We start from the raw sequence: 115,343 nt of genomic DNA on the forward strand, positions 1-115,343 counted from the left end.
GCACGTTCCGTTGAAATCTCTTGCTGATCCAAACAATCACAATCAAAAGGAGCTCGACAGTGATCGACACATTCAACCGAACCGGACCACTCATGGAAGCAGCAAGTTATCCCGCCTGGGCTCAGCAGCTCATCAAGGATTGCAGCGAGAGTAAGCGCCGGGTTGTTGAGCACGAACTGTATCAGCGCATGCGAGACAACAAACTCAGCGCAAAAACCATGCGCCAGTACCTTATTGGTGGCTGGCCGGTTGTTGAACAGTTCGCGTTGTACATGGCACAGAACCTGACCAAGACCCGCTTTGCCCGTCATCCCGGCGAAGACATGGCGCGTCGTTGGCTGATGCGCAATATTCGCGTGGAGTTGAACCATGCCGATTATTGGGTGCACTGGAGTCGGGCTCATGGGGTCAGCCTGGAAGACCTGCAAGCGCAACAGGTTGCCCCCGAACTTCACGCCTTGAGTCATTGGTGCTGGCACACCAGTTCGGCCGATTCGTTGATCGTGGCCATCGCTGCGACCAACTACGCCATTGAAGGCGCGACTGGAGAGTGGTCCGCCCTGGTCTGCTCCAGTGGCGTCTACGCCGCGGCATTCCCGGAAGAAGATCGCAAACGAGCCATGAAGTGGTTGAAGATGCACGCCCAGTACGACGATGCCCATCCATGGGAAGCACTGGAAATCATCTGCACCCTGGCGGGTATGAACCCGAGCGAATCCCTGCAAGTGGAACTGCGACAGGCAGTGTGCAAGAGCTACGACTACATGCACCTGTTTCTGGAGCGCTGCATGCAACTGGAGCATTCGGAAAAGGTGCCGGTGACACGTGAGCGCCTGGCGCTGGCGGAAAGCTGATCCATAGGCAACACAAACCAAAAATGTAGGAGCGAGCAAGCCCGCTCCTACACTGGTTATGCGGTGTTGCTTAAAGCTTAGCCCGCCATCGTCAGCCGGTTACGTCCTTCGCGCTTGGCGACATACAGCGCGCTGTCGGCCCGACGCAACAAGCTTTCGGCAGATTCGCCAGGCAGCAGGGTCGAGCATCCGAGGCTGACGGTCAGCTCTATGGCATTGCCATCGGCCTGATAATCCTGTGCCTGAGCCGCCACCCGTAGTCGCTCACCGACCATGGCTGCTGCTTCCCGCGTGGTGTTGGATAGCAGGATCAGGAACTCTTCGCCACCAAACCGGAACACCATGTCGACATTGCGCAACTGGTTTTTGATCGCGGTGGCGACAGCCTTGAGCACATCGTCGCCCGCATTGTGGCCGTAACTGTCGTTGACGTTTTTGAAGTGATCGATGTCCAGCATCAGCAATGACAAAGGCATCAAGTGGCGTCGCGACATCTCGATTTCGCGTTCCAGGGTCTGATCCATGGCAATGCGGTTACCGGTATCGGTCAGCGGGTCGCGCAAGGCGCTTTGGGTAGCGGCTCGGTAAAGAAGGGCATTGCGCATCGGGAAGAGCAGTGCGGACAGCAACGACTCCAGATTGCCTTGATCCAGCTCGCTGAATCGCTGATTGCGCCGGAACACCAGTTCACCGAGCTGTTCACCTTCATGGCTGAGGCTGTAACGGACCGAGTGACGACCACGCTGACCAAACTCCAGGCGCAAGTCACTGGCTTGATGCTGATAGGTCAAGGCATCCAGTGGCACCAGGCGCTGAACTTCGCGGAAGAAAAGTCCGAGAATGCGTTGTGGCTCAAGACTGGTTTGCAGCTGCTGACCCAGTTGCTGGCGCAATTGCGCAAGGCTGACGGGTCGTTCCAGATGGGGAGGCTGCTGACCAAATCCCAGGCGTTGCAATTTGGCATTGTCGAAGTCAATTGCGTTGGACTGGGAAGGTGATTTCATATGGCATAAGCCCCTAAGCAGTAAAGCTGTCTTACAGGCTGGGTGAGAGCGGCTTTGGGCTGCGCGACATACTGGTCCATCAGCCCCGTAGGACATATGCCGCAAGTTTAGTCCGCTTTGCCGAAGATCAGTAACCTATCGACTCAAGCGTCCGCCCGTCTGCTTTCACACTGCTGTCTGAGCAGCTTTAGAGCGAAAGTCGTGCCATTCGGTTCATTCAGATAAAAATTTATATAAATCATCAGGTTGAATTCGATGGTGAGGGCGGGTAATGAAATGTGTGACAGTTATTTGACTGGCAAGGGGCATGGTTGTGGCGCGCTTTGTGTGCCGCGCCGGGAAATCGGCACGGCACAAAAGCGACGCACGGTGTTACTGGGCGTTGAACGCCTGGCCATTGATGCCGGTACTGTCCGGGCCCATCAGGTAGAGATAGACCGGCATGATCTCTTCCGGGGTCGGGTTGTTGAGCGGATTTTCCGCTGGGTAAGCCTGGGCCCGCATGCTGGTGCGCGTGGCGCCCGGGTTAATGCTGTTGGAACGTACCGGAGCCACGGTGTCCACTTCGTCGGCCAGGGTTTGCATCAGACCCTCAGTGGCAAACTTGGACACGCCATACGCGCCCCAATAGGCACGCCCCTTGCGGCCGACGCTGCTGGAGGTAAACACCACCGAGGCGTCCTGCGACAGCTTTAGCAGAGGCAGCAGAGTACTGGTGAGCATGAACATGGCGTTGACGTTGACATGCATCACGCGCATGAAGTTTTCGCCGGACAGCTGTTCGATCGGCGTGCGCGGACCAATAATCGACGCGTTATGCAGCAAGCCGTCGAGATGGCCGAATTCGGTTTCGATCATGGCGGCCAGTTCGTCGTACTGGTGGGGCAGGGCGGTTTCCAGGTTGAACGGAATCACCGCCGGCTGTGGATGCCCGGCCGCTTCGATTTCGTCATAAACCTGAGTCAGGTTGGCTTCGGTCTTGCCCAGCAGCAATACGGTGGCACCATGGGCTGCGTAGGCTTTCGCAGCTGCCGCGCCGATGCCGCGACCAGCACCGGTGACCAGAATGACCCGGTCTTTGAGTAATTCAGGGCGGGCGGAATAATCAAACATAAGAAACCTCTACAAAAAAGAAAGCAGACTCCGTAGGAGCATGGCTTGCCAGCGATGGCGTTTTCAGAATCGCAATCGCCGGCAATCCGTGCTCCTACAATCAGCAACTGCACAAAGCGCTATCGAGCACCTTGCGCAATTCCAGCGGATGATCCACCACCACGTCCGCGCCCCAGTGTCGCGGGTTGTCGTCAGGGTGAATGTAGCCGTAGGTCACCGCAGCCGTCTTGGTGCCGGCATCGCGACCGGATTCGATATCTCGCAGATCATCGCCCACGAACAACACGCTGGCCGGGTCCAGGTCGAGCATCTTGCACGCCAGAATCAGCGGCTCCGGGTCTGGCTTGCTGTTCATCACGTGATCGGGGCAGATCAGCAGAGCGGAACGCTCGGCCAGCCCCAGTTGCTGCATGATCGGCTCGGCGAAGCGCAGCGGCTTGTTGGTGACCACGCCCCAGATCAGGTTGGACTTCTCGATGTCGGCCAGCAGTTCGCCCATGCCCTCGAAGAGCTTGCTGTGAACCGCACAACCGGCGAGATAGCGCTCCAGGAACTCGAGTCGCAGCTCTTCAAAGCCCGGCGATTCCGGGTCCATCGAAAAGGTTGCGGCGACCATCGCCTTGGCGCCGCCGGAAATCTCGTCACGAATGTGCTTGTCATTCATGGGCGGCAAGCCACGATCGGCGCGCATCGACTGGCAGATGGCAATAAAGTCCGGCGCGGTGTCGAGCAGCGTGCCGTCCATGTCAAAAAGGACTGCTCTGATACGCATCGGCTTACTCCTCGCGCAGGGTCTGGATCATGTAGTTGACGTCCACATCGGCCGCCAGTTTGTAGTGCTTGGTCAACGGGTTGTAAGTCAAGCCGATGATGTCCTTGACGGTCAGGCCGGCCATGCGGCTCCAGGCACCGAGCTCGGAAGGGCGGATGAATTTCTTGAAATCGTGCGTGCCGCGCGGCAGCAGCTTCATGATGTATTCGGCGCCGACGATAGCGAACAGATACGCCTTCGGGTTGCGGTTGATGGTGGAGAAGAACACTTGGCCGCCGGGCTTGACCATGCGAAAGCAGGCGCGGATGACCGAAGACGGATCCGGTACGTGCTCCAGCATTTCCAGGCACGTGACGACGTCGAATTGCTCGGGCATTTCCTCGGCGAGGCCTTCGGCGGTGATCTGACGGTATTCGACGTTCACACCGGATTCCAGCTGATGCAACTGCGCAACCGCGAGCGGTGCTTCGCCCATGTCGATGCCCATGACGGTAGCGCCGCGCAGGGCCATGGCCTCGCTCAGAATCCCGCCGCCGCAACCGACGTCCAGCACTTTCTTTCCGGCCAGATTGACGCGTTCGTCAATCCAGTTGACCCGCAGCGGGTTGATGTCGTGAAGCGGCTTGAACTCGCTTTCACGGTCCCACCAGCGATGGGCCAGGGCTTCGAATTTAGCGATCTCGGCGTAGTCGACGTTGCTCATGGTTCAGTCCTCTAAAACTTGAAAAATCCTGTTGCCCCGGTGTTTGGTGCGGGGATCTTACGATTCGGTGCGGCCACTGATGCGCTGGCCCCAAGCCTTGGCGGTGGCGCATAACTGTTCTTCATCCAGGCGGGTCAGGCGGCGGTCGTCGAGCAGTTGCTTGCCGGCCACCCACAGGTGTTTCACGCAGTCCCGGCCGGTGGCGTAGATCAGTTGCGAAACCGGGTCGTAGACGGGTTGCTGCGCCAGGCCGGACAGGTCAAACGCCACCATATCGGCCGCCTTGCCGACTTCCAGCGAACCCGTTTCAGCCTCGATCCCCAAAGCGCGGGCGCCATTGAGCGTGGCCATGCGCAAGGCGCGATGAGCATCCAGCGCGGTGGCCGAGCCGGCGACGGCCTTGGCCAGCAACGCAGCGGTGCGTGTTTCGCCGAGCAGGTCGAGGTCGTTGTTGCTGGCGGCGCCATCGGTGCCGACGGCCACATTGACGCCCGCCTGCCACAACCGCTCGACCGGGCAAAAACCGCAGGCCAGCTTGAGGTTGGATTCCGGGCAATGAATCACATTGGTGTTGGTCTCTACCAGCATCACCAGGTCTTCATCGCTGATTTGGGTCATGTGAACGGCCTGGAACCTGGGCCCGAGCAGGCCCAGGCGGCCGAGGCGAGCCAGCGGGCGTTCACCACGCTGCTCGACCGATTGCTGCACTTCGAAGGCCGTTTCATGGACGTGCATGTGGATCGAAGCGTCCAGCTCTTCGGCGATCACGCGGATTTTCTCCAGGTTTTCGTCGCCCACGGTATAGGGCGCATGGGGTCCGAAGGTGATTTTGATGCGCTCGTGGTGTTTGAGGTCGCCAAACAATTCCACGCCCTGACGAATGGCTTCGTCCGCTGTGCTGGCGCCCGGGATCGGGAAGTCGAGGATCGGAATCGCAATTTGTGCGCGAATGCCGCTGTTATGTACGCGTTCGCTGGCAACCTTTGGGAAGAAATACATGTCAGAGAAGCAGGTGATGCCACCTTTGATCTGTTCGGCGATGGCCAGGTCCGTGCCATCTCGTACAAAGGCTTCATCGACCCACTTGGCCTCTGCCGGCCAGATGTGGTTTTCCAGCCAGGTCATGAGTGGCAGATCATCGGCCAGGCCACGAAACAGCGTCATGGCGGCGTGCCCATGAGCGTTGATCAGCCCGGGGCTGAGCAACATGTCCGGCAACTCACGGACTTCGGTTGCGTTAAGCTTCAGCGCAGCCGAGCGTGGGCCGATAAAGACGATGCGTCCGTCACGGATGCCCAGGCCATGCTCTTTGAGGACAACACCAGCGGGTTCGACGGGTACCAGCCAGGTCGGCAGCAACAACAGGTCGAGCGCAGCGGCAGTGTTCGGCATCGAGGGTGGGGTTCCAGTGCTTTTGTAAAAGATGGCGAAGTATACCCGAGCGTCTTCGCGGGGGGATCGCTATAATCGGCGGCTTTTGTGCTTGAGTGCGGGGTGAGGGATGCGCGATCGACTGTTGGCTGCGGAGAAGGTGAAGGCCATCGATTGGCGTGATGGCGCCCTGTACCTGCTGGATCAGCGTTTTTTGCCCTTCGAAGAAACCTGGATTGCCTACACCAGTGCAGCTGGTGTGGCCGAGGCCATTCGTTCGATGGTGGTGCGCGGTGCGCCAGCGATTGGCATCAGTGCGGCGTATGGAATGGTGCTGTCAGCCCGCGCCCGAATTGCCGAGGGCGGTGACTGGCAGGCAGCGTGGGAAGAGGATTACGCGTTACTGGCCGATTCCCGTCCAACAGCGGTGAATCTGTTCTGGGCCTTGAGTCGCATGCGTGACCGCCTGGATCGTCTCAAGGTTGACGCAGATCCTCTGGCGGCGCTGGAGGCGGAGGCCATCGCCATTCATGAAAGTGATCGCGAAGCCAACCTGACCATGGCCCAACTGGGTGTGGACCTGATCCGCAAGCATCAGGGCAATGCGCAAGCGATCCTGACCCACTGCAATACCGGCGCGCTGGCTACGGGTGGCTTCGGCACGGCGCTGGGCGTGATTCGCGGGGCCTTTATCGAGGGCATGGTTGAGCGCGTTTACGCCAACGAAACCCGGCCGTGGCTGCAAGGTTCGCGTTTGACCGCATGGGAACTGGCCAATGAAGGCATTCCTGTGACACTGAATGCCGACTCCGCCGCCGCGCACATCATGAAAACCAAAGGCGTGACCTGGGTGATCGTCGGTGCGGACCGCATCACCGCTAATGGCGATGTGGCGAACAAGATTGGCACCTATCAACTGGCGGTCAACGCCATGCACCATGGCGTGCGCTTCATGGTGGTCGCACCCAGTTCGACCATCGACCTGAACATGGCCAGTGGCGACGACATTCCTATCGAAGAGCGTGACGGCCGTGAGTTGCTGGAGATCGGCGGCAAGCGGGTCGGGGCGGATGTCGATGCGTTCAACCCGGTGTTCGATGTGACGCCCGCGGACTTGATCGACGTGATCGTCACCGAAAAAGGCATCGTCGAGCGGCCGGATACCGCGAAAATGGCGCAGTTGATGTGCCGTAAGCGCCTGCATTAAAGATGCCTGGCGCCTGAGCGATTGCCTTCGCGAGCAAGCCCGCTCCCACATTGGTTCTGTGATATGCCTGAAATCCTTGGCTCACATCAATCAAATGTGGGAGCGGGCTTGCTCGCGAAGAGGCCCTAACAGCCACCAAACAGCCCTATTTAACTGCAAAATCTGCATTCATCGCAGCTCTAAGCCCCTCTCGTCTCCCTCAAGCCTGTCATCGGTCAACTAACTATGCTCCATGCGCGTCTGGGGGATAGGTGCGTGGCGGCTCTTGTGATAACATCCGGCGTTTTCCGAGGCAGCCCCACGGGGTTGTCTTTACTGCGCAAATCCATGGTTCTTCTTGTTGATTTGTCGTAAGTCGGTGTATGGCACTCAGCCTGCAGCGGCGAGCTTCGTTCGTCCCATATGGATGTGACGAAGTTTCACCAGAAAAAGGAATCGAGCTTCTCATGGGCGAACTGGCCAAAGAAATCCTCCCGGTCAATATCGAAGACGAGCTGAAGCAGTCCTACCTCGACTACGCAATGAGCGTAATTGTCGGGCGGGCCCTGCCGGATGCGCGCGATGGCTTGAAGCCCGTGCACCGGCGTGTGCTGTTCGCGATGAGCGAGCTGGGCAACGACTTCAACAAGCCGTACAAGAAATCTGCCCGTGTTGTCGGTGACGTAATCGGTAAGTATCACCCGCACGGTGATACGGCGGTGTACGACACCATCGTCCGCATGGCGCAGCCGTTCTCGCTGCGTTACCTGCTGGTAGACGGTCAAGGCAACTTCGGTTCGGTGGACGGCGACAACGCCGCGGCCATGCGATACACCGAAGTGCGCATGACCAAGCTGGCGCACGAACTGCTGGCTGACCTGCACAAAGAAACCGTGGATTGGGTGCCGAACTACGACGGCACCGAAATGATCCCGGCGGTCATGCCGACCCGTATTCCCAACCTGTTGGTCAACGGCTCCAGCGGTATCGCCGTGGGCATGGCGACCAACATTCCGCCGCACAACCTCGGTGAAGTCATCGACGGTTGTCTGGCCCTCATCGACAACCCTGAGTTGACCATCGATGAGCTGATGCAATACATCCCTGGTCCGGACTTCCCGACCGCCGCGATCATCAACGGTCGCGCCGGCATCATCGAAGCCTACCGCACCGGTCGTGGCCGCATTTACATGCGCGCCCGCTCGACGATCGAAGACATCGACAAGGTCGGTGGCCGTCAGCAGATCGTCATTACCGAACTCCCTTACCAGCTCAACAAGGCCCGTCTGATCGAGAAGATCGCCGAGCTGGTCAAAGAGAAGAAGCTTGAAGGCATCACCGAGCTGCGCGACGAGTCCGACAAGGACGGTATGCGCGTCGTGATCGAACTGCGCCGCGGCGAAGTGCCTGAGGTGATCCTCAACAACCTCTACGCCCAGACCCAGCTGCAAGCGGTGTTCGGTATCAACATCGTTGCGCTGATCGACGGCCGTCCACGGATCCTGAACCTCAAGGACCTGTTGGAAGCCTTCGTTCGTCACCGTCGCGAAGTCGTTACCCGCCGTACCGTGTTCGAACTGCGCAAAGCTCGCGAACGTGGTCACATTCTGGAAGGTCAAGCGGTTGCCCTGTCGAACATCGACCCGGTCATCGCCCTGATCAAGGCCTCGCCAACGCCGTCGGAAGCCAAGGAAGCGCTGATCAGCACGGCCTGGGAATCCTCTGCCGTGGTGGCCATGGTCGAGCGTGCCGGTGCCGACTCTTGCCGTCCAGAAACTCTGGACCCGCAATACGGCCTGCGCGACGGCAAGTACTTCCTGTCGCCAGAACAGGCGCAAGCCATTCTGGAGCTGCGTCTGCACCGTCTGACCGGTCTGGAACACGAAAAACTGCTGGCCGAGTATCAAGAGATCCTCAACCAGATCGGCGAACTGATCCGCATCCTCAGCAGCGCCACGCGCCTGATGGAAGTGATCCGCGAAGAGCTGGAAGTGATCCGCGCAGAATACGGCGATGTGCGTCGCACCGAGATCCTCGATGCCCGTCTCGACTTGACCCTGGGTGACATGATCCCGGAAGAAGAGCGCGTCGTGACCATTTCCCACGGTGGCTACGCCAAGACCCAGCCATTGGCTGCGTACCAGGCTCAGCGTCGTGGCGGTAAAGGCAAGTCGGCTACCGGCGTGAAGGATGAGGACTACATCGCTCACCTGCTGGTCGCCAACAGCCACACCACGCTGCTGCTGTTCTCCAGCAAAGGCAAAGTGTACTGGCTGAAAACCTACGAAATTCCGGAAGCGTCCCGCGCTGCCCGTGGTCGTCCGCTGGTCAACCTGCTGCCGCTGGACAGTGATGAATACATCACGACCATGCTGCCGGTCGAGGAATACACCGAAGGTCACTTCATCTTCATGGCCACTGCCAAAGGCACCGTGAAGAAGACCCCGCTGGAATCCTTCAGCCGTCAACGCAGCGTCGGTCTGATCGCGCTGGAGCTGGACGAAGGTGACGTACTGATCTCTGCCGCCATTACCGATGGCGAGCGCGAAGTCATGCTGTTCTCCGACGGCGGCAAGGTCACTCGCTTTAAGGAAACCGACGTTCGCGCCATGGGCCGTACCGCTCGCGGTGTTCGCGGCATGCGTCTGCCGGAAGGCCAGAAGCTGATTTCCATGCTGATCCCGGAAGAAGGCAGCCAGATCCTCACCGCTTCGGCGCGTGGTTTCGGCAAGCGCACGGCGATCACCGAGTTCCCTGAGTACAAGCGTGGTGGTCAAGGCGTTATCGCCATGGTCAGCAACGACCGTAACGGCCGTCTGGTCGGCGCGGTCCAGGTGCTTGATGGCGAGGAAATCATGCTGATTTCTGACCAGGGCACGTTGGTTCGTACCCGTGTCGACGAAGTTTCCAGCCTGGGTCGTAACACTCAGGGCGTGACCCTGATCAAGCTGGCCAGCGATGAAACACTGGTCGGTCTGGAGCGGGTTCAGGAGCCGTCGGAAGTCGAAGGTGAAGAAATGGAAGGTGAAGAGGGTGCAGAGTTCGTTGGCGAAGTCGTGATAGACGACGTTGTTGACGATCAGCAACTCGATGCCGCCGCCGACGAAGAGCCACAAGAGTAAGCGAACAAACAGGGGGCGGATGAGAATTCGCCCCCTTGTTGTTTGTCCGCAATGAAATTTCGGCGCCCATGGAGATCGAGTGTGGGAGCGGGCTTGCTCGCGAAGACGGACTGACATTCAGCATCGATGTCGCCTGTTACACCGCTTTCGCGAGCAAGCCCGCTCCCACATTGAATGTGTGTCGACTGATAAGTTTGCATGACCTACCAAATCAGAGCGAGATTGGATGTGAGCAAGAGAGCCTATAACTTCTGTGCCGGTCCTGCGGCACTTCCCGAAGCTGTCCTGCAGCGCGCCCAGGGTGAACTCCTTGATTGGCACGGCAAGGGCCTGTCAGTCATGGAAATGAGCCATCGCAGTGATGAGTTCGTGTCCATTGCGACCAAGGCCGAGCAGGATCTGCGTGATCTGCTGAATATCCCCTCGAACTATAAAGTGCTGTTTCTGCAAGGCGGCGCCAGCCAGCAATTTGCTCAGATTCCTCTGAACCTGTTGCCGGAAAACGGCACTGCCGACTATATCGATACCGGTATCTGGTCGCAGAAAGCCATCGAAGAAGCTTCGCGCTACGGCAACGTAAATGTCGCCGCGACCGCCAAGCCTTACGACTATTTCGCTATTCCCGGTCAGAACGAATGGAGCCTGTCGAAAGACGCGGCCTACGTTCACTACGCGCCGAACGAAACCATCGGTGGTCTGGAATTCCAGTGGATCCCTGAAACCGGTGACGTTCCGCTGGTGGCCGACATGTCTTCGGACATTCTGTCGCGCCCGATCGATGTTTCGCGCTTTGGCATGATCTACGCCGGCGCCCAGAAAAACATCGGCCCGAGCGGCATCGTGGTCAACATCGTTCGCGAAGACCTGCTGGGTCACGCCCGTTCCCTGTGCCCGACCATGCTTAATTACAAGGTCGCGGCCGATAATGGCTCGATGTATAACACCCCGCCGACCTTGGCCTGGTACTTGTCCGGTCTGGTGTTCGAGTGGTTGAAAGAGCAGGGTGGTGTTGCAGCCATCGGCAAACTCAACGACGTGAAGCAGCGCACGCTGTACGACTTCATTGATGCCAGCGGCTTGTACAGCAACCCGATCAACAAATCGGACCGCTCGTGGATGAACGTGCCGTTTCGTCTGGCTGACGACCGCCTGGACAAGCCATTTTTGGCCGGTGCCGACGAGCGTGGCCTGTTGAACCTCAAAGGTCACCGTTCCGTGGGCGGCATGCGCGCCTCCATCTATAACGCCGTCGACATCGTTGCGGTCAACGCTCTGATTTCGTACATGGCAGAGTTCGAGAAGGAACACGGCTAATGTCTGAGCAAGAACTCAAGGCACTGCGCCTGCGCATTGATGCCCTGGACGAGAAAGTCCTGGAGCTGATCAGTGAGCGCGCACGCTGCGCCCAGGAAGTTGCGCGAGTAAAGATGGCCTCGCTGGCCGAAGGCGAAGTGCCGGTGTTCTATCGTCCTGAGCGCGAAGCTCAGGTGCTCAAGCGTGTGATGGAGCGTAATAAAGGGCCGCTGGGTAACGAAGAGATGGCGCGTCTGTTCCGCGAAATCATGTCTTCGTGCCTGGCGCTCGAGCAGCCGCTGAAAGTGGCTTACCTTGGTCCTGAAGGCACGTTCACGCAGGCGGCGGCCATGAAACACTTCGGCCACGCGGTGATCAGCAAACCGATGGCGGCGATCGACGAAGTGTTCCGCGAAGTAGCGGCCGGTGCGGTGAATTTTGGCGTGGTTCCGGTGGAAAACTCCACTGAAGGTGCGGTCAACCACACCCTCGACAGCTTCCTCGAACACGACATGGTCATCTGTGGTGAAGTCGAGTTGCGGATTCACCACCACCTGTTGGTCGGTGAAAACACCAAGACTGACAGCATTAGCCGCATCTATTCCCATGCCCAGTCGCTGGCCCAGTGCCGCAAGTGGCTGGACGCCCATTACCCGAATGTCGAGCGCGTGGCGGTGTCCAGCAATGCCGAAGCGGCCAAGCGGGTTAAAGGTGAGTGGAACTCGGCGGCAATTGCCGGCGACATGGCCGCTGGCCTGTACGGGCTGACCCGACTGGCCGAGAAAATCGAGGATCGTCCGGATAACTCCACGCGATTCCTGATGATCGGCAGCCAGGAAGTGCCGCCGACGGGCGACGACAAGACCTCGATCATCGTCTCCATGAGCAACAAGCCTGGCGCGCTTCACGAATTGCTGGTGCCGTTCCACGACAATGGCATCGACCTGACGCGAATCGAGACGCGTCCGTCGCGCAGCGGTAAATGGACCTACGTGTTCTTCATCGACTTCGTCGGCCACCATCGCGATCCATTGATCAAAGGTGTGCTGGAAAAGATCAGTCAGGAAGCAGTGGCACTCAAAGTGCTGGGTTCCTACCCGAAAGCAGTTCTCTAAGGGGTAGCAAATGAGTGATGACTTCCTCGCTCTGGCACAGCCGGGCGTGCAACAACTTTCGCCTTACGTCCCGGGCAAGCCTGTGGACGAACTGGCGCGCGAGCTGGACCTTGATCCGGCAAGCATCGTCAAACTGGCCAGTAATGAAAACCCGTTGGGCGCGAGTCCCAAAGCGCTGACGGCGATTCAGGATGCGCTGGCCGAGTTGACCCGGTATCCGGACGGCAATGGTTTTGCACTCAAGACCCTGTTGGCCGAGCAGTGCCGCGTCGAACTGAATCAAGTGACGCTGGGCAACGGCTCCAACGACATTCTGGAGCTGGTCGCACGTGCCTATCTGGCGCCGGGCCTCAACGCTGTGTTCAGCGAACACGCATTTGCGGTCTACCCGATTGTGACCCAGGCCGTTGGTGCTCAGGCCAAAGTGATACCCGCCAAAGACTGGGGGCATGACCTGTCGGCCATGCTGGCAGCGATTGATGCCGACACTCGCGTGGTCTTCATTGCCAACCCGAACAACCCTACCGGGACCTGGTTCGATGCCGAGGCGCTGGACGAATTCCTGCAGGATGTTCCGGCGCATGTGCTGGTGGTGCTGGACGAGGCCTACATCGAATACGCCGAGGGCAGCGATTTGCCGGACGGTCTGGACTATCTGGCGGCTTATCCGAACCTGCTGGTTTCACGCACGTTCTCCAAGGCTTACGGCCTGGCGGCGTTGCGAGTCGGTTATGGTTTGTCCACCGCCGTGGTCGCGGACGTGCTGAATCGCGTGCGTCAACCGTTCAACGTTAACAGTCTGGCACTGGCCGCTGCCTGCGCTGCGCTGCAAGACAGCGAATACCTGGCTGAAAGCCGTCGCCTGAACGAGTCCGGCATGCTGCAACTGGAAGCCGGTTTCCGTGAGTTGGGGTTGGGCTGGATTCCGTCCAAAGGCAACTTCATTTGCGTCGACCTCGGGCGCGTTGCTGCGCCGGTGTTTCAGGGCTTGTTGCGCGAAGGCGTGATCGTGCGTCCGGTGGCCAACTACGGCATGCCGAACCACCTGCGCATCACCATTGGTTTGCCGGCTGAAAACAGCCGCTTCCTTGAGGCGCTGACCAAGGTTCTGGCTCGTGGTTGATGTCACTGCACTGCAATCTGCTGCACCTATGATCGGTCGCCTGGTGGTGGTCGGTCTGGGATTGATCGGCGGTTCGTTCGCCAAGGGCTTGCGTGAAAGTGGCGTGTGCCGCGAAGTGGTCGGGGTCGATCTCGATCCGCAGTCGCGCAAGCTGGCGGTCGAGTTGGGCGTGGTGGATCACTGCGAAGAAGACCTGGCGATAGCTTGTCAGGGTGCCGACGTGATCCAGTTGGCCGTGCCGATCCTTGCCATGGAAAAAATGTTGGTGCGCCTGGCTGCAATGGATCTTGGTTCGGCCATTCTGACCGACGTCGGCAGCGCCAAAGGTAATGTCGTCCGTGCGGCGACCGAAGCCTTTGGCGGGATTCCGTCGCGTTTTGTGCCGGGGCATCCGATAGCCGGTTCCGAGCAGAGCGGGGTGGAAGCCTCCAACGCCGAGCTGTTCCGTCGTCATAAAGTGATTCTGACGCCGCTGGATCAAACCGATCCGGCCGCGCTGGCGGTGGTCGACCGTTTGTGGCGCGAATTGGGCGCCGATGTCGAGCACATGCAGGTCGAGCGCCACGATGAAGTGTTGGCGGCGACCAGCCATTTGCCGCACCTGTTGGCGTTCGGTTTGGTCGATTCGTTGGCCAAGCGCAATGAAAACCTAGAGATCTTCCGTTACGCTGCCGGCGGCTTTCGCGATTTCACAAGAATCGCGGGAAGCGACCCGGTCATGTGGCACGACATCTTCCTCGCCAACCGCGAAGCTGTCCTGCGCACACTTGATACATTTCGCAGCGACCTCGACGCCTTGCGCGACGCGGTCGATGCAGGGGATGGGCACCAATTGTTGGGCGTGTTCACTCGCGCCCGGGTTGCCCGCGAGCATTTCAGTAAAATCCTGGCCCGCCGGGCCTATGTGGACGCTATGAACTCCAACGACCTGATTTTCCTGGCACAACCTGGTGGCCGCCTGACTGGGCGGATTCGTGTACCGGGCGATAAATCGATTTCCCACCGTTCGATCATGCTCGGTTCCCTGGCTGAAGGCGTCACCGAAGTCGAAGGCTTCCTTGAGGGTGAAGACGCCCTGGCGACCCTGCAAGCCTTCCGCGACATGGGCGTTGTGATCGAAGGTCCGCACCATGGTCGTGTGACCATTCACGGTGTCGGCCTGCATGGCCTGAAGCCTGCACCAGGCCCGATCTATCTGGGCAACTCCGGCACCTCGATGCGCCTGCTGTCTGGCCTGTTGGCTGTGCAGAACTTCGACAGCACCTTGACCGGTGACGCTTCGCTGTCCAAGCGTCCGATGAATCGCGTGGCCAATCCGCTGCGTGAAATGGGCGCCGTGATCGAGACCGCTGCTGAAGGTCGTCCACCGATGACCATTCGTGGCGGCAACACGCTCAAAGGCCTGACCTACACCATGCCGATGGCCAGTGCTCAGGTGAAATCCTGTCTGTTGCTGGCCGGTTTGTACGCCGAGGGCAAGACCACCGTTACCGAGCCTGCACCGACCCGTGACCATACCGAACGCATGCTGCAAGGCTTTGGCTACCCAGTCACCGTCAATGGCGCGACCGCGTCGGTCGAATCCGGGCACAAACTGACTGCGACCCACATTGAAGTGCCGGGCGATATCTCGTCCTCCGCGTTCTTCCTGGTGGCCGCGTCGATCGCCGAAGGTTCGGAACTGGTGCTGGAACACGTCGGCATCAATCCGACCCGTACCGGCGTGATCGACATCCTGCGTCTGATGGGCGGCGATATCACCCTGGAAAACCAGCGTGAAGTCGGCGGCGAGCCCGTCGCGGACTTGCGCGTACGTGCAGCTAAACTCAAAGGTATCGAGATTCCCGAGGCGCTGGTTCCACTGGCCATCGACGAATTTCCGGTGCTGTTCGTGGCTGCGGCCTGTGCCGAAGGGCGCACGGTGCTACGTGGTGCTGAAGAGCTACGGGTCAAAGAGTCGGACCGGATTCAGGTCATGGCTGATGGCTTGCTGGCGCTGGGCGTCAAATGCGAACCGACCCCGGATGGCATCATTATCGACGGCGGCCAGATCGGCGGCGGCGAAGTGCATGGTCATGGCGATCACCGAATTGCCATGGCATTCAGCGTTGCTTCGCTGCGCGCTACTGCACCGATCCGCATCCATGATTGCGCCAACGTCGCGACGTCGTTCCCGAACTTCCTTGCGCTGTGCGCGCAGGTCGGTATCCGGGTTGCTGAAGAGGCTCAGTCGTGATCAACAAGTCGCCAGTCATTACCATTGATGGTCCGAGCGGTTCCGGTAAAGGTACGATCGCCGGGATACTGGCGAAGCGTCTGGGCTGGAACCTTCTGGATTCCGGAGCGCTGTACCGTTTGCTGGCGTTCGCCGCGCACAATCATGGTGTTGATCTGACCAATGAAGAGTTGCTGAAGGCGCTTGCGGCGCATTTGGACGTGCAATTCATCGGTGCGACGGACGGTCAACTGCAGCGAATCATTCTAGAAGGCGACGAAGTCAGCGATGTGATTCGTACGGAAAGTGTTGGCGCTGGTGCGTCCCAGGTCGCTGCATTGCCCGCGGTACGCGAGGCGTTACTGCAGCGTCAGCGTGCTTTTCAGGAAATGCCGGGACTGGTAGCCGATGGCCGAGATATGGGCACAGTGGTTTTTCCGGACGCACCTTTGAAGATTTTCCTCACTGCCAGTGCCGAGGAGCGTGCGCGCCGTCGATACTTGCAGTTGAAGGGCAAAGTCGATGGTGTTAGTCTGTCGAGTCTGCTAGATGAGATACGTGTCCGCGATGAGCGTGACACCCAGCGAGCGGTAGCCCCGCTCAAACCGGCGGCTGACGCCATACAGCTGGATTCCACGGAATTATCCATCGATCAGGTGCTGGAACGCATCATGAGCGAGATCGCCATTCGCGATATCGCCGGGTGACCAAGAAGGCCGCAGGGGACCAGTCATAGTCCTGCGGTGGCTTCTTTTAAATGAAACTAACCCATACCGTCTGGGGTGTGGAGATGGGCGTAGTCTTCGCCCTCATCAACAGGAATTAAAATGAGCGAAAGCTTTGCGGAACTCTTTGAAGAAAGCCTAAAAACCCTGAACCTTCAGGCAGGCTCCATCATCACCGGTGTTATCGTTGATATCGATTACCAAGCTCGCTGGGTAACCGTTCACGCTGGCCTGAAGTCTGAAGCACTCATCCCGCTTGAGCAGTTCTACAACGACGCTGGCGAACTGAACATCAACGTCGGTGACGAAGTTCACGTTGCTCTGGACTCGGTTGAAGACGGCTTTGGTGAAACCAAGCTGTCCCGTGAAAAAGCCAAGCGCGCTGAATGCTGGATTGTTCTGGAAGCAGCCTTCGCAGCCGAAGAAGTGGTCAAGGGCGTTATCAACGGTAAGGTTAAAGGCGGCTTCACTGTCGACGTTAACGGCATCCGTGCGTTCCTGCCAGGTTCTCTGGTTGACGTCCGTCCTGTGCGCGATACTACGCACCTGGAAGGCAAAGAGCTGGAATTCAAGGTCATCAAACTCGACCAGAAACGCAACAACGTTGTCGTTTCCCGTCGCAGCGTCCTCGAAGCCGAGAACTCCGCCGAGCGTGAAGCTCTGCTGGAATCCCTGCAGGAAGGTCAGCAAGTCAAAGGTATCGTCAAAAACCTCACCGATTACGGCGCATTCGTCGATCTGGGTGGCGTCGATGGCCTGCTGCACATTACTGACATGGCTTGGAAGCGTATCAAGCATCCTTCCGAAATCGTCAACGTTGGCGACGAGATCGATGTCAAGGTTCTGAAGTACGATCGCGAACGCAATCGTGTTTCCCTGGGCCTCAAGCAACTGGGTGAAGATCCATGGGTTGCTATCAAAGCCCGTTACCCAGAAAGCACTCGCGTTACCGCTCGTGTAACCAACCTGACCGACTACGGCTGCTTCGCTGAGCTGGAAGAAGGCGTTGAAGGTCTGGTACACGTTTCCGAAATGGACTGGACCAATAAGAACATCCACCCTTCGAAAGTCGTACAAGTCGGCGACGAAGTGGAAGTTATGGTTCTGGACATCGACGAAGAGCGTCGTCGTATCTCCCTCGGCATCAAGCAGTGCAAATCTAACCCATGGGAAGATTTCTCTGGCCAGTTCAACAAGGGCGATAAAATCTCCGGCACCATCAAGTCGATTACCGATTTCGGTATCTTCATTGGTCTGGACGGCGGCATCGACGGTCTGGTTCACCTGTCCGACATCTCCTGGAACGAAGTGGGCGAAGAAGCCGTTCGCCGCTTCAAGAAGGGCGACGAGCTGGACACCGTTATCCTGTCGGTTGACCCAGAGCGCGAGCGTATCTCCCTGGGTATCAAGCAACTGGAAAGCGATCCGTTCTCCGAGTACGTTCAAGAGAATGACAAAGGCGCAATCGTTAAAGGCATCGTGAAAGAAGTTGACGCTAAAGGCGCCATCATCACTCTGGCCGACGATATCGAAGCGACTCTGAAAGCCTCCGAAATCAGCCGTGATCGCGTTGAAGACGCGCGTAACGTTCTGAAAGAAGGCGAAGAAGTAGAAGCCAAGATCATCAGCGTTGACCGTAAGAGCCGTGTAATCCAGCTGTCGATCAAGTCGAAAGACGTTGAAGACGAGAAAGAAGCAATCCAGAGCTTGAAAGACAAGCCTACGGATAGCGTCGCTGCTGGTCCTACCACTCTGGGCGACCTGTTGCGTGCACAAATGGAAAAACAGAACTAAGTTCTGTCAGACCATAGGAAAAGGGCGACTTCGGTCGCCCTTTTTTGTGCCTGCGATTTGATGGTCATCGCTGGTGCTTGCGGCTGCAATCGTTGTTTGTGAAACCAATATCTGCGATGCGCTGTCTTTTTCTTTAATCAGATCAATCGTTTGTTTGCAGCTAACCTTTGGCCTGAAGTGAGCGACAGTCGGGTAGGGTGTCTGACATAAGGAAGTGAATGAACAAGCTCATTGTCGCAATGGCAGTTCTGATATTGGCGGGTTGTACTACTAATGCCAAGACTCACGTCGTACGTGGGGTCAGTGGTATCGAGATTGATTGTTCGGGGCTGGGCTCCGGGTGGGAAAAATGTCGCAAGCGTGCGGAAAAGGAGTGTAAGGCTGCGGAGTATAAAGTCCTGGCAAGGTCCGATGATGTGAAGGAAGAAGATGTATTCCCTTTTGGTTTCAATCCTGCGGGGTATCTGACACGGACCATGCTGGTGGTCTGTCGTTGAGGTTGATTTGTGTTGTAGCTGTTTGAGATTGGTAGGCTTCCTCGGTAAAGATATGTCAACGCTCAGGCTGTTCAAATTCTTCCGGGCATGCTAAAACCTTTGAAGCGCTTTTCCTAGCTGCTTGAAAAAGAAGGGAAAAATATGACGAAGTCGGAGTTGATAGAACGAATTGTCACCCATCAAGGGCTGCTCTCGTCCAAGGATGTTGAGCTGGCCATCAAGACCATGCTTGAACAAATGTCACAATGCCTGGCCACTGGGGATCGTATTGAGATCCGTGGGTTTGGCAGTTTCTCTTTGCACTATCGGGCGCCGCGGGTTGGGCGTAATCCGAAAACCGGTCAGTCGGTTAGCCTGGATGGAAAGTTTGTTCCGCATTTCAAGCCGGGGAAAGAACTGCGTGATCGTGTGAACGAAGACGAGGAGGAAGGGCTTTGACAGTGGCCGAAATTCTAGGAGGCGCTCATGCATAATCTCAAGCGCGTACTAATGGCATTGTTCGCTTTGTTGATGATTTTGGCGATTCTGGCTTTTATTCTCGAGAATCAGCAATCGGTTTCCTTGTTGTTTCTCGGTTGGGCGGGGCCGCAACTGCCGGTATCGCTGGTGATGATTCTTGCTTTACTGATCGGCATGGTTATAGGTCCGATTTTCGTTTGGCTGCTGGGGCGTGCGTCTAGGGCTTCTCGCAAGCGCCTTGTCTGATCGAGACGGGCCCGAGGAACACGTCATATTTGCGTCGTAGATTGTCTGTAGTTATTAGTAAAACCGGCACTAAGCTGTAAAATAGAGTGTTTTTCCGAGTGGTGGTATATGGCCGCTCCGGTTGAGGTTAGCTCTGTCAGAGGCCTTAGCTAGCACGGATGGCTTTGCATCATGGATTGGGCAGTGGTAGATCGATGGCTGTCAGGAACTCAAGGTATAGTTTTGCATGAAAACGCTCGTAACCTGCGGCGCTGGATTTATCAGTTTGGTATTCATTCGTCATATCATCCCCAGTAAGAGCGACTCGGTAGTTAATGCTGATAAGCTTGCTTTCGCAGGTAGTCTTGAAGCGCCGATCGACGTTAACCAGAAGCCCCGTTATGTTTTGGAGGGGGGGTTATTGTCTTGTGGCTTTTATTCGTCAGTCATTTCCCTTGGCGCTCTCATCCTCGCTGATTGGGTGTTTACGTGTCGATTTGTCGAGAGCTGTTGGAGTTTTACAGAGGTATAGCTCTGCTGTTTATCTAGTGTTTTTTTTATGTTTGCTAGTGGGCTATTTTTTTTCAAATTTTCGAAGGCTTTCGCGGAATGAAGTTGTTATTGATAGCGCGCTTATTTAACAGGTTTGATGGGCGTATATGCGTATTTTACTGATGTCCCAATATTTTTGGCCTGAGTCATTTGTAATAAATGATTTGGCGATCAAGCTTGCTAGCAAGGGGCATGAAGTTACCGTTGCCACAGGGAAACCAAATTATCCCGATGGGGATATTTATGATGGTTACAGTGCCAAGGGAGTGCAGTGCGAGCGCTATTCCTCGTTGATCGATGTGGTTCGTGTGCCAGTTTATCCTCGTGGTAAGGGAGGGGCTAAAAAACTGGTATTGAATTACTTGTCATTTGTTGTGATGGGACTTTGGTATTTCCCTAGGCTCCTTAAAGGGAAAAAATTCGATTTTATTATAGTTTTTGCCCCTTCGCCTATTCTCCAGGTAATACCCGCGATACTTTTGAAGTGGCTCAAGCGCGCGCACTTAGCTGTCTGGGTGCAGGACTTATGGCCGGAAAGTCTTTCTGCGACCGGGTTTGTTAAAAAATCATGGGTGCTCAAGTCAGTGGGGTATATGGTTCGGGGTATTTATAAGTGTTGTGATACTCTGTTGCTGCAGTCTCAGGCTTTTTTTGAGCCGACAAAAAAACATGCTAGTTCTGAAAAGTTGGTTTATTTTCCAAACTCAATAGATAGCACAAAATTTTCAGTTATAGGGGATGTGATTCCCGAAGCTCTGAAAAGTGAGCTCGAAAGCCATTTTAGCGTGGTGTTTGCGGGTAACGTTGGTACGGCTCAGTCAGTGGAAAGTATTGTTGCGGCCGCGTCGTTATTAAAGCAAGAAGCAGAGGTGAGGATATTCATCGTCGGCAGTGGCAGCATGCTCGAATGGGTGGTAAGCCAAAAAAAATCACTTCATCTGGATAATCTGGTGTTGCCTGGTCGCTTTCCAGCGGACGCCATGCCTGAAATATTTGAATGTGCTGCTGCGTTGTTGGTTTCTCTGAATGATGAGGAAATTTTCTCTTATACTATTCCTAGCAAAATTCAGGCTTATCTTGCCGCCGGTCGCCCGATTATTGCGGCCTTAAGGGGTGAGGGGGCTCGGGTGATCAGTGAGTCTGGCGCCGGATTGGTGTGCCCCCCTGCAAGTGGTCAGTTGTTGGCTGCAACCATTTTAGCATTGAAAGAGAGCTCAAGCGTTGAGCGTGATAAAATGGGGGCGGCAGGATTGAAATATTTTAATGAAAATTTTGATATGGATTTTCAAAGCGGTCGATTGATTGATATCTTGACTGCGCGTCTCAACAGAAAATAGGTGTCGGAATGCGTGTATTGGTCTTGGGTGCAACAGGTATGCTGGGTAATGCTGTTTTCAAAGTGCTCAGCAGTTCGTCTGCATTGAGTGTTATTGGAACGGTTCGTAATGCTAAAGCAATTGATAGTTTTGATAGCAAAGTTAAAGGCAGTTTGATATCGGGCGTTGATGTTCTTGATCAAGACTCGTTGGTTGATGTCTTTGAGCGGTCTAAGCCTGATGTTGTAATTAATTGTATTGGGTTGATCAAACAATTAAGCTCTGCTAAAGATCCTTTGTCGGTATTGCCCATTAACGCGATGTTGCCCCATCGGCTGGCTAAGCTGTGTGCTTTGGTCGGGAGTCGCTTAGTACATATTAGTACTGACTGTGTTTTTTCCGGTCGAAAAGGTATGTATAAAGAAAGCGATATTTCTGATGCTGAAGATTTGTATGGGAAATCTAAGTATATCGGAGAGATTGTTGACCAGCCGCATGTCATTACTCTTCGTACTTCTATTATCGGACATGAACTGAATAGTCAATCATCGCTCATTGACTGGTTTCTTTCGCAATCGGGCTCTGTCAAAGGGTTTTCAAAAGCTGTTTTTTCCGGGTTGCCAACGGTTGAGCTGGCTCGCGTCATTCTAGATTTTGTAATCCCGCAGCCCACCCTCCAGGGGTTATACCATGTCTCCGCACAGCCAATCGATAAGCTGACGTTGTTGCGCCATGTCGCCAAGATTTATCAAAAAGAAATCAGCATTGTCCCGGATGAGCAGCTACAAATTGATCGGTCATTAGATTCGTCCCGGTTCCGAACGGCTACAGGGTATGCGCCTCCACAGTGGCCTGATCTAATTGAAGCTATGCGCGCTAACCGTTAAACTTCCATCTTTAAATTTTGGTGATCAATATGTTCGACGATAAGATTTTGATGATAACGGGCGGTACTGGTTCGTTTGGAAATACTGTACTCAAGCGTTTTCTCGATACTAACGTCAAGGAAATTCGTGTTTTTAGTCGTGATGAAAAAAAACAGGAAGACATGCGTATAGCGTTAGGTAATGACAAAGTCAAATTTTATATTGGCGATGTCAGAGACTACGCTAGTGTTTCCCAAGCGATGGTCGGTGTGGACTACATATTTCACGCCGCGGCGCTAAAACAAGTTCCATCTTGTGAGTTTTACCCGATGGAGGCCGTTAAAACCAACGTAATTGGTACTGAAAACGTACTCAATGCGGCTATCGCCAATAATGTTAGTCGAGTCGTTGTTCTTAGTACTGACAAAGCTGTGTACCCCATTAACGCAATGGGTATCTCCAAGGCTATGGCTGAGAAGCTTGTAGTTGCCAAGTCCCGGATCATTCCCGAAACTGGACCTGTCATCTGCTCTACCCGTTACGGAAATGTTATGGCGTCTCGAGGATCGGTAATTCCTCTTTTTGTCAAACAGCTTAAAGATGGTCATGAGCTGACTGTTACAGATCCAAGTATGACGCGTTTTCTGATGTCACTTGATGACTCTGTTGATTTGGTTCTTCACGCATTTGAGCATGCCGAGCAAGGCGACATTTTTGTTCAAAAAGCACCGGCATCCACTGTTGCTGATTTGGCTCAGGCGCTTAAAGAGCTCTTCTTGGGCGATAACGCAATCAAAGTCATCGGTACTCGTCACGGCGAAAAACTGTACGAATCACTAATTTCACGTGAAGAAATGGCCAAAGCCGAGGATATGGGGCGGTACTATCGTATTCCCGCCGATAATAGGGATCTTAATTACAAGAAATATTTTGTCGAAGGCGAACAAAATATTTCCGAATTGGATGACTATACTTCGCATAATACCGAGCGTTTGGATGTTCCTGGCATTAAAGAACTTTTGTTAAAATTGGACTTCATTAAGGAGCAATTAGATGCTTAAGGTTATGACGCTGGTGGGAACACGGCCCGAACTTATTAAGATGAGTCGCGTTATTGCAGAATTGGACAAGCAGACTGATCATGTTCTCGTTCACTCTGGTCAAAATTATGACTATGAGTTGAATCAGGTTTTTTTTGATGATCTTGAAATTCGAAAGCCTGACCATTTTCTTGGTGCTGTGGGTGAGACAGCAGCGCAGACTATTGCTGAAGTTATCTCGAAGTCAGACGCGATATTTGAACTAGAAAAGCCCGACGCACTTTTGTTGTATGGGGATACTAATACCTGCTTAGCTGTAATCGCGGCTAAGCGTCGAAAAATTCCGGTTTTTCATATGGAAGCAGGCAATCGTTGTTTTGATCAGCGAGTGCCCGAAGAGTTGAATCGTAAGGTTCTTGACCATCTGAGTGATATTAATCTGGTTTTGACTGAGCATGCTCGTCGGTATCTCTTAGATGAAGGCATTAGGCCTGAAACGATCATTAAAACCGGTTCGCACATGGAGGAAGTTCTTGATCATTATATGCCGAAAATTTTGGCGTCTAATATCTTGGAGCGTGAGCAGCTGGAGGATGGCAAGTTTTTTGTAGTTAGTGCTCACCGCGAGGAAAATGTCGATACACCTGGAAACCTGATCGATCTCCTAGGGTCGCTTCGTGCATTGGCCGATAATTATGGATTTCCAGTTATTGTCTCTACGCATCCACGCACGCGAAAACGTCTTGAAGCATTGGGCGAGTCCCTTGAGCATCCGTTGATTCGGTTTGTCAAGCCATTTGGTTTGTTAGATTATATCAAGTTGCAGATGGGTTCGTTTTGTGTCCTGTCTGACAGCGGAACCATTACCGAAGAGGCCTCTTTGTTGAACCTCCCGGCGGTGACAATTCGTAATGCTCATGAGCGCCCCGAGGGAATGGATGAGGGAACACTCATCATGTGTGGGCTCAAAGTTGACCGGGTGCTGGATGCAGTGCGGGTTGTGACAAGTCAGCATCACCGTGGGGCTCGTGTCATTCCTGTTGTAAAGGACTATCTTGGCGGCCCAGTCTCAAAACAGATAGCACGAGTTGTTTATAGTTATACGGACTATATTAATCGTACCGTATGGTCTAAGGCATAAAAGGGTGGACGCATGCGCGTATTGGTGACGGGATCGTCTGGATTTGTTGGCAGTAGGCTGCTTAAGGTTTTAGCAAACAAAAAAAACGTTGAGGTTTATGCAGCCGCGCGTCGTGAGTCTATCGATTGTCCTGTAACGGTGCGCATGCTCAAAAATTTTGAACTTTCCTCTTCTGTGGATTGGACGCCAAATTTGATTGGTATGGACGTTATCGTCCATACGGCGGCTCGAGTTCATGTTATGAACGATCAAGCATTAGATCCTCTGGAGGCATTTAGAGCAGTTAATGTTAAAGGGACGCTAAAGCTTGCTGAGCAGGCTGCCTTAGCTGGTGTTCGTCGTTTCGTTTTTATAAGCTCTATAAAGGTCAATGGAGAGAGCACGACAAAGAGTGATGCTTACTCACCTGAGACAGCACCTGCACCTCTAGATCCGTATGGTGTTTCCAAAATGGAAGCGGAATTAGGGCTGAAAGCTATTGCCGAAAGGACAGGGATGGAGGTTGTAATAATCAGACCTGTATTGGTTTATGGGCCTGGTGTTAAGGCGAATTTTTTGAAGATGATGCAATGGCTTGATAAAGGCGTTCCTTTACCATTTGGTGCGATTCGAAATAGTCGAAGCCTTGTTGCGTTAGATAACTTAGTTGACCTTATTGTTTTATGTATGGAGCATCCTTCGGCTGCCAATCAGACCTTCATGGTAAGTGACGGTGAAGACCTGTCGACTTCTGAACTATTGCGGAGAATGGCGCGTGCGTTGGACAAGCCCGCGCGTCTACTTCCTGTGCCAGTATGGATACTTCGCTTGGGCGCTCGCCTTCTTGGGAAGACAGATCTGTCGCAACGGCTATGTGGATCGCTTAGGGTAGATATAAGCAAGACTCGCGAAGTTTTAGGCTGGAAACCATTAGTTTCGGTGGATTCAGCCTTGAAGGAGGCGGCTATGCACTTTCAAGAGAGTCGCAAACAATGATTTACTGGTGGTTAATTCCTGCTGTGGCCATTACTTCGTTATGTCTTACTGCGGGATTACGTCGCTATGCGCTTGCTTTAAGTATTATTGATATCCCCAACGCTCGTAGCTCTCATTCGGTTCCGACGCCGCGGGGGGGAGGGGTTGCAATCGTTGTAGCTTTCCTGTTCTCACTACCATTATTGAGTTGGGCAAATCTAGTTCCCTGGGAAGCCCTGGTGGCTTTAGGCGGTGCTGGAGGATTGGTTGCGGTCATCGGTTTTATGGATGATCACGGGCATATAGCCGCTCGATGGCGCTTACTTGGTCATTTCAGTGCTGGTGCTTGGGCGTTGTTCTGGTTTGGTGGGCTTCCTTCTGTCACTGTTATTGGTTGGACAGTTGATCTCGGCTGGGTCGGACACCTTCTTGGGGTCATTTACTTGGTTTGGATGCTAAATCTTTACAATTTCATGGATGGAATTGACGGTGTTGCTAGTATTGAGGCTTTGTGTGCTTGCCTCGGGGCCTGTTTACTTTACTGGCTTGGCGGGTTTACTGAGCTTTTATGGACTCCTTTGATACTGGCAATGGCCGTTGCCGGGTTTCTCTATTGGAATTTTCCTCCTGCACGTATTTTTATGGGGGACGCGGGAAGCGGGTTTTTGGGTATCACCCTGGGAATGATTTCGTTACAGGCTTCTTGGGTTTCATCGCAGCTACTTTGGGTATGGCTTATCCTCTTGGGCGTGTTTATTGTCGATGCGACATTTACACTGCTACGTCGGCTGGTTCGAGGAGACAAGGTTTACGAAGCTCACCGCAGCCATGCTTATCAGTACGCTACGCGAATTGCTGGAAAGCACTTGCCAGTCACGCTTGCGGTGGGAGGCATCAACCTGTTTTGGTTGTTACCTATCGGAATCTGCGTAACAAAGTTTGGGCTTGATGGAGCGCTCGGGCTGATGATCGCCTACTTTCCTCTAATCGTCTTGGCCATAATGTTTCACGCAGGGGAGTTAGAAAAGACGCCATCCTCAGGTGTTTAGACTTGATGTTGTAAAGTGTTGATTGTATGCGAATGTGGCACTCAAAGTGTCTGACTAATAAAAGTGTGGTGAGAGGTGTTCGTAGGGGTATGGATAAGTTCCGAGCTTTGCTATTAGGTCTTCCGCGCCGAAGTAAACGACTTATTCAGGTGACGGTAGACATCGTCCTTGTCTGGCTAGCCCTCTGGATGGCATTTGTTGTTCGCTTGGGGATTGATGATTTAATCAATCCTTTTACTCAACACCTTTGGCTCTTCCTAAGTGCTCCAGTGGTAGCCATTCCGCTCTTTATCCGCTTTGGCATGTATCGCGCTGTTATGCGCTACTTCGGGAATGACGCTCTTATCGCAATAATTAAGGCAGTCAGCCTGTCATCCTTAATACTCGGCGTTGTCGTCTATTGGTACAGTAATCATCAAAATGTCGTACCTCGGTCAATCATTTTCAACTACTGGTGGTTGAATTTGGTCATGATTGGTGGTTTGCGGCTGGCAATGCGTCAGTTTTTCCTCGGCGATTGGTTTTCTGCGGCTCAACATGTCCCTTTCACCAATCGTGATGACGGTTTGCCTAAAGTAGCTATCTACGGGGCTGGAGCTGCCGGAAATCAGCTCGTCGCAGCGTTGCGAATGGGGCGTATCATGCGACCTGTTGCCTTTATCGATGACGATAGCAGTATTGCCAGTCGTATTATCTCCGGACTGCAGGTCTACAAACCCAAGCATATTCAGCAGATGATTGACGTGACTGGCGCGCAAGAAATTCTACTGGCGATTCCCTCATCGTCTCGTGGTCGTCGTCGTGAGATCCTCGGTTTGCTTGAGAGTTACCCGCTTCATGTCCGTAGTGTGCCTGGGTTCATGGACTTGGCAAGCGGGCGGGTTAAGGTCGATGATATCCAGGAGGTGGATATTGCCGATTTGTTGGGGCGCGATGCAGTGCCTGCTCAAGAGGAGCTGCTTGAGCATTGCATCAAGGAGCAGGTGGTCCTTGTCACTGGTGCAGGCGGCTCCATAGGGTCCGAGCTATGCCGACAAATTTTGGCACTTCGTCCGACTGTTCTTTTGTTGTTCGAACATAGCGAATTTAATCTCTACAGTATTCTTTCTGAGCTTGAACAGCGAATTAATCGTGAATCCTTGTCGGTAAAATTGCTGCCAATTTTAGGGTCGGTTCGAAACCAGCATCAACTTCTGGATGTGATGAAGTCTTGGCACGTAGACACTGTTTATCATGCCGCGGCTTATAAACATGTTCCTATGGTTGAACACAATATTGCTGAGGGTGTGCTAAATAACGTGATTGGCACTCTTAATACAGCTCAAGCTGCTTTGCAGGCAGGAGTCTCGAACTTTGTGCTGATCTCCACCGACAAGGCGGTTCGGCCCACCAACGTAATGGGTAGTACCAAACGGCTCGCTGAACTGACTCTTCAGGCATTAAGTAAAGAGGCCGGGCCGGTGTTGTTTGGCGATAGTACTAGTGTCTCTACGGTTAATAAAACTCGATTTACGATGGTCCGGTTTGGTAATGTTCTGGGGTCCTCAGGTTCGGTTATCCCTTTATTCCATAAGCAAATCAAGTCGGGTGGTCCGCTAACAGTTACGCACCCGAAGATCACTCGTTACTTCATGACTATTCCCGAGGCCGCACAACTGGTCATTCAAGCCGGCTCTATGGGGCAGGGCGGCGACGTATTCGTGTTAGACATGGGCGAGCCAGTAAAAATCGTCGAACTGGCGGAAAAGATGATTCATCTGTCCGGTTTAAGTGTCCGCTCAGACAAAAATGCCCATGGCGATATCGCTATCGAGTTCACCGGCCTACGCCCAGGAGAGAAGCTTTACGAAGAGTTGCTGATTGGGGATAACGTAGCTGCAACTCAGCATCCGATGATCATGACTGCAAACGAGGATCATCTGGCTTGGGATGTGCTCAAGGTCAGGCTTACCGAACTGCTGGCTGCGGTCGAGCGGGATGACTACACCCGTGTCCGTCAATTGCTACGTGAGACTGTCCAGGGTTACACGCCGGATGGCGAAATTGTTGACTGGATCTACCAGCAACGTCGACTTGAGCCCTGATCACGACATATGGGAGTAGGATAGTCAGCATCGGAAGGGCTTCTACGTAGACGCTGAGAAACTGCGTCCTGAATCCCATATTCGCAGTCTGCTACTGGGGAACTGCTCGCCAGACATTACGCGGAAAACGTAAGGCATGTCTGGCAGTAGGTGTGCCATAAATGGGGTACGCCTCGTAACGCTTAGTGAAGTGCCATTAGCTCAACGGAGTGAGATAGTAGGCTAACAGTGCCATTACTCCAAACGACGAACAGAATGCGAAAAAATATCGATATCGAAGCACTAAGAACTTACGCGGTCGGTATGACGGTGATCGCCCATTTAGGTGAGTTGATACCCGCTTGGACGTCATCTTTATCGGTATTTTGGTTGGGTAGTGGTGTGGATCTATTCTTCTGCATCTCTGGATTTTTAATCTGCCAGATTCTTCTTCAACAACGTGATTCAACGTTTGGTACTGTCGCAAAAGTATTTTGGGTCAAGCGAGTATCCAGGCTATGGCCTGCCGCGATGTTCTGGAGCGTGTTCTCGCTCTGGTGTTCCTTTTTTTTCAAAGATGGAGTTTTTGGTTCCTTTAATGACAGCCTGACTAATGCATTTTTTAGTATGTTGCAGTTTGAGAACGGTTATCTTGTAGGTTGTGTGTATTTTCAATGGCTACCTTGCGCGATCAGTCCCAACTATTGGGTCTATTGGTCATTGTCGCTAGAAGAACAGTTTTATTTTGTGTTCCCGTTTTTGTTATTTTTTATTCGAATGCGTTACTTGGTCCCAGCGTTGCTGATAATTGTGCTTTTGCAACTCGGTATCGCTAGACCGTGGGGGACGCCGTTATGGTTTTTTCGTACTGATGCATTAATGCTTGGAGTGCTTCTTGCTGTACTAAAGCAAAACGTTTATTTAAAAAATATCCGTTTGTTCGACAATAATAATGTAATTAGAGTTATCTGCGTCATGTCATTGTTGGCGGCGACAGTGTTGCTCGCTCGACGAGACTGGTTTTCTTTATTTCACAGTTATGTTGTTCTGACGGCATTTGCTTTAGTTTTACTCGCTTCCTTCAACAAAAACTATATCGTGAGTTCGGAGCGAGGGCGCCGGATTGCATGCTTTTTTGGCTCGCGATCCTACTCTATCTATTTGATCCATACTATCGCGTATTATCTGACACGCGAAATATTTATCAGGCTAGGGGGAGGAGGTGAACCTACGCAGGTACACATTGCTTTGATGCTTATAGTCGCCGCAGTTCTATTGGGGTTGATGGTAGAATTTTCGTACCGGTTGGTAGAGCAACCTTGTCGATTGTACGGACGTCATCTAGTCGCCAGTTATAGGAAAGAATAGTCTTGAATAGTGTAAAGAATGACAGTGGGACCAGGGTGAACGGCGTAATGCAGCGTCTTGTGGTGATTGGCGGTACTGGTTTCGTAGGCCATCATCTTCTCAACGCATTGTTGGATACCAGCAACGCATTCGAGATTATTTTTGCGGTGCATCGGAACGAACCGGCTTGGTTGGCTGACTCATCGATACACGTTCAGCGCTTCGATGTAGAGAATTGCGCTTCGCTGGCGGCGATATTGACCCCTGGCTGTACCGTATTGAATTTACTCCGCCCAGACGGATCGGGTTGGTTCTTGCCGGCGATTGAGAACGTGCTGCAGGCTTGCCGCGCCGCTTGCGTTAAGCGCTATATCCATGTTTCAAGTATCGACGTATTTGGAGCAAGTCAGGACAGTATCTGTACATCTGCTTCTCCGATAGTGCCCATGACACCTTATGAACGAGAGCACGCAGCTGCTGAAACGCTCGTACGTGCTGAAGTGGCCGAACATTTTGAAGTGTTGGTTTTGCGGCTGGGAGCGGTGTTTGGGGTGGGAGGGCTGAATATCGTATCGTTCGTAAAAGAGGTTTCAAGTGCTCCTCATTGGAAGCTCGCACTACGTCGATCGTTGTATGGTGCCCGTCGAATGCATCTCGTCAGCGTTGAAAAAGTAGTCGAAGTATTACTTTTTATCACCACCGTAGAAACAATTGTCCAGGGTGAAATCATTGTCGTCACCGAGGATTCTGCGCCCGATAATAATTTTGCTTACCTTCAGGACTGCCTGATGAAAGCATTCGGTCGACCGGTTTTTTCTCGTATACCTTATCTTCCTCCCAGTATCCTTCGTTACGTTTTGAATGTGCGCAAGGTTAGTAATTCAGATCCAATGCGACGTTTTCGTGATACTCGTTTGCCTGAACTGGGTTTTTTTGATCGTGCGCAATTTTCTACTCGCCTTGATAGTTACGTTAAATATTTGAGGGCGAATGCATGAAGATCTTATTGGTTAACATTTCGCTTGATGCTCAGCGAGGAGGAGGTACGGCTGAGCGTACTCGGCATTTGGCCAAGGCTTTGTCCGAGAAGACAGGCTGTCCCTGTGAAGTCATTGCTATGGCCGGCGACTCTTGGCTGTCAGAGTTCGATGCCAATGGTATAGAGACCTACATTACGGGAAGGATTGGCCACCGGTTACCAGTCCCATTGGTCAATCCTTTACGGGCGTGGAAGGCAATTCAGTCCGCTGACGTTATACATATCATGGGTTACTGGAATTTACTCAGCGTGTTCATCGGATTCTTGGCCAGGCTGGCGAAAACGCCTTACGTATTGTGCCCGGCTGGTGAGTTTGCGTCTGTCGGAAAGCCTCGACCGATCATGAGGCTTTTTCATACTCTCCTTGGCAAGTCACTGATCAAAGGAGCTGCAGGCTTTATTGCGATCACTCAACTTGAACGGGCGCTCATTGCGCACATCTCCTGCCTGCCAGAAGACTGTATACCCGTATTTTCAAATGCGGTATCGGAGCCGGTGTTGTTTCCGAATCGTACCCAAGCAAGTCTCCCTCTCGAGCCCTACATCCTATTCATGGGAAGACTGGCGCCTGTAAAAGGACCTGATCTTCTACTTCAAGCCTATCTCGCTACCCCGGCTGCGCAAGCTTATCCATTAGTTCTCGCTGGACCTGATTTTGGCATGCAGAAAGAATTACAGTTATTGTTCACAGATAGCGCGCTCGCGAATAAGATTCATTTCATTGGTTTCCTGAATGAGGCCCAGCGTAATGAAGCTTATCAACACGCGTTGATGTTGGTTATCCCGTCCAGATCAGAAGCAATGTCACTCGTTGCCCTCGAGGCGGGTATTGTTGGCTTGCCGGTGCTACTGACTGATACCTGCGGGTTCGACGAGGTACAAGCGATTGATGGGGGATACGTAGTCGAGCCCACTGTCGTCGGAATCAGTCAGGGGCTCGAGCTCATGCTTTCTGATGTTGGCGATCTGGCTAAAAAGGGCAATCGTCTTAAAACGTACATCATCGATCACTACAGTTGGAAGGTTATTGCCACTGGAATGATCGAGTATTTTGAGGGCCGTATCGGAGTTGATAAAGTGCGAACTACGAAGCCATAGCCTTAGAGGTCCTCATGGTTGTCTTGTCAAGTATCAATTTGAGCACGAGTAGACCAACCAGGAATGCTGAAAGTTCTACAATAAAAAACCAGAAAGCGATCGGGAAATTCATCTGAACGATGAGGTAAGCTATTGCAATGCCTACTGTTGCATTGGTCATGGCATTGTTTAGCAATTTTCTTGTGGCAAGCTCGATACTGTAACCGAGGAAGAAAAGAAGCATAATGCCGGCGAAAAGTACAAGATGGCTACCGCTATAAAAGAGAACCGCGATAGGGCCAGGAATTGTCATAAAAGTAAAATTCTCAAAGTGTGCATACTTCGCATCGGATATACGCTGAAAGATTGCTTGTGTACCTTTTGCCGGATCTTCCTTCAGCCCCTCCGTTAATAGCCGGATGCTTAGACTTTGGTCGCTCGTCACTGCTAGCACGCCTTCGATGCCGATCCAGCGATCAACTATTAACTTGCTTATTTCCTTAGCTATCAGATTGATCTTCTGTTCGGGGGTTAGGGGCGGAGCGACATATGGTATTTTCGCCTGACTAGGTGTCAATGCTTTTTCGAAAGGTTTGAGTGTGTTCTTAGAAGCGGTAACTGCATTATCTGCAAGACCGGCGCTACCTGCGTTATCGGTGTTACCTGCGTTACCTGCGTTACCTGCGTTACCTGCGTTATCTACATTTGCTTGTTGCTTCATTAACGCTGCATCCGTAACGGGTACCGCTTTGGCAAAGGACGCCAATCGGTCAGCTGAAACAGCAAGAAGCGAAAATACGAACAAAAGTGCCGTGGCACAAACTATTTTTATCCAGTCTCGTTTCGACAGGTGCCAGCCTAGGCGTTTGCCTTGAAGCAGGTAAATTACGAATGGAACCGCAACATGAAGAATCATCTGCGCCCGACTACCCATGGAAATAGCGGTCAGTGCACCTTCGATAATAACAATATAAAAAAGTGTGCGAGGGGCAAGTGTGCCGTTTGCAACCATCCAGTAGGCTAACGTTGAAAGAGCAATGGCATTGCCCCAGGCCACCATGAACGCCACCACCACGTAGATGTAACTATTTAACTTTAAAGTCGGCTCGTAACCAATTTTCAAAATTGAAAAATAGTAATTGAATGTCAAAAGCCCTATGGTGAATAGGACCATTAATACCAGTAGTGGAGGTAAAAGCCTGGAGTTTACTATGTTATTTTTGAGTTCGATTCGGTCTTTGGCTTTGAGTGCGACAGAATAGTAGCAAATGAGCAGGGCGCCGAACGCAGTGATCAGTACCGTAACGGCCTTGTCCCAAGCTACCGGGGACTCATCGAAATCACCTATCGGTTCGATAAAGTTGTTGCCCAGGAATAAGTGCAAGACAATTTTTGCCCAGCAGCCGAGTGTCAGAAAAGAAAATAGAAAGAAGCTGAAATAACTTTTTGCACGATTGATAAGCGTGGCATGTACTATCGCAATAGATAGAGCGCTATACGCTATAAATAATATTTTTGTTCCCGGATAATAAAAAGTTGCGCCGATACTGACCATGAGCACCATGGCGAGGATCGATAATGTGATTGGTTGGCGCACCATAAAGCTATCCGGGATTACTTTCATTTTTTCACCGATCTGGATTTATAGATTCCAATGACGTAGCTGATCATCTTGCGAGAAAAAAGCGATGAGGGATGCAGCGCAGCAGCGCGAGCCATTCTTTTAAAAGAGACTGCGTATCGACCAGAAAAACCGTGCATGAATCCAGAGAGCATGAGTGCGTTCGCCGTGGCTCTTTTCTTCCAGCGCAAGTAGGGTTTCGGCAAATCAGCACTGTTAAAGAAGCTCTCAATCACCTGGACCGGCTCGTCTGATCTCTGGGCCGTGGATCTATTATAGGTGGTCGAGCCAGAATGAATACGGAAGTCTGCCAGAGCTTCAGGGACCCTGATGAACGGGCCGCGCTGGCAAAGGCGTAAGAAAAAATCCATATCCGGAATGTTCCTTAACGCGGTGTTCCAATCACCCACTTGTTCCCATGTTGATCGTTTGAACAATGCACCTGGGCCAGGTAAGCACTGAAAATTTGCGACAAGGAGTTCGCTGGAAAAGTCAGGAGCATTAATGGTTCGGACATAGGACGAATGTTCGTCGATTACGCAAAAATCAGGGTACGCCAACACTGTTTCTGGCGACGACTGCATGAGCGAAACGATTTTTTCGATGGCCGTCGGGTGCAATCTATCGTCGGCGCTAAGGTAACCCAATAAATCTCCGGTACTTTGCTTCCATCCGAAGTTCATCGCGGCGCTTTGACCGGCATTTTCTTGTCGAAAATGCAAAAACTCGTCTGGAAGATTTTTCAGCAAGTCGGACGTGTCATCTGTCGATCCATCATCCACAACAATCAGTTCGACATTTTGATAGGTCTGTTTTTTTACGCTGTCAATAGCATCCAATACATACCGGCCGGTATTGTATGTCGGTATGACGATGCTGACCTTTGGCAGGTTCAGGGTTTTATCTTTCATGCGGAATCTCTTTGCGAAAATAGACGCGAGCGAATTGCGTGAGTGATTTGTAGTTGGCAGTTGTTTTCAGACCGAATATCCGACGTACGTAGTAAATCATCAGAGTGGATTGGATGATGCTGCCAACGCTATAGACGATAGCCAGCCCTATAATTCCATAAAAAATGATTGCCACACTTCCGCCGACAATCATCAGGACACCACTTACGACAGAAATTTTCATCGCGATATTTTGTTTTTGCAGCATGACCAATGCCATGCCAGCGGTACCAGCGTACGTCTGAACCACTTGCGCGATACCGAGAATAATGAATATATAGTAAGCCTGTGAGTATTCATCGGGCCACGTTTTCGAAATAATGAACTTGCCTGCAGCGGCGAATAGTATGTAGCCGAAGATCGCCATTCCTGTCGCTGCTCCGGCGCCTATGCCCATTACCTTTTGAAGGTAGCGTCTTTTGTTGCGCACCCATATACGACCGATTGACGGTGCGATGACGGTGTTGATGACGGCCAGCGGTATCAAAACCAATGCAGCAAGTCGTGACGCTAAGCCGTAAATCGCAACATCTGCTGTACTGCCAAAATACGCAATGATCCACAAGTCGGCTTGAGCAACAATGAACAGCACACTTGTTGTGGTAACGTTAGGTAAAGTTTGTCGGAGTATCTCTGTATAGCCGATAGGCTGGATGATTTCTCCAGTATGTGCCCTGTACCAGCGCCACAAGGAGTAGCCACCAAGCAATGCGGTACATAAAACACCGGTTAGTCCTGCCAGAAGCAACATGTCAAGCGGCAACGTCAATTTCGACTGCCAGGCAATTATCACGGTGGCGGCGCTCGCGACACCTGCCCCCACAACCAGGAAACTGGCTTGGACGAAGTGTCCTAATACTCGATGCTGTTCAGATAGCAAGGTTACCAGGGCAGCCAGTACCATACTGATTGAAATCAGAGGTGCGAGTGTTTGTAGTGCTCCGACTAATTCTGAATCTAATAAATTATTTAGCAGGTGAAGGGTTAGCCAGAAACTAAAGGCGAATGCGCAAGCTGCTAAACCACCAATTAACAAGGTCCGAAGTAATGTTTGTTTTATTCGGCCATTATCTTTAACACCCATCGCTCTCGAAATAATGGCGGGGGACGTAATGCTCAAACCCAACTGACCCAATGTTGCAAGCGCCGCTATTATGGATTGGCAAAGAAAAAATAAACCAACCGACTCCTGTTTCATGGTGAGCGGCAATAAAATTCCGGTCAAAGCCCCTGTGCCAAGCAAGAGAAACCGGCCAATAATTGCTGCAGCACTTGCCGCTAATGGAGAGGATAGCGCGCTGATAGATTTCTTTGCAGCCATGTGGTGAGTTCGCAGGGAAGACAGAAGGCGGTCGGCGATTTTCACGGTTTTTCAATGCCCTGTCTACCGGTCACCTTCGCTCAGAGCACAGGGATGTACACCATGGGCTGCACGGCCCCAGTTCGCGGCTACCGTTGGATATTGTTTGCCCCAGGTCCCGTTTCTTAGGTGGCGAGCGCTTGCTCGGCGTGGGTGCCTGATAGATCGGCTTCAGCGCTTTGCTCAGCTCGCGCCGCTTTTCCAAGCGGCGTAATCAACGTTGTTACGGATCAGATGGACGATGCAGGTCTGCAGTGTGTTCATGCCCGAGCACAAAACTTATGACAGCGCCCAATCAGGCTATCGATCGCATGCATCCCTGACTTTATTTATTCATATCCTGTAACGGACACACTTTTGACAGTTCCATCCCATGGCCTAAGTTTGGAAGGCAGCTTCGGAAAAGCTGCTTTCTAAATCGATGTCATGGAGCTTCAATTATGCGTACTGGCTATTTCTACTCTCTGGTTTTTGCCCTGCTCACCAGCGCTTCTGTTGCCACAATTGCCGCACCTGCGGCGAAACCCGAATCAGGCAGCGCACCTCTGGTGCTGGAAGTTTCCCCTAAGGCGCAGTCTGGCAAAGTCGATCTCAATGCAGCCGATGCCCCGACACTGCAGCGCGAGTTGACCGGTATCGGAGAGGCCAAAGCCAAGGCGATTGTTGCCTATCGTGAGAGTAATGGGCCTTTTTCATCCGTAGACGAACTGCTGGAAGTGAAGGGGATAGGTAAAGCGATTCTAGACAAGAATCGCGAGAAGCTTCACGTGAACTAAGCTTGTAGCTCAACGCTAGGGGCCGGTCATTGACCGGCCTTTGCTTTCTGGCGAAAGGGTCAGTGCAGCGCCTTTCATCGGTCAATAAAAAATTATGGCTATCATATAACGCTTAAATTATGCCTATAATTCATTTGTCGTTCGCTGAACTGAACTGGCATTCAGGCGCTCACCTCTCCAAACATCTCCCAGGAGCACAGTCATGACTTCCACCCAGCCCCAAGGTACGGCCCTCGTCACCGGTGCTTCTTCCGGTATCGGTGCGATTTACGCTGAGCGGTTGGCGGCGCGTGGTTTTGATTTGTTGTTGGTTGCTCGTGACGAGCATCGGCTTGAGGCTGCGGCGAGCAAGTTGCGCGCCGAGCACGGTGTTCAGGTGGAAGTATTCAAGGCAGACCTGACACAAAAGGATGATGTACTGAAGATCGAACAGCGTCTTCGCAGCGATTCGAGTATCAGTCTGCTGCTGAACAACGCTGGCGTCGCGGCGGATGGTCTGCTGGCGAATGCCGACATGGAGCAGCTGGAAAAACTGATTCAGCTTAACGTCACCACGGTCACACGCCTGGCATCGGCGGCAGCCGCCAGTTTTGCCAAGGCAGGACGGGGTTCTATCATTAATATAGCGTCAGTGGTGGCGTTGTTCCCCGAGCGCTTCAATGCGACTTACAGCGCTAGTAAAGCGTATGTGTTAAGCCTGACGCAGTCCTTGAATGCCGAACTGGATGGCACCGGGGTCAAGGTTCAAGCCGTGTTGCCAGGCGTGACGCGCACCGAAATCTGGGAGCGCTCCGGTATCGACGCTAGCCAGATTCCGGCGGACATGGTCATGGAAGCAGGTGAAATGGTTGATGCAGCGTTATCCGGTCTGGACCAAGGTGAACTGATCACCATTCCATCGTTGCCAAACGCCTCCGAGTGGGACGACTTTGTAAAAGCCCGCCTGGTAATGGCGCCGAATCTTTCCAAGAGTAGGGCCGCCACACGTTACAAATGAGGCGCCATCCATCGGCTTGAGGTATTTGCGACATGTGTGATCGTCGAGTAGTTGTCACCGGCATGGGCCTGGTGTCTCCGCTGGGTAGCGGTGTTGAAGCTGTCTGGGAGCGTTTGCTGGCCGGGCGTTCCGGGTTGCGTAATTTACCTGAAGAGGTGGTCGCGGATCTGCCGGCCAAGGTTGGCGGCGCTGTACTCTCCGTGGCGGAAGATCCCGAGGCAGGTTTTGACCCGGATCGAGCAACGCCACCCAAAGAGCAGAAGAAGATGGACCGCTTCATTCTGTTTGCCATGGAGGCCGCGCGGCAGGCGTTGAAGCAGGCCGGTTGGCAAGCGCTGGACCCGCAAGCCCAGGAACGCACGGCAACCATTATCGGTTCTGGGGTCGGTGGGTTCGGCGCGATTGCCGATGCGGTACGCAGCACCGACAGCCGTGGACCTCGGCGACTGTCGCCCTTCACCATTCCGTCGTTCCTGGTCAATCTCGCGGCGGGGCATGTGTCGATCCAGCACGGATTCAAGGGCCCGTTGGGCGCTCCGGTTACGGCGTGTGCGGCCGGGGTGCAAGCGATTGGTGATGCGGCGCGGCTGATTCGTTGCGGCGAAGCGGATATTGCCGTGTGTGGCGGCGCGGAAGCAGCGATCGATCGGGTCAGCCTGGCCGGGTTCGCGGCGGCGCGTGCCTTGTCTAGTGGTTACAACGAAACCCCTGAGCGGGCTTCTCGGCCGTTCGACAGTAGGCGCGACGGCTTTGTGATGGGGGAGGGCGCGGGACTTCTGGTGATTGAATCCCTGGAGCATGCCTTGGCGCGCGGGGCTCAGCCTTTAGCCGAGTTGGTCGGCTATGGCACCAGTGCTGACGCCTTTCACCTGACTGCGGGCCCCGAAGATGGCAGCGGTGCGCGCCGGGCGATGTCGCTGGCATTGGCGCAGGCTGGTATTTCAGCGGCTCAGGTGCAACATCTGAATGCGCACGCGACGTCGACGCCAGTTGGCGACCTCGGCGAGTTGGCCGCGATCAAGTCGTTGTTCGGTTCGGACAATAAGGTGGCGGTGACATCGACCAAATCGGCGACAGGGCATTTGCTCGGTGCGGCCGGCGGGATTGAGGCGATCTTCACGCTGTTGGCGATTCGCGATCAGATCGTGCCAGCCACCCTGAATTTCGATAATCCGGACCCCGCGTCGCAAGGCGTGGACATTGTCCATGGTCAGGCGCGGCCAATGGCTATCGAATATGCGCTGTCCAATGGCTTCGGGTTCGGGGGAGTCAATGCCAGCGTATTGTTCAAGCGCTGGCAGGATTAGCCCTGGGGTTGTTTAAGAAACGCGCGTGTTACGTCGAGAATCCGCTGGGCCAGTTCCGGGTTCTCGACGCTGCGCGAGAGCAGCAATGCGCCGACCAGTGCGGACATGATGACGATGCTCTGGTCCGCGGCATCTTCGCCATCAAGAGTGTCTTCTATTTGTTGGAGCCGTGCGTTCAGCACTACGTCCGAGGTCGGACTGGGCTGCCCACGCAAACCCAATTCCGAAGACATGGTTGGCAACGGACAGCCTTCATGAGGTGAGTTCTGGTGCCATTCGGACAAATAAGCGTCGATGAAGGCATCCAGTGGGCGATCCTGGGCGAACAGCTCGGCACATACCGCCTCGACCTGATCGCCGGCCGCTTGCAGTGCCTTTTCAACCAGTTCGTCCTTTGACTTGAAGTGCGAGTAAAAACCGCCGTGGGTCAACCCCAGCGCTTTCATCAGCGGTTGCAGGCCAGTCGCTCCAATACCGTCCCGGCGAAATCGCGCTGAGGCTTCCTTGATAATGCGCTTGTGGGTCTGGGCTTTATGGTCCTGCGAGTAACGCATCTGAAATCTCCGCAACAATGCGCCATCTTAACCAATGAAAATTGGATGGTGATTGTACTTCTACCTCTAAAAAGCATGCAGATGCGTCTAACGGTGCTCTAAAAGAGTCAAAGACTTGTCAGAAATAATGACTACTCCTCTACCAAAGTTTATTGAGCAATCATAAGGCGACGTACATCAGCCACGGAAAGTCCTTGGCCGACATGACGCTGGTGGAGGAAAATCAGGCATTTGCCTAAAACGCCAGATAAACAAAACCCTGTCATTCACTGAGAATGACAAGGTTATCGGGTTAGCGGTCCTGCGCTTCCTTGGCATCCATTTCCGCATTGCGTTCAGCGACGCGTTTACGTTGCTCATCGGTTAGTTCGACCTTGTTGGCGGTGTCGCGCAACATCATCAAACCGCCAACAATCGAGCCGATTGCAACGACCAGAATCAACCAGGCATACCAGGGCATAGGGCTCTCCTTGAGGTCAGGGCGATTGGCGGAGGTCGCCAATCGATCGTGCATACCACTTTGAGCGATGGGTTTTCGCAGTGGTTCCATTCTATGCCTGATATGCCAACCGTACTTGAGCTGTTTATAGCCCGGTCAACATGGCGTCCGCCGGTGCATCGGCGCGCAACTGCGCGGTCAGCAGGAAGTACACGAAACCTACCGCCATAAAGCCGAGGAAGATCAGCCCGATCAAGGTGTTGAACCAGGCCATCGCCACCAGGCAGACCACCGCCAAAAGCAGCGCGATCAACGGCACCAGCGGATAGCATGGCGCACGGAACGTACGCTCCAGGTTCGGTTCGGTTTTCCGCAGTTTGAACAGGCTGAGCATGCTCATGATGTACATCACGATGGCGCCGAAAACCGCCATGGTGATCATTGCCGCTGTCAACGTCATACCGCCGAGGTTGATCAAGCCGTCACTGTAAATCGCCGCGATACCGATCACACCGCCAACGATGATTGCCCGGTGCGGCGTCTGGAAGCGCGACAGTTTGGCCAGGGAGGCCGGCAGATAACCAGCCCGGGCCAGCGCAAAGAACTGCCGCGAGTAGCCGAGAATAATCCCGTGGAAACTCGCCACCAGGCCGAACAGGCCGATCCACACCAGCATGTGCAGCCACCCGGAGCTTTCGCCGACCACGGTTTTCATCGCTTGAGGCAGTGGGTCGTTGATGTTCGACAGGGTGCGCCAGTCGCCTACGCCGCCGGCAAAGAACATCACGCCCATGGCCAGCAATACCAGAGTGAGAATCCCGCTGATGTACGCTTTGGGAATCGTCCGTTTCGGGTCCTTGGCTTCTTCGGCGGCCATGGCGGCCCCTTCGATGGCGAGGAAGAACCAGATGGCGAACGGAATGGCCGCGAACATCCCGGCGACCGCCGGGGCACCGAATACATCGGAACCGGCCCAGCCATTCAATGCGAAGTTGCTGAAGCTGAACGCGGGTGCAACCACGCCCATGAACACCAACAGTTCGGCCACGGCCAGTACGCAAACCACCAATTCGAACGTCGCTGCGAGTTTCACCCCGAGTATGTTCAGGCCCATGAACACGATGTAGGCACCGACCGCCGCGTGTTTTGGATCGAGAGCGGGAAACTGCACGTTCAGGTAAGCACCAATCGCCAGGGCAATCGCTGGCGGTGCGAAGACGAATTCGATGAGTGTCGCCAACCCGGCGATCAGCCCGCCTTTTTCGCCAAAGGCGCGACGACTGTAGGCAAAGGGACCGCCGGCATGGGGAATTGCCGTGGTCAGTTCGGTGAAGCTGAAGATGAAGCAGGTATACATGGTGGCGACCATAAACGAGGTCACCAGAAAGCCCAATGTGCCCGCGACGCCCCAGCCGTAACTCCAGCCGAAATACTCACCGGAAATCACCAGCCCGACGGCAATGCCCCACAGGTGCAACGTGCCGAGTGTGGTTTTGAGTTGTGTGTTCATGCAGTTGCTCCCTGAACGGATTGGAATGCTCGGGAGGAGGGCGTGTGCAGTGGGCGTGCCAGTGTTGTGATAGCAGTCGTAAAGCGTAAAAAGGTGTCGTATCGGGGATGTTCGCAGCGCAATGTGCGGTTTTTGTGCGCCAGTTCAGAGCGTTGTTGCCTCTTATGCCGCCTTCGCGAGCAAGTCCAGCCCCCACAGAACCAAGCTGTAACGAAGGCATAAACTCACTCTTTACGCTTTCTTTATGCCCCGCCCACACCCTCGATCTCGTTCCTTTACAGCCTCTCTGCCGACAATGACTCCACACGCGGCAATACGCCGTAACACGGAGAACTTCCATGAGCGTTCTGGACGGAGTGTCACTGCTAATGGCAGTGGGGCTGTTCATTTATCTGTTGGTTGCGCTGTTGCGCGCGGACCGGAACTAGGAGCGGCTATGCACAGTTATGACTATTGGCTGATCCTCGCGTTTTTCGCGGTGGTATTGGTCCCGGCGCCGTTTCTCGGGCGCTTCTACTACAAGGTAATGGAAGGTCAGCGCACGTGGCTGACGCCGATTCTCGGGCCGGTGGAGCGCGGCTGTTATCGCGTGGCCGGCGTTGATCCGCAGGCCGAACAGAGCTGGCAGAAATACACCCTGGCCTTGCTCGCCTTTAACCTCGCGGGCTTCTTGCTGTTGTTCGCGATCCTGTTGTTCCAGGATCACTTGCCGCTGAACCCGCAAAACCTGCCGGGTCAGGAGTGGACGCTGGCGTTCAATACCGCCATCAGCTTCATGACCAACACCAACTGGCAGGCATATAGCGGTGAAGCCTCGCTGAGCTACTTGAGTCAGATGGCTGGCCTCACCGTGCAAAACTTCGTCAGCGCCGCCACCGGCCTGGCGGTATTGGTTGCGCTGTGTCGCGGTATCGGTCGCAAGTCGACCAAGACCCTCGGCAACTTCTGGGTCGACATGACCCGCGCCACCCTCTACGGTTTGCTGCCGCTGTGCCTGCTGCTGGCGCTGTATCTGGTCTGGCAGGGCGTACCACAAACCTTCGCTCAATACGTAAATGCCGTGACGATGCAGGGCGTCGATCAGGTGATCCCGCTCGGCCCGGCCGCCAGCCAGATTGCGATCAAGCAACTGGGCACCAACGGAGGCGGCTTCTTCGGCGTCAATTCGGCGCACCCGTTCGAGAACCCGACGGCGTGGAGCAACCTGTTCGAGATGGCCTCGATCATCCTGATCCCGGTCGCCCTGGTGTTCACCTTCGGCCATTACGTGAAAGACCTGCGTCAGAGCCGGGCGATTGTTGCCTGCATGTTCGCGTTGTTCCTGATCGGCGGCGCGACCTCGCTGTGGGCTGAATACCAACCAAACCCGACCCTGAACAATGTCGCCGTCGAACAGACCGCGCCGCTGGAAGGCAAGGAAGCGCGTTTCGGCACCACCGCCACGGTGCTCTGGTCGGTGACCACCACCGCCGCGTCCAACGGCTCGGTTAACGCCATGCACGACAGCCTCAACCCGCTGACCGGCATGGTCGCGCTGGTCAACATGATGGTCGGCGAAGTGATCTTCGGCGGCGTCGGTGCCGGGCTCTACGGCATGTTGCTCAACGTGTTGATCGCGGTATTCCTCGCCGGACTGATGATCGGTCGCACCCCGGAATACCTCGGCAAAAAACTGCAAGCCAGGGAAGTGCAATTGCTGGTGGTGACCCTGCTGGTGATGCCGGTTGGCGTGCTGGTGCTCGGCGCGATTGCGGCGAGCCTGCCCGGCCCGGTTGCGGCGGTGAGTAACCCTGGCGCCCACGGTTTCAGTCAGTTGCTGTACGCCTACACCTCGGCCAGCGCCAACAACGGTTCGGCATTCGGCGGCTTCGGTGCCAACACCGCGTTCCACAACCTGATGCTCGGTCTTGGCATGTTGATCGGTCGCTTCGGTTACATCCTCCCGGTACTGGCGTTGGCCGGCAGCCTGGCGATGAAGAAAACCGCGCCGATCGGCCAGAACAGTTTCCCGACCCATGGCCCGCTGTTTGTGACTTTGCTGACCGTGACCATTTTGCTCGTGGGTGGTTTGACCTTCCTGCCAACCCTGGCGCTGGGTCCTATCGCTGAACACTTGAGCATGGGCTTCTAAGGAGTCAATGATGAATATGCCCGCAACCAAACCGGTCACCGTGAAGGCGCCGGAACAACCGAAAACCGCGATCTCGGCCCTCTGGCGCCCGGCGCTGATACAAGCCTTCGTCAAGCTCGACCCTCGGCAATTGCAACGCGCACCGGTGATGCTGGTGGTCGAACTGACCGCGATCCTGACCACCGTGCTGTGCTTCATTCCCGACAGCGCTGTGCCCACCTTTGTCGCTGCGCAAATCGCGCTGTGGCTGTGGTTCACCGTGCTGTTTGCCAACTTCGCCGAAGCCTTGGCCGAAGGTCGCGGCAAGGCTCGGGCCGACAGCCTCAAGGCTGGCAGTGAAGGCTTGAGCGCCCGTCGCAAAACCACCAGCGGCACGTTCCAGTTGGTGCCGGCCACTACCCTGCGCAAGGGCGATGTGGTCCGCGTCGAAGCGGGGGAAATGATCCCCGGTGACGGCGAGGTGATTGAGGGCATTGCAGCGGTCAACGAAGCGGCGATTACCGGTGAATCCGCGCCGGTGATTCGTGAGTCCGGGGGCGACCGTTCGGCCGTCACCGGCAACACGCGTCTGGTCTCCGACTGGCTGCTGGTGAAGATCACTGCCAACCCGGGCGAGTCGACACTGGACCGCATGATCGCCCTGGTCGAAGGCGCCAAACGTCAGAAGACACCCAACGAAGTCGCGCTCGACATCCTGCTGATCGGCCTGACCCTGATCTTTCTGCTGGTGGTCGTTACCCTGCAGCCGTTCGCCCACTTCGCCAATGGCAGCCTGCCGCTGGTGTTCCTGGTGGCGTTATTGGTCACGTTGATTCCGACCACCATTGGCGGTTTGTTGTCCGCCATCGGGATCGCCGGGATGGACCGTCTGGTGCGGTTGAATGTGATCGCCAAGTCCGGTCGTGCCGTGGAAGCGGCGGGGGACGTGCATGTCCTGCTGCTGGACAAGACCGGCACCATCACCTTCGGTAACCGTCGTTGCACCGCGGTTCATCCGGCACCGGGCGTCACCGCCAGGGATCTGGCTGAGGGCGCTTTGTTCGCCTCGCTGGCCGATAACACGGCTGAAGGTAAATCCATCGTCGAGTACCTGCGCGGCACTCATCCGCAACCTGAACCCGCTACCGAATTGCTGACGGCCGTGCCGTTCAGCGCTGAAACCCGCCTGTCCGGTGTCGACTATCAGGGCCGTGTTTATCGCAAAGGCGCGGTGGATTCGTTACTAGCCTTCGTCGGCCTGAAGCGCGCTGACCTGGCCGCATCGCTGTCCCGGGAAGTCGACAAGATTGCCCAGAGCGGCGGCACCCCGCTGCTGGTCTGCGCCGACGGCAAACTCCTCGGTGTGATTCACCTCAAGGACGTGGTCAAACCCGGCATCCGCGAGCGTTTCGCCGAGCTGCGCAAACTGGGGATTCGCACGGTCATGGTGACTGGCGACAACCCGCTGACCGCCGCCGCGATTGCCGCCGAAGCGGGTGTCGATGACGTGCTGGCCGAAGCCACACCAGAGAAAAAACTGGCACGCATCCGTCACGAGCAAAACGACGGTCGCCTGGTCGCCATGTGCGGCGACGGCGCCAACGACGCACCGGCACTGGCCCAGGCGGACGTCGGCATGGCGATGAACGACGGCACACAAGCCGCGCGCGAAGCGGCGAACATGGTCGACCTCGACAGCGACCCGACCAAGCTGTTGGACGTGGTGCAGATCGGTAAGGAATTGCTGGTGACACGCGGTGCGTTGACGACCTTCTCCATCGCCAACGACGTGGCCAAATACTTCGCGATTCTGCCGGCGCTTTTCGCTTCGATCTACCCGCAACTGGGCGTGCTGAACGTCATGCACCTGACCAGTCCGCAGAGCGCGATTCTCTCGGCGATTGTCTTCAACGCGTTGATCATCGTCGTGCTGATTCCATTGGCCTTGCGTGGCGTGCGGGTGCAGGCGGCGAGTGCGGCGGCGTTGCTGCGACGAAATCTGCTGATCTATGGATTGGGCGGGATTCTGGTGCCGTTCGTGGGCATCAAGGCGATCGACATGCTGCTGACGGCGCTGCATCTGGTTTGACCCTGGCGAGCGCTTCGCGCTCGATCGCGGGCAAGCCTTGCTCCTACACGGTTTGAGGTGTTCCCAAAGCCCGTGTACGACGCCAAGCCGTAGGAGCAAAGCTTGCTCGCGATGAATCCAACAGCATGCACCAGATATTTGTTATCCGAATTAGAGGATTTTGAAATGACCACAATGATTCGTCCGGCCTTGAGCCTGCTGGTCCTGATGACCCTGATCACCGGTGTCGCCTACCCCTTGGTGGTCACCGGTGTCGCCCAGGTCGCGTTCCCGGATCAGGCCAATGGCAGCCTGGTGCGCGATGCCGACGGCAAGGTCCGCGGCTCGTCCCTGATTGCCCAGGATTTTGTCGGTGACGCCTGGTTCCATCCACGCCCCTCCGCCGGTGCGTTTGCCACCGTGTCGAGTAGCGCGAGCAACCTTTCGCCGAGCAATCCGGCGCTGGCCACTCGCGTGATCGACGATGCCAACAAGTTGCTAGTGCCGGGGCAAGGGCCTGTGCCATTGGCCATGGTGACCACCTCCGGCAGTGGCCTCGATCCGCACTTGCCACCGGCCGCGATTGCCTATCAACTGGCGCGAGTTGCCGCCGCCCGGAACCTGCCGGTGGCGACCCTTCAGCAATTGCTGGATGCGCACATCGAGCAGCCGTTGGTGGGGCCGCCGGTGGTGAATGTGCTGGCGCTTAACATCGCGCTGGAAAACCTGTAGATCGGTGGTGCTGCCAATCGCGAGCAGGCTCGCTCCCACAGGGAATGCATTCCAGTGTGGGAGCGGCGGTGCGACGATTCGACTTGCTCGCGAAGGCGGCAGAACAGTCACCCCATTAACATCCGAACAAAGAGAGCAAGCATGAGTGACTCCGGCCGCGCCGACGCGTTGTTAGCAGACCTGCCCCGCGATGGCCGTGGTCGGCTCAAGGTTTTCCTCGGCGCCGCGCCCGGTGTCGGCAAAACCTACGCCATGCTGCAAGCCGCTCACACCCAACTGCGCCAAGGCGTGAAGGTCATTGCCGGCGTGGTCGAAACCCACGGCCGCGCCGAAACCGAAGCGCTGCTCGGCGGCCTGCCGCAACAGCCGTTGGTGCGCTCGGAATACCGTGGCGTGATGCTCGAAGAAATGGACCTCGACGGTCTGCTCGCGGCCAAACCCAAACTGGTGCTGGTGGACGAACTGGCCCACAGCAACGCCCCTGGCAGCCGCCATACCAAACGCTGGCAAGATATCCAGGAATTGCTCGCCGCCGGCATCGACGTCTTCACTACGGTCAACGTCCAGCACCTGGAAAGTCTCAATGATCAAGTGCGCGGCATCACCGGTGTGCAGGTTCGGGAAACTCTGCCGGACTGGGTGCTGCAAGAAGCCTACGAACTGCTGCTGATCGACCTGCCACCGCGCGAACTGCTGGAGCGTTTGCGCGACGGCAAGGTCTACGTACCGGAGCAGGCGCGGGCGGCCATCGACGCGTTTTTCACCCAGACCAACTTGACCGCCCTGCGCGAGATGGCGATGCAAACCGCCGCCGCTCAGGTCGACAATGACCTGGCTCAGGGGTATCGCCAACTCGGTCAAGCGGCGCCAGCGGTGCGCGGTCGCCTGCTGGTCGGTGTCGATGGTGATGCTCAGGCCGAGCGTCTGGTGCGTCACGCCAGTCGTGTCGCCCAGCGTCGGCATTTGCCATGGAGTCTTGTGCATGTGGACAACGGCAGTGTGCGCGATGAGCAATCGCGCCTGCGCCTGCAAAGTGCCCAACAATTGGCCGAACGCCTCGGTGGCGAAGTGGTGTTGTTGCGCGCTGGCGAAGTCGCGAAAACCCTGATCCAGCACGCCGCCGAACGCCGCGCCAGCCTGGTGCTGGTCGGCCAGTCCCGGCAGCGTCTGCGTCGACGCTTGTTCGGCGGTGGTTTGGCATCGCGCCTGCTGCGTGATGCGCGCGGGCTGGAAATCAACGTCCTCGACAGCGATCACCTGCCGCATCAACCGCGCCAGCGTTCGACTCAATTACTGGTGTGGTTCGATTACGCGCTGGCGGCGGTGGCGACGGTGTTGGCCAGTGCCTTGGCCTGGGGCGTGGCGAGTATTTTGCCGCTGCCCAACATCTCGCTGGTGTTCCTCGCCGCCGTGTTGCTGGTGGCGGTACGCAGCAGTCTTGGTCCGGCGCTGGCCTGTGCGGCGCTGTCGTTTCTGACCTATGACTTTCTGTTCATCCCACCGAATTTTTCCTTCGCCATCCAGCGCGAAGAAGACGTGCTGACCTTGCTGTTCTTCCTGCTGATGGCGGCGCTCACTGGCAACCTCGCGGCCCGGCAACGGCGGCAATTGCAGGCGCTTCGTGACACTCAGGAAGAAACCACCGAGCTGCTCGACCTGTCGCGCAAACTGACCGCCGCCACTGACCGTCAAGCCGTGGTCAGCGCCGCCGCTCAGCACCTCAACGGTTGGAGTGATTTGCAGCTGTGCTTGCTCAATCAAGACGGGCAGGGGGGCTGGAAAGTTGAAACCGGTGGCCCGCTGGAGTTTTCCGAAGCCGAACGCGCGGCCGCCGATTGGGCCTGGCAACACGATCAACCGGCGGGCGCAGGCACCGGCACGCTGCCGTTGGGGCGTTGGTGGTGGTGGCCGTTATCCGTTGAAGACGGGCCACTGGCATTGCTCGGCGTGTGTGCTAAAGAAGGCCAGACATTAAGCGGCCAGCGTCGGCGTTTGCTGACCGCGTTAAGCCAGCCGCTGGCCCAGGCGCTGGCCCGTGCACAACTGGCCGAAGACCTTGAAGCGGCGCGACTGCACGGTGAAACCGAGCAGCTGCGCAGCGCACTGTTGGCCTCGGTGTCCCACGATCTGCGCACGCCGTTGACGTCCATGCGCGGCAGCATCGACAGCCTGTTGGCCCTCGGTGAAGCCATTCCGCTGGAGGATCGCCGCGAACTGCTCGAAGGCACCCGTGATGAAGCCGAGCGCCTGGATCGCTACATCCAGAATCTGCTGGACATGACCCGCCTGGGCCACGGCGCGTTGAAGCTGGCGCGTGATTGGGTGTCGCCGGCCGACATTGTCGGCAGTTCGCTCAATCGCCTGCGCGCAGTGTTGGCGCCGTTGCAGGTCAGCACTGATGTGCCGTCGGAGTTACCGCTGCTGTTTGTCCACGCGGCGCTGATCGAACAGGCGCTGGTCAATGTGCTGGAAAACGCCGCGCGATTTTCACCGGCGCATGGGCGTCTGCAATTGCGCGCCGGGGCCGATGACCACGAGCTGTTTTTTTCGGTGAGCGATGAAGGACCGGGCATTCCGCAGGAGGAGCGGGCGAAGATTTTCGACATGTTCTACACCGCCGCGCGCGGTGATCGGGGCGGGCAGGGCACCGGACTGGGGTTGGCGATTTGCCAGGGCATGGTCGGTGCGCACGGCGGGCGGATCAGCGTCGCCGACGGCATTGAAGGGCGTGGGACCTGCATCACTCTTCACTTACCCCTGCAGGAGCAACCGGCCTTTGAAAGTGAGCGCTGAAGTGAAGCCTGATACCCTTTGGACATCTCCATGCCACGATCAGAAACCATGAGCCAGACCGCAACCATTTTGGTCATTGACGACGAACCGCAAATCCGTAAGTTCTTGCGCATCAGCCTGGTCTCCCAAGGCTACAAAGTGCTGGAGGCTGGCACCGGCACCGAAGGCCTGGCGCAAGCGGCGCTGAACAAACCGGATTTGCTGGTGCTTGACCTCGGTTTACCCGACATGGACGGCCAGCAAGTGCTGCGCGAGTTTCGTGAATGGTCGACGGTGCCGGTGCTGGTGCTGTCAGTGCGTGCGGGTGAAGGGCAGAAAGTCGAGGCACTGGATGGCGGCGCCAATGACTACGTGACCAAACCCTTTGGCATCCAGGAATTTCTGGCGCGGGTGCGCGCCTTGTTGCGGCAAGCGCCAGTGGGTGAGGCTCAGCAAGCGGCGCTGACGTTCGGCCCGTTGACCGTGGACCTGGCGTATCGGCGAGTGCTGCTCGAGGGCGTCGAAGTGGCGCTGACACGCAAGGAATACGCGGTGCTGGCGCAACTGGCGCGGCATCCGGGGCGGGTGATTACCCAGCAGCAACTGCTCAAGGATATCTGGGGGCCGACCCATACCGAGGACAGTCATTACCTGCGGATTGTGGTGGGGCATTTGCGTCAGAAGTTGGCGGATGATCCGACTCAGCCTCGGTTTATCGTGACCGAGGCGGGGGTTGGGTATCGGTTGTTGAGTGAAGTAAGCCTTTAGTTTTTTGCTGACTGTTCCGGCCTCATCGCGAGCAGGCTCACTCCCACAATGGGATGTGTGTACGCCTTCCCCTGTGGGAGCGAGCCTGCTCGCGATGGGGCCGTTCGATTCACTCGAGAACCTCAGGAATCCCGTTCACTCTCATACCGATCCATCGTATCCCGCGCAATCTCCCGACCCAGCGCGATCAACTCCGGTGCCTTGTAGAACTCGAAAAACCGGCAAACCCGCTTCGGCACGTTGATCAAAATATCCGGCGGATATCCGGCGATCTTGTATTGCGCCAGTGACGTTTGCATCACCTCGAAACTCTGGTTGATCAGGTCAAGCAATGATGCCGGCCCAACGTTATCGATGATGAATGATCCCGTGGCCGACTTCGGCGCTCCATCGCGTTCAGGGGCTGCGGCCGGTTGCTGGGCTTCGGGGTTGGCAGATTCGACCCAAGGGTTGATGTCGGCCGCTTCCGCCATCAATGCTTCCTTTTCCAGCAGTAGCAATTTTTCCGCCTGACTGCGTCGGAACGGCATCTTCGAACCCAGTGAATTGATCAAGCTGTCGAATCGGCTCTTGAAGGCCGCCGGGCGCTGGATAACCGGCATTTGATAGTGGCGCTGGTTGGTAGAGTTAAGGTTGACCGCGATGATCAGGTCGCAGTGACTCGACACCACCGGCACGATCGGCAACGGGTTGAGGATGCCGCCATCCACCAACATCCGGTTGCCTTGCATCACCGGGGTGAAGAGGCTGGGGATCGCCGCCGAGGCGCGCATGGCCTGGTGCAGGCAACCTTCCTGGAACCAGATTTCCTGCTGGTTGGTCAGGTCCGTGGCCACGGCCGTGTAGGGAATGCGCAGGTCTTCGATATTGATCTCGCCGACGATCTTGCGGATCTGCCCGAAGACCTTTTCACCGCGAATCGCGCCAAGTCGGAAACTGACGTCCACCAGGCGCAACACATCGAGGTAGTCCAGGCTCTCGATCCAGTTGCGATACTCGTCAAGTTTGCCGGCGGCATAAATCCCGCCGACCACCGCCCCCATGGAACAACCGGCGATGCAGGCGATGTCGTAGCCACGCCGCTCGATCTCTTCAATGACACCGATATGGGCATAACCTCGGGCTCCACCTGAGCCCAGTACCAGTGCGATACGCTTTTTCATGAATCGCCCTCGTCTGACAAGGTTCAACAATGCACCCATCGAGGGGCGTGCTTCAATCGCCAAGGTCGCTCGATGGGCCGAGTGCGTCGTTTTTTCGACACTCCATGGCGGCAGATGGCTATTCTTGCGCACTCTATAGTGATTTTGCTTAGGGCGGCCAAGGCACTTTTCACCCGCCGGGCCGTCTTACCTGCACGACTGTTGACCTGACTTGAGGTGGTATTGATGAAAGCCTGGATTTGCGTACCTTTGATTGCTCTGGCGCTCGCCGGTTGTGCCGGCAAAACGGCCTACCGCGAAAGCTGCGGTAGCCAGATTGATGCCGCGTGGCGTGAGCTAGACTTGGCCAAGGCCGAAGGTTTCGCCGGGACTGTCAGCTACTCCAAGGCCTTGTCGTTGCTGACCGGTGCCAAGACCCAGCAACAATTCGAAGCTTACGAAGGTTGCACCAGCAAGGCCGAAAAAGCGCGCTTCTATATTCGTGAGTCTCGTGCCGGCCGTTGAAGCAGGATGTAGGCAATAAGGGACACTCGATTCTGGGAGCAAACGATGTCTGATTTGGTTGATCGGTTGGTGGCTCATGTTCTGGGCCTTGAAGTCCGCTTATTGGCCTGTCAGGCACGATTGAGCGCCCGCACTGACCCTGAAGCGTTGCACGAGCTGCGCACCACGGTTCGCCGTTTACGCAGCCTGTTGCGACCCTTGCGCGGCCTGCCCGGCGTCGAGCAGGTCGAAGTGGCGGCGGCCCGGGTCGGCGAGCTGACCACGCCGTTGCGTGATCGCGAAGTGCTGGCGGCGTATTTGCTTGAGCACGGTCAACCCGAAGCCGCGCACTGGCGCATGGCGCAGATGGCGCAGGCGTATCCGGCGGTGGCGACGAGTCCTGAGCTGGCGCAGTTAATGATGATCTTGGATGCCTTTCCGCGTTTCTTGCGCGCTTCCCAACGTCAGGGGTTGCTCAAGGGCTTGCGCAAGCGTATTGAAAAACGCTTGGGCAAACAGTGGAAGAAACTGGATGTTGCACTGCACGATCCGGCCCACGACCGTCACCGTTTGCGCCTGTTGATCAAGCGTGTGCGCTATGGCATCGAAGCCTATCCCGAACTGGACCGTTTGCCGAAGGCCGCCTTGCCCCGATTGAAAGCGGCTCAGGGCGCTTTGGGTGATTGGCATGACAGTTGGCAATGGCTGGCCAGGGCTGTAGAAGAGCCAGATTTGCTGCCTTGTGTCGCCGTCTGGAAAACCACGTTGGCCGATGCTGAAAGTCGCGCTGACCGCGTTCTCGACAAACTCAGCGCTACTTGCTTCAAATCCTGAAATCACCATAGATCCAATGCAGGAGCGAGCTTGCTCGCTCCTGCATTGGATAGGTGTTGGATGAGGATTCGTATTCCAAAGCGGGCGCGGCTCTTCTGTCAGTGCTTTTGGCCAGAATAAGTGCTGTATCAACGTCGCTGGCTGGTTAAGATCCCTCTCTACTTTTTCCCGTCTCTGAGGTTTTCATGCGTTTTTGCGATTTGCTCGACGTCGTCCGCCGGCAACCGCTGGAGCTGTCTATTCCGGCTGGATGGGCGCAGGGACGTGCCAGTTTCGGTGGCCTGGTGGCGGCGTTGCAATACGAAGCCATGCGCGCAAAAGTCCCGGCAGACCGGCCGGTGCGTTCGCTGGCGATCACCTTTGTCGGACCGGTCGAGCCTGAAGTACCTGTCAGCTTTGAGGTCGATGTGTTGCGCGAAGGCAAAGCCGTCAGCCAGGTGCTGGGCCGGGCAATGCAGAAGGGGCAAGTGGTGACATTGATCCAGGGAAGCTTCGGTGCGTCACGCCCCTCGGAGGTGTCGGTGACGGCCGAGCCAGCACCCGACATGAAGCACTGGGACGAGTGCCAGGAGTTGCCCTTCATCCCGGGTGTGATTCCGGAATTCATGCAGCATCTGGCGATGCGTTGGGCTGTCGGTGGCATGCCGTTTACCGGCAACAACTCTCGCGAGATGGGCGGTTGGGTGCGTTTGCGCGGGGACGTGAAGGAAGAGGCCGTCACCGAGTCGCATATCCTCGCGCTGGTGGACGCCTGGCCGCCGTCCTTGTTGCCGCACCTGAAAAAAACGGCGATGGGCAGCACGTTGACCTGGACTATCGAATTCGTCCAGCCGTTGCTGGAGTTAAGCACGCTGGACTGGTGCAAATACCTGGTGGAAACCGAGCATGCGGCAGACGGCTACGGTCATGCGGCCGCGAAGTTGTGGAGCGCGGACGGACAGTTGATCGCCATCAGCCGGCAGACGGTAACGATTTTCGCCTGATCAGTGCCGACGGTGGCGCTCACGCCAGGCGCGCCACCAGCCGCCGCTGAGGAAAAACCGCGGGAAGGTCAGGAACTGCTCGACCAGCAGGCGTGACACCGCATCTTTGCGATCACTGAATGGCTCGGAGGCTTGCGCCTCCAGGATGTGACCGTGACGTTGCAGCCCCAGCGCAGCGAGCAGGCCGATCACCGCGATGGCGATGTTCACCAGGCTCAGGCTGAATACCCCGGAAACAATCAGCAGAAACGCCACTATGAACAGCGGCATGGCAATCAGGTGCAGCACCAGGTTGGTCGGATGCTGATGATTGTTCGGGTACGCTCGCCATTGCCAGGCGGGTAGGTTGGGGTGACGTTTGCCCATGTTGAAACTCCTCAATCCGGGTTGACCATATGTTTGAAGAATAGGCGGGGGGAGGGCGGTCGGAGAATCGAGGTTGGCTATGGGGGTGATAGGTCGGGATTGATGTTGGCCGGGCTGACGATGGGGTCCTCAGAGCTTGAGCTGTCCGATCGCCTTGCTCAACTCCCCAGCCAACGCCGCCAGCTCATGACTGGTAGTCGCTGAATTGATGGTCTGCTGGACAGTGTTCTCGGTCACATCGCGAATACTCACTACCGCCCGATTCATCTCTTCCGCCACCTGGCTTTGCTGCTCGGCCGCCACCGCAATTTGCGTATTGCTTTCACGCATCTGCGCCATGGCGCCGGTAATCTCTGCCAGCGCGGCACCGGCCTCTTGAGCCTGTTTTACGCAGTCGTCGGACTTGAATGAGCTGTCTTGCATGAAGTCCACCGCGTCTCGAGTCCCGGCCTGCAAGGCGGACACCATCAGGGTGATCTCGTCGGTGGAGGTCTGAACACGTTTGGCCAGATTGCGCACTTCATCGGCAACGACCGCAAAACCTCGACCCATTTCACCGGCGCGAGCCGCTTCGATGGCCGCATTCAGGGCCAGCAAGTTGGTTTGCTCGGCAATGCTGTGAATCACGCTGACCACGCCGTTGATTTTCTGACTGTCTTCGGCCAGGCGTTGAATCATCTCGGCCGTCTGCTGCACACCGCTGGACAACCCGGCAATCGACATCTGCACTCGACTGACCACCTGCTGCCCACGGCCCGCCAGCGTGTCTGCCGTTTGCGAGAGGTCGCGGGTGGCGCCAGCGTGTTGGGCGATGTGATAAACGGTGGCGCTCATTTCATTGATCGCCGTGGCCGCCTGATCGGTTTCGCTTTGCTGGCCGAGCATGCCCTGGCGCACTTCGTTCATGCTCGAAGCCAGGCGTGCGGCGCCGATATCCAGTTGCCGCGCAGTGCTGGCGACCGTGTTGACCACCCGTTGGTAGCCGGCCTGCATCGCGTTGAAGGCGTTGGCCATCTGCCCGACTTCATCCTTGCAGGCCAGCGGTACACGGGCGGACAGGTCGCCGGTTTTCTCGACGTGGAGCATCACGTCTTTCAAGGTGTTGAGCTGACTCAGCAAGAAGCGGATCAACAATTGCGAAGCGCCCAGCATTGCCAGCATCAGAATAAAAACGGCCACTGCGTAGGCGGCGAAGCGCTCATTGAAGACTTGGCTCAGGCTCGGGCCAAAGACGATCACCGCGACGTGCAGGCCGTCCTGACGCGTGAACACCTCGGCCCCCATTAACGGGTTATCGCCGAACAGCGGCATTGAGTTGATGTCGACCCAGCCGTGGCTATCCGTCAATTCCAGTAGCGGCTGATCGTTCAGTAACGGCGCTTGCCCGCGACCGAAGATCAGCAGGTTGTCGGCCTTGGGCAGCGGTTGGCCGGGTGGCCACGCGCTGAGCAATCGAGCCTGCGCCTGAGCGCTTGCCTGCGCGGCGTGACTGCGGGCCTGTTGTTCGAGCTGTACGGCGTACAACACCAGCAACAGCGTCGTGAAGAAGGCGACCGCATTGACCGCCCAGAATTTGTATTTCAGCGAGATGTTGCTAAGCCAGGCACCCATGGAGGTCTTCTCTGATAGCGGAAACAGCATTGGCAAGGTGCCAGCATTGTGCCGCTACTCAGGAACACTGAATTTGATATGGGTCAACATCCACCACAGATCCCCTGTGGGAGTGAGCCGGCTCCGGGCGGCGTTCCGAAGAAAGCGTCAGCACTTTCAACATCAATGTGTCAGACAGACCGCTATCGTCGGAACGCCGCCCGGAGCCGGCTCACTCCTACAGGGGATCGGTGATTACTGGGGAATTGTTGGCAAACCGAAGAACGCTCGTGCACAGGCAGTGGTGTGATCAGCCACATCCTCCAAAGTCTCCCCACGATGCAACGCCACCTCCCGCAACACTTCTGTCAAATACGCTGGCTCGTTGCGACCGTTTTTCGGCTTGGGCCGCAAACTGCGTGGCAGCAGATACGGGGCATCGCTTTCCAGCATCAACCGGCCCTGTTTGATCTCCTTCACCAACGGATGCAGGTGCGTGCCCCGGCGCTCGTCGCAGATCCAGCCGGTGATGCCGATGTGCAGATCCAGATCGAGGTAACTGAACAGGGCTTTCTTTTCGCCGGTGAAGCAATGCACCACGGCGGCCGGCAATTGATCTCGGTAATCACGCAGGATTTCCAGCAGTCGCTGACTGGCATCGCGTTCATGCAGGAACACCGGCAACTGCAACTCGACCGCCATCGCCAGATGCTCTTCGAGGACCTTTTCCTGCTGTGGACGGGGCGAGAAGTCGCGATTGAAATCCAGCCCGCATTCGCCCACGGCCACCACGTTGGGCTCCCTGAGCAAGCTGCGTAAACGCTGCGCGCTGTCAGCGTTCCAGTCGGTCGCCGCATGCGGATGAATGCCGGCCGTGGAAAACAGCCGTTGAGCTGTTTCGTCCAGTTGTTGGCACAGTTCAAGAGCCTGTTCACTGCCCTCGACATTCGTGCCGGTCAGGACCAATTGGCAGACCCCCGCGGCATACGCGCGGTCGAGTACGGCCTGGTGTTTGTCGGCAAAACTGGGGTTGGTCAGGTTGACGCCGATATCGATGAGTTGCATGGTGCTACCTCGGACCAAAGGCCGGAAAGCATATCAGAGCTGTAGATTTATAAGAAAAGCCAAGAACTACAACGAGTTAAAGCTGTCTCTTGATGCCGCGAGACAAGACGGGGTGGCCAAGGTGCCATCACTGTGCCAGTCTTTCGCACTTTGCCAGCGCTCATGGCGCTCTGTTTCTGACGATCGATTTCATGATTTTTTTGGAAGTCGGCCCAGTATTCTTTCCGGAGAGTGGATGATACGTCCCTCGATATTGCTAGTGCTGTGCTGTTCGTTGCTGCTGCCGATGCCGGCGGTTGCGCGTCTGGCCGGGCCGCTGCAAGCCGTGCCGGCGGCCAAGGTGCGCGACCTGGCGGAGATTCGCAGCAGCCGGGTATTGCGGGTGCTGGTCAACCAGAGCCGCAACAGCTCCGGAGAAGTCCAGGGCCAGGCCATCGGTGTCGAATACCACCGCTTGCACGCCTTCGAGCAATACCTCAACGGCCACGCCCGTGACGGTCAGGAAATCAACCTCAAGATCATCCCCAAAGCCAAGGATCAACTGCTCGGCGCCTTGCAGCGCGGGGAGGGGGATCTGGTCGCGCCCGGGGAGTTGCTCGATTTGCAGCCAGGCTTTGCGGTCAGCAGCAGTGAACCGCTCGCCAGCAATATCCCGTTGGTGCTGGTGGGGATCAAAGGTGAGCGTCGTTACACCCGTGTTGAACAACTCTCGGGCAAAACCCTGGCGCTGCCCAATGGCAGTGCGGCCGGGGATGCGGTGAGCCGGATCAATTCCAAACTGGCGCTGCACAAGTTGGCACCGATAACGATCGAATGGGTCGATCCCAGTCTTGCTGTCGAAGACGTGCTGGAAATGGTTCAGGGCGGGATCTTTCACCTGACCATTGTCGAGCAACCGATTGCCGAGCGCTGGGGCAAGATCTTGCCCAAATTGCGCTTCGACAGGCAGGTGCAAATTAGCGAACCGGGCGAAGAGTTCTGGTTTGTGCGCCGCGATGCGTCGATGCTGCGGGCGAGCATTGATCGTTTTCTGACGACGTACAAGAAACCGTCGGACCAGGACGTGGCGTTTCTGCGGATCTATCGGCGGCTGTACCAAGTGCACTATCCCCTGGCCAAGGCCGACCGCCAGCGCCTGGAGAAACTGCGACCGGTGCTGCAAAAGCATGCCGATGCCCAAGGCATGGACTGGTTGAACCTGGCGGCGCTGGCGTTCAAGGAGTCAGGACTACAACCCAATGCCCGCAACAGTGGCGGCCCCACGGGCCTGATGCAAATCACCCCGTCTGCCGCCCAGCGAGTGGGGGTCAACAACATTCAGGACCTCGACGCCAATGTCCAGGCCGGGGCCAAGTACCTGGCCATGATCCGCCGCAAGTTCTTCGCCAGCCCCAAACTCAACGAGCGTGAGCGCATGGCGTTTGTGCTGGCCGCCTACAACATTGGCCCGGAGCGGGTTCAAGGTATGCGCGCCGAAGCCCGGCGCCGTGGCCTGAACCCCAATCAGTGGTTCTTCCAGGTCGAGCGCATTGCCATGGAGCAGGTGGGCATGGGCCCCGTCAGCTATGTTAATAGCGTGAACAAGTATTACCTGGCATTCGATCGTGAGAGGGAGACGCTGGAGCCGCAGGGGCAAAAAGTTGTCTCTCTAAAATGATCAGCTAATTTGATTGTTATGTCGCAATGATTGCGCTTTTAATATCTGCTTTATCGATTAGCATGGCGCCCAACGAACACACACTCACAATGGATGACACAGCATGAGCTCACTGATCAACAAGGTACTGTTTACCCGCGCCGGTTTCGGCCTGACCGCCATACGGATCGTTGTCGGGATCATTTTCGCAGCTCACGGCTCGCAGAAACTCTTCGGCATGTTTGGTGGTTACGGCATTGCCGGCACTGCCCAGTACATGGAAAGCCTGGGTCTGGCGCCGGGTCATCTGATGGCGATTCTGGCCGGTGGTACCGAGTTCTTCGGCGGCCTGGCCCTGATCATCGGCCTGTTGACTCGTCCTGCTGCACTGGGGCTGATCTTCCTGTCGCTGGTCGCGATTTTCTCGGTGCATATTCATAACGGCTTGTTCATGGCCAACAACGGTTATGAATTCGCCCTGGCCTTGCTTGGTGGCAGCGTCGCGGTATTGATCGAAGGTGCCGGCAAGCTGTCGGTAGACCGCGCCATCAGCGAGTGACCGCTCTGGTTCAACGAAAAGGCCTGCATTGCGCAGGCCTTTTTTGTGTGCGTCATTCTTGACACTGTCCGGTCAGCTTCTCTAGGATGTTGCCCATGCGCCGATTTAAACAGCTACTTGCGGGGCGCCAGGTGACTCAATCAGTTGCCGATAGAAGCTTGAAACAGGCTTCGAAATACCGCTAAAGCGCTGGTTCGGTGTTGCCTCTCACCTGCCATGCAGACTTTTGAGGCAGAGACACGACTCGATGAACGCACTTAGCCCCACAGTACGTCCCGCGCCGATCACGGCACATCTCACCCAGCGCAATCCAAAAATCCTGCTTGGCGGTCAACATCAGCCGACACTTCTGCGTTATCTCGATGGCTGGCCACGTCGTACCGGCGGGCCTGCTGCGTTCCTGATCCAGTTTGTCGAAGACGGCGAATCGCTGGCTCGATTTGCCAGCGACAGTTTTGACCTGGCGGTGATTCAATCACCCAGCCTCGAAGACGCCCCGGAAATGATCAGGCAGTTGACCCGCGTTGCCCGACAAGGCCTGATCACCCGCCGCTGAGGTTCAAAGGTACTCAATCGCCACGATATACACGCATTGCTCACCGGTCGGTGTCTGGACGCGAACTTCGGCGTCCAGCGCCTTGCCGATCAGCGCGCGGGCGAGCGGTGAGTCGATGCTGATCAGCCCCAGTTTCAGGTCCAGCTCATCCGGCCCGACAATGCGGTAGCGCGACTCTTTGCCATCCTCGTCTTCGATCGTGACCCAGGCACCAAAATAGACCTTGTTCGGATCGCTGGGTTTTTCGCTGACCACCTTGAGCGCTTCCAGCCGCTTGGTGAGAAAGCGCACGCGGCTGTCGATTTCTCGCAGCATCTTTTTGCCGTAGGTGTATTCCGCGTTCTCGGAACGATCACCCTGCGCCGCAGCCTCGCTCACCGACTGCGTCACCTGCGGTCGCCGTACATGCCAAAGCTCATGAAACTCGGCCCGCATCCGCGCTTCACCCTCGGGGGTGATCAGCGCGGTGCCAGCGGGGCGGGGAGGGCGATAACGGCTCATGGCAACTTCTTGTAATGGAGAAGGTTCGAGTCTATCAACCCTCGCGCAACACTGTCAGAGGGCTGGCGTTCAACGCACGACGGGTACCGAACACTCCGGCGCCGCCAATCAGTACTGCGCCGATCAATGGCAAGACCAGTAACCACGGATGCGGATGCCACGGCAGGTCAAATGCGTAGCGGTAGAGCACCAGGCTTACCAGTTCCGAGCCCAGTGCCGCCAATAAGCCGCTGACCGCGCCAAGTAAACCGAACTCGATCCGTCGGGCCTTCACCAGCAATTGCCGTTCGGCCCCCAGCGCTCGCAACAGGGCGCCTTGTCGGATGCGTTCATCGAGCGTCGCCTGCAAGCCGGAAAACAACACCGCCATCCCCGCCGCCAAGACAAACAACAACACATATTCCACCGCCAGCGTGACCTGGGCGAGGATGCTGCGCAGCTGCTCCAGCAATGCTTCGACTTGCAGAATGGTCACCGCCGGGAAGCTGCGCGACAGGTCGACAATCTGCTGATCATGACCGGCCGCCAGATAGAAACTGGTCAGGTAAGTCGCTGGCAAATCCTTCAAGGTGCCAGGCTGGAAGATCATGAAGAAGTTCGGCTGGAAGTTGTCCCAGTTGATCTCTCGCAAGCTGGAGACTTTCGCTTCACGATTGACTCCGCCCACGGTAAACACTAAATGGTCGCCGAGCTTGAGCTTCAGGCTTTCTGCCACTTTACCCTCGACAGAAACGCCGGGAACATCGTCGGGTGACTGTTCTGTCCACCAGTTGCCCGCCGTGAGCTTGTTACCCGCCGGCAAGTCGGCGGCCCAGGTCAGGCTCAGGTCACGCTGGATCGCTCGATCACCCGCCGTATCCTTGCTGACGATGTCCTGCACCGGCTCGCCGTTGATGCTGATCAGTCGGCCCGGCACCACCGGGTAAAGTGGTGCGGACTGCGCTGACAGTTGGATCAGGCGATCCGTAAAGGCCTGTTTGTCCGCCGGCAGGATGTTCAGCGCAAAGTAATTCGGCGCGTTTTTTGGCAGCTGGTTCTGCCAGGTGTCCAGCAGCTCACCCCTCAGCAGCGCGATCAGCGCCATTGACAGAAGAATCAGGCCAAAGGCCAAGGCTTGTCCCGCTGCCGCCAGCGGATGACGCAGCAGCTGGCCCAGCCCGAGGCGCCAGGGCAGCGAAGCGCGGGCCAGCATCCGACGCAGGCTTTTCAGCAGCAGCAAGAGCAAACCGCCGAGTACCAGCGCGGCGATCACGCCACCGCCGAGCAGGGCGAACGTCAGCACCAGGTCGAGGCTCAGGCGCCACATGATCAGGCCAAGGGCGCCCAAAGCAGCGCCATAGACCATCCAGGTGCTGGACGGAATCGGCAGCATGTCCCGACGCAACACCCGCAGCGGCGGCACGCGACCGAGTGCGGCCAGCGGTGGCAGGGCGAATCCGGCCAGGGCAACGAGCCCGGTGCCTATCCCGGCGATGGCCGGCAGCAAACCACCCGGCGGCACATCGGTCGGCAACAAATCATGCAGCAACGCAAACAGCCCCAGCTGTGCCAGCCAGCCGAGGAAGGCGCCACTGAGGCTGGCGAGCAGGCCGAGTACCGTCAGCTGCAAACTGAACAGCATCATGGTTTCCCGGCGTGACAGACCCAGGCAGCGCAGCAAGGCACTGGCGTCGAATCGGCGCGTGGCGAAGCGAGTGGCAGACAGCGCCACCGCCACACCGGACAGCAGAACCGCCACTAGACTCGCCATGTTGAGGTAGCGCTCGGCCTTGCCCAGCGCGCCGCCAATTTGTCGGTTGCCGTCGCGGGCATCCTGCAGGCGCTGGTTGGCAGCCAGACCAGGCTTGATCAGTTGGCGATAGGTTTCCAGTGCCTCGGCTTTACCCCGCCAGAGCTCGCGGTAACTGACTCTGCTTCCGGGTTGCACCACACCGGTGGCGGCAAGGTCGTTAAGGTTGATCAGCACGCGTGGCGTGAGGCTGTAGAAGTTGCCGGCCCGGTCGGGTTCGTAGGTCAGGACTCGCGCCAGTTTCAGGGTTTTCATGCCGACGTCGATGCTGTCGCCGATCTTCAAATCCAGCGCCGTCAGCAGTCGCGCCTCAACCCAGGCTTCACCGGATTTCGGTCCGCCTCCGGGTGCTTGCGGGGCGAAGGGCGCCGGGGCACTTTTCAGTTCGCCGCGCAGTGGGTAGACGTCATCAGCAGCTTTGATGCTGGACAGCTGAATGCCGTTGTCAGTGGCGATGACGCTGGAGAACTCCACCACTTGAGCGTGTTCAAGCCCCAGTTCCATACCGCTTTTGATCTGTTCGGGTCGTGCTGGTGAACTGCCTTCGAGCAACAGGTCGGCACCGAGAAACTCGGTGGCGCGCAACATCATGGCGCCGTTCAGGCGGGCGCCGAAATAGCCGATGGCGGTACTCGCCGCCACGGCTACCAGCAAGGCGAAGAACAACACGCGCAACTCACCGGCGCGGGCATCGCGCAGCAGTTGGCGGATGGCAAGACTGAACAGGCGCAACAGCGGCAGGCGTGCCATCAAGGCTCCAGAGGGGCGACCAGCAGGCCGGCTTCAAGGCGGATCAGGCGCCGGCAGCGATGTGCCAGGCGTTCGTCGTGAGTCACCAGCACCAGCGTCGTGCCGCGTTCCTGGTTGAGTTCGAACAACAGATCACTGATGCGCTCGCCGGTGTGGCTGTCGAGGTTGCCGGTAGGTTCATCGGCGAACAACACATCGGGTTCAGCGGCGAACGCCCGGGCAATTGCCACGCGCTGCTGTTCACCGCCCGAGAGCTGGCGCGGTGAGTGCGTCAGGCGCTGGCCCAGGCCGACCCGTTGCAGCAACTCGGTGGCACGCTCGCGAGCATCTTTGCGGCCATCGAGTTCCAGGGGCAGCATGACGTTTTCCAGGGCGTTGAGGCTGTCGAGCAATTGAAAGGACTGGAACACAAAACCGACATGCTCGGCCCGAATGCGCGCGCGTTGATCTTCATCGAGCGTGCTCAGCCCTTGCCCGGCCAGCGTGACTTCGCCGCTGCTGGGCAGGTCGAGCCCGGCGAGCAGGCCGAGTAGGGTGGATTTGCCGGAACCGGAGGCGCCGACGATAGCCAGGCTGTCGCCCTTGTTCAGTTCCAGGCTGAGTTCGTGCAGGATAGTCAGTTCACCTTCCGCGCTGGGGACCACTTTGCTGAGGTTCTTCGCGGTGAGAATGCTTGCGCCCATGGAGAATCCGATGCGTGTGTGGTTTTTGAGTGCTGGTCTGGCCTTGATGTGTATGGCCCAGAACGCAGCGGCGGGTACTGTCCTGATTGTTGGCGATAGTATCAGCGCGGGTTTCGGACTGGATACCCGGTTGGGGTGGGTCTCGCTGCTGGAACAGCGGCTCAAGCACGAAGGTTTCGACGATAAGGTGGTCAACGCATCCATCAGCGGCGACACCAGCGCCGGAGGCCAGGCACGCCTGCCTGCGCTGCTTGCAGAGCATAAGCCGGAACTGGTGATCCTCGAATTGGGCGGCAATGACGGACTGCGTGGAATGCCCCTGGCTAATTTGCAACAAAACCTTGCTTCGATGATCGACACCTCCCGCGACAACGGTGCCAAGGTCCTCCTGCTGGGCATGCAATTGCCGCCCAATTATGGCGCTCGTTACACCGAGGCCTTTGCCAAGGTCTACAGCACGCTGGCCAACGAGAAAAACCTCGCGCTGGTGCCGTTTTTTCTCGATGGCGTGGGCGGCCATCCGGACTTGATGCAGGCGGACGGCATACACCCGGCGGCCGGGGCTCAGGACAAGTTGCTGGAAAATGTCTGGCCTACGCTAAAACCGCTGTTATGACGCTTTTCTAGGCGCAGGCTTTCGGCTATGGTGGCGCCCCCGATTTGGAGCCCCCGATGCCGCGTCCTGCCTGGTCACTTTTTGCCTATCAACTGATCGAGCCTGACGAACAGCTGGATCTGTTCGCCTGCCAGGAAGTGCGGGTACATCTGGTAACCCGTCAGCTGGAGCTGGGCGGCTCGGCGGACCGAACCTTGTGCGGCAGCCTGTTGCCGGCGCAGCCGCGTTGGTCGAGTGTCGATCGTCGAGTGTTCCAGGACCAGCGTCTATGCTCGCTGTGCCGGGCCATTCTGGAGTCGCAAAAACGCGGTACCTCGCCGATCTGGCCAGAGCTACGGTTCGAGCTCTAGCGCATAAAAGGTAGCGTGCTATCGGCCGACTCCCCGAATTTACGGGCGTCGGTGTACAATCCCGCTCTTACCCCTTGTCGATCTGCGAAGGACTTTCCGGATGTTGCCGCGTTTTCCTGCCGTCACCCGCTTCCTGTCTCTTGCCGCCCTTTGTGTGGCTGGCCCAGTTGCAGCATTGGAGTTTCCCCTGCCACCGCCCGGTGAAGACATCATCGGTCAGGTGCAGGTTATCAAGGCCAAGTACGAAGATACCTTCGCTGACCTTGGTACCGCTTACGACCTGGGCTACACGGAAATGGTCGCGGCCAACCCGGGTGTCGATGCATGGTTGCCGGGCGCCGGCACCGAAATCATTCTGCCAACACGTTTCATCCTGCCGCCGGGACCGCGTGAAGGCATCGTGATCAACCTGGCTGAATACCGGCTCTATTACTTCCCGAAAGGCCGGAATGTGGTTTACACCTTCCCGCTGGGTATCGGTCGTGAAGGCTGGGGCTCGCCAATTGCCCACACCAACATCACCGCGAAGACGCCGAACCCGACCTGGACCCCTCCAGCGTCGATCAAGGCCGAGCACGCCGCCGATGGGGATCCGCTGCCTAACGTGGTGCCGGCAGGCCCGGACAACCCGCTGGGGCCGTTCAAGTTCACATTGGGCACGCCGGGCTACCTGATCCACGGTTCTAACAAGAAGTTCGGCATCGGCATGCGCACCAGCCACGGCTGCTTCCGCATGTTCAACAACAACGTGCTGGAAATGGCCGGTATGGTGCCGGTCGGAACGTCGGTGCGCATTATCAACGACCCGTACAAGTTCGGTATGAGTGCCGGCAAGGTTTACCTGGAAGCGCACACGCCGCTGGATGACAAGGGCAACCCTTCGGTAGTCGACAAGCACACCGCGGTTATCAATGCGATGCTCAAGCGTGAGGACATCACCAACAACCTGCGCATGAATTGGGATGTGGTGCGCGACGTGGTTGCCGCTGAAGATGGCTTGCCGGTGGAAATCGCCGTGCCGAGCAATGCCGCGCCAATGATGTCGAGTGCGCCGCTCGATCCATTGCAGTAAGGCTTGAAAGAAACCCGCCGACGCAGGCCGCGTCGGCGGGTTTTTTATTGCCGGAAGGAAAGCATCAGGCAATAAAAAGCCGACCCATAAAATGGGTCGGCTTGATAATAATCCCTAGGGATTATTACTTGCGGCTAGCTTTGTCCAGCATGCGCAGAGCACGCTCGTTAGCTTCGTCAGCAGTCTGTTGTGCTTTTTGAGCAGCAGCCAGAGCTTCATCAGCTTTACGGTAAGCTTCGTCTGCACGAGCCTGGGAGCGAGCAGCTGCGTCTTCAGTAGCGGTCAGACGTGCTTCGGTTTCTTTCGATGTGCTGCTGCAACCGGTAGCCAGAACTGCGGCCAGGGCCAGAGCAGAGAATTTCAGAACGTTGTTCATCGTGTTCCCCTTCAAGGACTTTCTATTAATTTAGCTGTCTCCTCAGAGTGAGGAAATAGCCGGCGTACATACTACTCATTACTACTCGTAAGTAAACTGACGTACAGCAAGAAGCAAAAAAAATTGTAGGCTTTGATTCTTTTTCGAGCAACTTTTAACTGCGTTGTTTAAAAAATATCCATCTGCGAGGCCCGAGATGAGCGAGGCGCCGAGGAAAAGTTCCGCGCGCTCCCCGTGTTTTTTCAGTCTTGGCTAAAGTCTGGCTAGATGAATTCGTCCATACTTTTGTTCGAATTTTGCACAGCAGCTCTCATAATCTTATCCATGTAGAGGTGACTTTAAGAGAACGGCTTCGTCTTATGTCTCAACATCCGGCAATGTTCAGGCTATCGACCCGCAAAGACCGTCGGTCGAGCCGTCCCTGCGTACCCTGGAGCAGCACCCGCTGGCTAAGCATGATGACGAGCGCACCTTGAGCATTTCTGCCAATGGTGCCTACTATTTGTACGTGCTCGGTTGCGCGAGATCGGTGCAGCTCTTCTCAGTGTCCATTCAGGCACGGGGTGGCGTAGATGTTCCTTCGCCGGAAAAACATCGGTAAGGTAGAGGTCAGATTTCAAGACCCGCGAGGAGTAGTGATGAGCGAGGCGTTGTCCATCCACCATGACCAGGCTGGTCATCAGTTCGAGACCACTGTGGACGGTCATCGTGCCTACCTGACCTATATGGATCTGGGGAAACAGACCCTGGATATCTATCGCACCTTTGTGCCCAACGCATTGCGTGGTCGTGGCATTGCCGCAGCCTTGACCGAGAAGGCGCTGGAGTACGCAGAAGAAATGGGTTACACCGTGATCCCATCGTGCTCTTACGTCGAGCGCTACATGGAACGTCACCAGCGGCACGCCGCCAAGCTGTGACCAAAACGAACGCAAAAAAAAACGCCAGGTTTAAGCCTGGCGTTTTTGTGTGCGCTAAACGGTGATCAAGTGCGATCGCGTTTAGGCAGCACGTCCTTGAGCTTGGCATGCATGCTGCGCAAGGTGTTTTCGGTGGCGGACCAATCGATGCAGGCGTCGGTGATCGACACGCCGTATTGCAGGTCGGCGAGGTCTTTCGGGATGGCCTGGCAGCCCCAGTTCAGGTGACTCTCGACCATCAAGCCGATGATCGACTGGTTGCCTTCGAGAATCTGGTTGGCAACGTTCTCCATCACCAGCGGTTGCAAGGCCGGGTCCTTGTTGGAGTTGGCGTGGCTGCAATCGACCATGATGTTCGGCTTGATCTTCGCCTTGTTCAGCGCTTGCTCGCAGAGCGCGACGCTGACCGAGTCATAGTTCGGCTTGCCGTTGCCACCGCGCAGTACTACGTGGCCGTAGGCGTTGCCCTTGGTGGTGACGATCGACACGCCACCTTCCTGGTTGATGCCCAGGAAACGGTGCGGGCTGGAAACCGATTGCAGGGCGTTGATCGCCACTGTCAGGCCGCCATCGGTGCCGTTCTTGAAGCCGACTGCCGAGGACAGGCCGGAAGCCATTTCGCGGTGAGTCTGGGACTCAGTGGTGCGCGCACCGATGGCCGACCAGCTGATCAGGTCCTGCAGATACTGCGGGGAGATCGGGTCGAGGGCTTCGGTCGCGGTCGGCAGGCCCATTTCGGCCAGGTCCAGCAACAATTGACGACCAATGTGCAGACCATCCTGGATCTTGAACGAGTCGTCCAGGTACGGGTCGTTGATCAAGCCTTTCCAGCCGACGGTGGTGCGCGGCTTCTCGAAATACACGCGCATGACCAGATACAGGGTATCGGACACTTCGGCGGCGAGTACCTTCAGGCGATCGGCGTATTCGTGGGCAGCCTTGATGTCGTGGATCGAGCAAGGCCCGATGACGACGAACAGGCGGTGGTCGGTGCCATCCAGGATATTGCGAATGACTTCGCGGCCCTTGGTGACGGTGCGCAGGGCGGCGTCGCTCAGAGGGATATCGCGCTTGAGCTGGTCAGGAGTGATCAGCGTCTCGTTGGAGGCGACGTTTAGGTCGTTGATCGGTAAATCAGCCATCGTTTACTCGTCAGGTCACGGGTGCCGGCCGCCAGCGAACCCGCGCGGCGGAGCACAGCAAATTAAGCGCGTCGGGGAGCCGAACCTTAGCGCGTTATCCGCCTGCTCGACAATGGGTTTAATCCAGCACCGGCTGTGCAAATGCCTTATCAACGGTGTCTTGAGAGAACTCGTCGGCATGCTCCTGGACCCATTCGAGGGCCAGCGCCTGAATATCCTGCAAGTCTTCGTGCGCGTCATGCAGGCGACAGTAGCGTTCGATCTGGCACACCTGCTCGCCCATCCGGGCACTGAACAGCATCTGCTCGTCCACAAACGCAATGCCTACCAGATAGCCGCGTTTGCGCCGCAAGCACCAGGCTACATAGCCCAGATAGCGCATGTCGGGGTTCAAGGTCGGCATGCGCACTTCCAGCGCCGTCCCATGGCGCCAGGCCCGGTGATAATTGCAAGCCATGCCCCCGAGACTGATAGTGTGCAAGCGCTGGCGCGAGATGCACTCATGTTTGAGTAACGTTAATTCGACGGGCACATCGCCAGGATGAGGAATAAATCGTCCCATGAACACGGACTCCCTGTGTCGGCCATCTGACATTGTTTCCCGAAGTATAGTGGTCGAATCGGAACTGACCGATTTCGATGCCGACCAACGGCTGCTGGCAATGAGCGGCGTATCCCTGGTGATTTTCACCAGTGTTGGCTGCGCCAGTTGCCGATTTGCCCGAGAACAATTGCCCAGGCTCGATCTGATGGTCGATCGACTGTGCTGGATCGATGCCGGGAGCAATGGCGGGGTGGTCGAGCGTTATCAGGTTTTTCATTTGCCGGCGCTGTTTGTGGTGCGCGACGGTGAGTTTTTCGGGGTACTAAAATCGCGTTTGACCGGCACCGAACTCAATGATGCGGTAGGTCGGGCGTTGATGAGAACAGCAGAGGAGTTGCCATGACGGGCACAGTCACCAAGCCGACAATCGGCATAATCGGAACCGGCGCAATCGGCGGGTTCTACGGGATGATGCTGGCGCGTGCCGGCTTCGATGTGCACTTCTTGCTGCGCAGTGAGTTTTCAGCGGTGGCCGAACGCGGGTTGCAACTCGACAGCGCAGTGCATGGCGCGTTGACGTTGAACCCGGTTCAAGCTTATTCGTGCGCTGAAGACATGCCCGCCTGCGACTGGTTGCTGGTCGGCGCCAAAACCACCAGCAATACGGACTTGGCGCCCGCCATCATTCAGGCAGCCGCACCGAACGCCAAAGTGCTGGTCTTGCAAAATGGCCTGGACGTTGAAGACAGTCTGCGCGAGTTGCTCCCCGATTCGTTGCACCTGCTGGGTGGGCTGTGTTTTATCTGCGTCCATCGCACAGGTCCCGGGGACATTACCCATCAGGCGCTCGGCGCAGTCAACATCGGCTACCACAGTGGCCCCGCTGCTGATGAGCAGGCGCGCATGGCGATTGTCGAGGAGGGCGCCGGGTTATTCCACAGCGCCGGTATCGATTCGCAGGCCATGCCGGATCTGCACCAGGCACGTTGGCAAAAACTGGTCTGGAATATCCCTTACAACGGCCTGTCGGTTCTGCTGGGGGCAAGCACCACGCCATTGATGGCCGATGCTGACAGCCGGGAACTGATCAAGGCATTGATGGCCGAAGTGGTTCAGGGGGCTATCGCCTGTGGTCACGACATACCGGCCGGTTATGCTGACCACCTGTTCATGATGACCGAAAAAATGCCGGACTATTGGCCGAGCATGTACCACGATTTCCTGCACAAACGACCGCTGGAGCTGGCCGCGATATACGCCCGGCCCTTGGCGGTGGCCAAAGCGGCGGGGTGCCAATTGCCGCTGATTGAAGCGTTGTATCGCAGTCTGGCTTTCATCGAACGACGCAACAGGTAAGCGGATCTACCTTAGGGGGAAGGGCATGGCAAAAACTATCGACGACAAACTGGTGCTGGCGATTTCTTCGCGAGCACTGTTCGACCTGAGCGAAAGCCACAAGGTGTATCTGTCGAGCGGCGTCGAAGCCTACCGGCAATATCAGATTGAGCACGAAGACGAAATCCTCGAGCCTGGTGATGCCTTCCCGCTGGTGGAGAAACTTCTGAACCTCAATACTCGCCTCGGTCGAGCGCGGGTCGAGGTGATCCTGGTGTCGCGCAACAGCGCCGACACCGGCCTTCGGGTGTTTAACTCGATTCACCACTATGGGCTGGCGATTTCCCGCGCGGCGTTTGTCGGCGGGCGCAGTCCCTATCCGTATCTCAAGGCCTTTGGCTGTGACCTGTTTCTGTCGACGCATGCGGACGATGTGCGCAGTGCACTGGACGCCGGTTTCGCGGCGGCGACCATTTTGTCGGGCGGTGCCAGCCGCGCGGCCAGTGATGAATTGCGGATTGCCTTCGACGGTGATGCGGTGCTGTTTTCCGACGAATCGGAGCGGGTCTACCAGTCCGGTGGCCTGGAAGCGTTTCAGGCCAGCGAGCGTGAGGCCGCCCGCGAGCCGCTGCGCGGAGGGCCGTTCAAGGGCTTCCTGGCCGCCCTCAATCTGTTGCAGCGTGAGTTTCCCGACGACGACTGCCCGATCCGCACGGCGTTGGTGACGGCGCGTTCGGCGCCGGCCCATGAGCGAGTGATTCGTACGTTGCGCGAATGGGACATTCGTCTGGATGAATCGCTGTTTCTCGGGGGGCTGACCAAATCCGCATTTCTCGAAGCGTTTGCCGCCGACGTGTTTTTCGACGATCAGGCCGGCCATTGCGAGTTGGCCCGCGAAGTCGTCGCCACCGGCCATGTACCGCACGGCATAAGCAACGAGCAAAAGGTTTAAGCCAGCGGTTCAATACGTTACGCAAAGCGTCGTACTCGCCAAGGCACTGCTAAGCTGAATCAAATCTCCGCCATGTTGGCTTGCGAGGAGATCCTATGATTCAGTCGATGCTGTATGCCACTGACCTTGGCCTATATGCACCGTTGGTGATGCAGCACGCCTTGGCCCTGGCGCGGACATTCAATGCCGACTTGTATGTGGTGCACGCGGTTGAGCCCATGGGGTTGTTTGCCGAATCGGTGCTTCAGAGTTACCTCGATGAACAGGCGCTGAACGAGTTTCACAGTCAGGGCCTGAGCACGGTGATTGCCAATATCGAGCAGCGGGTGCTCGACAGCTTTCGTGAAGAGTTGGGGGATGACGGGGAGCAGGACCTGGCGCGGATTCAAGCGGTGAGGGTGCTTCAGGGCGATCCGTCGCAGGTGATTCTCGACCAGGCGGAGAAACTCTCCGTGGATTTGCTGATATTAGGGAGTCATAGCCACGGTGCTGGCGCGGAAACGCCTCTGGGCAGGACCGCAGCACGCGTGTTGCAGCTGTCTCGGGTGCCGGTCTATCTGGTGCCGCTGGTGGAGCGGCGCCGGCAGGGTGATCGCTAGAATACGAATAGTGGCAACTCGACAAAAAAGTTCTAGATTTATTCTTCAAACCATTAATATAGTTATATACCGTCGCTGATGCCCGTGGCGTCTACCTGCTTTGAGGGATTCATATGAAGCTTCAACAATTGCGCTACATCTGGGAAGTGGCGCACCACGACCTCAACGTTTCCGCTACTGCCCAAAGCCTTTACACCTCGCAACCGGGTATCAGTAAGCAGATCCGTCTGCTGGAAGACGAATTGGGGGTCGAGGTTTTCGCCCGCAGCGGCAAGCACCTGACCCGCGTCACCCCGGCCGGCGAGCGCATCATCACCACCGCCGGCGAGATTCTGCGCAAGGTTGAAAGCATCAAGCAGATCGCCCAGGAATTCTCCAACGAGAAAAAGGGCACCCTGTCGATCGCCACCACGCATACCCAGGCACGTTATGCGTTGCCACCGGTGATCAGCAATTTCATCAAGCAATACCCGGACGTGGCCCTGCACATGCATCAGGGCTCGCCGATGCAGATCGCTGAAATGGCCGCTGACGGCACCGTGGATTTCGCCATTGCCACTGAAGCGCTGGAGTTGTTCGGCGACCTGGTGATGATGCCGTGCTACCGCTGGAACCGCTGCGTAGTCGTGCCTCACGGCCACCCGCTGACCAAACTGTCGACTCTGACCCTCGAAGCCCTGGCCGAATACCCGATCGTGACTTATGTGTTCGGTTTCACCGGCCGTTCGAAGCTCGACGAAGCGTTCAGCCATCGCGGCCTGACGCCCAAAGTGGTGTTCACCGCTGCCGACGCCGACGTGATCAAAACCTACGTTCGTCTGGGCCTGGGCGTGGGCATCGTGGCGAAAATGGCGGTCGATGCCAAACTTGATAGCGACCTGGTGGTGCTCGATGCCAGCGAGCTGTTCGAGTCCAGCATTACCAAAATCGGTTTCCGTCGCGGCACCTTCCTGCGTGGTTTCATGTGCGACTTCATCGAGAAGTTTGCCCCGCACCTGACCCGCGAAGTCATGGCCAAAGCCATTCAGTGCCACAACAAGCAGGAACTGGAAGAGCTGTTCGACGGCGTCGAACTGCCGGTGCACTGATCGAGGGGTCTAGACCACCTCGGTAACAGTAAACTGTTGCCGAGCGCCCGCCACCAGAATCTCCACTTCATCCCCTTCGAACTTGCCCAGCAGGCTTTTGCCCAGCGGCGAGCGGGGGGTGATGACAGTAATCCATTGTCCCACCAGATCGACCTTCAGGCCGGCTGCATCGGGGGCCAGAAACAGCCATTGCTCGCGGCCCTTTTCGTCTTCCAGGCCGAGCAATGCACCGACTTCAATACCACGCCTATCGTCATAAGGACGCAAAGTCAGATTCTGGCACAGCGTCAGTGACTGCCTGATCTCTTCCACCCGCCTGGCCTGTCCGGCCGCCAGATAGGAGGCCTCCAGCCCCAGGGTGTCGTACTTGTTTTCGGCGATGTTTTCTTCGTGGGTCGCGGTTTCGTAAGCGGTTTGCGCGGCACGCTCGGCGATGTCGATATCGATCCGCAGCTTGTCGAGAATCAGTTGGTGGACCGTCTGTTTGTTCATGATCAGTCGCAGAATTGCAGGACATTGGCGCGGCTTTTTTCGCTCGGCGCGGTGTGGTCCTGCTGCAGCCAGAACTGGCATTTTGGATTGGACAGATTGCGGCTGCTGCTACGGGCCTGATCCATTCGTACCTGCTGCTCGCTCTTGCGCAGGTTCTCTTCGTATTGCTCGAACAACGGGCTCTGCGGTGGAATATCGGGTCTCGGCTGTTCTACAACCGGCGGCTTGGCCAGTTGCTCCACGGCGGCTACCGGTGCCAGTTGCTCTTTGAAAAACACGGCTGAGACGAGCCAGCAGGTCAGCGCGATAGCGAGAAATCCCAGCCACAAACCAAGGGCAATGCTGCCGGTCAGTTGCAGGGCATTGAGCTGGATCGGCAACGAGCGGCGTGGGTTGGGACGGTAGGGCATGGCTGCCTCCTGGCGGATGGTCACGGGCGAATGGCGATTGTCGCACGAAGATTAATCGTCGTCGGCTCTTCTGTACGAGGTTATTTATGCGGACAATCGGCGCCTTTGCCAACGGGAACCTGGAATGCCTGAACTGAAAACCCGCTGGGATATTTTTTGCACCGTGGTCGACAACTTTGGCGACATCGGCGTGACCTGGCGCCTGGCTCGCCAACTGGTGGCCGACCATGGGCTGGAGGTGCGCTTGTGGGTCGATGACCTGCGCGCCTTCGAGCGGCTGTGTCCCGAGATCGATATCCATGTCGCGCAGCAATGGCAGGCCGGCGTCGAAGTGCGCCAATGGCCGGCCGAATGGTTGGCCGCCAAAGCCGCGGATGTGGTCATTGCCGCGTTCGCCTGCCAGTTGCCGAGTGCCTACATGGACGCCATGGCCGGGCGGGTAAAGCCGCCGCTGTGGATGAACCTCGATTACCTATGCGCCGAAGACTGGGTGACCGGTTGCCACGGTTTGCCGTCGGTCAAATACAAAACGGTGCAGAAGTATTTCTTCTTTCCGGGATTCCAGCCGGGCACCGGAGGTCTGCTGCGTGAAAGTGGATTGCTTGAGCGCCGTCGGCAGTTTCAGCAAAGTCCCGAGGCACAACGAGCACTCCTTCAAGGATTGGGCATTGATCGTGCCGCGAATGCGCAATTGATCTCGCTCTTTGCCTATGAGAATGCCGGGTTGTCGAGTTGGCTGGATGTGCTGGCCGCCGATTCAACGCCTACGCATTTATTGGTGCCCGAAGGGCGGATTCTCGGCGATGTCGAACGCTGGCTCGGCGTTGAAGGATTGGCCGCGGGGGCGCTGCATGTCCGTGACGGATTGACCGTCCAGGTGCTGCCGTTCGTCAGACAGGATCAGTACGATCAGTTGCTCTGGTGCTGCGATTTCAACGCCGTGCGCGGTGAAGACTCTTTCGTCCGCGCCCAGTGGGCCGGCCGGCCGATGCTCTGGCACATCTATCAGCAGGAGGAAGACATCCACCTGGACAAGCTCGATGCGTTCCTCGCGCTGTACACAAAAGGCCTGTCCGAGCCCGCCAGCCAGGCGATCAACGGTCTTTGGCATGCCTGGAATGCCGGTCATGATATGTCCGACCACTGGCGCACGGCCCGCAAACACTGGCCAGAGCTGCAAAAACACGCCGAGGCGTGGTGTCTGGAACAAGCCTTGCAGGCCGATCTTGCCGCGGCGCTGGTACAGTTTTATGTAAATTGGATATGATACGCGGCCTAGATTTTTGTAAATCCCATCCAAATTCGGATATTCGCAATGAAAACTGGTAAAGAACTGAAACCCGGTACCGTGATCCGTCTCGAAAACGATCCTTGGCTGGTTCAGAAAGCTGAATTCACCAAATCCGGTCGTAACAGCGCGATCATGAAGACCAAGCTGAAAAACCTGCTGACCGGTTACAAGACCGAGATCGTTTACAGCGCCGACGACAAACTGGACGACGTAATCCTCGACCGCAAAGAAGCGACCCTGTCCTTCATCAGCGGCGATACCTACACGTTCATGGACACCACCGACTACACCATGTACGAGCTGAACGCTGAAGACATCGAAGCCGTTCTGCCTTTCGTTGAAGAAGGCATGACCGATGTTTGCGAAGCGATCTTCTTCGAAGAGCGTCTGGTTTCCGTAGAACTGCCGACCACTATCGTGCGTCAGGTTGACTACACCGAAGGCTCCGCTCGCGGTGACACTTCCGGCAAGGTGATGAAGCCTGCCAAACTGAAGAACGGTACCGAACTGTCGGTAGCTGACTTCATCGAAATCGGCGACATGATCGAGATCGATACCCGCGAAGGCGGTTCCTACAAAGGCCGTGCTAAATAAGCACCGCTTGAGGAATGAAAAAGCCCGACCATTGAGTCGGGCTTTTTTGTGCCTGCAAAAAATGTACACGAACTCTGTAGGAGCCCGGCTTGCCGGCGATAGCGGCCTCGGATAAGCCATCGCCGGCAAGCCGTGCTCCTACAGTGGGCGGTGTTAGTTTTCAGGTGTTCTTTGAGCTCTTGCGATGCTTGCAGCATCGCCGAGCGCACCGCTGGCCGGTCAGACGGTGACGTGCAGGCGCACATCGACATTGCCACGGGTGGCGTTGGAGTACGGGCAAACCTGGTGGGCAGCGTCGACCAGGGTTTGCGCGTCGGCTTGTTCAAGGCCCGGCAGGCTGATGTGCAGGTCGATGTCCAGACCGAAACCGCCAGGGATTTGGCCAATGCCTACATGGGCAGTGATCGATGCATCGTTGGGGATGGTGCGCTTGGTCTGGCTGGCGACGAATTTCAGGGCGCCGATGAAGCAGGCGGAGTAACCGGCTGCGAACAGTTGCTCAGGGTTGGTCGCCGCGCCGCCAGCACCGCCGAGTTCTTTCGGGGTGGCGAGTTTGACGTCGAGGATGTTGTCACTGGAAACAGCACGACCATCACGGCCGCCAGTGGAGGTTGCGATTGCGGTGTAGAGAGTTTGCATGGTGTGAGCCTCATTCGATTTGGGTGTTTTGCGCTAAATGTTTGCGCGCTAAGTAAATGCGAGATGAATGTATCTCGCTAATATTTAGTGCGCAATATATATTTTTGAAAAAGTTTTAGTCGGGATTTTCGCGGGCGATACGAAGGACTGAGCTAGAGCGGTCGAGGCGAGATTTTCAGGGGTGAAAATTTTTTGAGGAAGGGGTGAACGAGGTCGAAAGAACACTGCAAAACAAATGTGGGAGCGAGCCTGCTCGCGATAGCGGTGTCTCAGTCGACATCAAAGTTCGAATTTCAGACCGCTATCGCGAGCAGGCTCGCTCCCACAGGGGATTTGTGTATGGCAGGGGAATCAGAGGCTACCTTGCAAATTGCTGCGCAGCACTTGCAGCTCCGCTTGCAGTTTGTTCAATCGCTCCACCGTCATCCCACTGGCGCCGAGGATGCACTGCGGAATGCTGCGGGCCTTGTCCCGCAAGGCGCGGCCCTGTTCGGTGAGTTCGACGATCACCACCCGTTCGTCTTCGCGGCTGCGGGTGCGGCTGAGCAGACCTTCGACTTCCAGGCGTTTGAGCAGCGGGGTCAGTGAGCCGGGATCGGTCAGCAGTCGCGTGCTGATTTCACCGACGGTCAGACCATCGCGCTCCCACAGCACCATCATCGCCAGGTATTGCGGATAGGTCAGGCCCAACGCTTGCAGCAGCGGTTTATAGACCTTGGTCATCAGCAGCGAAGTCGAGTGCAGGGCGAAGCAGGCCTGATTATCCAACAGCAGGTGTTCGCAATTATCCAGGGTGTCGCGTTCGGTAGTCATTTCAAAAGCCTTGATCGGTAATCCTCAGAATCTAGCGGGCGAATCTTTAATGCGCCAGATAATTCTGGGCTAGTGGCGATCCAGAGTGTTTTGCAGTGCCAGATCCCACGGCGGGACAGGGCTGAAGCGAGTCTTCAGGTATTCCAGCAACAAGCGGCTGCGCGAGTTGGGCTGTTGCGCCAGTCGCAAGGCATAGATGCCGGCGGTTTCCGGTGTTGGCAGGCCGTTTTCGCAAAACAGCGGCAGCAGTTCACCCCGCAGAAGGTATTCGCTCGCCAGCCAAGTCGGCAGGTGGGCGATGCCCAATCCGGCCAAAGCGCCACAGACCAGCGCTTCGGCATTGTTGGCGCTCATGCGGATCCGCGCCGGGCGGTGCAAATGCATCTGGCCATCGCGTTCGAAGCGCCAGGCGAAGGGTGGGGCCAGGCCATCCCAATCGAGGCCGTCGTGATCGATCAACTGTGCTGGCTCGGTCGGCACGCCGCGGCGTTGCAGATAGTCCGGGCTGGCGCAGGCAATGCGCACCATGCTCGCCAGTGGCGTGGCCACCAGCCGGGTGTCGGCCATTTGACCGGCGCGCAGTACCAGATCGACCTTGCCCAGGTTCAAGCCTTGCATATCGACAAAACTGTCGATCAGGTGCAGTTGCACGTCGAGTCCGGGGTAAAGCACCAGGAAATCGGCAATCACCGGGGCCAGATGCCGTCGTCCGAACGCGGCAGGTGCATCCATTCTGATCAAGCCTTCGGGTGCGCTGCTCAGGGACACGGCTTCGGCCCGGGCCAACCGAAGCTCGGCGACAATCCGTCGTGCCCGCTCGGCAAAGGCCAGGCCAGCGGGGGTGGCCATCACGGCGTGGGTGCTGCGGATGAACAACTGGCTGCCGACCGCCTTTTCAAGGCTATCGATGCGCCGCGCCACGGCCGATGGGTCAGGGGATGGCGGCGGGAGGCAGCGGAGAAGCTCCCGGATTCCAGCACATCAAGGAACAACCCAAGTTGTTCGGTCAATTGATTCGGGTTCATGGTCAGTCTGCGCTTGTGCGAAGTTGGCACAGCCATTGTGCGTTGCTGTGCGTTTCCGTGCCATCGCGGACTGCGTAGGATGAACACCCTGACAAAAGGGAAATCGCCTGTGATCGAGTTCGTGATGTACCTGGTATTTGGCGCTGCCCTGGGCACCCTCGGCGGGTTGTTCGGCATCGGCGGCGGCTTGATCGCGATTCCACTGCTGGGCGTACTGTTCGGTCTCGATCAGCAAATCGCCCAAGGTACGGCGCTGGTGATGGTGGTGCCCAACGTCATGCTGGCGCTGTGGCGCTATCACCAGCGCAATCGCATTGAGTTGCGCCACGCGTTGCCCTTGGCGTCGATGGGTTTCTGCTTTGCCTGGATCGGATCGATCTGGGCGGTCGGCATCGACGCGCAAACCATGCGAATCGGCTTTGTCGCGTTCCTGGTGGCCTTGTCGGCCTACAACCTGGCGCGCATGTTTATCGCCAACACACCGGCCTCTGCGCAGATGCATTACGGATGGCCATGGCTGGGTGTGCTCGGAGCGGCCTCCGGGACCATGGGCGGTTTGTTTGGCGTGGGCGGGGCGGTGGTGGCGACGCCGGTGTTGACCAGCGTGTTCGGCACCAGCCAAGTGGTGGCCCAAGGGTTGTCGCTGGCGCTGGCGTTACCGAGCACCGGCGTCACCCTGGTGACTTACGCGGTGCACCATCAGGTGGACTGGCTGATTGGAGTGCCATTGGCCATTGGCGGATTGATGAGCATCAGTTGGGGGGTGAAGATCGCCCACGCCCTGCCGGAGCGACTGCTGCGTGGGTTGTTCTGCGGTTTTCTGGTGTTCTGCGCGTTGATGCTCGCGTTTAAAGTTTGAAGCCTTCGACGATGTGCTCGGCCAGGCACTCGGTGATCGGTGACGGGTTGTGCAAGTTGCGCACGAGCATGATGCAGGCTTCCGGCAACTGCGGCAGACCTTCGGCGTCACCGAGGATGCGCATGTCCGGGGTGATCAGGCTTTCCAGTTGCGCGGTCACCGCCAACCCGGCGCTGACCACGGCCATCAACGCTGAAAGGCTCGAACTGTTGTAGGCAATGCGGTAGTCGCGGCCCAGCGCATCCAGCGCATTACACGCCCACAACCGGCAGAAACAATCACTGTTGAACATCGCCAGTGGCAGTGGCGTCTGCTCATGGGCGCTGTAGCATTGCGCCTCGGCCCAGACGAAACGTTCCTTGCGCAGCAACTGGCCAATCTCGGTGCCGGGTTCGCGGGTCACGATGGACAGGTCGAGATCCTGACGTTGCAGCAATTGTTTTGATGATTCGCAGTGAACCTCGATCTGGATCAGCGGATAGCTCTTGGCGAAGCGCGACAAAATCCCCGGCAGAAAGCGCATCACATAATCATCCGGCGTACCGATGCGCACGGTGCCGACCATGTGCGGCTCACGCAGCGTATTGAAGACCTCGCTGTGGAGTTTGAGGATGCGCCGCGCATACCCCAGCAAAACCTGGCCTTCGGCGGTCAGTTTGACCTGTCGCCCATCGCGTTCGAACAACTGGCGCTGCAACACGTCCTCTTCCAGACGCTTCATCTGCATGCTCACCGCCGACTGCGTGCGGTTGACCATTTCACCGGCACGGGTAAAACCGCCCTGGTCGGCGATGGCGACAAAGGTACGCAGCACATCTGTATCGATACTGGGGTACGCCGACATCCATCAATCTCCGAGATGGTTACCATCAGAAACATTCGTTGGATTGATCTTATCGCTGGCGCGAGACTTGGGCCATCCCCAACGGAGGACAACAAGATGAAAGGTCATAACGAGCATGTAACGGAAGAAAAATTCTCAATTCACGCGGTATCCGATCTGCTGCACAAGTTTAGTCGCTGGTACGAACTTCATCGTGAACGCGAGTTGTTGGCGAGTTTGAGCGATGAGGCACTGAAGGACATCGGCATGAGTCGCGCGGATGTGGAACATGAATCGGTCAAACCGTTCTGGGATGATCCGATGCATAAATGATGAGGCCATTGCTACACAAACCCCTCTCTGGTGAGGTAGGTTGCGAGCAGACACGGAGGTATTCATGCCCGCAACGTTGTCCTTTTCCAATAAACAGGCTCGACGTCTGGCACTGGCTGCCCAAGGGTTCAGCGGGCGCCAGTCGCCAGCGGCGATCAAATCGGTTCAGCTCAACCGGTTGATCGAGCGGCTGGGCATTCTGCAGATCGATTCGGTCAATGCGTTGGTGCGTTCGCACTACCTTCCCTTGTTTTCCCGCCTCGGTAACTACTCCTCTGATTTGCTCGACCAGGCCGCCTGGAGTCAGGGCCGGCGTCGCACTCTGTTTGAATATTGGGGGCACGAAGCGTCGTTGCTGCCGTTGTCGATGTATCCCCTGATGCGCTGGCGCATGCAGCGCGCGAGTCGCGGCGAAGACATCTATCAGCAACTGGCGTGTTTCGGACGTGAGCAGCAGGACACGATTCGCCGGGTACTTGCGTCGGTCGAAGAACTCGGTGCGCTGGGTGCTGGAAGTCTGTCGACCCGTCAGGAACGGGCCGGGCCGTGGTGGGACTGGAGCGCGGAAAAGCATGCTTTGGAATGGTTGTTTGCCGCCGGTGAAGTGACGGTGGCGGGCCGACGTGGTTTCGAACGACTTTATGATTTGCCGGAACGGGTAATTCCTCCGGCCATTTTGCAGCAGCCCTTGCCCAGTGAAGCCGAGGCTCAGCGCGGACTGTTATTGCACGCGGCGAGGGCGTTGGGTGTCGGTACGGAAAAGGATCTGCGGGACTATTTTCGTATGAGCCCGGCAGACAGTCGTGCGCGTCTGGCGGAACTGGTCGAGGTGGGGGCGCTGCTGACCTGCGAAGTGCAAGACTGGCGGCAAGCGGCTTATTGCCTGCCCGAGCCGAAAGTACCGCGCAAGGTCGAGGCCAGTGCGTTGCTTTCACCGTTTGACTCGCTGGTGTGGGAACGCAGTCGTACCGAGCGCCTGTTCGATTTTCGCTATCGGCTGGAGATTTACACACCGCAGGACAAGCGGGTTTACGGCTATTACGTGTTGCCGTTTTTGCACAACGAACGGATTGCTGCGCGGGTGGATCTGCGGGCGGAGCGGGCGTTGGGGCGGTTGGCGGTGCACGCCGTGCATGAAGAAGAGCCGGGGCTGGATGACGAAGGGATGCAGGCTTTGGCGGTCAATTTGCGGCGGATGGCGGATTGGTTGGGGCTTGAGCGGGTGCAGTTGAATTGTCAGCGGGTGAGTGCCAGCAGGCTAAGAGTGGCATTGGCTGGAATTGGCGGTGATTAAACTGGCCCCTTCGCGAGCAAGCCCGCTCCCACATTAGATTGCGCCCGCCTGGACACCTCGGTCGAATGTGGGAGCGGGCTTGCTCTCGAAGGGCGCGACGCGGTCTAGCGTCGAACTTGCTTCAATGTCTCAGCAATCAAAAACGCCAATTCCAACGACTGATCAGCATTCATCCGCGGATCGCAATGGGTGTGATACCGGTCCGACAAACCATCCTCGGTAATCGGCCGCGCCCCACCAATGCATTCGGTCACATTCTGCCCGGTCATCTCGATATGGATACCACCGGCATAGCTGCCTTCCGCTTGGTGAACCTGGAAGAACTGCTTCACCTCGCCAAGGATCTGCGCGAAGTCGCGGGTCTTGTAGCCGCTGCTGGCCTTGATGGTGTTGCCGTGCATCGGGTCGGAGCTCCAGAGCACTTGCTTGCCTTCGCGCTGCACGGCACGAATCAATGCCGGAAGGTGATCGCCGACCTTGTTGGCGCCCATCCGCGCGATCAGGTTCAGGCGACCAGGATCGTTGTCCGGGTTCAGCACGTCGATCAGGCGAATCAGGTCTTCAGGGTTCATGCTCGGGCCGACCTTGACCCCGATCGGGTTATTCACCCCGCGCAGGAATTCGACGTGCGCGCCATCGAGTTGACGGGTGCGGTCGCCGATCCACAGCATGTGCGCCGAGCAATCGTAGTAATCGTTGGTCAGGCTGTCGCGCCGCACGAAGGCTTCTTCGTAGTTCAGCAGCAGTGCTTCGTGGGCGGTGAAGAAACTGGTTTCGCGCAGTTGCGGCGAGCTGTCCATGCCGCAGGCGCGCATGAACGCCAAGGTTTCATCGATGCGGTTGGCCAGGTGGCTGTATTTTTCTGCCAGTGCCGAGTTGGCGATGAAATCCAGGTTCCATTTGTGCACTTGATGCAGATCGGCAAACCCGCCTTGAGCGAATGCGCGCAGCAAGTTCAGGGTCGCGGTGGACTGGTGGTAGGACTGCAGCAGGCGTTCCGGGTCCGGCACGCGGCTTTTTTCGTCGAAACCGATGCCGTTGACGATGTCGCCACGGTAGGCGGGCAGGGTCACGCCATCGATGGTTTCGTCATTGGCTGAGCGCGGTTTAGCGAACTGACCGGCCATGCGCCCGACCTTGACCACCGGGCAACCGGCGGCGAAGGTCATGACGATGGCCATTTGCAGCAAGACTTTAAACGTGTCACGAATTTTCGCGGCGGAGAACTCGGCAAAGCTCTCGGCGCAATCGCCACCTTGCAACAGAAACGCGCGCCCTTGGGTCACTTCGGCAAACTGACGGCGCAACTCCCGGGCCTCACCGGCAAACACCAGCGGCGGATAACTGGCCAGGGTTTGCTCGACCTGCTGCAAATGCGCGGCGTCGGGGTAGTGGGGTTGTTGCTGGATCGGCAGGGCGCGCCAGCTGTCAGGGCTCCAGGGTTGGCTCATCACGTTCTCTAGTGTTTTACGCTCGGACGGTTATGTTATCAGCAATTAGTGCGTGACCTGTTCCCGTCGCTTCGCGGACAATCGCGCCTTTGCCGCGCCCGCTCGCGGTTTTATTGCGCTGCTGTTTATCACATGCCGGCGCGGCAACGATCAGGAGACGAAATGACTGAGGAGCGCGTCGAGCATCTGCTCGCCGAGGTACAGGATGAGTTCGGCGTGATACGCGTGCTGGAAGTGGCCGATTACCGTTTTCTGGAGTTCGGCGATGCCATCGAGCAAAGCTGCGTCTTTACCGCTGATCCGAGCTGGCTCGAGTACGACTATACCCGGGCGATGCTGATCGGTGCGCTGTGTCACGAGCAGCCGGAAAGCGCGCTGTTTCTGGGGCTTGGCGCGGGAACGCTGACCCAGGCATGCCTGAAGTTCCTGCCGCTGGAAGACGTCGAAGCGATTGAATTGCGCCCCGACGTACCGCGTCTGGCCATTGAATACCTCGGGCTGGATGACGATCCTCGGCTGTATATCCGCGTCGGTGATGCGCTAGAGCTACTCGATACCGCTGAGCCGGCGGACCTGATCTTCGTCGACCTTTATACCGATGTCGGGCCGGGTGTCGGGCATCTAGCCTGGAGCTTTCTGGAAAACTGTCAGAAACGCCTGAATCCGGGTGGCTGGCTGGTGATCAACCAATGGGCCACCGATGATGGCAAACCGTTGGGTGCCGCGTTGTTGCGTGGGCTTTATCACCGGCATTACTGGGAGCTGCCGGTGAAGGAGGGCAATGTAATTCTGATCGTGCCTTCGGAGCTGGCTCAGGAACTGGACATGGACGGGCTTATCGCTCGCGCTGAAGGGCTGGCGCCGCGATTGGGGTATTCGTTGCAGTCGTTGATCAAGGCGATTCGCCCGGCGACTTAGTTTGGGGTGACTGTTCGGGCCCCTTCGCGAGCAAGTCGAAGGGGCCATTAAAGCCAACACAGATCTCAGATCCCTTTGAAATCCCCTGGCCGCTTTTCGACCATCGACCGCACCCCCTCCTTGGCATCCTCACTCGCCATCAACTTTTTCACCAGTGGCGGCAACGCCTGCGCGGCCGCGGTTTCCCCTTCATAACGCGCCTGTCGCGCAGACATCAGCGTCGCCTGCACTCCCAGCGGCGCCTGGCTGGCAATCCGTTCGGCCAATTCAATTGCTCGTGGCAGCAGATCCTCGCTGGCCATGACTTCCTGGACCAATCCCAGATGCAACGCTTCATGCGCATCGAACTCGTCACCGGTCAGCAGCCAGCGCATCGCATTACCCCAGCCAGCCACCTGGTGCAGACGCAATGTCGCGCCGCCAAACGGGAAAATACCGCGCTGGACTTCTTTCTGGGCGAATCGGGTATTGCTGGCGCACAGGTTGATGTCAGCGGCCAACATCAACTCGATGCCGATGGTCAGGCAGTAGCCCTGCGCGGCCACAATCACCGGTTTGCTAACTCGGGGGCCGGCAAAAACACCCCACGGATCGCAGCCCCCCGGCGGTGCTTGCCAGCCTTCGGCCAATGCCGTGCTGGCGCTGACCAGATCGAGCCCAGCGGTGAAATGTTCGCCATGGCCGAACACCACCGCGACCCGCGCGTCGATGTCAGCCTCGAACTCGCCATAGGCCAGACTCAGTTCGTTGAGCAGCTCAAGGTCGAAGGCATTGCGCTTGGCCACCCGATCCAGGCCGATCATCAGGACATGACCGTGTCGTTCGCGGGTGACACGACTGCAAGCGGGCTGATTCATGGGGCAATTCCTCAGGCGGGAAGGGGGTGTCAGACCGCAGGCCTGCCTGATAACGATGAACCGTTTTAGCTTCATCGCCAGCAGGGCCGGGCTTTTGAAAAATAGACCCTCACACGAATATCCGCAAAGGCTGTGACACAACCGTGAATCTGGGGTTTTTCCGACAAATAATGCTCCCTTTTTGGGCGAATTCCGGTATAGTGCGCGCCGGCCTTTAACCGGGCCGCGTTTAGGTAGCGCAATTCCCCGAAGTCAGCTTCGGCTGCACGTCCGCACAGCGGACTCTCCCTTGACGAATCTTTTTCATTCATTCGTTTTCGCAAATCCCCGCCGACAAAGCAGCCAGGGCGACTCTTGAGTCTTACACGGCATGCGCAGCTTTGGAGCATGGGTCTTTGCGGATGCACTTAGAGGCAGACCCATGACCCAGGAAACCGGCGGCTTCGCCGCTTTTAATCTTAATCCGAATATCCTTGCAGCCGTCATTGCGACTGGCTACGAAGAGCCTTCGGCTATTCAGCAGCAATCGATCCCGATCATCATGGCCGGCCACGACATGATTGGCCAAGCGCAAACCGGTACCGGTAAAACCGCCGCGTTCGCCCTGCCGATCCTGCATCGCATCGATCCTGCCAAGCGCGAGCCGCAAGCCCTGATCCTGGCGCCAACCCGTGAGTTGGCGCTGCAAGTAGCAACCGCTTTCGAAACCTACGCCAAGCAAATGCCGGGCGTTACCGTTGTGGCCGTTTACGGCGGCGCCCCTATGGGTCCACAACTGAAAGCAATCCGTAATGGCGCACAGATCGTTGTCGCCACTCCGGGCCGTCTGTGCGACCACCTGCGTCGTGACGAAAAAGTCCTGGCTACCGTGAACCACCTGGTCCTCGACGAAGCGGACGAAATGCTCAAGCTGGGTTTCATGGACGACCTCGAAGTCATCTTCAAGGCACTGCCTGCAACCCGTCAGACCGTATTGTTCTCGGCCACCCTGCCGCAGTCGATCCGTGCCATTGCCGAACGCCATCTGCGCGATCCGCAACACGTGAAGATCCAGACCAAGACTCAGACCGTTACCGCGATCGAACAGGCTCACCTGTTGGTTCACGCTGACCAGAAGACCTCGGCTGTATTGAGCCTGCTGGAAGTGGAAGATTTCGACGCCCTGATCATGTTCGTGCGCACCAAGCAAGCGACCCTGGACCTGGCCAGTGCCCTGGAAGCCAAAGGCTACAAAGCCGCTGCGCTGAACGGTGACATTGCTCAGAACCAGCGTGAGCGCGTGATCGAATCCCTCAAGGATGGCCGTCTGGACATCGTTGTGGCGACCGACGTTGCTGCTCGTGGCCTGGACGTTCCGCGTATCACTCACGTGTTCAACGTTGATATGCCGTACGATCCGGAATCCTACGTTCACCGTATCGGCCGTACCGGCCGTGCCGGTCGCGAAGGTCGTGCACTGCTGCTGGTGACTCCGCGTGAGCGCCGCATGCTGCAAGTGATCGAGCGTGTAACCGGTCAAAAAGTTGCCGAAGTTCGCCTGCCGGACGCTCAGGCCGTTCTCGATGCCCGCATCAAGAAACTGACCAACAGCCTGTCGCCGCTGGTTGCCGATGCCGAATCGACTCACGGTGATCTGCTGGATCGCCTGACTGCCGACATCGGTTGCACCCCGCGTGCACTGGCGGCTGCTCTGCTGCGCAAGGCAACCAACGCTCAGGCGCTGACCCTGGCTGCGATCGAGAAAGAACGTCCATTGGTGCCGAACAACGCACCGCGTGGCGATCGTCCAGAGCGTACCGGTGATCGTCCGGATCGTGGTGATCGTGAGCGTCGTGCTCCGGTCCCATTGGCCGAAGGTCGTGCTCGTTGCCGTACCGCGCTGGGAGCGCGTGATGGTATCGCGGCCAAGAACCTGCTGGGCGCTATCCTGAATGAAGGCGGTTTGGCTCGTGAAGCCATCGGCCGCATCCAGGTACGTGACAGCTTCAGCCTCGTCGAGCTGCCGGAAGATGGTCTGGAGAAGTTGCTGACCAAGCTGAAGGACACCCGCGTTGCTGGTAAGCAGCTGAAGCTGCGTCGCTATCGCGAAGATTGATCCGCTTTTGAGCTGATTGATCGCACATAAAAAATCCCCGACTGGTTCGGGGATTTTTTTTGCCTGCATTTTGTGCCTGGCTTGTTAACCGAAGGGGGTAACTCGGTCTACTGGTTAGCCAAAACGATAAATGTCCATGCCCAGCGCGCCCATGGTGAAACCCTGATGCGCAATGCTGAACTCACCCCCAGCCCCGCGAGCAAAGTACAAAGGCAGCAGATGCTCGTCGCTAGGGTGATTGCGTACGGCATTGGGCGCTTGCTGGCGATAATCGTGCAGCGCCGCTTCATCGTCGGCCGCGAGTTTCTCGATCATCCAGTCGCGGAATGATTTGGCCCAAGGCTCGACGCTTTCCGGGCCGGCGTGCCAGTCAAGTTCACGCAGGTTGTGCGTGATGCTGCCAGAGCCGATCAGCAATACGCCGTGCTCACGCAGGCTGGCCAAGGCATGGCCGACGCGGGTTTGCAAGGCAGGGCCGCCACGCGTGGGCAGCGAGACTTGCACAATGGGGATGTCGGCTTGCGGATACATCAATGTCAAAGGCACCCAGACACCGTGGTCGAACGGGCGCTTGGCATCGATGCGTGCTGGCAGATCGGCGGCCTTCAGTAACTCGACAACCTCTGCCGCCAATTGGGGATTGCCGGGTGCCGGGTATTGAACGTCGAACAACGCCTGCGCAAAGCCGCCGAAGTCGTGCCAGGTTTCCGGCTGGGGATTGCCGCTGACGAGTAGCTCATTGCTTTCCCAATGCGCGGATACAATCACGATGGCTTTTGGTTTCGGCAGTTCGGCGGCCAATCGAGCGAGGGCCGGCCCGCTGGCCCCCGGTTCCAGTGCCAACATGGGTGAGCCATGGGATATGTACAGGCTGGGGAACATGAAAGAGCTCCTGAGGGGTAAGATGGCGTCATCTTCAGTCAGATCATTGATCTAAATCTAATATAAGTTTTAGGGTCTTTTGATCGAATTTTCGGGATTAATTATGCAGCCGGAGTTTTGGCACAAACGATGGGCGTCGAATCAGATCGGCTTTCATCTGCCGGAGGTGAATCCTCATCTGCAGCGTTTCTGGCCACAATTGGGTCTGGAAGACGGCGCGCGCGTACTGGTGCCGCTGTGTGGAAAGAGTCTGGATTTGTTGTGGCTTGCACACGCAGGCCATGAGGTATTGGGCGTTGAGCTGTCGGAAAAAGCCATTGAGGATTTCTTCAATGAGCATCAGTTTGATCCTGACGTCAGTGAGCAAGGGCCTTTCAAGGTTTACCGCGCAGGATCAATCGAATTGTGGTGCGGTGATTTCTTCGAGTTGACGGCAGGCGATGTCGCTGATTGCAGTGCACTGTATGACCGCGCCGCGTTGATTGCCTTGCCGCCGAAAATGCGTGAGCAATACGCCGCGCACCTGAAGCGGATTTTGCCGAAGGAATCGCTGGGGTTGTTGATTACCCTGGACTATGACCAGCCGCAAATGGACGGCCCGCCGTTTGCCGTGCTGGATGATGAAGTGCAGCGGTTGTTCGGTGGATCGTGGGCACTGAAGATCCTGGAAGATCAGGACGTTCTGAGTGCGAGCGAGAAATTCCTGGAGGCGGGTGTCACTCGGCTTGAGGAACGGGTGTATCGGGTTTCCAGCCGTTAAGGTGTGATGAGTTTGCTTGCCCCTTCGCGAGCAGGCTCCCATAGTGGATCTATGGTGATCACAAATTGTGCAATCACTGAAGAGCTAATGTGGGAGCGAGCCTGCTCGCGATGGGGGCCCAAAGAGCACTGCATCAATCAAGCAAATAAAAAAGGCCCGCATCACTGTGGGCCTTCTTTTTTATTGCTGAACAATCAGCGCTGAAGTCGATGCAGCGCGTTGATACGCTCTTCCAGCGGTGGGTGGCTCATGAACATCCGGGCGAACCCTTGCTTGATGCCACCGTTGATGCCAAAGGCGTTCAGGGTGTCCGGCATGTGCACCGGCAGGCCCTGTTCGGCGCGCAGGCGTTGCAATGCGCCGATCATCGCGGCAGTACCGGCCAGGCGTGCACCGGCTTCGTCGGCCCGGAATTCACGCTTGCGCGAGAACCACATGACGATGGAGCTGGCCAGAATGCCCAGGACCAGTTCGGCGAAGATGGTTGCCACGTAGTAGGCAATACCCTGGCCTTCTTCGTTCTTGAAGATCACCTTGTCGACAAAGTTGCCGATGATCCGTGCGAAGAACATCACAAAGGTGTTCACCACGCCTTGAATCAACGCCAGGGTGACCATGTCGCCATTGGCCACGTGGCCAATTTCGTGAGCCAAAACGGCTTTTACTTCATCTGGCGAGAAACGCTCCAGCAAGCCTTGGCTAACCGCGACCAGTGCGTCGTTTTTGTTCCAGCCTGTGGCGAACGCGTTCGCCTCGTAGGCCGGGAAGATCCCGACTTCAGGCATCTTGATCCCTGCTTCCCGGGACAATTGCTCCACGGTTTGCAGCAGCCATTGCTCGTGACGGGTACGCGGCTGGGTGATGATCTGGGTGCTGGTGCTCATCTTCGCCATCCATTTGGAGATGAACAGCGAGAACAGCGAACCTGCAAAACCAAAGACCGCACAGAAAATCAGCAGCTGATTGAGGTTCAGATCAACCCCGTTGGCCGCCATGAACCCGTTGAAGCCGAAAAGGCTCAGGGTGATGCTGGCAATCAGCACGACCGCCAGGTTAGTGGCCAAAAACAGCAGGATGCGCATCATGGTTGTAGAAATCTCCTTTTGCTAAAGATGTAGCGTACTGCGGGGTATATAAGGTGATGCATCGGGCTATTCAACCGGGTGACTATTTCAAACTGTGTCCTACGGCAACAGTGTAGTCGCTTGCAGGGCATTTCCGACGCGGGCATGGGAAGTGTTTGACAGGCAAAGCGCCTGGCAAGCCCCCGTGGTTGTTGGGCGCGAGCACCGAACAAGTGAGCAGGCATGGCGTGAAACAAGGATGTACAGCAGGACGTAAAGATGTGTTGCTGAATTAATCGCCGTACGACTTTCTCAAAAAGTCGCACGGCAACAGACCCCTTACTGGCGGTAGGACTTGAGGAAGTTGCCGATCCGGCCGACGGCCATCTCCAGATCATCTACGCGCGGCAGGGTCACCACGCGGAAGTGGTCCGGCCAAGGCCAGTTGAAGGCTGTGCCCTGAACCACCAGTAACTTCTCGGAAAGCAGCAGGTCGAGCACGAACTTTTCATCGTTGTGAATCGGGCAGACTTTCGGGTCGATTCGCGGGAATGCATACAGTGCGCCCATCGGCTTGACGCAACTCACGCCCGGAATGTCGTTGAGCAGTTCCCAGGTGCGATTGCGCTGTTCCAGCAAGCGGCCCTGGGGCAGGACCAGGTCATTGATGCTCTGGTAGCCGCCCAGTGCGGTCTGGATCGCGTGCTGGCTCGGCACGTTGGCGCATAGGCGCATGTTGGCCAGCATGTCGATGCCTTCGATGTAGCTCTGCGCGTGATGCTTCGGGCCGGAGATGGCGATCCAGCCGGAACGGAAGCCCGCCACGCGATAGGACTTGGACAGACCGTTGAACGTCAGGCACAGCAGATCCGGGGCCAGGGAAGCGGTGCAGATGTGCACGGCGTCGTCGTACAGGATCTTGTCGTAGATCTCGTCGGAGAACACTACCAGGTTGTGCTGACGGGCCAGTTCCAGCATGCCCAGCAATACTTCCTTCGAATACACCGCGCCGGTCGGGTTGTTCGGGTTGATGATCACCAGAGCCTTGGTGTTCGGGGTGATCTTCGCCTTGATGTCAGCCAGGTCCGGCCACCAGTTGGCTTGCTCATCGCACAGGTAATGCACCGGATTGCCGCCCGACAGGCTGACCGCGGCCGTCCACAGCGGATAGTCCGGGGCCGGCACCAGCACTTCGTCGCCGTTGTTGAGCAGGGCCTGCATCGACATCACGATAAGCTCGGAAACGCCGTTGCCCAGGTAGATGTCTTCGATGCCGACGCCTTCAACCTGCTTCTGCTGGTAGTACTGCATCACGGCCTTGCGCGCGCTGAACAGGCCTTTGGAATCGCTATAGCCCTGGGCGGTCGGCAAATTGCGGATCACGTCCTGGAGGATTTCGTCCGGCGCTTCGAAACCAAAAGGCGCCGGGTTGCCAATGTTCAGCTTGAGGATGCGATGGCCTTCCTCTTCCAGGCGTTTGGCGTGCTTGAGCACTGGGCCGCGAATGTCGTAGCAGACGTTGGCGAGCTTGTTCGATTTGCTGACCTGCATGGCGATGTGTTCCCGAAAATGAACGATCCAGGCGGTGTATGAACTACCGTACTGGGAATCCTGCGTATTCACACAGGCCTGACGCCTTGAAATGCAGCACCCATAAATCCGTTTGAATGCGCGTGGTCTGGCTGCCAGACTGGCGTTTGACGAGGCGCAATCATACGTGCCGCCCGATCCGTGGAAAAGGTACAGATCGGGCTTTTTCAGCTGCTGAGGTGTGATGATGGAAAAGTTGGAAAAAACCCTGGAAGAATGGAAGGCGATGCTCGACCCGGAGCAGTACAACGTGTGCCGCCTCAAAGGCACCGAGCGACCGTTTTCCGGTAAATACAACGGCACCAAGACTGACGGTGTTTACCATTGCATCTGCTGCAACGAATCGCTGTTCGATTCAAAAACCAAATTTGACTCCGGCTGCGGCTGGCCGAGCTTCTACGCACCGATCGGCGACAGCGCGATGGTCGAGATCCGTGACGTCAGCCACGGCATGATCCGCACCGAAGTGGTCTGCGCCAAATGTGATGCACACCTTGGGCACGTGTTCCCGGATGGCCCGCCACCCACCGGTCTGCGTTATTGCATCAACTCGGTGTGTCTGGACCTGGTGCCGCGCGAGTAATGCGAGCCCTGTAGGAGCCCGGCTTGCCGGCGATGTCGATCTAAAGGACGCCATCGCCGGCAAGCCGTGCTCCTACAGCGATGTCGATCTAAAGGACGCCATCGCCGGCAAGCCGTGCTCCTACAGCGATGTCGATCTCAAGGACGCCATCGCAGGCAAGCCTGGGCTCCTACAGCGATGTCGATCTCAAGGACGCCATCGCCGGCAAGCCGTGCTACAGGGATTGTCGTGCCCCCCAATCAGTCAGATTGATTTATTAAATTGCACGCAATTCAATTGCTCGCTATGTTTGGCCTGTCTCCTTTTCCTAAGAGTCCAAGCCATGAGCGACAACCTGCTGAGCATTCCGTGCACCACCATAAAGGGTGAACAAAAGACCCTGGCTGATTTCGCCGGCAAAGCCGTGCTGGTGGTCAATACCGCGAGCAAGTGCGGCTTCACCCCGCAATACAAAGGTCTGGAAGAGTTGTGGCAAACCTACAAGGACCAAGGGCTGGTGGTCCTCGGCTTTCCGTGCAATCAGTTCGGCAAACAGGAACCCGGCAACGAAGGCGCCATTTCCGAGTTCTGCGAATTGAACTTCGGTGTCAGCTTCCCGCTGTTCAAAAAGATCGAAGTCAACGGTGCCGACGCCCATCCACTGTTCGTTCAGTTGAAAAAACGCGCACCGGGTGTACTGGGTTCGCAGGGCATCAAATGGAACTTCACCAAGTTCCTGATTGGCAAGGACGGTCAGTTGGTCAAGCGCTTCGCCCCGGCGACCAAGCCACAGGACCTGAGCCGCGAGATCGAAGCCCTGCTCAAATGAACACCATGTCCGTCGATTCCCTGAAGCTCGACAGTCAGCTCTGCTTCAAGCTGTACGCCGCTTCCCGGGCGGTGATTCGTGCCTACAAACCGATGCTCGAACAACTCGGCCTGACCTACCCGCAATACCTGGCCATGCTGGTGTTGTGGGAGTGGCAGGAGGCGGCCCCCGAGCAGCCAACGGTCAAGGCGTTGGGCGAACGCCTGGCGCTGGATTCCGGCACCTTGACGCCATTGCTCAAGCGACTTGAGCAATTGCAGCTGGTGCAGCGTCAGCGTTCGGCTCGCGATGAGCGTGAAGTGCACCTTAGCCTGTCTCCGTCCGGTAAGGCGTTGCGTGATCAGGTCGGCCCGCTCAAGACTCGGCTGTTGTGCGACAGCGGGGTGGATCTGGATCGTCTGAATGATCTGCGCGATGGCCTTGATCATTTGTTAGGGCAGATCAAAGCGCTGTCTTAGTCGCAATCCACACGTCAAGCAGGGCGGCCAGTTCTTCACGGCGCAAGGGCTTGACCAGGTAGTCGTTCATACCCGCCGCGCGGCAGCGTTCGCGTTCCTCGGACATCGCGTTGGCGGTCAGCGCGACGATGGGTAGCTGCGGCCAGCGCCCGCTGCGACGAATTTGCCGACTCGCTTCGTAGCCGTCCATTACCGGCATGTTGCAGTCCATCAACACCAGATCGAAGTCACTGTGCTCAAGCTGATCCAGCGCTTCGGCACCATGGGCGGCGACGATGACCTCACAGCCGAGTTTTCCCAGCATGCCCTTGGCCACCATTTGATTGACCGGGTTGTCCTCAACCAGCAATACGCGGCCACGCCGCTGGTGAGTCACGACTTCGACCCGCGCTCCGTTGATCATTGTGGTTTCCGGCTGCAAGACTCGCCGCAAGTTCTGGTATAGCGCATTGCGCGCCAGCGGTCGTGCCTGTTGCTGCAAGGGCGCGAGGGCGCTCACCTGTTCGCTGGGCATGAAGTTGCCATAAGCGGTTACCAACAGAATCGGTGCGGCGAGGGTGGGGCGCAGACCAAACAGGCATTCGGGGCAGTCGGTAATCAAGACATCAGGCTCAAGGCCCATCAACGAGTCATCCATGGAGCGCTGTTGATAGTCGAGTCCCCACGCGGGTAACAGGGTTTTCAGCAGTTCTGCAAGCCCGCTACTGGCGGCGGTAATCGCAACGACGTTGCCGGACAGCGGTGCCGGTGACATGGCGCGGGTGTGGGCGGGCAGAGGCAGGTCGGCGCAGAACTGGCTGCCGAAACCGGCTTCCGAGCTGATCGTCAGACGTCCCTGCATGGCTTCGCAGAGGTTATAGGTGAGGGCCAGGCCCAGCCCCGTACCGCCAAACTGCCGGGTAATACCGGCACCGGCCTGGGTAAACGGCTGGAAAATCTTGACCTGGGCATCCTGGGCGATCCCGATACCGGTATCGCAGACCTCGATTCTGACGCCCTCTGCGAACGTAGACAGACGTAAGTCGACCCGACCGAAGCGGGTGAATTTGAGCGCATTGGACAACAGATTACTGACGATCTGCCGCACTCGGGTCGGGTCCCCCAGCACCAGCGCCGGAAACTGCGGATCGATCAGGCACGTCAGCTCCACGCTCGGCGCCGCATTCTGGGACAACAGGTTGGCGGTGTCTTCGACCAACGAGCCAAGGTCGAAGGGAATGTGCTCGAGTTCAAGCTGACCGGCATCGAATTTCGACAGGTCGAGAATATCGTTGAGCAGCTCCACCAGCACTTTGCCAGAGTCATGAGCGATCGACAGTTGTTGCTGCTGCTCGGCAGTGAGCGGGCCGTCCAGCGACAGCGCGATCATCCCTAACAGGCCGTTGAGGGGCGTGCGTATTTCATGGCTCATGTTGGCCACAAACACCGAGCGAGCTTCGGCCATATCGATGGCGGTGGTGCGTGCGATTTCCAGCTCCCGATTGGATTGGCTGAGCCTGGCATTGGCTGCCTTGAGCTCAGCGGTACGCGTCGAGACGATGCTTTCCAGTTGACTGAGATAGTCGGTCAGGCGGTTCTCGGCGTTGCGTCGTTGATGGATTTCGGTGGCGGTGTTTTCGAATTGTTCGTTGGCGGCTTTGACCAGCACGCCGATTTCATCGTTTTCATGCCCCGGCGGGCATTCCACCCGGGTCGGCTCCACGCTACGCGGATCGCGGCCACTGAGTTCGCGAATGACCCGCACCAAGGGTTTGGTCAGCATCACGTAGAACAGCGCGAGCAGAATGCCTGTCAGGATCAGGCTTCGAGCGAAGCCGTTGAGCAGGGTCACTTCGGCCCGGCGCAGGAAGCGGCTACCGTAGGCGTAGGTATCGACTTCCAGTTGCAAGGTCCCGAGGGATTCGTTTGGCAGGTGATCGAGAAAGAGGCGGTCTTCGAAGTGCCGATGGGCGCCGAACAGGAAGTCGCTGATCACCCGATAATCGCTTTGCGTACCTGGACGCTTGACGCTGGCCAGCACGGTATTACGGTTATCGGTCAGTTCCGCGCTGATGATCGCCGGTGAGCGCAGCAGGCCCAGGGTCAGTTCCTGGGCGAGTTCGGCGTCGATGTTGTAGGCGATGCGCGAGGCGGGATTATGGCTGATTTCCAGCAAAGACCGTATTTCGCGGTTGATGGAGGCGTCTTCGCTGGCATAATCGATGCCTATTTGCAGCAGGCTGAGCAGCGTGCCCAGAATGAAACCGACCAGCACAGTAAGCTTGGCTTGCTTGTATGACAACCGGTGGGTGAATTTGATATCCATGGGGTGTTGAACCACTTCCGTTTTCTTTCGCTGCTCAAGCATAGTCGATCATGCAGGGATACCGATGTTCTCGCGAACCCTTGAGCAAGGGTTGAGCCGGGCACCGAACGCTGTGTATTCGTCGCTGTATCGCCATCATCACTGTGAACGTGCCCGAGGAGAAGACGTGGACGCTCGACTGAATGCTTTTCTTGAACGCGCCGATGCTGTTTTGGCCCGTATCGAGCCGCTGCTGCCCGCACCTCGACAAACCATCGACTGGAACCAATGCCTGGCCGCGCGCTGGCAGCGCGAGGGGCGCAGCGGGTTTCTGTTGCCCCTGCACGTTAGCCTCGACACGCGTCTGTCCGACCTGATCGGTGTCGACCGGCAACTGGAACAGTTGGGGCGAAATACCCAACAGTTCATCGACGGCATGCCGGCCAACCACGCTTTGCTCTGGGGCTCGCGCGGTACCGGTAAATCGTCGCTGGTGCGTGCCTTGCTCGCCGAACATGCCCACGCCGGTTTGCGCCTGATTGAGATCGAGCGCGATCACCTGGCAGACCTGCCGCGAGTGGTCGAGCAAATCGGCAAGTTGGCGCAGCGCTTCGTGTTGTTCTGCGATGACCTGTCGTTCGAGTCGGGCGAGGGCGATTATCGCGTACTCAAGAGCGTGCTCGATGGCTCCCTTGAACAGGCACCGGATAACGTTCTGCTTTACGCCACCTCCAACCGTCGTCACCTGGTGCCGGAAAAGGAAAGCGATAACGAAAACTGGAAAAGGGTCGACGGCGAACTGCACCCCAGCGAGGCGGTGGAAGACAAGATCGCGTTGTCGGACCGCTTCGGCTTGTGGCTGTCGTTTTATCCGTTTACTCAGGAACATTTCCTCAATGTTGTCGAACACTGGATCGGTCAACTGGCCGATAAAGCCGGGCTTGAGTGGCAGCGTAACGAAGAGTTGGACATCCTCGCGGTACGTTGGGCCACGGGCCGAGGCAATCGCAATGGCCGTTGCGCCTATCAATTTGCCCGCTACTGGGTCGGGCTCAAGCTGTTGGAGCACAAAGCATGATTGATTTACAGAAGAGCGGCCAAGGCCTGGATGGTTACGGCATGTTGTGGGCGCAGCTGGAATCGTTGCTGGCGGATGAGCGTGATTTTATCGCCAATGCTGCACAGTTCTCGGCATTCCTGTTCAACCAGCTCGATGACCTGAACTGGGCCGGTTTCTACCTCAATCGTAACGAAGAACTGGTGCTCGGTCCTTTCCAGGGGCAAATCGCCTGCGTGCGGATTCCATTTGGTCGCGGCGTGTGCGGGACGTCTGCGTCGACCTTGCAGACTCAATTGGTTGAAGACGTGCACGCATTTCCCGGGCATATCGCGTGCGACAGCGCATCGAACAGCGAACTGGTTGTTCCGTTGGTCAAGGATGGTCGACTGATCGGGGTGCTGGACCTCGATAGCCCGAAACTGGCGCGTTTTACCGCTGAAGATCAGGCCGGTATCGAGCGGCTGGCAGCGATTTTCCTGCGCCTCACCGATTGCTGATCATGCACTCAAGCCTGCCTTGACCAGCAGGCTTGACCGGTCAACAGCGTCAATCTGCTGAGGATCGAGGAATCGTTCTGCGTACTGCAAATAAATGTGTGCGTTGATGAACAGCCCGAACAACTCCGGGTCGATGTGGGCGTCACGGCACATGTTGGCCATGATGCCCAAGGCCTCGCTCAAGGTTTTGGCTTTCTTGTAGGGACGATCGGCGGCGGTCAGCGCTTCGAAAATATCGGCAATCGCCATCATGCGCGCCGGCAGGCTCATTTCTTCGCGCTTCAACCGTTTGGGGTAACCGGTGCCGTCCATTTTCTCGTGATGGCCACCGGCGATTTCCGCGACGTTGTTGAGGTGCTCGGGAAAGGGCAGGCGGCTGAGCATCAGGATCGTCTGCACCATGTGGTGATTGATGATGTAACGCTCTTCGCGAGTCAGCGTGCCTCGGGTAATGCTCAGGTTGTAGAGTTCGCCCCGGTTGTACTTGTAATGCGGTACATCGAGCTTGAAACCCCACGGATTGTGAGCGGGGATCAGTTCGCTTTCGGCACGTTCGAACAGGTGCTCGGGTTTGTCCGCGAGCAACGGCTCGCTGACGGGCAGCGTCGGCGCCGGCGTTCGTTCCTGGCGGCGGTTCTCTTCCCATGAAACGCCGAGCCGATCATCCAGGGTTCGGGTCCAGGTACGTTGAGCAATGCCGCGCAAGCGTTGCAGGTCGGCTTCGGCCATGGCCTCGCCGCCCAGATTGCAGTGGGCGATGAACGCGAAATCATCGTCCAGTTCCGCCAGAAGGACATTGCGCAATTCGGCCTGGTGAGGCTCGTCACCCCCTTGGGCAATGGCCTGCCAATAATTGATCCAGGCATCGCGCTTGAGCACTTCGAAACGCATGCGGATTTCGTGGAGGCGGTCGTTCAGGGTTTCAAGTTTGGTGGCTTTGTCGACCACGTATTCAGGGGTGGTGACCTTGCCGCAGTCGTGCAGCCACGCCGCGATGTGCAGGGCTTCCCACTCATCTTCCGTAGGCTGATAGCCGCTGAAGGCAGGCTCCTGACTGGCGGCAGCAGCCTGCGCGAGCATCAGCGTCAACGCCGGCACCCGCTGACAATGCCCGCCGGTGTAAGGACTTTTGGCATCGATCGCTCCAGCCAGCAGTTGTATGAAAGAGTCCAGCAACTGTTTCTGTCTGGCTTGCAGGCGCTGGCTTTCAATACTCACCGCCGCCGCACCGGACACCGCCTGGAGAAACGCAATGCGGTCCGGGCGAAGCTTTTCCAGGTCGTTTTGTGTGCCGCTGTCGGCCAGCAATAGGATTAGCAGGCCGACGGTTTCGTTATGCCGGTTGTGTAACCGGATGCCGATCAAATGAACCCGTGGGCTTTCCAGCGCAAGCATCACCTTTTGCAGGTCGGCGGCATTTTCGAAGCTCAGACTGGTGACGACATTGTCGGCGTTCGACAACTGCTGCATCCACTGAGGGCTCTGCGGGTTCTTGAGTTCGTGGCCGTGAATCCCGAATGCAGGTAATGCCTGGGCGGTCTCGTTGATAACCAGGCCGTGAGGCTCCATGCGGTCGCTATCCTGTTCGCGCAGGTAAATCAGACCCGCCTGGGCCTGCCCGATTTTCACGGTTTCGAACAACACCCGTTGCAGTAACGGTGCGAAACGGGTCTCGGCACTCAGGCTGTCAGTGATCCGGAAAAAGCTCGCCAGGGTGTCCTTCATGCGCGCCATCGACACGCTCAGTTGGTCGACTTCCAGCACGGGTGAGCGTCGGCTGACAGGAAAGTTGAAATTGAAACTGCGGATCGCATCGGCTTCCTGCACCAGTGCGCGCAGGGGTTTGACCAGAACTCTGGAGGTGAGCCATCCCAGCGGCAGGCACAGCAGCAACGTTGCCAGAGTGATCACTGCGCCTTGCCAGCGCATGCGATAGGCATCGAAGAGCAATTCATCTTCCGGCACCAACAGCGCCAACTGCAATCCTTCAGGCCCGCCTTCCTTCATGCTGCTGCGGGCCACAATCCATTGGCGACCCGCGGCGTCCAGGCGATTACCTTCGGGCGGACGGGCGAGCAGGGCACCGAGTGCCGGATTCAAATCGGCTGCCTTGATCAAGCGTACGGTCTGGTCGTCAACGATCAGCCTGTTGCTGTCGGGATAGGCAACGGCATTGCCCTCGCCATCGAACAGCACGATTTCTGTGTGCGGGGTCACCACATGTTTGGCCAGCGTTGCCGACAGTTCGGCGAGGGTGAGGTCGGCGCCCATCACTGCGTTCGCACCGCTGCGCCGGGCCAGGGTGGTGCCAACATCGTGAGTGGAGAAAAATACATAGGGTTCGGTGGTGATCTGGTCTTCATCGCTGCGAGCGCTGCTAAACCAGGCGCGTGTGCGCGGATCGAAGGTTTCGTCGGGGGTATCCTGGCGGTCGATGAGGGCCAGGTTCTGATCAAAGAACAAAGACTGGGACCGCACCTTTCCACCGCCGTCCGGGTGTTCGATGCTCCAGACTTGATAGGCCGCCGTGTCCGGGGCTTTGGTGAGTGCTTTCACGGCCGGGATGCGCAGGGGACGCACCATGAAAAAATCGCCATTGCTGTAACCCAGATACAGCGAGGCCAGGTTGGGATTGTCTTTGAGCGACTGGCTAAAGGGTTTCAGCAGCGCGAGCCGTTGCTCCAGCGCCGACGCTTCGGTCGCCGGGTTGTCCACTAGCAAGCTCAGCAGGTGGCGGATCGGTACATAGGTGGCTTGCAGATCCAGCCGGACATCCTGCTCGATCCGGTTGAAGAGTTTTTCGCTGCTGGACAGGATGATCTGCGTGGTTTGCCGGTAATTGAAAATGCCCAACACCACGCCCGTTAGTAGCAGCAGGAAGGTAAACATCACGCTGATATGGACGTGTAACGGAAATCGGCGTTGGTCGGAGCGCAGTGAGCTTGGCATTACGGGTCTCTCCATGAGGGTAAACACACTGCTCAATGCTCAAGCATAGTTAATGCTCCATCGTTCTGCTTTTGCCGTTATGCCCTATTTGTTGTTGCAAGGCTTGCTCCAGTTCGAGCATGGCGCGCTCGATGGCTTTAGTGCAATTGGCTACGGTTTCGGGGTGGAACACTTCATGGCAGGCGATCTCGAGCGCTTCACAGCTGTCGATCAATCGACACGCGTGGACGATTCGGGCCGCCCCCTTGATTTTGTGAGCGAAGTCGAGGAAAGACTGGCGGTCTTTGCATTGGGACAGCGCCCGCAATTGTTCACGGTCCAGACGATTGCTGTTCAGCAGTTCGGACAACAAGCGGTGATCCAGCTTCGGATTACCGCCGGTCAGCAGTTGCAGCCCTTCGATGCTGAACGCCGGGTCGCGGGCGATCGGCTTGATGCGTTCAATCCACTGCCTCAAGGCCGTCAAGCTGAGGGGTTTGAACAGGCAGTCGTCCATCCCGGCCTGTTTGCAGCGTTGTATTTCTTCCGGCTGTGCATTGGCGGTAAAACCCAACAGGGTGCAGACCGCGCGCGGCTGTTGCTGTTCGTATTGACGAATTAGCCGGGCCAGTTCGTAGCCGTTCATGATCGGCATGTTGCAATCAACAATGACCAGATCGAACAGTCCGTGCTTCCATACCGCGAATCCGGCCTCGCCCTCTGCTGCTGCGCTATAGCGATGCCCCAAAAACTCCAGTTGCTGACACATGAGCAAGCGATTGGCCGGATGATCGTCGACCACCAGGACGTTCAACGGGGTTGAGGCAGGCTGAATAGGCGCTTCGGTGGTTTTCGGCATCAGTTCTGGCGGCAATGTCGCCAGATGCAACGATATTTCGACTTGAGTGCCTGCACCGGACTGGCTACGCAATTGCAGGCTGCCGCCCATCATCTCGCAGAGCGTGCGACTGATCACCAGACCCAGCCCAGCGCCCCCTCGGGACGACTGCGCGCTATGGGGCGCCTGAGCGAATGGCTCGAACAAACGCTGTTGATCCTCCTCGCTGATCCCCGTTCCGCTGTCCTTGACCTGAACGCTCAGCAAGACTCGCTCGGGCTCGTCAGTAGCCTGTAACTCAACCACAATCAGGACCTGACCCTGTTCGGTAAACTTGATGGCGTTGCTGACCAGATTGGACAGCACCTGCTTGAAGCGCATCGGGTCTAACAGGACATCGGTTGGCGGAAGTGCAGGACTGAAGTCCAGCAACAGACGCAAGTTTTTTTGCCGTGCGAGCCCGTCGAAGATTCTGACCACCGATGCCACCGTTTCACCCAGGTTGACGCGCTCCGGGTTCAAGCTCAGATGCCCGGATTCGATGCGCGCAATATCGAGAATGTCCCCGATCAGTTCCAGCAGGTCTTTCGCCGAGTTGTACGCGACGTCAATGGCGGGGCGGTCCGGATGAGCCGGCTCGATACGTTTGAGGGTCAGTTCCAGCATGCCGATGATTGCATTCATCGGGGTGCGGATCTCATGGCTCATGGTCGCCAGAAAAGTGCTTTTGGCTCTGTTCGCGTCATCGGCGCGTTCCTTGGCCGCTCGAAGATCATCGAACAGTTGTCGCCGCTCGCTGATGTCGATCCAGCCGCCAATGATGCCCTGCACTTCACCGCTCGAGTCCCGGTAAGGTAGAACCCAGTGATAAATCGTCAGCTTGCGACTGCCGATTTGCAGGGTGCGGTCGAGAATCAACGGTGTACCTTCACTCACGACGCGCTGATAGTCAGCCTGATACTCCTGAGCTTCGAAGGCGTTGCTCATGTTGCCCTGCATGACACTTTTGCCGATGACGTCTTCGTATTTTGTATTAAAGGCTTCCAGGTAACTGTCGTTGCAGCTTTGCAGCAATCCCTGCCGATCACGTACGTAGATTGGATGAGGCGTGCCATTGACCAGTGATCTCATGAACTCAAGTTGATCATTAAGCGCGAGCTCGGCCGCCTGACGCTGTTTTATCTGACGACGCATGTAAGCGTTCCAGGCAACAGAAATCAGCAGTAGCACACCCACACCGATCACCACCTGATAGAACACCCGGTGATAGCTGCGCCAGGTGTTTTGCGTAGTCGACGAGTATCCCCGCCAGCGGCTGTTGATAATGCCCAGCTCCTGCGGGGTAATGCTCAGCAATGCCTTGTCGAGGATGGCGCTCAGTTCTTTGGCATCACGCCCTGTTGCCAGAGAGAACGCAGCCTGCTGCGTGCCAAGGGTGGAGCTGATCTGAAGGGGCTGCTCGAAGATTCTGGATGAGATGAAGTAGTTGGCGATCACCAGCGAATTTACGGCGCCTTCAGCCTGACCCTCTGCAACTGACTGCACGGCACTGAAGGTGTCCGGGGTTTCGATCAGATTGACGTGCGGGAACTCGCGACGCAGGTAATCCACCATCGGATTACCTTGGGCAATCGTCAGGCGCTTGCCCGAAAACTGCGTGAGGTCGGTCGGGGTGTCGGCCACTTTGCGCGTCAGCAGGACAAAGGAGTTTTCCAGGTAGGGGCGGCTGAAGTTCAGCAGCATTTCACGTTGTGCGCTGGGCAGCAGAGCGGCAATCAAGTCGGCCTGATGATGACTGATTCGCTTGATCATCTCGTCATCGCTTCGGCTGCGATGGATCTCGAATCGCAAGCCGGTGCGCAACCTGATCAATTCGAGCAGGTCGGCGGTAACACCTCGAAAGTTGCCTTCATCGTCGAAAAACGTCAGCGGTGCAAACGCCTCATTGACCACCACGCGAACCACTGGATGTTGCGCCAGCCAGCGTTCTTCGCGACCGGTAAGTTGCAGCTTGTGATCGGTGAGCAGGATGTCACTGCCTGCACTCCAGCGTTTGGCGATGTTTTCTCGCTCGCTGGTGGGAGTGGCATTCAGTATCGCGTTGATGATCCCAAGTAGTTCCGGGTTGTTCTGGTGCACGGCAAAACTGAATCCGTGGACTTCGTGTTTACCGAAGTTGGCCATCCGGACGTTGTTCAGGTAACCCTTGTTAATCAGGTAATGGGTTGAAATGGTGTCACCGAGAAAGACATCAGCCTGGTCGAACGCGACAGCGTTGATTGCATTCTGGTAAGACGGGAAGGTTGAGATAATTGCCTTTGGATACAGGGATTTGACTTCTTCCATCGGCAAATAGTGGTACACCATGCTCAACCGCAACCCGGCCAGGCCATCGGTCAGGGATCGGGTTTCTCCTTCTCGTGTTACCAGAACCGGTTGGTCCGCGGCGTAAGGTGTGGAAAGCACAATGTCGGCGCTGCGTGCCTCAAACCCATTGGCACTGCCAAGCATATCGACCTCACCGTTTTCCAGCGCTTCGATCGCGTTTTCTCGGGACGCGTAGCGCTGAACCTTGACGGGCAGGCCGGTGACCTTGCCAAGGATGCCCGCGTAATCGGCAGTGAAACCTTCATAGTCGCTGCCGCTATTGGTCAGGTCGAAAGGCGGGTAATCGGGGGCTGAAGTGGCCAGCGTCAGTTCACGTTTGTTGTTGAGCCATTGCCGTTGTGATTTATCCAGTTGGACTTCCATGTGACCGATCATTGAGCGACTGAGCAGGGTGTAATGCTCGCTGGCGGAGTTTGTCGCAGACACTGAAGTGCTCAGGCATAAGCCTGCAGTTATCAGTATTAGATAATCCTTTATACGACTGGGCATCCGGGCTCTCACACTAAGGTGTTGCGTTTTGCCATATCGATGAGTTCAACCAGTGATTTGGCTTTGAGTTTTTGCATCAAGCGCTTTTTATAGGTGCTGACTGTCTTGTTGCTGAGGAACATGCCCTTGGCAATTTCCTTGTTGGTACGGCCTTGTGCAAACAATTGCAATACCATCAACTCCCGGTCGTTGACTGCCTTGAAGAGCTCCAGGTCGGCGTATCGCGTGTCATCGCTACGGACAGGATTCAACGCCTGACTGGGGAAATAGTTGTAGCCTGAAAGCACTGCCTTGATTGCACTCACCAGTTCACTGAGGTCTTCCTGTTTGCATACATAGCCCGACGCGCCGGACTGCATGCAGCGAATACCGAACAATGTCGGGCACTGAGCCGTTAATACCAGGGTTTTTAACGGGGTACACATGGCGTTGAAACGGGAGAGAACTTCCAGTCCGTCCAGTTTGGGAATGCTGATGTCGAGAATGACCAGGTCCGGCATGCATTCTCGAACCATCTGCATGGCGTCGACCCCATTATCAGTTTCGCCGACAACTTTATAACCCTCATGTTCGAGCAACATTCGGACGGCAAGACGGATAACGGGGTGATCGTCGACAATAAAAACGGAGTTCATAATCAGATCCCATGCGAGCTCAATAAAGCGCGCACCATAGCTCAGATAGTTGAGGGGGCGCATGAACCGTAAGCGCTCCATAAAACCCACCTAGTCAAAGGTGGGCGGTGCGGTTAGCTATGAGATTGGGGTGCGCAGTTCCAAGGTAGCAGGGCTTCGTAATCTTCCACCGAAGCCGCCATTGGCAGGCGCTCAAGTGCGTGGCGCAGCCACGCATAGGGCTCTTGGCCGTTGGCTTTAGCAGTCTCGACCAAGCTGTAAAGTTGAGCGCTAGCCGTCGCCCCTTTTGGCGTGTCGCTAAACAACCAGTTTTTTCTTCCGATAACGAACGGCCGTATTGCACGTTCTGCGGCGTTGTTGTCGATGGGCAAGTAACCTTCCTCGACGTACCGCTCGAGTTTGTTCCAGTTGTTTGCCAAGTAGCTGACGGCTTTGCCCAATGCGTTCTGTGTAGTCACGTACGGCAGCGTCTTTAGCATCCAGTCTTTCAGTTGACTCAGCACGCTGGCGCTCAACTCCTGGCGGCCTCTTTTCCGCGCCTCATCACCACTCCGTTTGTAGGCGATCTCGATGCCATATAGTTTGCTGATCAACTTCAATGCGATGTCGGCCCGTCCTGTCTTGCCCTTGGGCTGTACTTTTTGCGCTTCGACAAATTTACGCCGTGCGTGAGCCCAACACCCTAAACGTTCAACTCCGGCCTGTGCTCCCAGCGCGTTGTAACCCGCGTAATCGTCAGTCATGACGTAGCCGCGATAACCTTCGAGCAGGCGCGACGGCACCTCCTGCGCTCGGCTGGTGGAGTAGTCGAAAAGGATCACCGGTTTGTCTGGCGGGCCGCCGGTTTGCACCCACATCCAGGACTGACTGCTCGGCTCTCGGTCAGGCTCTTTCAACACCTGTACGCGTGTTTCATCGCAGTGGATGACACGGCTGGCCAACAGGCTATCGCGCATTAAATTCAGCAGCGGCTGGAAGTGCTCGCCGCACTGGATAACCCAGCGAGCCAGGGTCTGGCGCGGAATATCGATGCCGTGGCGGCCTAGTACTTTTTCAAAACGGTGAAGCGGCAGACCGTCCACGTACTTGGTGGTCAGCAGCATCGCCAGAACACTTGGGCTGGCCATGCTTTTTTCAATCAGTTGAGCCGGCTTATCCGCAGTGACCGGTGCCGTCTCACAATCGCGGCAGCCATAAACTTTGCGCACATGTTTGATAACGCGAATCTGCATCGGCACGATTTCAAGCTGCTCGCTGACTTCTTCGCCAATGGCGTGTTTGCGGCAGCCGCAAACGCAAGTCAGTTCATCCTCGGGAAGTTCGTGGATGACTTCGATACGTGGCAGGTCGGCGGGCAGCGGCTTTCGTTTACCGCGACGCCTGGCTGGACCGACGACCTCTTCTTCAGCGTCTTCGCCGACGGGTTCGGCGATGCTTTCAGTTTCGTTGAAAAGAGCTAACTGCGGCGTGGCCGGATCGGCTGTTTGTTCGGACTTGCGTCCGAACAGGCGCTGACGCAGCAGCGCGTTTTCTTCTTCAAGATGAACAATACGGCCCTTGTTAGACTCGCGCTCAAGCAGCATTTGCTCTAGCAATTGCTTGAGCAGCGCAGGATCGTCAGGAAGATCTTTGGGCATTGAAATCATGCCCTGGATTATAACGAATCAGGCCACGAATCGCGGCGTCAAAACCTGATGAGGACGGTTACGCCAGAGGTCGAAACCGTCGAGCATCCAGTTGAGTTCCTGAACAGTTAGGACAATCGCCTCGTCGGTGGCATCGGGCGATGTTTTGAATCGCTCAGATTCAAGGCGCTTGAGCCAAAGGCAGAAGCCGTTGCGCTCCCAGTACAAAATCTTCACGCGGTTGCGCGGTTTGTTGAGGAAGACGAAGAGCACCGGGTCAAACACGGCGACCTTGATGTCCAGCTCGACCAGCGCAGCCAGGCCATCAATGGATTTTCGGAAGTCGACGGGCTTGGGGTACAGATACACTTTTTCGACTTTTGCGTCGGGTCGCATCATGGCGGATGGGCTCCAGAAAGGAATCGGGAGCACAGCATCCGGGATCAATTGGCGGCTTTGAATGTGGGGTTCATGGAGCGGTTACCATGAACCGACAGGCAGATAGCAGTGATATAGGAAAAGTCCTACATTCGAAGAGGAATCGGACTACGGTCCAACTAGGTTTTGAATGAGGATCAATAAAAGTGTTGTATTGAGTGGTGGGGTGATTACGGTGTTTATTTTAACTGGGTTGCTTGTGTACTAAGTGTGTTTTTAGTGGTGGACTTTTTATAGCGAAGCCCGGGTCAACAGGTTTCTAAAGTCTGATTGTTTCAAGGGTTTTATCAAGTAGCCCAACAAGGGTAAATTGTACTCCTCGGCCGTTTTTTTAAGTTTGTCTAGTTCGCCGGGTGTCAGGCTACTTAAGAGTATCGCCTGCTTGATCATTCCCCGGCGGCTGGCGAACTCGATCAAGTCGAGGCCTGTGAGGTCAGGCAGACATTGATCACACAGGAGAATGTCGAAGGGGTGCGGAGACTCAAGCATCCGGTGCAAAGCGCTCTCTGCACTGTCCGTAGCGGTGAGTTGGGTGAAGCCATACATCGGACATCATTAAAACTTGAAACAGCCTACCGAACTATAGGCGTTACCCAGGAGAAAAAATCATATCCCTGAAACAAAAAATCATCATAAGCTGAATTTTGTAGTCGAATAGTCACTAGATCTCATAGTTGCAATGTAGCCGAAGCCATTGTACTGGGTAGTGGGGTTTTGGGCTGCTGTCAGCGAAATGTGTGGCTAGGTAATACGCTCGAATTTTGCGCGTATTGCTACTGCGTCATAAAGCCTTACTGCAGGACAATAGGCCGGATGATCAGGCTCAATTGGAGAAATTGCCATTATATCAATCAAATTATTTAAACCTTCGGGCGTCAAATTTGTCGATGTCCAAGCCTTATTTTTTGGTAGGAATCTGTTAAGTTGCTGTTCGATTATTTTGGTGGTCTTCGCGTTGTAGAATTTTTGCTTACCAATTATTAAAGGTTTTGTGGTTGCTATAAGGTCGAACCGTTTAGTTAGTATATTGCAGTTGATGTTTAATCGTGCGGCCAGTTCGCTGTTGGTGCAGTTTTTGTTACGCCATTTTTTAAGAAGATGAAGCGCAGCTTTAGGGTCGGAAAAAGAGTTTATATTTTCAATGTATAATTCACTAAAGTCAGGAATTATGTTCGATTTTATTATTTCTATTATGGTCTTTCTTTCTATGGATGCCAATACTGCAAGCATCCAAGCTGTATGCTTTCTATTGGGTGTCAAGGTATGCAGTTTGCGTGAGCGAGATTTTAATAGATTTTGAATTTTTGTTCCGATTTGTTCGCGATAATAAATGTAGCGTAGATTGGGTTCGGTATGCTCTAGAGGTGAAACAACACCATTTTTATTTAGAATTGAAAGAACAGCAATACTTCCTAGGGAAAATTTCTTTGCTAAAAAGCCAATGGTGACAAATTTTTCATGAAATTGTGCGAGGCTGTCCGTTGGAATGAATATGCTGTTTCTTTTTCCATATACAATTTTCTCGGAAAAATACCTGGCAGCGATCAGGCTTTTTATCTGAATGCTACTTAATCCAAAGTTTTCTCTCACATCGTTGAGGCATTGAAAGTCGGCTCTAGTATACTCTACTGGTATCAAGACTCTGGACCTTTCTCTAAGGCTTGATGTAATGGATTTGCACAATTCTTTTTTTCGATAAAAAGTTCTATCGATGATATTAATTCTATCTAGCTGGTGATTTCTAATTATTAATTTTGTGGTTTCTACATTGGTGTGAAGTGAAAATTTCAGTTCCTGAAAGGTGAATCCCAACGTTTCGCAACATTCTTGGCGTTGGCAATTATTATGTGTGGCATCAGCATTTTTTATAAAAAAATCCGTTGTGTTTTTTATCCATCGCTCCCTAGTTATCAACCAAGGTGATAGCAATGCTTGAATTGGGAAATTTGGAAAGGACTTAGTTAGGTTTAATAGGTAGTCCAGAAAAAAAGATGTGTTTTTTGCGCCAATATTCACTGCAGTATTTAGAAATAGAGTTGGGTGGGGAGCCGTTAATCGTTGATACCGTAAGCAGTCCGCAGCAGCAAATGTTCTGTTGATTGCCTCTTGATTAGCCTCTAGGAACCAATTTAGTAGCTTCTCTGAGGCGGTATCGTGGCTTGTCTGGGCCACAGCTTTGCGTAAGTCGAAATTGCATTTGCAGTATGGTCCATTTGTACTGCTCCATCGATAAGTTCTTTCGCACGAGGGGCACGCTTTTATATACATAACATGATGATATGGACACACGGCCACTAAATCGATGTCTTGAATAAAGCGCCAGTATCCTTCTCTAAGGCACTCCGGGCAGAAGTGATCATGATGTCTACATTTAGTTCTGGGTACCGCAACTCCTGAAATGACGGTGCTACGCAAGCCGTTAGCTTCAAACGTAGATCGTTGATAAAAAATATTGTGAGTGTCGAAGGGGTTGTCATTATTTGTTGAGAACAAATTGCTAATAACTGCGCCTTCAGATAGCCTCTTAAAGCTTATGTACGCGCTTACCCCAAACGTACGCGCAAAGCTAACTACATTCGTGTACCCATTGAGAAAAGCCGTCCTGGAAATCAGACTTGCTGGACTTTCATGTGGGTATGGACGTGGCCAAAAGGCTAATTTAAGCATCAGCCAACTTATCAAGGTGAGCTTGTAGCACTTTTGGTTTCATTTCAAACGGGTTGGTATATTTTCGGGTTGGTGATTTTTTGTGAATAGTTTCAGCCGCTATCGCACAGTCGTTAATCGTTACTTCACTGTTGTTACGTATCAGTACAATGTGCATGATTTCGTATAGGAGTATTCTAAGTGATCGCATGTTGCCTTGCGTATGCAAGTAAAAAGCTCCTGAAATTAGGCTATCTGTAATAGGCAGTGGGCGAACAAATTCGCCAATGCGCGTCATTTCCGAGTTAAGGTTGAGTAACAGCGATTTGAAAATGTTATCATATTTTAAGTTGCAAAGTCGTGCACGGTATGGATAACGCCCGGCTAATTCTTCATGTTTGTCTATCAGTAACTCTGTGGTGGGTTTGCCTGAAAGAATTATTGCGATGCCTGTGGTGTTAGCGACATATTTTATCCATTTGCAAACATTGTGCCACGTCTTTTCTGCTCCTCGGTTAAGCAAGTCGTGGACTTCATCGATGACAATGAGTTTGGTGCCGCACGTCTCGAGAAGTCGAAACAGGCGATTTTGTAAAGTCGCGAGCTTGCCAAGCGGTGGGGTTGGTTCGAGTTGTTTCAGCATTTCGGTGCATAAATCGATAATTGAGTAAGTAGCTGGTACCTTACAGTCAAATGCAGGAATTTGGCTAAAGGAACCGCTCTCGAGAAAAATTACATTTCTTTCACCCACAATATTAATCAGTTGAGCACATGCCGTGCTTTTTCCAGTGCCGGACTCACCGAGTAGCAATGTAGAACATGGTTCATTTCGCAGACGGGTTGCTTCAACGCCATGAAGCATGATATCTATTGCTGTTGAGTATTGTGGATGCATTATAATGACGCTTTTGAAATCCACCATTTTTACTTGCATGATTTCTGATAGCAGCATGATATTACTCCGGTTGGATGTAGGTGGGGAAATCTAAAAGTTTTTCAGTTTCTGTCGTTAGTGGTTCTGTTTCGAGTAGAACATGTTCTTCATGTTCAGCTAATATATTAGTTAAAGATGATCCGAGCAGCTCCGCTGCAGCTAAAATTCGCTTGCTTTTTCGTTGGTTGCGACGAGATTGAGGGGTGGAGTTATGTTTGAGTTCCCATATTTCATTGTATATTTTTAGCAGCATCTGCCGTGCCAGGCTTTCATCAAATTTATTCTTTTTTTCTTTAAGCTCTGCCAAGACAAGCTTGTGTGCATACATTGTCAGGTTGTTTTGGTAGCGCGGGTCGGTGGCAAAGGCCTCGAAGAGCTCGGTGGGTTTGTCGGGATGTGCTACCCAGACGGTTGAGAGGTCGGTAATGTCCATGTATACGTTAGCTTTTTGGTGTGGTTTCAAGCGTGCCGCGATGTCGGGTAGTGCTGGGCCAGTCCAAAAAAGATATTCATGTTGTACACGTCCATTACTTATACGCTTAGTTAGTAAAATGCGACAAAGCCCAATTAATGAATCGTCTGTATAGCGTTCTGGCGGTAGTTGTTCTTCCAACGCCATCTCCCATGCTGCGTTTGGTGATGTATAAAGCGATGTGTGGTATTCTTGGTGGTAAACCCCATGAACGAACCAGTCGAATAATTCCTGGAGTTTTGCTAGTTGGACACAAGCTCCGTCTTCCGCGTTGTAGTAATTACCAATGACAGGATTGGATCCGGTTGAGCCTTCCATGGCATGGGTCAACTGACTATTGAGAGTTCCGAAAAAGCGTTCAACTATTGCTCTTGCATTTGGCGTGGCAGGTGGTCCGTAAACGATTTTTATATTAAGAATGTCGCATATATTTTTGACACTACCATTATCTGCTTCTGCGCCATTGTCGACGCCTATTTCCACCATCCGGCCGCCGTAATAGCTGCTATCCGACGATAATGCCATTCGTAGGGATTTCAAAAATTTCTCGGCGCAAGGAGGCGTGAGCGAAAGTTCATATCCGATAATATAACGCGTCGAAATTTCTACTAATACATGAAGCCACGGTCGTCCGAGTACTCTCCCCATTTCATCAACAATCAAAATGTCCATCTCATGTGAGTCACCTTCAACAAGTCGTAGCAAGAAGCGTGAGGGAATTTGTTTGACACTGTAATTGTTGACTTTGTTAGCCTGTTTCTTGCCAAGTTGCTCTATATCTTTATAGTATTGACTGATTCGTTTTACGGTTCTTGCTACAGTGGAGATGGAAGGGATGCCGATTTTGCTCGATGTATAGCTACTGCGTTCGGCATTTTCGTTTTCAATATAGGCCTTTATTAATTTATACAAAGTCTTGATTGTGGGGTGCTTAGGCTGTAGGTAGTATTTGTATACGTATAGTGAAATGGCTTTGTGAGTTTCTATGCACAATTTTTTTCCGCGAGGCAGGATGCTTTTTCGTTTGACTAGAGAGAAAAGGTTGAAGTTAGACTTTTTAAACGATCGAAACCATAAGTATGCAGTGGTATAACTAGGTGGCTTATCCCCTTTTAAGTCGGCTAAGCGTTCTAACTCTTGGTTTACCGCATCACGAGGCAGACTACCTTGAAATCGTTCTGCCAATCCACGGGTATAGTAAATTTTCCTTAATTCTTTCTGTTTTTGGGGAAGTGGTAAGGCAATTAGGTAAGCCTGGTGCGATGCATCTGTCAGGGCCATTGCGTGAATGTGTAGTTCGCCCTTGCAAAGCAAACTGTTAAACAACTCCTGGGGAAAGAATATGATGTGCTTTTGCTGAATTGAACGCAGAGTGATTCGCTCCTCTTCCACTGTGATAACTTCGAATACGTTCCCATATAAATTATATTGACTGCCGGGAGTTATTGGGGCAACGGTCTGCATGAAGGCCTCACTTTGTAAACGAGGTGAGAAGGTGAACAAAACATTTCGCCAAGTGTAAGTGCTGACAGCTTCGATAGTTCTCCAGGAGATGTTTGATTTTTTTGTATAATAAGTAGGTGAGCCGAGCAATCCTGGACGGTTACTCCATCGTATACACAGGCTAGCAATGCCAGCTACTTAGTTGGTGGTGTCTTACTTGCGGTACGTATCCGAAAACTGGTGTTGGGTAAAGTTCTGCGTTGCCTGGGGGTAAATTGCCAATGAGAGAGTGGAGCGCACTGGGTCATTCAGGGATTCTGCTGTAGTTTCCTGTCCAGTGAACAAGGGGGTAATCAAAGTGAGCATATCACGCATATCAAAATCTATTTTTTTCTGAAAGATGGCCGCACATACAGAACGGAGGGACGGCGGCGCTTGAAGTGTAAGTAGATATCTAATGGTCAGTGGTCCTGTCCATCCTTGTAGGCACTCCACGAGTTGCCTTTGTTCATAGGCAGTGACTTGATCGGAGCGAGAGTAAAGCAACCCTAGATTGTCGAGTGTGTCGTCCACTGGGAAGTCATCAAAGGCGAATATCTCAAATCCATAGCCCAGCCCGCTAGCGACGGCGGAGAAATGATCCAAGATTGAATCGTAACGACTGCTATGACCCATAAACTTGTTTTTTAACTCAATAAAGTAATGGCGGCCGTCCTCACGTTGAACAAAAAAATCAGGAGTGTATTGGCAGGATTTATTGTTTGGATCGTATCGATGGCTTACGGGTTGAATGTAGTATTGGGTGACCTCGGTTTGAAACTCCAGCAGCAAGCACATGTGGGCTTCATAATGGCTTTCACAGATCAGTTGTGTGTGATTTTTCCGTGAAGGAAAATAGACCAGCGATTTGCCAAAGCGTTTTGCTCGCACATCCCGGGCTGGTGCTGCATGCGATGGTACCCAGTCTTGATCCAGCATGTGTATAACCTCCAATGCATTCCCCAAATGACGCCTGCTTCGATCATCGAAGCCACAAGGAGTGACACCCGGCGCTTTTAGGTCAAACTGGGGTGATTTTCTCTCGAAGGATCAGCTCGCAGTTTTTTGGTACTAGCTTGAGTTCGATGGAGGGCTCCATTGTCTCGCGAGCTTTTCATACTTTCCAGAACCATGCCGCCGACTGGTAATTAGCCCGCGCGGCGCTCTAACTCAACTTCTGTTTAAAAAAAAGGTTTGCACATCTGTGTAGAAGGCGTGACTGGCGACGAGCAATGACTATGGTTTGAAACAAAGAGGATGACTATTGGTAAAGGAGGCTTTTATGGAGATGGTTTTTCAAGCTACCAGCCAACAGCTCAAGGGGATGCTGATTGCGCATGCTGTCGCGGATGCGGCCAACGTCAGGCATACCGGCTCAGGTTTAGCTCATTGGCGTGGCGACGGCTTGCCCGAGAATGAAGGGGCATGGCGTGCAGCACTTCACGGTCGTGTACTTGGCAAATGGCTCTTGCAGGGGGCTTCGCAGATCTATCCACAGTTGAATCACTGGATTGAGCATCCATTACCCGTCGTCTTAGCTCCGCAATTGGCGAGCGCGCGGGCGCAGCGTATACGCATAGACACTCTGTTCGCGAGATATGCGATATCCCAGGCTGAACCATGGACGGTCATCAACGAACTGCCTCTGGTATCGGACGATGTGGACTTGGCCTTGGTCATTGCGCTGGGACGCGGAGCCCTACAGCCCTTCAACCCTTGGTTGGTTCAGCGTTGCGCCTACTTGATACCGAGATTGATGGCTTTGGCGTGCTGCAATCGACCGATGTGCTTTGTGCGTCGCGAATTGTGGTCGCTGGTTTGGGAGATGTTTGGCAACTATGCAGGTGACGTCGATGTGGATCGTTGGCCGCGTACGGTGAGCGAGGTCGATGAGTCGATGAGGGTTTGGCATGAGTTGTCGGTGCTGGCTGTAAACAGTCATGTGATTCCGCAGGTGTATAGCCCGCAACGAGCGATTTTTTTACGGCTTTTCCAAGGTTATCCACTGCAAGAGCGGCGAGCGATTGAGGTTGCCATGCGGGCGGACAAACGCCCGTGGAACTGTGCGGAGCTGCACCGCATCGACGTAGCGATTCGCCGTGCCATGGCCTCGTACAGGTTTAGGGTTGGGCTGGGGTGAGTTCCAGTACACGTTGCTTTAAACGCTCACTGTCGAGCAAGTTTTGGGTGTAGGTGTGCTGCAACTTTTCGTAGCGGGAATGTGCTTGCTCCAACTGCGTCGTTAGGCTGCTGACCTGGGCCTGCATATGGCCCTGGGTGTGGGTGCGTTCGGCCAGTTGTTGGTTCAAGCGTTCCACTTGCCGCTCTAAAACTTGGGTCCGCTTGTCGCTGGCCGTCAGTTCACTGGTCAAGCGCTCATTGTCCCGGCTCAGGCCGATCACTGCGTCCTGCTTGATGTCCAGTGTCCGAGCCAGCGCCCTGAGCTGCTGCTCGACCTGCTGCACTTGCTGTTCATGTTGACGCACCAGGGTGTCGCGTTGCTCTTTGCTCGCCTCGCGAAAGTGCAGCAAGGACTCCCGCGCATGGTCACTGGTGTCGTTCAGGGTTTGCAGCTGGTTCTGCTTTTCGGCCAATTGAGTGAACAGTTCCTGCACCTTGGCCTGCAGCGTCGCCGTCTCTTTCTGCTCTCCTGCCAGTTGCGTCTGCACTGCGTGGCTCTGGCTTTGCGCCTGCGCCAATTCTTCCGTTAGGTCACTGTTCTGTGCTTGCGCCTGTTCCAGCTCGTGGGTGCGTTGGAACAGGTCGGAGCGTAAGTCGGCCCGCTCCGCGGCAAATTGCTCACGCTCCCGTGCCAGCGTCACCTCGGCCTCTTGCGCCAGTTGCTCGCTCAGCGAGACCACCACCGCCAGAATCGGGGCACTGACGCGTTCCTGGGGGCTGAGCTCGGCGCTGCTCGGCACCGTCTGCAGCTCCTTGAGGTAGCGGGCGATGGTGGTTTTCGAGCCGGTGTTGCCAAGTTCGATGCGCACCGCGTCGATGCTCGGTCGGCGCCCCCGCCCAAGCAGAGCCGTATAAGCCCCTTGAACCAACGCCTTGTTAATTCCACCGCGGGCCATGGTCGCTCTCCCGACGATTTCGTACTGTGTCATGAGTCATGTAATTACGGGCTATTAAACCCAGCCGGAAATGCGTTTTACCGCCGATTACTGGTGCGGGGTAAGCCGGAGTTACCCCGTGTCAGCGCAGTTATTCAGCGTTTTTGCTGTTAAGTTCGGTACGGCACCGCGTATTTAGCGCCCAATTGAGCGAGTAAGAGGAGCCGCGTCTTATTAGCGTAGTTGTCTTTGCTGAGGACGTTTCACCGGTATTGGTTATTTATCTATCTTGGAGTGGGCGTAGGCGAATGCCGCAGTTGCCGGCTAGAATGACGGAGCTCCTAGCTAAACAACCTGCGGGCGATACAGCGTTAGTCGACGAATTGTATAATCGAATGTCGAATGGTAGAGACAACCATTGACCTTGTTTTATAGAGCCTTGCCTGCTCTTTGAGTGTTCAAAAATAACGAATTATAAAGATGTTAGTTAGTTTATGTTGTCAGCATAATTTCACTAACTTTGGTCGGCTTATGAACCCCATTAACAATCCCTACATGCCCCACGCTGGAATACCACCTCCGTTGCTGGTGGGGCGAGAGGCCTTGCGTGAGCGGGTGCGCATTGGTATCGCACGCCTGCAAGTGGGCCGAACGGCCAAGAGCGTGCTGATGGTCGGCCTGTGCGGCGTCGGGAAAACCGTGTTACTGCAGCAAATGTGCAGTGATGCGGAAGGCGAGGGCGCACACACGCTCTGTATCGAAAACCCGGAGCAGCGCTCACTGCCGGCCTTACTGGCGCCTCAATTACGGCAGGTATTGCTGCGTCTCAGTCAAACTGAGGGCGCGCAGGACACCGCCCAGCGGGCGTTAAGCGCACTGGCGGGGTTTATCAGGGCGCTGGAGGGGTCGTGCAGCGACCGGCGGATTGACCTGGATTTTGATACCGAAGCCGCCGGACTGGCTGACCAGAATCAGGTGGAGGGCGGTCCCACCACATTGCTGGAGCACGCTGGCTTGGCGGCCAAGCAGGCCGGCTCCGCGGTGGTGCTGTTTATCGACGAGTTCCACTGCATCGAAGCGACCCAGCTCTCCGGGCTAATCGTCGTCTTACATCGCTGCGCGCAATCCCGTTTGCCCATCATGGTGGTGGGCGCAGGCCTACCCCAGCTTCGGGGGCGAGTGGGCAACGCCAAGGCGTACGCCGAGCGACTATTTGACTATCCGGCCATTGGCCCACTGTCTGAGGTTGAGGCGGCCCTGGCCATTGTGCAGCCGGCTGCACAGGAAGGGGTAGCCTTCGACGCGGAGGCGGTCGACCTTATCGTCAAGAGAACACGAGGCAGTCCGTTCTTTCTTCAGGCGTGGGCCAGCCATGCCTGGGATGTGGCCTCAACCAGTCCCATCTCGTTGGCCGACGTGGAGCGGGCTTGGACGCCGGCTATCGTAGCGCTGGATGAGCACTTTTTTCGGGCCTACTTTGACCGTCTAACGCCGACGGAAAAGCAGTATCTGCGAGCAATGGCTGACCTTGGCCCGGGGCCGCATCGCTCGGGCGAGATTGCCGACCGTCAAGGCCGTCGAGTTCAAGCCGTTGCGCCGGT

104 protein-coding genes and 4 pseudogenes (2 of these 108 only partly in view) are annotated in these 115,343 nt (G+C 56.1%); 62 read left to right on the plus strand and 46 right to left on the minus strand.

The genetic code is table 11. The features are described from left to right. Positions 1–14: the 3' end of an EAL domain-containing protein gene (locus ACA048_RS08300; protein ID WP_497628708.1), read on the plus strand. 2,446 nt of this gene lie to the left of the window's left edge; 14 of the gene's 2,460 nt are visible here — the last part of the coding sequence; the start codon falls outside the window, past its left edge; its stop codon occupies positions 12–14. Positions 15–92: 78 nt separating this feature from the next. Next, complete coding sequence (locus ACA048_RS08305) at positions 93–854, plus strand: iron-containing redox enzyme family protein (protein WP_497628709.1); 762 nt, start codon at positions 93–95, stop codon at positions 852–854. A gap of 77 nt (positions 855–931) precedes the next feature. On the opposite strand, the gene ACA048_RS08310 is transcribed toward ACA048_RS08305, so the two are convergent. The 5 genes from ACA048_RS08310 to ACA048_RS08330 form a co-directional block, all read right to left on the minus strand. Next, positions 932–1,858, minus strand: a complete 927-nt coding sequence (locus ACA048_RS08310) for a GGDEF domain-containing protein (RefSeq protein WP_497628710.1) — start codon at positions 1,856–1,858, stop codon at positions 932–934. Between the two features lie 372 nt (positions 1,859–2,230). Further along, entirely contained in the window at positions 2,231–2,971 is a 741-nt protein-coding gene (locus tag ACA048_RS08315) for a YciK family oxidoreductase (protein ID WP_497628711.1), read from the minus strand. Between the two features lie 100 nt (positions 2,972–3,071). Continuing rightward, on the minus strand, positions 3,072–3,743 hold the full coding sequence (mupP, locus tag ACA048_RS08320) for an N-acetylmuramic acid 6-phosphate phosphatase MupP (protein WP_497628712.1): 672 nt from the start codon (positions 3,741–3,743) through the stop codon (positions 3,072–3,074). 4 nt (positions 3,744–3,747) lie between these two features. After that, positions 3,748–4,446, minus strand: coding sequence for a bifunctional 2-polyprenyl-6-hydroxyphenol methylase/3-demethylubiquinol 3-O-methyltransferase UbiG (gene ubiG, locus ACA048_RS08325; protein ID WP_497628713.1), 699 nt, complete (start codon positions 4,444–4,446; stop codon positions 3,748–3,750). A 57-nt stretch (positions 4,447–4,503) separates the two neighbouring features. Next, complete coding sequence (locus ACA048_RS08330) at positions 4,504–5,838, minus strand: TRZ/ATZ family hydrolase (RefSeq protein WP_497628714.1); 1,335 nt, start codon at positions 5,836–5,838, stop codon at positions 4,504–4,506. A 109-nt stretch (positions 5,839–5,947) separates the two neighbouring features. On the opposite strand from ACA048_RS08330, the gene mtnA reads away from it, so the two are divergent. From mtnA to ACA048_RS08435, 21 genes are all read left to right on the plus strand, one after another. After that, complete coding sequence (gene mtnA, locus ACA048_RS08335) at positions 5,948–7,024, plus strand: S-methyl-5-thioribose-1-phosphate isomerase (protein WP_497628715.1); 1,077 nt, start codon at positions 5,948–5,950, stop codon at positions 7,022–7,024. A 446-nt stretch (positions 7,025–7,470) separates the two neighbouring features. Continuing rightward, on the plus strand, positions 7,471–10,125 hold the full coding sequence (gene gyrA, locus ACA048_RS08340) for a DNA gyrase subunit A (RefSeq protein WP_497628716.1): 2,655 nt from the start codon (positions 7,471–7,473) through the stop codon (positions 10,123–10,125). Between the two features lie 228 nt (positions 10,126–10,353). Further along, entirely contained in the window at positions 10,354–11,439 is a 1,086-nt protein-coding gene (gene serC / locus ACA048_RS08345; protein ID WP_497628717.1) for a 3-phosphoserine/phosphohydroxythreonine transaminase, read from the plus strand. Continuing rightward, on the plus strand, positions 11,439–12,533 hold the full coding sequence (gene pheA / locus ACA048_RS08350; RefSeq protein WP_033055815.1) for a prephenate dehydratase: 1,095 nt from the start codon (positions 11,439–11,441) through the stop codon (positions 12,531–12,533). Before serC ends, pheA begins: the two co-directional genes overlap by 1 nt. 10 nt (positions 12,534–12,543) lie before the next feature. Next, positions 12,544–13,656, plus strand: coding sequence for a histidinol-phosphate transaminase (gene hisC / locus ACA048_RS08355; protein ID WP_497628718.1), 1,113 nt, complete (start codon positions 12,544–12,546; stop codon positions 13,654–13,656). 28 nt (positions 13,657–13,684) lie between these two features. Continuing rightward, the gene (locus ACA048_RS08360) at positions 13,685–15,892 is read left to right on the plus strand and encodes a bifunctional prephenate dehydrogenase/3-phosphoshikimate 1-carboxyvinyltransferase (RefSeq protein ID WP_497629825.1); all 2,208 of its coding nucleotides are present in this window, start codon (positions 13,685–13,687) and stop codon (positions 15,890–15,892) included. Continuing rightward, positions 15,889–16,578 carry a (d)CMP kinase gene (gene cmk / locus ACA048_RS08365; RefSeq protein ID WP_497628719.1) on the plus strand — a complete coding sequence of 230 codons (690 nt, stop codon included), beginning with the start codon at positions 15,889–15,891 and terminating at the stop codon, positions 16,576–16,578. The genes ACA048_RS08360 and cmk overlap by 4 nt, the downstream gene beginning before the upstream one ends. 120 nt (positions 16,579–16,698) lie before the next feature. Further along, entirely contained in the window at positions 16,699–18,390 is a 1,692-nt protein-coding gene (rpsA, locus tag ACA048_RS08370; RefSeq protein ID WP_497628720.1) for a 30S ribosomal protein S1, read from the plus strand. A gap of 218 nt (positions 18,391–18,608) precedes the next feature. Then, positions 18,609–18,887: a hypothetical protein gene (locus tag ACA048_RS08375; RefSeq protein WP_497628721.1), complete on the plus strand. Its 279-nt coding sequence runs from the start codon at positions 18,609–18,611 to the stop codon at positions 18,885–18,887. Positions 18,888–19,028: 141 nt separating this feature from the next. Beyond that, positions 19,029–19,325, plus strand: coding sequence for an integration host factor subunit beta (ihfB, locus tag ACA048_RS08380; protein ID WP_003369729.1), 297 nt, complete (start codon positions 19,029–19,031; stop codon positions 19,323–19,325). Positions 19,326–19,352: 27 nt separating this feature from the next. After that, a complete protein-coding gene (locus ACA048_RS08385) occupies positions 19,353–19,592 on the plus strand; it encodes a lipopolysaccharide assembly protein LapA domain-containing protein (protein WP_497628722.1) in 240 nt (79 codons plus the stop codon). A gap of 638 nt (positions 19,593–20,230) precedes the next feature. Continuing rightward, entirely contained in the window at positions 20,231–21,460 is a 1,230-nt protein-coding gene (locus ACA048_RS08390; protein ID WP_497628723.1) for a glycosyltransferase family 4 protein, read from the plus strand. An 8-nt stretch (positions 21,461–21,468) separates the two neighbouring features. Continuing rightward, positions 21,469–22,326, plus strand: a complete 858-nt coding sequence (locus ACA048_RS08395; RefSeq protein ID WP_497628724.1) for a dTDP-4-dehydrorhamnose reductase family protein — start codon at positions 21,469–21,471, stop codon at positions 22,324–22,326. Between the two features lie 29 nt (positions 22,327–22,355). Further along, positions 22,356–23,366 carry a polysaccharide biosynthesis protein gene (locus ACA048_RS08400; RefSeq protein WP_497628725.1) on the plus strand — a complete coding sequence of 337 codons (1,011 nt, stop codon included), beginning with the start codon at positions 22,356–22,358 and terminating at the stop codon, positions 23,364–23,366. After that, a complete protein-coding gene (gene wecB / locus ACA048_RS08405; RefSeq protein ID WP_497628726.1) occupies positions 23,359–24,486 on the plus strand; it encodes a non-hydrolyzing UDP-N-acetylglucosamine 2-epimerase in 1,128 nt (375 codons plus the stop codon). Before ACA048_RS08400 ends, wecB begins: the two co-directional genes overlap by 8 nt. 12 nt (positions 24,487–24,498) lie before the next feature. Next, positions 24,499–25,461: a UDP-glucose 4-epimerase family protein gene (locus ACA048_RS08410; RefSeq protein ID WP_497628727.1), complete on the plus strand. Its 963-nt coding sequence runs from the start codon at positions 24,499–24,501 to the stop codon at positions 25,459–25,461. Beyond that, entirely contained in the window at positions 25,458–26,489 is a 1,032-nt protein-coding gene (locus tag ACA048_RS08415) for an MraY family glycosyltransferase (RefSeq protein ID WP_497628728.1), read from the plus strand. The genes ACA048_RS08410 and ACA048_RS08415 overlap by 4 nt, the downstream gene beginning before the upstream one ends. 89 nt (positions 26,490–26,578) lie before the next feature. Next, positions 26,579–28,573: a polysaccharide biosynthesis protein gene (locus ACA048_RS08420; RefSeq protein WP_497628729.1), complete on the plus strand. Its 1,995-nt coding sequence runs from the start codon at positions 26,579–26,581 to the stop codon at positions 28,571–28,573. Between the two features lie 255 nt (positions 28,574–28,828). After that, complete coding sequence (locus ACA048_RS08425) at positions 28,829–29,920, plus strand: acyltransferase family protein (RefSeq protein ID WP_497628730.1); 1,092 nt, start codon at positions 28,829–28,831, stop codon at positions 29,918–29,920. Positions 29,921–29,967: 47 nt separating this feature from the next. Continuing rightward, positions 29,968–30,897 carry an NAD-dependent epimerase/dehydratase family protein gene (locus ACA048_RS08430; protein WP_497628731.1) on the plus strand — a complete coding sequence of 310 codons (930 nt, stop codon included), beginning with the start codon at positions 29,968–29,970 and terminating at the stop codon, positions 30,895–30,897. After that, positions 30,894–32,036: a glycosyltransferase gene (locus tag ACA048_RS08435; RefSeq protein WP_497628732.1), complete on the plus strand. Its 1,143-nt coding sequence runs from the start codon at positions 30,894–30,896 to the stop codon at positions 32,034–32,036. Before ACA048_RS08430 ends, ACA048_RS08435 begins: the two co-directional genes overlap by 4 nt. Here the strand turns inward: ACA048_RS08435 and ACA048_RS08440 are convergent. From ACA048_RS08440 to ACA048_RS08455, 4 genes and pseudogenes are all read right to left on the minus strand, one after another. Next, a complete protein-coding gene (locus tag ACA048_RS08440; RefSeq protein WP_497628733.1) occupies positions 32,023–33,639 on the minus strand; it encodes a hypothetical protein in 1,617 nt (538 codons plus the stop codon). The genes ACA048_RS08435 and ACA048_RS08440 overlap by 14 nt on opposite strands. Beyond that, positions 33,636–34,547 (minus strand): glycosyltransferase, encoded by a 912-nt coding sequence (locus ACA048_RS08445; RefSeq protein WP_497628734.1) that lies wholly within the window; start codon positions 34,545–34,547, stop codon positions 33,636–33,638. Before ACA048_RS08445 ends, ACA048_RS08440 begins: the two co-directional genes overlap by 4 nt. Beyond that, on the minus strand, positions 34,537–35,952 hold the full coding sequence (locus ACA048_RS08450; RefSeq protein ID WP_497628735.1) for a lipopolysaccharide biosynthesis protein: 1,416 nt from the start codon (positions 35,950–35,952) through the stop codon (positions 34,537–34,539). Before ACA048_RS08450 ends, ACA048_RS08445 begins: the two co-directional genes overlap by 11 nt. 45 nt (positions 35,953–35,997) lie before the next feature. Then, positions 35,998–36,204 (minus strand): annotated as a pseudogene (locus ACA048_RS08455) (transposase); the annotation flags it as partial. Positions 36,205–36,386: 182 nt separating this feature from the next. Between ACA048_RS08455 and ACA048_RS08460 the strand changes: the two are divergent. The 3 genes from ACA048_RS08460 to fabF all read left to right on the plus strand — a co-directional run bounded on the left by ACA048_RS08460 (position 36,387) and on the right by fabF (position 39,026). Beyond that, a complete protein-coding gene (locus tag ACA048_RS08460) occupies positions 36,387–36,722 on the plus strand; it encodes a ComEA family DNA-binding protein (protein WP_497628736.1) in 336 nt (111 codons plus the stop codon). Between the two features lie 202 nt (positions 36,723–36,924). Beyond that, the gene (locus ACA048_RS08465; RefSeq protein ID WP_497628737.1) at positions 36,925–37,719 is read left to right on the plus strand and encodes an SDR family NAD(P)-dependent oxidoreductase; all 795 of its coding nucleotides are present in this window, start codon (positions 36,925–36,927) and stop codon (positions 37,717–37,719) included. 32 nt (positions 37,720–37,751) lie between these two features. Beyond that, the gene (gene fabF, locus ACA048_RS08470) at positions 37,752–39,026 is read left to right on the plus strand and encodes a beta-ketoacyl-ACP synthase II (RefSeq protein ID WP_497628738.1); all 1,275 of its coding nucleotides are present in this window, start codon (positions 37,752–37,754) and stop codon (positions 39,024–39,026) included. Here fabF and ACA048_RS08475 read toward each other — a convergent pair. From ACA048_RS08475 to eat, 3 genes are all read right to left on the minus strand, one after another. Continuing rightward, the gene (locus ACA048_RS08475) at positions 39,023–39,580 is read right to left on the minus strand and encodes a TetR/AcrR family transcriptional regulator (RefSeq protein WP_497628739.1); all 558 of its coding nucleotides are present in this window, start codon (positions 39,578–39,580) and stop codon (positions 39,023–39,025) included. The genes fabF and ACA048_RS08475 overlap by 4 nt on opposite strands. 292 nt (positions 39,581–39,872) lie before the next feature. Then, a complete protein-coding gene (locus ACA048_RS08480; RefSeq protein ID WP_007943594.1) occupies positions 39,873–40,040 on the minus strand; it encodes a DUF2897 family protein in 168 nt (55 codons plus the stop codon). A 124-nt stretch (positions 40,041–40,164) separates the two neighbouring features. Beyond that, positions 40,165–41,529 carry an ethanolamine permease gene (gene eat / locus ACA048_RS08485; RefSeq protein ID WP_497628740.1) on the minus strand — a complete coding sequence of 455 codons (1,365 nt, stop codon included), beginning with the start codon at positions 41,527–41,529 and terminating at the stop codon, positions 40,165–40,167. 338 nt (positions 41,530–41,867) lie between these two features. On the opposite strand from eat, the gene kdpF reads away from it, so the two are divergent. The 6 genes from kdpF (at position 41,868) to ACA048_RS08515 (ending at position 49,979) form a co-directional block, all read left to right on the plus strand. Next, complete coding sequence (gene kdpF / locus ACA048_RS08490) at positions 41,868–41,957, plus strand: K(+)-transporting ATPase subunit F (RefSeq protein WP_497628741.1); 90 nt, start codon at positions 41,868–41,870, stop codon at positions 41,955–41,957. Positions 41,958–41,965: 8 nt separating this feature from the next. Next, positions 41,966–43,660, plus strand: coding sequence for a potassium-transporting ATPase subunit KdpA (kdpA, locus tag ACA048_RS08495; protein WP_497628742.1), 1,695 nt, complete (start codon positions 41,966–41,968; stop codon positions 43,658–43,660). Between the two features lie 10 nt (positions 43,661–43,670). Next, complete coding sequence (gene kdpB, locus ACA048_RS08500) at positions 43,671–45,728, plus strand: potassium-transporting ATPase subunit KdpB (protein WP_497628743.1); 2,058 nt, start codon at positions 43,671–43,673, stop codon at positions 45,726–45,728. Positions 45,729–45,893: 165 nt separating this feature from the next. Continuing rightward, entirely contained in the window at positions 45,894–46,439 is a 546-nt protein-coding gene (kdpC, locus tag ACA048_RS08505) for a potassium-transporting ATPase subunit KdpC (protein ID WP_497628744.1), read from the plus strand. A 141-nt stretch (positions 46,440–46,580) separates the two neighbouring features. Continuing rightward, positions 46,581–49,232 carry a DUF4118 domain-containing protein gene (locus tag ACA048_RS08510; protein WP_497628745.1) on the plus strand — a complete coding sequence of 884 codons (2,652 nt, stop codon included), beginning with the start codon at positions 46,581–46,583 and terminating at the stop codon, positions 49,230–49,232. A gap of 48 nt (positions 49,233–49,280) precedes the next feature. Continuing rightward, a complete protein-coding gene (locus tag ACA048_RS08515; protein WP_497629826.1) occupies positions 49,281–49,979 on the plus strand; it encodes a response regulator in 699 nt (232 codons plus the stop codon). Positions 49,980–50,101: 122 nt separating this feature from the next. Here ACA048_RS08515 and ACA048_RS08520 read toward each other — a convergent pair whose 3' ends face one another. Then, positions 50,102–51,142, minus strand: a complete 1,041-nt coding sequence (locus tag ACA048_RS08520; protein ID WP_497628746.1) for a patatin-like phospholipase family protein — start codon at positions 51,140–51,142, stop codon at positions 50,102–50,104. Positions 51,143–51,367: 225 nt separating this feature from the next. On the opposite strand from ACA048_RS08520, the gene ACA048_RS08525 reads away from it, so the two are divergent. The 3 genes from ACA048_RS08525 (at position 51,368) to ACA048_RS08535 (ending at position 53,442) form a co-directional block, all read left to right on the plus strand. Next, a complete protein-coding gene (locus ACA048_RS08525) occupies positions 51,368–51,646 on the plus strand; it encodes a hypothetical protein (protein WP_223519144.1) in 279 nt (92 codons plus the stop codon). A gap of 45 nt (positions 51,647–51,691) precedes the next feature. Then, positions 51,692–52,459 carry a CHAD domain-containing protein gene (locus ACA048_RS08530; protein ID WP_497628747.1) on the plus strand — a complete coding sequence of 256 codons (768 nt, stop codon included), beginning with the start codon at positions 51,692–51,694 and terminating at the stop codon, positions 52,457–52,459. 185 nt (positions 52,460–52,644) lie between these two features. Further along, positions 52,645–53,442 (plus strand): acyl-CoA thioesterase, encoded by a 798-nt coding sequence (locus tag ACA048_RS08535; RefSeq protein ID WP_497628748.1) that lies wholly within the window; start codon positions 52,645–52,647, stop codon positions 53,440–53,442. Here ACA048_RS08535 and ACA048_RS08540 read toward each other — a convergent pair whose 3' ends face one another. The 3 genes from ACA048_RS08540 to ACA048_RS08550 all read right to left on the minus strand — a co-directional run bounded on the left by ACA048_RS08540 (position 53,443) and on the right by ACA048_RS08550 (position 56,463). Beyond that, positions 53,443–53,808 (minus strand): terminase, encoded by a 366-nt coding sequence (locus tag ACA048_RS08540; RefSeq protein ID WP_497628749.1) that lies wholly within the window; start codon positions 53,806–53,808, stop codon positions 53,443–53,445. It lies immediately after the preceding gene. Positions 53,809–53,937: 129 nt separating this feature from the next. Next, positions 53,938–55,419, minus strand: a complete 1,482-nt coding sequence (locus ACA048_RS08545; protein ID WP_497628750.1) for a methyl-accepting chemotaxis protein — start codon at positions 55,417–55,419, stop codon at positions 53,938–53,940. Positions 55,420–55,653: 234 nt separating this feature from the next. Further along, positions 55,654–56,463, minus strand: a complete 810-nt coding sequence (locus ACA048_RS08550) for a TatD family hydrolase (RefSeq protein ID WP_497628751.1) — start codon at positions 56,461–56,463, stop codon at positions 55,654–55,656. 235 nt (positions 56,464–56,698) lie between these two features. On the opposite strand from ACA048_RS08550, the gene ACA048_RS08555 reads away from it, so the two are divergent. From ACA048_RS08555 to ACA048_RS08565, 3 genes are all read left to right on the plus strand, one after another. Next, a complete protein-coding gene (locus ACA048_RS08555) occupies positions 56,699–58,120 on the plus strand; it encodes an MltF family protein (RefSeq protein WP_497628752.1) in 1,422 nt (473 codons plus the stop codon). A gap of 103 nt (positions 58,121–58,223) precedes the next feature. Beyond that, entirely contained in the window at positions 58,224–58,658 is a 435-nt protein-coding gene (locus ACA048_RS08560) for a DoxX family protein (protein WP_497628753.1), read from the plus strand. A 247-nt stretch (positions 58,659–58,905) separates the two neighbouring features. Then, complete coding sequence (locus tag ACA048_RS08565; RefSeq protein ID WP_007943613.1) at positions 58,906–59,214, plus strand: hypothetical protein; 309 nt, start codon at positions 58,906–58,908, stop codon at positions 59,212–59,214. Between the two features lie 3 nt (positions 59,215–59,217). Here the strand turns inward: ACA048_RS08565 and greB are convergent, their stop codons facing one another. Genes greB through ACA048_RS08580 form a run of 3 tightly spaced genes read right to left on the minus strand, consistent with a single transcriptional unit; the run spans position 59,218 to position 62,937 of the window. Then, positions 59,218–59,715: a transcription elongation factor GreB gene (gene greB / locus ACA048_RS08570; RefSeq protein ID WP_007943614.1), complete on the minus strand. Its 498-nt coding sequence runs from the start codon at positions 59,713–59,715 to the stop codon at positions 59,218–59,220. A gap of 34 nt (positions 59,716–59,749) precedes the next feature. Then, entirely contained in the window at positions 59,750–62,254 is a 2,505-nt protein-coding gene (locus tag ACA048_RS08575; protein WP_497628754.1) for an ABC transporter permease, read from the minus strand. Beyond that, positions 62,254–62,937, minus strand: coding sequence for an ABC transporter ATP-binding protein (locus tag ACA048_RS08580; RefSeq protein ID WP_007943616.1), 684 nt, complete (start codon positions 62,935–62,937; stop codon positions 62,254–62,256). Before ACA048_RS08580 ends, ACA048_RS08575 begins: the two co-directional genes overlap by 1 nt. Before the next feature lie 10 nt (positions 62,938–62,947). On the opposite strand from ACA048_RS08580, the gene ACA048_RS08585 reads away from it, so the two are divergent. The 3 genes from ACA048_RS08585 to ACA048_RS08595 all read left to right on the plus strand — a co-directional run bounded on the left by ACA048_RS08585 (position 62,948) and on the right by ACA048_RS08595 (position 64,975). Then, on the plus strand, positions 62,948–63,553 hold the full coding sequence (locus ACA048_RS08585) for an arylesterase (RefSeq protein ID WP_497628755.1): 606 nt from the start codon (positions 62,948–62,950) through the stop codon (positions 63,551–63,553). A gap of 56 nt (positions 63,554–63,609) precedes the next feature. Continuing rightward, positions 63,610–63,903 carry a hypothetical protein gene (locus ACA048_RS08590; protein WP_003226812.1) on the plus strand — a complete coding sequence of 98 codons (294 nt, stop codon included), beginning with the start codon at positions 63,610–63,612 and terminating at the stop codon, positions 63,901–63,903. A 100-nt stretch (positions 63,904–64,003) separates the two neighbouring features. Next, positions 64,004–64,975: a L,D-transpeptidase family protein gene (locus tag ACA048_RS08595; protein ID WP_497628756.1), complete on the plus strand. Its 972-nt coding sequence runs from the start codon at positions 64,004–64,006 to the stop codon at positions 64,973–64,975. A 124-nt stretch (positions 64,976–65,099) separates the two neighbouring features. On the opposite strand, the gene oprI is transcribed toward ACA048_RS08595, so the two are convergent. Beyond that, the gene (oprI, locus tag ACA048_RS08600; protein WP_007943620.1) at positions 65,100–65,351 is read right to left on the minus strand and encodes an outer membrane lipoprotei OprI; all 252 of its coding nucleotides are present in this window, start codon (positions 65,349–65,351) and stop codon (positions 65,100–65,102) included. 638 nt (positions 65,352–65,989) lie between these two features. Here oprI and ACA048_RS08605 point away from each other — a divergent pair. Continuing rightward, entirely contained in the window at positions 65,990–66,271 is a 282-nt protein-coding gene (locus ACA048_RS08605; RefSeq protein ID WP_477802062.1) for a GNAT family N-acetyltransferase, read from the plus strand. A gap of 65 nt (positions 66,272–66,336) precedes the next feature. Here ACA048_RS08605 and ACA048_RS08610 read toward each other — a convergent pair whose 3' ends face one another. Beyond that, a complete protein-coding gene (locus ACA048_RS08610) occupies positions 66,337–67,413 on the minus strand; it encodes a 3-deoxy-7-phosphoheptulonate synthase (RefSeq protein WP_452625501.1) in 1,077 nt (358 codons plus the stop codon). 118 nt (positions 67,414–67,531) lie between these two features. Next, entirely contained in the window at positions 67,532–67,975 is a 444-nt protein-coding gene (locus ACA048_RS08615) for a PilZ domain-containing protein (RefSeq protein WP_497628757.1), read from the minus strand. On the opposite strand from ACA048_RS08615, the gene ACA048_RS08620 reads away from it, so the two are divergent. From ACA048_RS08620 to cysB, 5 genes are all read left to right on the plus strand, one after another. Further along, positions 67,974–68,360: a thioredoxin family protein gene (locus tag ACA048_RS08620; RefSeq protein WP_497628758.1), complete on the plus strand. Its 387-nt coding sequence runs from the start codon at positions 67,974–67,976 to the stop codon at positions 68,358–68,360. The two genes, ACA048_RS08615 and ACA048_RS08620, sit on opposite strands and share 2 nt — an antisense overlap. Beyond that, the gene (locus ACA048_RS08625) at positions 68,357–69,313 is read left to right on the plus strand and encodes a putative 2-dehydropantoate 2-reductase (protein WP_497628759.1); all 957 of its coding nucleotides are present in this window, start codon (positions 68,357–68,359) and stop codon (positions 69,311–69,313) included. Before ACA048_RS08620 ends, ACA048_RS08625 begins: the two co-directional genes overlap by 4 nt. 25 nt (positions 69,314–69,338) lie before the next feature. Next, positions 69,339–70,244, plus strand: a complete 906-nt coding sequence (locus ACA048_RS08630; RefSeq protein ID WP_497628760.1) for a 5'-nucleotidase — start codon at positions 69,339–69,341, stop codon at positions 70,242–70,244. Between the two features lie 95 nt (positions 70,245–70,339). After that, positions 70,340–70,843 (plus strand): universal stress protein, encoded by a 504-nt coding sequence (locus ACA048_RS08635; protein WP_497628761.1) that lies wholly within the window; start codon positions 70,340–70,342, stop codon positions 70,841–70,843. A 113-nt stretch (positions 70,844–70,956) separates the two neighbouring features. Further along, positions 70,957–71,931, plus strand: coding sequence for an HTH-type transcriptional regulator CysB (cysB, locus tag ACA048_RS08640; protein WP_497628762.1), 975 nt, complete (start codon positions 70,957–70,959; stop codon positions 71,929–71,931). 9 nt (positions 71,932–71,940) lie between these two features. Here cysB and ACA048_RS08645 read toward each other — a convergent pair whose 3' ends face one another. Further along, positions 71,941–72,423: a GreA/GreB family elongation factor gene (locus ACA048_RS08645; RefSeq protein ID WP_497628763.1), complete on the minus strand. Its 483-nt coding sequence runs from the start codon at positions 72,421–72,423 to the stop codon at positions 71,941–71,943. Positions 72,424–72,425: 2 nt separating this feature from the next. Further along, positions 72,426–72,833: a hypothetical protein gene (locus tag ACA048_RS08650; protein WP_497628764.1), complete on the minus strand. Its 408-nt coding sequence runs from the start codon at positions 72,831–72,833 to the stop codon at positions 72,426–72,428. Positions 72,834–72,957: 124 nt separating this feature from the next. Between ACA048_RS08650 and earP the strand changes: the two genes are divergently transcribed. Further along, entirely contained in the window at positions 72,958–74,100 is a 1,143-nt protein-coding gene (earP, locus tag ACA048_RS08655; protein WP_497628765.1) for an elongation factor P maturation arginine rhamnosyltransferase EarP, read from the plus strand. Positions 74,101–74,148: 48 nt separating this feature from the next. Continuing rightward, positions 74,149–74,718 (plus strand): elongation factor P, encoded by a 570-nt coding sequence (locus ACA048_RS08660; protein WP_007943632.1) that lies wholly within the window; start codon positions 74,149–74,151, stop codon positions 74,716–74,718. A 219-nt stretch (positions 74,719–74,937) separates the two neighbouring features. Here the strand turns inward: ACA048_RS08660 and ACA048_RS08665 are convergent, their stop codons facing one another. From ACA048_RS08665 to ACA048_RS08675, 3 genes and pseudogenes are all read right to left on the minus strand, one after another. Continuing rightward, positions 74,938–75,357 (minus strand): organic hydroperoxide resistance protein, encoded by a 420-nt coding sequence (locus ACA048_RS08665; RefSeq protein WP_223519188.1) that lies wholly within the window; start codon positions 75,355–75,357, stop codon positions 74,938–74,940. A 351-nt stretch (positions 75,358–75,708) separates the two neighbouring features. Then, positions 75,709–76,170, minus strand: a complete 462-nt coding sequence (locus ACA048_RS08670) for a MarR family winged helix-turn-helix transcriptional regulator (RefSeq protein ID WP_497628766.1) — start codon at positions 76,168–76,170, stop codon at positions 75,709–75,711. Between the two features lie 69 nt (positions 76,171–76,239). Continuing rightward, positions 76,240–77,195: pseudogene (locus ACA048_RS08675) on the minus strand (LysR family transcriptional regulator). 109 nt (positions 77,196–77,304) lie between these two features. On the opposite strand from ACA048_RS08675, the gene ACA048_RS08680 reads away from it, so the two are divergent. Then, complete coding sequence (locus tag ACA048_RS08680) at positions 77,305–78,054, plus strand: sulfite exporter TauE/SafE family protein (RefSeq protein ID WP_497629827.1); 750 nt, start codon at positions 77,305–77,307, stop codon at positions 78,052–78,054. On the opposite strand, the gene ACA048_RS08685 is transcribed toward ACA048_RS08680, so the two are convergent. Beyond that, complete coding sequence (locus tag ACA048_RS08685; protein ID WP_497628767.1) at positions 78,044–78,898, minus strand: LysR substrate-binding domain-containing protein; 855 nt, start codon at positions 78,896–78,898, stop codon at positions 78,044–78,046. The two genes, ACA048_RS08680 and ACA048_RS08685, sit on opposite strands and share 11 nt — an antisense overlap. Positions 78,899–78,994: 96 nt before the next feature. Between ACA048_RS08685 and ACA048_RS08690 the strand changes: the two genes are divergently transcribed. Beyond that, complete coding sequence (locus ACA048_RS08690; protein ID WP_497628768.1) at positions 78,995–79,210, plus strand: DUF1127 domain-containing protein; 216 nt, start codon at positions 78,995–78,997, stop codon at positions 79,208–79,210. Positions 79,211–79,274: 64 nt separating this feature from the next. Beyond that, positions 79,275–80,504, plus strand: a complete 1,230-nt coding sequence (locus tag ACA048_RS08695; RefSeq protein ID WP_497628769.1) for a winged helix-turn-helix domain-containing protein — start codon at positions 79,275–79,277, stop codon at positions 80,502–80,504. Positions 80,505–80,608: 104 nt separating this feature from the next. On the opposite strand, the gene ACA048_RS08700 is transcribed toward ACA048_RS08695, so the two are convergent. Next, positions 80,609–81,955, minus strand: coding sequence for a class II 3-deoxy-7-phosphoheptulonate synthase (locus ACA048_RS08700; RefSeq protein WP_452625515.1), 1,347 nt, complete (start codon positions 81,953–81,955; stop codon positions 80,609–80,611). A gap of 162 nt (positions 81,956–82,117) precedes the next feature. Here ACA048_RS08700 and ACA048_RS08705 point away from each other — a divergent pair, with 162 nt between their 5' ends. Further along, a complete protein-coding gene (locus ACA048_RS08705) occupies positions 82,118–82,873 on the plus strand; it encodes a spermidine synthase (RefSeq protein ID WP_497628770.1) in 756 nt (251 codons plus the stop codon). A gap of 65 nt (positions 82,874–82,938) precedes the next feature. On the opposite strand, the gene ACA048_RS08710 is transcribed toward ACA048_RS08705, so the two are convergent. Continuing rightward, positions 82,939–83,730, minus strand: coding sequence for a crotonase/enoyl-CoA hydratase family protein (locus ACA048_RS08710; RefSeq protein ID WP_497628771.1), 792 nt, complete (start codon positions 83,728–83,730; stop codon positions 82,939–82,941). Between the two features lie 421 nt (positions 83,731–84,151). Here ACA048_RS08710 and ACA048_RS08715 point away from each other — a divergent pair, with 421 nt between their 5' ends. Continuing rightward, a complete protein-coding gene (locus ACA048_RS08715) occupies positions 84,152–85,825 on the plus strand; it encodes a DEAD/DEAH box helicase (protein ID WP_007943712.1) in 1,674 nt (557 codons plus the stop codon). A 114-nt stretch (positions 85,826–85,939) separates the two neighbouring features. Here the strand turns inward: ACA048_RS08715 and ACA048_RS08720 are convergent, their stop codons facing one another. Beyond that, positions 85,940–86,707 (minus strand): DODA-type extradiol aromatic ring-opening family dioxygenase, encoded by a 768-nt coding sequence (locus ACA048_RS08720; RefSeq protein ID WP_497628772.1) that lies wholly within the window; start codon positions 86,705–86,707, stop codon positions 85,940–85,942. A gap of 103 nt (positions 86,708–86,810) precedes the next feature. Between ACA048_RS08720 and ACA048_RS08725 the strand changes: the two genes are divergently transcribed. After that, positions 86,811–87,467 (plus strand): thiopurine S-methyltransferase, encoded by a 657-nt coding sequence (locus tag ACA048_RS08725; RefSeq protein WP_497628773.1) that lies wholly within the window; start codon positions 86,811–86,813, stop codon positions 87,465–87,467. 194 nt (positions 87,468–87,661) lie between these two features. Here the strand turns inward: ACA048_RS08725 and htpX are convergent, their stop codons facing one another. After that, positions 87,662–88,552, minus strand: coding sequence for a protease HtpX (htpX, locus tag ACA048_RS08730; protein ID WP_027925729.1), 891 nt, complete (start codon positions 88,550–88,552; stop codon positions 87,662–87,664). A gap of 318 nt (positions 88,553–88,870) precedes the next feature. Next, on the minus strand, positions 88,871–90,082 hold the full coding sequence (locus tag ACA048_RS08735) for a pyridoxal phosphate-dependent aminotransferase (protein WP_007943708.1): 1,212 nt from the start codon (positions 90,080–90,082) through the stop codon (positions 88,871–88,873). Between the two features lie 226 nt (positions 90,083–90,308). On the opposite strand from ACA048_RS08735, the gene msrB reads away from it, so the two are divergent. From msrB to ACA048_RS08750, 3 genes are all read left to right on the plus strand, one after another. Then, positions 90,309–90,704, plus strand: coding sequence for a peptide-methionine (R)-S-oxide reductase MsrB (gene msrB / locus ACA048_RS08740; protein ID WP_497628774.1), 396 nt, complete (start codon positions 90,309–90,311; stop codon positions 90,702–90,704). Positions 90,705–91,026: 322 nt separating this feature from the next. After that, positions 91,027–91,512, plus strand: a complete 486-nt coding sequence (locus ACA048_RS08745) for a glutathione peroxidase (protein WP_431761485.1) — start codon at positions 91,027–91,029, stop codon at positions 91,510–91,512. After that, on the plus strand, positions 91,509–91,970 hold the full coding sequence (locus ACA048_RS08750; protein ID WP_497628775.1) for a MarR family winged helix-turn-helix transcriptional regulator: 462 nt from the start codon (positions 91,509–91,511) through the stop codon (positions 91,968–91,970). The genes ACA048_RS08745 and ACA048_RS08750 overlap by 4 nt, the downstream gene beginning before the upstream one ends. On the opposite strand, the gene ACA048_RS08755 is transcribed toward ACA048_RS08750, so the two are convergent. Continuing rightward, a complete protein-coding gene (locus tag ACA048_RS08755; protein WP_497628776.1) occupies positions 91,954–94,275 on the minus strand; it encodes a hybrid sensor histidine kinase/response regulator in 2,322 nt (773 codons plus the stop codon). The two genes, ACA048_RS08750 and ACA048_RS08755, sit on opposite strands and share 17 nt — an antisense overlap. 166 nt (positions 94,276–94,441) lie before the next feature. Here ACA048_RS08755 and ACA048_RS08760 point away from each other — a divergent pair, with 166 nt between their 5' ends. Continuing rightward, positions 94,442–95,332 carry an ATP-binding protein gene (locus ACA048_RS08760; RefSeq protein ID WP_497629828.1) on the plus strand — a complete coding sequence of 297 codons (891 nt, stop codon included), beginning with the start codon at positions 94,442–94,444 and terminating at the stop codon, positions 95,330–95,332. After that, a complete protein-coding gene (locus ACA048_RS08765) occupies positions 95,329–95,811 on the plus strand; it encodes a GAF domain-containing protein (RefSeq protein ID WP_497628777.1) in 483 nt (160 codons plus the stop codon). The genes ACA048_RS08760 and ACA048_RS08765 overlap by 4 nt, the downstream gene beginning before the upstream one ends. On the opposite strand, the gene ACA048_RS08770 is transcribed toward ACA048_RS08765, so the two are convergent. The 11 genes and pseudogenes from ACA048_RS08770 to ACA048_RS08820 all read right to left on the minus strand — a co-directional run bounded on the left by ACA048_RS08770 (position 95,812) and on the right by ACA048_RS08820 (position 111,625). Further along, a complete protein-coding gene (locus ACA048_RS08770) occupies positions 95,812–98,760 on the minus strand; it encodes an HD domain-containing phosphohydrolase (protein ID WP_497628778.1) in 2,949 nt (982 codons plus the stop codon). A gap of 49 nt (positions 98,761–98,809) precedes the next feature. Further along, complete coding sequence (locus tag ACA048_RS08775; RefSeq protein ID WP_497628779.1) at positions 98,810–102,454, minus strand: transporter substrate-binding domain-containing protein; 3,645 nt, start codon at positions 102,452–102,454, stop codon at positions 98,810–98,812. 8 nt (positions 102,455–102,462) lie between these two features. Beyond that, entirely contained in the window at positions 102,463–103,089 is a 627-nt protein-coding gene (locus tag ACA048_RS08780) for a response regulator (protein ID WP_497629829.1), read from the minus strand. A 113-nt stretch (positions 103,090–103,202) separates the two neighbouring features. After that, positions 103,203–104,735, minus strand: coding sequence for an IS66 family transposase (gene tnpC / locus ACA048_RS08785; protein WP_497370897.1), 1,533 nt, complete (start codon positions 104,733–104,735; stop codon positions 103,203–103,205). 18 nt (positions 104,736–104,753) lie between these two features. Beyond that, positions 104,754–105,113: an IS66 family insertion sequence element accessory protein TnpB gene (gene tnpB, locus ACA048_RS08790; RefSeq protein WP_024647222.1), complete on the minus strand. Its 360-nt coding sequence runs from the start codon at positions 105,111–105,113 to the stop codon at positions 104,754–104,756. 270 nt (positions 105,114–105,383) lie between these two features. After that, positions 105,384–105,695 (minus strand): annotated as a pseudogene (locus ACA048_RS08795) (response regulator); the annotation flags it as partial. Positions 105,696–105,893: 198 nt separating this feature from the next. Beyond that, the gene (locus ACA048_RS08800; protein WP_497629956.1) at positions 105,894–107,324 is read right to left on the minus strand and encodes a hypothetical protein; all 1,431 of its coding nucleotides are present in this window, start codon (positions 107,322–107,324) and stop codon (positions 105,894–105,896) included. Positions 107,325–107,432: 108 nt separating this feature from the next. Continuing rightward, positions 107,433–107,819 (minus strand): annotated as a pseudogene (locus ACA048_RS08805) (TniQ family protein); the annotation flags it as partial. After that, positions 107,812–108,750 (minus strand): TniB family NTP-binding protein, encoded by a 939-nt coding sequence (locus tag ACA048_RS08810; protein WP_497628780.1) that lies wholly within the window; start codon positions 108,748–108,750, stop codon positions 107,812–107,814. The gene ACA048_RS08810 and the pseudogene ACA048_RS08805, both read right to left, overlap by 8 nt. 4 nt (positions 108,751–108,754) lie before the next feature. Further along, entirely contained in the window at positions 108,755–110,668 is a 1,914-nt protein-coding gene (locus ACA048_RS08815; RefSeq protein ID WP_497628781.1) for an integrase catalytic domain-containing protein, read from the minus strand. 192 nt (positions 110,669–110,860) lie between these two features. Then, positions 110,861–111,625: a hypothetical protein gene (locus tag ACA048_RS08820; RefSeq protein ID WP_497628782.1), complete on the minus strand. Its 765-nt coding sequence runs from the start codon at positions 111,623–111,625 to the stop codon at positions 110,861–110,863. A 343-nt stretch (positions 111,626–111,968) separates the two neighbouring features. Here ACA048_RS08820 and ACA048_RS08825 point away from each other — a divergent pair, with 343 nt between their 5' ends. Beyond that, a complete protein-coding gene (locus ACA048_RS08825; RefSeq protein ID WP_497628783.1) occupies positions 111,969–112,826 on the plus strand; it encodes a hypothetical protein in 858 nt (285 codons plus the stop codon). Here the strand turns inward: ACA048_RS08825 and ACA048_RS08830 are convergent. Then, complete coding sequence (locus ACA048_RS08830; protein ID WP_497628784.1) at positions 112,807–113,763, minus strand: DNA-binding protein; 957 nt, start codon at positions 113,761–113,763, stop codon at positions 112,807–112,809. The genes ACA048_RS08825 and ACA048_RS08830 overlap by 20 nt on opposite strands. A gap of 510 nt (positions 113,764–114,273) precedes the next feature. Here ACA048_RS08830 and ACA048_RS08835 point away from each other — a divergent pair. Continuing rightward, a protein-coding gene (locus ACA048_RS08835; protein WP_497628785.1) for a DUF8462 domain-containing protein crosses the window boundary here: on the plus strand, positions 114,274–115,343 show its 5' portion. The gene runs 130 nt beyond the window's last position; only the first 1,070 of its 1,200 coding nucleotides appear in the window; it begins with the start codon at positions 114,274–114,276; the stop codon falls past the right edge of the window.

This window comes from Pseudomonas sp. LBUM1659 (genome assembly GCF_059716045.1).

Coding starts and splice junctions, on each gene's coding strand:
- ACA048_RS08305 (WP_497628709.1), top strand. CDS start 93: ATGGAAGCAGCAAGTTATCCCGCCTGGGCTCAGCAGCTCATCAAGGAT.
- ACA048_RS08310 (WP_497628710.1), bottom strand. CDS start 1,858: ATGAAATCACCTTCCCAGTCCAACGCAATTGACTTCGACAATGCCAAA.
- ACA048_RS08315 (WP_497628711.1), bottom strand. CDS start 2,971: ATGTTTGATTATTCCGCCCGCCCTGAATTACTCAAAGACCGGGTCATT.
- mupP (WP_497628712.1), bottom strand. CDS start 3,743: ATGCGTATCAGAGCAGTCCTTTTTGACATGGACGGCACGCTGCTCGAC.
- ubiG (WP_497628713.1), bottom strand. CDS start 4,446: ATGAGCAACGTCGACTACGCCGAGATCGCTAAATTCGAAGCCCTGGCC.
- ACA048_RS08330 (WP_497628714.1), bottom strand. CDS start 5,838: ATGCCGAACACTGCCGCTGCGCTCGACCTGTTGTTGCTGCCGACCTGG.
- mtnA (WP_497628715.1), top strand. CDS start 5,948: ATGCGCGATCGACTGTTGGCTGCGGAGAAGGTGAAGGCCATCGATTGG.
- gyrA (WP_497628716.1), top strand. CDS start 7,471: ATGGGCGAACTGGCCAAAGAAATCCTCCCGGTCAATATCGAAGACGAG.
- pheA (WP_033055815.1), top strand. CDS start 11,439: ATGTCTGAGCAAGAACTCAAGGCACTGCGCCTGCGCATTGATGCCCTG.
- hisC (WP_497628718.1), top strand. CDS start 12,544: ATGAGTGATGACTTCCTCGCTCTGGCACAGCCGGGCGTGCAACAACTT.
- ACA048_RS08360 (WP_497629825.1), top strand. CDS start 13,685: ATGATCGGTCGCCTGGTGGTGGTCGGTCTGGGATTGATCGGCGGTTCG.
- rpsA (WP_497628720.1), top strand. CDS start 16,699: ATGAGCGAAAGCTTTGCGGAACTCTTTGAAGAAAGCCTAAAAACCCTG.
- ACA048_RS08375 (WP_497628721.1), top strand. CDS start 18,609: ATGAACAAGCTCATTGTCGCAATGGCAGTTCTGATATTGGCGGGTTGT.
- ihfB (WP_003369729.1), top strand. CDS start 19,029: ATGACGAAGTCGGAGTTGATAGAACGAATTGTCACCCATCAAGGGCTG.
- ACA048_RS08385 (WP_497628722.1), top strand. CDS start 19,353: ATGCATAATCTCAAGCGCGTACTAATGGCATTGTTCGCTTTGTTGATG.
- ACA048_RS08390 (WP_497628723.1), top strand. CDS start 20,231: ATGCGTATTTTACTGATGTCCCAATATTTTTGGCCTGAGTCATTTGTA.
- ACA048_RS08395 (WP_497628724.1), top strand. CDS start 21,469: ATGCGTGTATTGGTCTTGGGTGCAACAGGTATGCTGGGTAATGCTGTT.
- ACA048_RS08400 (WP_497628725.1), top strand. CDS start 22,356: ATGTTCGACGATAAGATTTTGATGATAACGGGCGGTACTGGTTCGTTT.
- wecB (WP_497628726.1), top strand. CDS start 23,359: ATGCTTAAGGTTATGACGCTGGTGGGAACACGGCCCGAACTTATTAAG.
- ACA048_RS08410 (WP_497628727.1), top strand. CDS start 24,499: ATGCGCGTATTGGTGACGGGATCGTCTGGATTTGTTGGCAGTAGGCTG.
- ACA048_RS08415 (WP_497628728.1), top strand. CDS start 25,458: ATGATTTACTGGTGGTTAATTCCTGCTGTGGCCATTACTTCGTTATGT.
- ACA048_RS08420 (WP_497628729.1), top strand. CDS start 26,579: ATGGATAAGTTCCGAGCTTTGCTATTAGGTCTTCCGCGCCGAAGTAAA.
- ACA048_RS08425 (WP_497628730.1), top strand. CDS start 28,829: ATGCGAAAAAATATCGATATCGAAGCACTAAGAACTTACGCGGTCGGT.
- ACA048_RS08430 (WP_497628731.1), top strand. CDS start 29,968: ATGCAGCGTCTTGTGGTGATTGGCGGTACTGGTTTCGTAGGCCATCAT.
- ACA048_RS08435 (WP_497628732.1), top strand. CDS start 30,894: ATGAAGATCTTATTGGTTAACATTTCGCTTGATGCTCAGCGAGGAGGA.
- ACA048_RS08440 (WP_497628733.1), bottom strand. CDS start 33,639: ATGAAAGTAATCCCGGATAGCTTTATGGTGCGCCAACCAATCACATTA.
- ACA048_RS08445 (WP_497628734.1), bottom strand. CDS start 34,547: ATGAAAGATAAAACCCTGAACCTGCCAAAGGTCAGCATCGTCATACCG.
- ACA048_RS08460 (WP_497628736.1), top strand. CDS start 36,387: ATGCGTACTGGCTATTTCTACTCTCTGGTTTTTGCCCTGCTCACCAGC.
- ACA048_RS08465 (WP_497628737.1), top strand. CDS start 36,925: ATGACTTCCACCCAGCCCCAAGGTACGGCCCTCGTCACCGGTGCTTCT.
- fabF (WP_497628738.1), top strand. CDS start 37,752: ATGTGTGATCGTCGAGTAGTTGTCACCGGCATGGGCCTGGTGTCTCCG.
- ACA048_RS08475 (WP_497628739.1), bottom strand. CDS start 39,580: ATGCGTTACTCGCAGGACCATAAAGCCCAGACCCACAAGCGCATTATC.
- ACA048_RS08480 (WP_007943594.1), bottom strand. CDS start 40,040: ATGCCCTGGTATGCCTGGTTGATTCTGGTCGTTGCAATCGGCTCGATT.
- eat (WP_497628740.1), bottom strand. CDS start 41,529: ATGAACACACAACTCAAAACCACACTCGGCACGTTGCACCTGTGGGGC.
- kdpF (WP_497628741.1), top strand. CDS start 41,868: ATGAGCGTTCTGGACGGAGTGTCACTGCTAATGGCAGTGGGGCTGTTC.
- kdpA (WP_497628742.1), top strand. CDS start 41,966: ATGCACAGTTATGACTATTGGCTGATCCTCGCGTTTTTCGCGGTGGTA.
- kdpB (WP_497628743.1), top strand. CDS start 43,671: ATGAATATGCCCGCAACCAAACCGGTCACCGTGAAGGCGCCGGAACAA.
- kdpC (WP_497628744.1), top strand. CDS start 45,894: ATGACCACAATGATTCGTCCGGCCTTGAGCCTGCTGGTCCTGATGACC.
- ACA048_RS08510 (WP_497628745.1), top strand. CDS start 46,581: ATGAGTGACTCCGGCCGCGCCGACGCGTTGTTAGCAGACCTGCCCCGC.
- ACA048_RS08515 (WP_497629826.1), top strand. CDS start 49,281: ATGAGCCAGACCGCAACCATTTTGGTCATTGACGACGAACCGCAAATC.
- ACA048_RS08520 (WP_497628746.1), bottom strand. CDS start 51,142: ATGAAAAAGCGTATCGCACTGGTACTGGGCTCAGGTGGAGCCCGAGGT.
- ACA048_RS08525 (WP_223519144.1), top strand. CDS start 51,368: ATGAAAGCCTGGATTTGCGTACCTTTGATTGCTCTGGCGCTCGCCGGT.
- ACA048_RS08530 (WP_497628747.1), top strand. CDS start 51,692: ATGTCTGATTTGGTTGATCGGTTGGTGGCTCATGTTCTGGGCCTTGAA.
- ACA048_RS08535 (WP_497628748.1), top strand. CDS start 52,645: ATGCGTTTTTGCGATTTGCTCGACGTCGTCCGCCGGCAACCGCTGGAG.
- ACA048_RS08540 (WP_497628749.1), bottom strand. CDS start 53,808: ATGGGCAAACGTCACCCCAACCTACCCGCCTGGCAATGGCGAGCGTAC.
- ACA048_RS08545 (WP_497628750.1), bottom strand. CDS start 55,419: ATGGGTGCCTGGCTTAGCAACATCTCGCTGAAATACAAATTCTGGGCG.
- ACA048_RS08550 (WP_497628751.1), bottom strand. CDS start 56,463: ATGCAACTCATCGATATCGGCGTCAACCTGACCAACCCCAGTTTTGCC.
- ACA048_RS08555 (WP_497628752.1), top strand. CDS start 56,699: ATGATACGTCCCTCGATATTGCTAGTGCTGTGCTGTTCGTTGCTGCTG.
- ACA048_RS08560 (WP_497628753.1), top strand. CDS start 58,224: ATGAGCTCACTGATCAACAAGGTACTGTTTACCCGCGCCGGTTTCGGC.
- ACA048_RS08565 (WP_007943613.1), top strand. CDS start 58,906: ATGAACGCACTTAGCCCCACAGTACGTCCCGCGCCGATCACGGCACAT.
- greB (WP_007943614.1), bottom strand. CDS start 59,715: ATGAGCCGTTATCGCCCTCCCCGCCCCGCTGGCACCGCGCTGATCACC.
- ACA048_RS08575 (WP_497628754.1), bottom strand. CDS start 62,254: ATGGCACGCCTGCCGCTGTTGCGCCTGTTCAGTCTTGCCATCCGCCAA.
- ACA048_RS08580 (WP_007943616.1), bottom strand. CDS start 62,937: ATGGGCGCAAGCATTCTCACCGCGAAGAACCTCAGCAAAGTGGTCCCC.
- ACA048_RS08585 (WP_497628755.1), top strand. CDS start 62,948: ATGCGTGTGTGGTTTTTGAGTGCTGGTCTGGCCTTGATGTGTATGGCC.
- ACA048_RS08590 (WP_003226812.1), top strand. CDS start 63,610: ATGCCGCGTCCTGCCTGGTCACTTTTTGCCTATCAACTGATCGAGCCT.
- ACA048_RS08595 (WP_497628756.1), top strand. CDS start 64,004: ATGTTGCCGCGTTTTCCTGCCGTCACCCGCTTCCTGTCTCTTGCCGCC.
- oprI (WP_007943620.1), bottom strand. CDS start 65,351: ATGAACAACGTTCTGAAATTCTCTGCTCTGGCCCTGGCCGCAGTTCTG.
- ACA048_RS08605 (WP_477802062.1), top strand. CDS start 65,990: ATGAGCGAGGCGTTGTCCATCCACCATGACCAGGCTGGTCATCAGTTC.
- ACA048_RS08610 (WP_452625501.1), bottom strand. CDS start 67,413: ATGGCTGATTTACCGATCAACGACCTAAACGTCGCCTCCAACGAGACG.
- ACA048_RS08620 (WP_497628758.1), top strand. CDS start 67,974: ATGAACACGGACTCCCTGTGTCGGCCATCTGACATTGTTTCCCGAAGT.
- ACA048_RS08615 (WP_497628757.1), bottom strand. CDS start 67,975: ATGGGACGATTTATTCCTCATCCTGGCGATGTGCCCGTCGAATTAACG.
- ACA048_RS08625 (WP_497628759.1), top strand. CDS start 68,357: ATGACGGGCACAGTCACCAAGCCGACAATCGGCATAATCGGAACCGGC.
- ACA048_RS08630 (WP_497628760.1), top strand. CDS start 69,339: ATGGCAAAAACTATCGACGACAAACTGGTGCTGGCGATTTCTTCGCGA.
- ACA048_RS08635 (WP_497628761.1), top strand. CDS start 70,340: ATGATTCAGTCGATGCTGTATGCCACTGACCTTGGCCTATATGCACCG.
- cysB (WP_497628762.1), top strand. CDS start 70,957: ATGAAGCTTCAACAATTGCGCTACATCTGGGAAGTGGCGCACCACGAC.
- ACA048_RS08645 (WP_497628763.1), bottom strand. CDS start 72,423: ATGAACAAACAGACGGTCCACCAACTGATTCTCGACAAGCTGCGGATC.
- ACA048_RS08650 (WP_497628764.1), bottom strand. CDS start 72,833: ATGCCCTACCGTCCCAACCCACGCCGCTCGTTGCCGATCCAGCTCAAT.
- earP (WP_497628765.1), top strand. CDS start 72,958: ATGCCTGAACTGAAAACCCGCTGGGATATTTTTTGCACCGTGGTCGAC.
- ACA048_RS08660 (WP_007943632.1), top strand. CDS start 74,149: ATGAAAACTGGTAAAGAACTGAAACCCGGTACCGTGATCCGTCTCGAA.
- ACA048_RS08665 (WP_223519188.1), bottom strand. CDS start 75,357: ATGCAAACTCTCTACACCGCAATCGCAACCTCCACTGGCGGCCGTGAT.
- ACA048_RS08670 (WP_497628766.1), bottom strand. CDS start 76,170: ATGACTACCGAACGCGACACCCTGGATAATTGCGAACACCTGCTGTTG.
- ACA048_RS08685 (WP_497628767.1), bottom strand. CDS start 78,898: ATGTCGGCGTACCCCAGTATCGATACAGATGTGCTGCGTACCTTTGTC.
- ACA048_RS08690 (WP_497628768.1), top strand. CDS start 78,995: ATGAAAGGTCATAACGAGCATGTAACGGAAGAAAAATTCTCAATTCAC.
- ACA048_RS08695 (WP_497628769.1), top strand. CDS start 79,275: ATGCCCGCAACGTTGTCCTTTTCCAATAAACAGGCTCGACGTCTGGCA.
- ACA048_RS08700 (WP_452625515.1), bottom strand. CDS start 81,955: ATGAGCCAACCCTGGAGCCCTGACAGCTGGCGCGCCCTGCCGATCCAG.
- ACA048_RS08705 (WP_497628770.1), top strand. CDS start 82,118: ATGACTGAGGAGCGCGTCGAGCATCTGCTCGCCGAGGTACAGGATGAG.
- ACA048_RS08710 (WP_497628771.1), bottom strand. CDS start 83,730: ATGAATCAGCCCGCTTGCAGTCGTGTCACCCGCGAACGACACGGTCAT.
- ACA048_RS08715 (WP_007943712.1), top strand. CDS start 84,152: ATGACCCAGGAAACCGGCGGCTTCGCCGCTTTTAATCTTAATCCGAAT.
- ACA048_RS08720 (WP_497628772.1), bottom strand. CDS start 86,707: ATGTTCCCCAGCCTGTACATATCCCATGGCTCACCCATGTTGGCACTG.
- ACA048_RS08725 (WP_497628773.1), top strand. CDS start 86,811: ATGCAGCCGGAGTTTTGGCACAAACGATGGGCGTCGAATCAGATCGGC.
- htpX (WP_027925729.1), bottom strand. CDS start 88,552: ATGATGCGCATCCTGCTGTTTTTGGCCACTAACCTGGCGGTCGTGCTG.
- ACA048_RS08735 (WP_007943708.1), bottom strand. CDS start 90,082: ATGCAGGTCAGCAAATCGAACAAGCTCGCCAACGTCTGCTACGACATT.
- msrB (WP_497628774.1), top strand. CDS start 90,309: ATGGAAAAGTTGGAAAAAACCCTGGAAGAATGGAAGGCGATGCTCGAC.
- ACA048_RS08745 (WP_431761485.1), top strand. CDS start 91,027: ATGAGCGACAACCTGCTGAGCATTCCGTGCACCACCATAAAGGGTGAA.
- ACA048_RS08750 (WP_497628775.1), top strand. CDS start 91,509: ATGAACACCATGTCCGTCGATTCCCTGAAGCTCGACAGTCAGCTCTGC.
- ACA048_RS08755 (WP_497628776.1), bottom strand. CDS start 94,275: ATGGATATCAAATTCACCCACCGGTTGTCATACAAGCAAGCCAAGCTT.
- ACA048_RS08765 (WP_497628777.1), top strand. CDS start 95,329: ATGATTGATTTACAGAAGAGCGGCCAAGGCCTGGATGGTTACGGCATG.
- ACA048_RS08770 (WP_497628778.1), bottom strand. CDS start 98,760: ATGCCAAGCTCACTGCGCTCCGACCAACGCCGATTTCCGTTACACGTC.
- ACA048_RS08775 (WP_497628779.1), bottom strand. CDS start 102,454: ATGCCCAGTCGTATAAAGGATTATCTAATACTGATAACTGCAGGCTTA.
- ACA048_RS08780 (WP_497629829.1), bottom strand. CDS start 103,089: ATGAACTCCGTTTTTATTGTCGACGATCACCCCGTTATCCGTCTTGCC.
- tnpC (WP_497370897.1), bottom strand. CDS start 104,735: ATGATTTCAATGCCCAAAGATCTTCCTGACGATCCTGCGCTGCTCAAG.
- tnpB (WP_024647222.1), bottom strand. CDS start 105,113: ATGATGCGACCCGACGCAAAAGTCGAAAAAGTGTATCTGTACCCCAAG.
- ACA048_RS08810 (WP_497628780.1), bottom strand. CDS start 108,750: ATGCTGCTATCAGAAATCATGCAAGTAAAAATGGTGGATTTCAAAAGC.
- ACA048_RS08815 (WP_497628781.1), bottom strand. CDS start 110,668: ATGCAGACCGTTGCCCCAATAACTCCCGGCAGTCAATATAATTTATAT.
- ACA048_RS08820 (WP_497628782.1), bottom strand. CDS start 111,625: ATGCTGGATCAAGACTGGGTACCATCGCATGCAGCACCAGCCCGGGAT.
- ACA048_RS08825 (WP_497628783.1), top strand. CDS start 111,969: ATGGAGATGGTTTTTCAAGCTACCAGCCAACAGCTCAAGGGGATGCTG.
- ACA048_RS08830 (WP_497628784.1), bottom strand. CDS start 113,763: ATGGCCCGCGGTGGAATTAACAAGGCGTTGGTTCAAGGGGCTTATACG.